This window comes from Paraburkholderia rhizosphaerae (assembly GCF_004366595.1).
GTDB lineage: Bacteria > Pseudomonadota > Gammaproteobacteria > Burkholderiales > Burkholderiaceae > Paraburkholderia > Paraburkholderia rhizosphaerae.
Genome location: NZ_SORE01000001.1, coordinates 57,672 through 173,014, shown reverse-complemented (window position 1 = coordinate 173,014; position 115,343 = coordinate 57,672). Strand labels below are relative to the sequence as shown.

103 protein-coding genes and 1 pseudogene (2 of these 104 cut by a window edge) are annotated in these 115,343 nt (G+C 62.2%); 57 read left to right on the top strand and 47 right to left on the bottom strand.

All coding sequences use genetic code 11. The features are described from left to right. The 5 genes from BX592_RS00710 to BX592_RS00690 form a co-directional block, all read left to right on the top strand. On the top strand, nt 1–79 hold the 3' portion of the coding sequence (locus BX592_RS00710; RefSeq protein ID WP_134189721.1) for a succinate dehydrogenase/fumarate reductase transmembrane subunit. It extends 263 nt beyond the left edge of the window; 79 of the gene's 342 nt are visible here — the last part of the coding sequence; its start codon lies off the left edge, out of view; the stop codon is at nt 77–79. After that, entirely contained in the window at nt 76–486 is a 411-nt protein-coding gene (gene sdhC, locus BX592_RS00705; protein WP_134189720.1) for a succinate dehydrogenase, cytochrome b556 subunit, read from the top strand. The genes BX592_RS00710 and sdhC overlap by 4 nt, the downstream gene beginning before the upstream one ends. 62 nt (nt 487–548) lie before the next feature. Continuing rightward, the gene (locus BX592_RS00700) at nt 549–1,418 is read left to right on the top strand and encodes a fumarate hydratase (RefSeq protein ID WP_134189719.1); all 870 of its coding nucleotides are present in this window, start codon (nt 549–551) and stop codon (nt 1,416–1,418) included. A gap of 28 nt (nt 1,419–1,446) precedes the next feature. After that, entirely contained in the window at nt 1,447–2,058 is a 612-nt protein-coding gene (locus tag BX592_RS00695) for a fumarate hydratase C-terminal domain-containing protein (protein WP_134189718.1), read from the top strand. Between the two features lie 72 nt (nt 2,059–2,130). After that, nucleotides 2,131–3,954, top strand: coding sequence for an L-aspartate oxidase (locus BX592_RS00690; RefSeq protein ID WP_134189717.1), 1,824 nt, complete (start codon nt 2,131–2,133; stop codon nt 3,952–3,954). Nucleotides 3,955–3,965: 11 nt separating this feature from the next. Here the strand turns inward: BX592_RS00690 and BX592_RS34275 are convergent. The 6 genes and pseudogenes from BX592_RS34275 to BX592_RS00660 all read right to left on the bottom strand — a co-directional run. Beyond that, nucleotides 3,966–4,802, bottom strand: a pseudogene (locus BX592_RS34275) (LysR substrate-binding domain-containing protein); the annotation flags it as partial. A 38-nt stretch (nt 4,803–4,840) separates the two neighbouring features. After that, nucleotides 4,841–5,590, bottom strand: coding sequence for a sulfite exporter TauE/SafE family protein (locus BX592_RS00680; RefSeq protein ID WP_134189715.1), 750 nt, complete (start codon nt 5,588–5,590; stop codon nt 4,841–4,843). 61 nt (nt 5,591–5,651) lie between these two features. After that, on the bottom strand, nt 5,652–6,524 hold the full coding sequence (locus tag BX592_RS00675) for an ABC transporter permease (protein ID WP_134189991.1): 873 nt from the start codon (nt 6,522–6,524) through the stop codon (nt 5,652–5,654). Between the two features lie 58 nt (nt 6,525–6,582). Further along, complete coding sequence (locus tag BX592_RS00670) at nt 6,583–7,389, bottom strand: ABC transporter ATP-binding protein (RefSeq protein ID WP_134189990.1); 807 nt, start codon at nt 7,387–7,389, stop codon at nt 6,583–6,585. 11 nt (nt 7,390–7,400) lie between these two features. Next, entirely contained in the window at nt 7,401–8,411 is a 1,011-nt protein-coding gene (locus BX592_RS00665; RefSeq protein WP_134189714.1) for an ABC transporter substrate-binding protein, read from the bottom strand. A 437-nt stretch (nt 8,412–8,848) separates the two neighbouring features. Next, entirely contained in the window at nt 8,849–9,607 is a 759-nt protein-coding gene (locus BX592_RS00660; protein ID WP_134189713.1) for a GntR family transcriptional regulator, read from the bottom strand. 200 nt (nt 9,608–9,807) lie between these two features. Between BX592_RS00660 and BX592_RS00655 the strand changes: the two genes are divergently transcribed. The 4 genes from BX592_RS00655 to BX592_RS00640 all read left to right on the top strand — a co-directional run bounded on the left by BX592_RS00655 (nt 9,808) and on the right by BX592_RS00640 (nt 14,019). Beyond that, complete coding sequence (locus tag BX592_RS00655; RefSeq protein WP_134189712.1) at nt 9,808–10,143, top strand: UxaA family hydrolase; 336 nt, start codon at nt 9,808–9,810, stop codon at nt 10,141–10,143. A gap of 65 nt (nt 10,144–10,208) precedes the next feature. Then, the gene (locus tag BX592_RS00650) at nt 10,209–11,384 is read left to right on the top strand and encodes a UxaA family hydrolase (protein WP_134189711.1); all 1,176 of its coding nucleotides are present in this window, start codon (nt 10,209–10,211) and stop codon (nt 11,382–11,384) included. 228 nt (nt 11,385–11,612) lie between these two features. Continuing rightward, nucleotides 11,613–12,953 carry a C4-dicarboxylate transporter DctA gene (gene dctA, locus BX592_RS00645; protein ID WP_134189710.1) on the top strand — a complete coding sequence of 447 codons (1,341 nt, stop codon included), beginning with the start codon at nt 11,613–11,615 and terminating at the stop codon, nt 12,951–12,953. Nucleotides 12,954–13,017: 64 nt separating this feature from the next. Then, entirely contained in the window at nt 13,018–14,019 is a 1,002-nt protein-coding gene (locus BX592_RS00640; protein WP_134189709.1) for an Ldh family oxidoreductase, read from the top strand. 56 nt (nt 14,020–14,075) lie between these two features. Here BX592_RS00640 and BX592_RS00635 read toward each other — a convergent pair whose 3' ends face one another. After that, nucleotides 14,076–15,068, bottom strand: coding sequence for a cytotoxic necrotizing factor Rho-activating domain-containing protein (locus tag BX592_RS00635; RefSeq protein ID WP_166676281.1), 993 nt, complete (start codon nt 15,066–15,068; stop codon nt 14,076–14,078). 578 nt (nt 15,069–15,646) lie between these two features. After that, nucleotides 15,647–16,465, bottom strand: a complete 819-nt coding sequence (locus tag BX592_RS00630) for an SDR family NAD(P)-dependent oxidoreductase (RefSeq protein ID WP_134189707.1) — start codon at nt 16,463–16,465, stop codon at nt 15,647–15,649. A 130-nt stretch (nt 16,466–16,595) separates the two neighbouring features. Here BX592_RS00630 and BX592_RS00625 point away from each other — a divergent pair, with 130 nt between their 5' ends. Further along, on the top strand, nt 16,596–17,534 hold the full coding sequence (locus BX592_RS00625; protein ID WP_134189706.1) for a GlxA family transcriptional regulator: 939 nt from the start codon (nt 16,596–16,598) through the stop codon (nt 17,532–17,534). 117 nt (nt 17,535–17,651) lie between these two features. On the opposite strand, the gene BX592_RS00620 is transcribed toward BX592_RS00625, so the two are convergent. Continuing rightward, nucleotides 17,652–19,073: an aldehyde dehydrogenase family protein gene (locus tag BX592_RS00620; RefSeq protein ID WP_134189705.1), complete on the bottom strand. Its 1,422-nt coding sequence runs from the start codon at nt 19,071–19,073 to the stop codon at nt 17,652–17,654. A gap of 103 nt (nt 19,074–19,176) precedes the next feature. Here BX592_RS00620 and BX592_RS00615 point away from each other — a divergent pair, with 103 nt between their 5' ends. Beyond that, nucleotides 19,177–20,079, top strand: a complete 903-nt coding sequence (locus BX592_RS00615) for a LysR family transcriptional regulator (protein WP_134189704.1) — start codon at nt 19,177–19,179, stop codon at nt 20,077–20,079. A 123-nt stretch (nt 20,080–20,202) separates the two neighbouring features. Here the strand turns inward: BX592_RS00615 and BX592_RS00610 are convergent, their stop codons facing one another. The 7 genes from BX592_RS00610 to BX592_RS00580 all read right to left on the bottom strand — a co-directional run bounded on the left by BX592_RS00610 (nt 20,203) and on the right by BX592_RS00580 (nt 28,542). Further along, nucleotides 20,203–21,252 carry a DUF2242 domain-containing protein gene (locus BX592_RS00610; RefSeq protein WP_341802919.1) on the bottom strand — a complete coding sequence of 350 codons (1,050 nt, stop codon included), beginning with the start codon at nt 21,250–21,252 and terminating at the stop codon, nt 20,203–20,205. Nucleotides 21,253–21,321: 69 nt separating this feature from the next. Further along, entirely contained in the window at nt 21,322–22,449 is a 1,128-nt protein-coding gene (locus BX592_RS00605; protein ID WP_134189703.1) for a hybrid sensor histidine kinase/response regulator, read from the bottom strand. A gap of 9 nt (nt 22,450–22,458) precedes the next feature. After that, nucleotides 22,459–23,082, bottom strand: coding sequence for a chemotaxis protein CheB (locus BX592_RS00600; RefSeq protein ID WP_134189702.1), 624 nt, complete (start codon nt 23,080–23,082; stop codon nt 22,459–22,461). Between the two features lie 46 nt (nt 23,083–23,128). Beyond that, entirely contained in the window at nt 23,129–23,977 is an 849-nt protein-coding gene (locus BX592_RS00595) for a CheR family methyltransferase (RefSeq protein ID WP_134189701.1), read from the bottom strand. Nucleotides 23,978–24,031: 54 nt separating this feature from the next. Next, complete coding sequence (locus BX592_RS00590; protein ID WP_134189700.1) at nt 24,032–27,688, bottom strand: response regulator; 3,657 nt, start codon at nt 27,686–27,688, stop codon at nt 24,032–24,034. Between the two features lie 191 nt (nt 27,689–27,879). Continuing rightward, nucleotides 27,880–28,224 carry a DUF4148 domain-containing protein gene (locus tag BX592_RS00585; protein ID WP_134189699.1) on the bottom strand — a complete coding sequence of 115 codons (345 nt, stop codon included), beginning with the start codon at nt 28,222–28,224 and terminating at the stop codon, nt 27,880–27,882. An 81-nt stretch (nt 28,225–28,305) separates the two neighbouring features. Further along, nucleotides 28,306–28,542: a hypothetical protein gene (locus BX592_RS00580; protein ID WP_134189698.1), complete on the bottom strand. Its 237-nt coding sequence runs from the start codon at nt 28,540–28,542 to the stop codon at nt 28,306–28,308. A 297-nt stretch (nt 28,543–28,839) separates the two neighbouring features. Here BX592_RS00580 and BX592_RS00575 point away from each other — a divergent pair, with 297 nt between their 5' ends. Further along, entirely contained in the window at nt 28,840–29,568 is a 729-nt protein-coding gene (locus BX592_RS00575) for a FadR/GntR family transcriptional regulator (RefSeq protein WP_134189697.1), read from the top strand. 106 nt (nt 29,569–29,674) lie between these two features. On the opposite strand, the gene BX592_RS00570 is transcribed toward BX592_RS00575, so the two are convergent. Beyond that, a complete protein-coding gene (locus BX592_RS00570) occupies nt 29,675–31,417 on the bottom strand; it encodes an IlvD/Edd family dehydratase (protein ID WP_134189696.1) in 1,743 nt (580 codons plus the stop codon). 311 nt (nt 31,418–31,728) lie between these two features. Here BX592_RS00570 and BX592_RS00565 point away from each other — a divergent pair, with 311 nt between their 5' ends. The 5 genes from BX592_RS00565 (at nt 31,729) to araH (ending at nt 37,412) form a co-directional block, all read left to right on the top strand. Then, entirely contained in the window at nt 31,729–32,652 is a 924-nt protein-coding gene (locus tag BX592_RS00565) for a dihydrodipicolinate synthase family protein (protein ID WP_208327826.1), read from the top strand. A gap of 13 nt (nt 32,653–32,665) precedes the next feature. Then, nucleotides 32,666–33,595 (top strand): Gfo/Idh/MocA family protein, encoded by a 930-nt coding sequence (locus BX592_RS00560; RefSeq protein WP_134189694.1) that lies wholly within the window; start codon nt 32,666–32,668, stop codon nt 33,593–33,595. Nucleotides 33,596–33,729: 134 nt separating this feature from the next. Beyond that, a complete protein-coding gene (locus tag BX592_RS00555; RefSeq protein ID WP_134189693.1) occupies nt 33,730–34,734 on the top strand; it encodes an arabinose ABC transporter substrate-binding protein in 1,005 nt (334 codons plus the stop codon). An 86-nt stretch (nt 34,735–34,820) separates the two neighbouring features. Further along, the gene (araG, locus tag BX592_RS00550; RefSeq protein ID WP_134189988.1) at nt 34,821–36,359 is read left to right on the top strand and encodes an L-arabinose ABC transporter ATP-binding protein AraG; all 1,539 of its coding nucleotides are present in this window, start codon (nt 34,821–34,823) and stop codon (nt 36,357–36,359) included. Nucleotides 36,360–36,413: 54 nt separating this feature from the next. Continuing rightward, the gene (araH, locus tag BX592_RS00545) at nt 36,414–37,412 is read left to right on the top strand and encodes an L-arabinose ABC transporter permease AraH (RefSeq protein ID WP_134189692.1); all 999 of its coding nucleotides are present in this window, start codon (nt 36,414–36,416) and stop codon (nt 37,410–37,412) included. A gap of 210 nt (nt 37,413–37,622) precedes the next feature. Here araH and BX592_RS00540 read toward each other — a convergent pair whose 3' ends face one another. The 3 genes from BX592_RS00540 to BX592_RS00530 all read right to left on the bottom strand — a co-directional run bounded on the left by BX592_RS00540 (nt 37,623) and on the right by BX592_RS00530 (nt 40,925). Continuing rightward, nucleotides 37,623–38,798: an acyltransferase family protein gene (locus tag BX592_RS00540; RefSeq protein ID WP_134189691.1), complete on the bottom strand. Its 1,176-nt coding sequence runs from the start codon at nt 38,796–38,798 to the stop codon at nt 37,623–37,625. A 294-nt stretch (nt 38,799–39,092) separates the two neighbouring features. Further along, nucleotides 39,093–39,851: an SDR family oxidoreductase gene (locus BX592_RS00535; protein WP_134189690.1), complete on the bottom strand. Its 759-nt coding sequence runs from the start codon at nt 39,849–39,851 to the stop codon at nt 39,093–39,095. A 114-nt stretch (nt 39,852–39,965) separates the two neighbouring features. Next, entirely contained in the window at nt 39,966–40,925 is a 960-nt protein-coding gene (locus BX592_RS00530; RefSeq protein ID WP_134189689.1) for a GlxA family transcriptional regulator, read from the bottom strand. Nucleotides 40,926–41,090: 165 nt separating this feature from the next. On the opposite strand from BX592_RS00530, the gene BX592_RS33690 reads away from it, so the two are divergent. The 5 genes from BX592_RS33690 (at nt 41,091) to BX592_RS00510 (ending at nt 46,087) form a co-directional block, all read left to right on the top strand. Next, entirely contained in the window at nt 41,091–41,243 is a 153-nt protein-coding gene (locus BX592_RS33690; protein WP_166676280.1) for a hypothetical protein, read from the top strand. 226 nt (nt 41,244–41,469) lie between these two features. After that, nucleotides 41,470–42,387, top strand: coding sequence for a LysR family transcriptional regulator (locus BX592_RS00525; protein ID WP_134189688.1), 918 nt, complete (start codon nt 41,470–41,472; stop codon nt 42,385–42,387). 120 nt (nt 42,388–42,507) lie between these two features. Continuing rightward, nucleotides 42,508–43,701: a CaiB/BaiF CoA transferase family protein gene (locus BX592_RS00520; RefSeq protein WP_134189687.1), complete on the top strand. Its 1,194-nt coding sequence runs from the start codon at nt 42,508–42,510 to the stop codon at nt 43,699–43,701. Then, nucleotides 43,698–44,639 carry a hydroxymethylglutaryl-CoA lyase gene (locus BX592_RS00515; protein ID WP_134189686.1) on the top strand — a complete coding sequence of 314 codons (942 nt, stop codon included), beginning with the start codon at nt 43,698–43,700 and terminating at the stop codon, nt 44,637–44,639. Before BX592_RS00520 ends, BX592_RS00515 begins: the two co-directional genes overlap by 4 nt. Before the next feature lie 113 nt (nt 44,640–44,752). After that, a complete protein-coding gene (locus BX592_RS00510) occupies nt 44,753–46,087 on the top strand; it encodes an MFS transporter (RefSeq protein ID WP_134189685.1) in 1,335 nt (444 codons plus the stop codon). An 85-nt stretch (nt 46,088–46,172) separates the two neighbouring features. On the opposite strand, the gene BX592_RS00505 is transcribed toward BX592_RS00510, so the two are convergent. Beyond that, nucleotides 46,173–47,300: an aminotransferase gene (locus BX592_RS00505; RefSeq protein ID WP_134189684.1), complete on the bottom strand. Its 1,128-nt coding sequence runs from the start codon at nt 47,298–47,300 to the stop codon at nt 46,173–46,175. Between the two features lie 80 nt (nt 47,301–47,380). Next, complete coding sequence (locus BX592_RS00500; RefSeq protein ID WP_475483651.1) at nt 47,381–48,352, bottom strand: helix-turn-helix domain-containing protein; 972 nt, start codon at nt 48,350–48,352, stop codon at nt 47,381–47,383. 245 nt (nt 48,353–48,597) lie between these two features. Here BX592_RS00500 and BX592_RS00495 point away from each other — a divergent pair, with 245 nt between their 5' ends. From BX592_RS00495 to BX592_RS00485, 3 genes are all read left to right on the top strand, one after another. Continuing rightward, nucleotides 48,598–49,497 (top strand): DMT family transporter, encoded by a 900-nt coding sequence (locus tag BX592_RS00495; protein ID WP_134189682.1) that lies wholly within the window; start codon nt 48,598–48,600, stop codon nt 49,495–49,497. Between the two features lie 284 nt (nt 49,498–49,781). Further along, nucleotides 49,782–51,974 (top strand): NHL repeat-containing protein, encoded by a 2,193-nt coding sequence (locus BX592_RS00490; protein ID WP_377681569.1) that lies wholly within the window; start codon nt 49,782–49,784, stop codon nt 51,972–51,974. A gap of 86 nt (nt 51,975–52,060) precedes the next feature. Beyond that, nucleotides 52,061–52,318: a hypothetical protein gene (locus BX592_RS00485; RefSeq protein ID WP_134189680.1), complete on the top strand. Its 258-nt coding sequence runs from the start codon at nt 52,061–52,063 to the stop codon at nt 52,316–52,318. A gap of 81 nt (nt 52,319–52,399) precedes the next feature. On the opposite strand, the gene BX592_RS00480 is transcribed toward BX592_RS00485, so the two are convergent. From BX592_RS00480 to BX592_RS00470, 3 genes are all read right to left on the bottom strand, one after another. Continuing rightward, on the bottom strand, nt 52,400–54,124 hold the full coding sequence (locus BX592_RS00480) for an FAD-dependent oxidoreductase (protein WP_243849229.1): 1,725 nt from the start codon (nt 54,122–54,124) through the stop codon (nt 52,400–52,402). Nucleotides 54,125–54,228: 104 nt separating this feature from the next. Further along, complete coding sequence (locus BX592_RS00475) at nt 54,229–55,221, bottom strand: DedA family protein/thiosulfate sulfurtransferase GlpE (protein ID WP_134189679.1); 993 nt, start codon at nt 55,219–55,221, stop codon at nt 54,229–54,231. 395 nt (nt 55,222–55,616) lie between these two features. Next, nucleotides 55,617–55,877 (bottom strand): hypothetical protein, encoded by a 261-nt coding sequence (locus BX592_RS00470; RefSeq protein ID WP_134189678.1) that lies wholly within the window; start codon nt 55,875–55,877, stop codon nt 55,617–55,619. An 802-nt stretch (nt 55,878–56,679) separates the two neighbouring features. Here BX592_RS00470 and BX592_RS00465 point away from each other — a divergent pair. After that, nucleotides 56,680–60,249, top strand: a complete 3,570-nt coding sequence (locus BX592_RS00465) for an ATP-binding protein (protein ID WP_166676279.1) — start codon at nt 56,680–56,682, stop codon at nt 60,247–60,249. Between the two features lie 75 nt (nt 60,250–60,324). Beyond that, a complete protein-coding gene (locus BX592_RS00460) occupies nt 60,325–61,449 on the top strand; it encodes a porin (protein ID WP_377681568.1) in 1,125 nt (374 codons plus the stop codon). On the opposite strand, the gene maiA is transcribed toward BX592_RS00460, so the two are convergent. Continuing rightward, nucleotides 61,446–62,123: a maleylacetoacetate isomerase gene (maiA, locus tag BX592_RS00455; RefSeq protein ID WP_134189676.1), complete on the bottom strand. Its 678-nt coding sequence runs from the start codon at nt 62,121–62,123 to the stop codon at nt 61,446–61,448. The genes BX592_RS00460 and maiA overlap by 4 nt on opposite strands. Before the next feature lie 185 nt (nt 62,124–62,308). Here maiA and BX592_RS00450 point away from each other — a divergent pair, with 185 nt between their 5' ends. Together BX592_RS00450 and BX592_RS00445 are read left to right on the top strand one after the other, a co-directional pair. Further along, nucleotides 62,309–63,373 carry a catalase family peroxidase gene (locus BX592_RS00450; protein ID WP_134189675.1) on the top strand — a complete coding sequence of 355 codons (1,065 nt, stop codon included), beginning with the start codon at nt 62,309–62,311 and terminating at the stop codon, nt 63,371–63,373. Next, nucleotides 63,370–63,951, top strand: a complete 582-nt coding sequence (locus BX592_RS00445; RefSeq protein WP_134189674.1) for a cytochrome b — start codon at nt 63,370–63,372, stop codon at nt 63,949–63,951. The genes BX592_RS00450 and BX592_RS00445 overlap by 4 nt, the downstream gene beginning before the upstream one ends. Before the next feature lie 45 nt (nt 63,952–63,996). Here the strand turns inward: BX592_RS00445 and BX592_RS00440 are convergent, their stop codons facing one another. The 12 genes from BX592_RS00440 to BX592_RS00385 all read right to left on the bottom strand — a co-directional run bounded on the left by BX592_RS00440 (nt 63,997) and on the right by BX592_RS00385 (nt 76,495). Next, nucleotides 63,997–64,968, bottom strand: coding sequence for a LysR family transcriptional regulator (locus tag BX592_RS00440; RefSeq protein WP_134189673.1), 972 nt, complete (start codon nt 64,966–64,968; stop codon nt 63,997–63,999). A 112-nt stretch (nt 64,969–65,080) separates the two neighbouring features. Beyond that, nucleotides 65,081–66,658, bottom strand: coding sequence for a UbiD family decarboxylase (locus tag BX592_RS00435; protein WP_134189672.1), 1,578 nt, complete (start codon nt 66,656–66,658; stop codon nt 65,081–65,083). Between the two features lie 68 nt (nt 66,659–66,726). Then, nucleotides 66,727–67,452 (bottom strand): enoyl-CoA hydratase/isomerase family protein, encoded by a 726-nt coding sequence (locus BX592_RS00430; protein WP_134189671.1) that lies wholly within the window; start codon nt 67,450–67,452, stop codon nt 66,727–66,729. Between the two features lie 61 nt (nt 67,453–67,513). Continuing rightward, entirely contained in the window at nt 67,514–69,850 is a 2,337-nt protein-coding gene (locus BX592_RS00425; protein WP_134189670.1) for a xanthine dehydrogenase family protein molybdopterin-binding subunit, read from the bottom strand. Next, nucleotides 69,847–70,359, bottom strand: coding sequence for a (2Fe-2S)-binding protein (locus BX592_RS00420; protein WP_134189669.1), 513 nt, complete (start codon nt 70,357–70,359; stop codon nt 69,847–69,849). The genes BX592_RS00425 and BX592_RS00420 overlap by 4 nt, the downstream gene beginning before the upstream one ends. Nucleotides 70,360–70,397: 38 nt before the next feature. Beyond that, the gene (locus tag BX592_RS00415) at nt 70,398–70,871 is read right to left on the bottom strand and encodes an SRPBCC family protein (protein WP_134189668.1); all 474 of its coding nucleotides are present in this window, start codon (nt 70,869–70,871) and stop codon (nt 70,398–70,400) included. Between the two features lie 11 nt (nt 70,872–70,882). Then, nucleotides 70,883–71,704 carry an FAD binding domain-containing protein gene (locus BX592_RS00410; RefSeq protein ID WP_134189667.1) on the bottom strand — a complete coding sequence of 274 codons (822 nt, stop codon included), beginning with the start codon at nt 71,702–71,704 and terminating at the stop codon, nt 70,883–70,885. A 48-nt stretch (nt 71,705–71,752) separates the two neighbouring features. After that, nucleotides 71,753–72,529: an alpha/beta fold hydrolase gene (locus BX592_RS00405; RefSeq protein WP_134189666.1), complete on the bottom strand. Its 777-nt coding sequence runs from the start codon at nt 72,527–72,529 to the stop codon at nt 71,753–71,755. Next, nucleotides 72,526–73,893: a fumarylacetoacetase gene (fahA, locus tag BX592_RS00400; RefSeq protein WP_134189665.1), complete on the bottom strand. Its 1,368-nt coding sequence runs from the start codon at nt 73,891–73,893 to the stop codon at nt 72,526–72,528. Before fahA ends, BX592_RS00405 begins: the two co-directional genes overlap by 4 nt. Next, nucleotides 73,890–74,420, bottom strand: a complete 531-nt coding sequence (locus BX592_RS00395; RefSeq protein WP_134189664.1) for a VOC family protein — start codon at nt 74,418–74,420, stop codon at nt 73,890–73,892. Before BX592_RS00395 ends, fahA begins: the two co-directional genes overlap by 4 nt. 99 nt (nt 74,421–74,519) lie before the next feature. Further along, complete coding sequence (locus tag BX592_RS00390; protein WP_134189663.1) at nt 74,520–75,707, bottom strand: FAD-dependent monooxygenase; 1,188 nt, start codon at nt 75,705–75,707, stop codon at nt 74,520–74,522. 209 nt (nt 75,708–75,916) lie between these two features. Further along, nucleotides 75,917–76,495 (bottom strand): UbiX family flavin prenyltransferase, encoded by a 579-nt coding sequence (locus BX592_RS00385; protein ID WP_134189662.1) that lies wholly within the window; start codon nt 76,493–76,495, stop codon nt 75,917–75,919. 355 nt (nt 76,496–76,850) lie between these two features. Between BX592_RS00385 and BX592_RS00380 the strand changes: the two genes are divergently transcribed. From BX592_RS00380 to BX592_RS00355, 6 genes are all read left to right on the top strand, one after another. Continuing rightward, complete coding sequence (locus BX592_RS00380) at nt 76,851–77,942, top strand: porin (RefSeq protein WP_134189661.1); 1,092 nt, start codon at nt 76,851–76,853, stop codon at nt 77,940–77,942. 221 nt (nt 77,943–78,163) lie between these two features. After that, a complete protein-coding gene (locus BX592_RS00375) occupies nt 78,164–79,567 on the top strand; it encodes an MFS transporter (protein ID WP_134189660.1) in 1,404 nt (467 codons plus the stop codon). 26 nt (nt 79,568–79,593) lie between these two features. After that, nucleotides 79,594–81,246: a methyl-accepting chemotaxis protein gene (locus BX592_RS00370; protein ID WP_134189659.1), complete on the top strand. Its 1,653-nt coding sequence runs from the start codon at nt 79,594–79,596 to the stop codon at nt 81,244–81,246. A 153-nt stretch (nt 81,247–81,399) separates the two neighbouring features. Further along, on the top strand, nt 81,400–81,744 hold the full coding sequence (locus BX592_RS00365; RefSeq protein ID WP_134189658.1) for a BON domain-containing protein: 345 nt from the start codon (nt 81,400–81,402) through the stop codon (nt 81,742–81,744). 346 nt (nt 81,745–82,090) lie between these two features. Continuing rightward, complete coding sequence (locus BX592_RS00360; RefSeq protein ID WP_134189657.1) at nt 82,091–83,038, top strand: cupin domain-containing protein; 948 nt, start codon at nt 82,091–82,093, stop codon at nt 83,036–83,038. A 156-nt stretch (nt 83,039–83,194) separates the two neighbouring features. Then, nucleotides 83,195–84,937 carry a phospholipase D-like domain-containing protein gene (locus tag BX592_RS00355; RefSeq protein ID WP_134189656.1) on the top strand — a complete coding sequence of 581 codons (1,743 nt, stop codon included), beginning with the start codon at nt 83,195–83,197 and terminating at the stop codon, nt 84,935–84,937. 61 nt (nt 84,938–84,998) lie between these two features. On the opposite strand, the gene BX592_RS00350 is transcribed toward BX592_RS00355, so the two are convergent. After that, nucleotides 84,999–86,399: a GntP family permease gene (locus BX592_RS00350; RefSeq protein WP_134189655.1), complete on the bottom strand. Its 1,401-nt coding sequence runs from the start codon at nt 86,397–86,399 to the stop codon at nt 84,999–85,001. A gap of 321 nt (nt 86,400–86,720) precedes the next feature. Here BX592_RS00350 and BX592_RS00345 point away from each other — a divergent pair, with 321 nt between their 5' ends. From BX592_RS00345 to BX592_RS00290, 12 genes are all read left to right on the top strand, one after another. After that, nucleotides 86,721–88,232, top strand: a complete 1,512-nt coding sequence (locus BX592_RS00345) for a sigma-54 interaction domain-containing protein (protein WP_134189654.1) — start codon at nt 86,721–86,723, stop codon at nt 88,230–88,232. A 29-nt stretch (nt 88,233–88,261) separates the two neighbouring features. Next, on the top strand, nt 88,262–88,849 hold the full coding sequence (locus tag BX592_RS00340; RefSeq protein WP_243849228.1) for a BON domain-containing protein: 588 nt from the start codon (nt 88,262–88,264) through the stop codon (nt 88,847–88,849). A gap of 65 nt (nt 88,850–88,914) precedes the next feature. Beyond that, nucleotides 88,915–89,208, top strand: a complete 294-nt coding sequence (locus BX592_RS00335; protein WP_243849227.1) for a hypothetical protein — start codon at nt 88,915–88,917, stop codon at nt 89,206–89,208. 466 nt (nt 89,209–89,674) lie between these two features. Then, nucleotides 89,675–89,881, top strand: a complete 207-nt coding sequence (locus tag BX592_RS00330) for a hypothetical protein (RefSeq protein WP_134189653.1) — start codon at nt 89,675–89,677, stop codon at nt 89,879–89,881. A 97-nt stretch (nt 89,882–89,978) separates the two neighbouring features. After that, nucleotides 89,979–90,272 carry an H-NS histone family protein gene (locus BX592_RS00325; RefSeq protein ID WP_134189652.1) on the top strand — a complete coding sequence of 98 codons (294 nt, stop codon included), beginning with the start codon at nt 89,979–89,981 and terminating at the stop codon, nt 90,270–90,272. A 474-nt stretch (nt 90,273–90,746) separates the two neighbouring features. Further along, on the top strand, nt 90,747–91,313 hold the full coding sequence (locus BX592_RS00320; RefSeq protein ID WP_134189651.1) for a fimbrial protein: 567 nt from the start codon (nt 90,747–90,749) through the stop codon (nt 91,311–91,313). 229 nt (nt 91,314–91,542) lie between these two features. After that, complete coding sequence (locus BX592_RS00315; protein WP_134189650.1) at nt 91,543–92,295, top strand: fimbrial biogenesis chaperone; 753 nt, start codon at nt 91,543–91,545, stop codon at nt 92,293–92,295. A 221-nt stretch (nt 92,296–92,516) separates the two neighbouring features. Then, nucleotides 92,517–95,153 carry a fimbria/pilus outer membrane usher protein gene (locus BX592_RS00310; protein WP_134189649.1) on the top strand — a complete coding sequence of 879 codons (2,637 nt, stop codon included), beginning with the start codon at nt 92,517–92,519 and terminating at the stop codon, nt 95,151–95,153. A 203-nt stretch (nt 95,154–95,356) separates the two neighbouring features. After that, nucleotides 95,357–96,958, top strand: coding sequence for a peptide chain release factor 3 (locus BX592_RS00305; protein WP_134189648.1), 1,602 nt, complete (start codon nt 95,357–95,359; stop codon nt 96,956–96,958). Between the two features lie 147 nt (nt 96,959–97,105). After that, nucleotides 97,106–99,469, top strand: a complete 2,364-nt coding sequence (locus tag BX592_RS00300; RefSeq protein WP_134189647.1) for a bifunctional acetate--CoA ligase family protein/GNAT family N-acetyltransferase — start codon at nt 97,106–97,108, stop codon at nt 99,467–99,469. Between the two features lie 200 nt (nt 99,470–99,669). Further along, the gene (locus tag BX592_RS00295; RefSeq protein ID WP_134189646.1) at nt 99,670–100,248 is read left to right on the top strand and encodes a sigma-70 family RNA polymerase sigma factor; all 579 of its coding nucleotides are present in this window, start codon (nt 99,670–99,672) and stop codon (nt 100,246–100,248) included. Further along, nucleotides 100,245–100,886, top strand: coding sequence for a DUF1109 domain-containing protein (locus tag BX592_RS00290; RefSeq protein WP_134189645.1), 642 nt, complete (start codon nt 100,245–100,247; stop codon nt 100,884–100,886). Before BX592_RS00295 ends, BX592_RS00290 begins: the two co-directional genes overlap by 4 nt. A gap of 68 nt (nt 100,887–100,954) precedes the next feature. Here the strand turns inward: BX592_RS00290 and BX592_RS00285 are convergent, their stop codons facing one another. From BX592_RS00285 to BX592_RS00260, 6 genes are all read right to left on the bottom strand, one after another. After that, entirely contained in the window at nt 100,955–101,458 is a 504-nt protein-coding gene (locus BX592_RS00285; protein ID WP_134189644.1) for an RNA polymerase sigma factor, read from the bottom strand. A gap of 20 nt (nt 101,459–101,478) precedes the next feature. Next, entirely contained in the window at nt 101,479–101,985 is a 507-nt protein-coding gene (locus tag BX592_RS00280; RefSeq protein ID WP_134189643.1) for a DoxX family protein, read from the bottom strand. Between the two features lie 181 nt (nt 101,986–102,166). Continuing rightward, nucleotides 102,167–102,400, bottom strand: coding sequence for a hypothetical protein (locus tag BX592_RS00275; RefSeq protein WP_134189642.1), 234 nt, complete (start codon nt 102,398–102,400; stop codon nt 102,167–102,169). 9 nt (nt 102,401–102,409) lie between these two features. Continuing rightward, nucleotides 102,410–102,985: a DUF4148 domain-containing protein gene (locus BX592_RS35090; RefSeq protein WP_377681566.1), complete on the bottom strand. Its 576-nt coding sequence runs from the start codon at nt 102,983–102,985 to the stop codon at nt 102,410–102,412. Continuing rightward, a complete protein-coding gene (locus BX592_RS00265; protein ID WP_134189641.1) occupies nt 102,933–103,475 on the bottom strand; it encodes a hypothetical protein in 543 nt (180 codons plus the stop codon). Before BX592_RS00265 ends, BX592_RS35090 begins: the two co-directional genes overlap by 53 nt. Before the next feature lie 112 nt (nt 103,476–103,587). After that, complete coding sequence (locus tag BX592_RS00260; protein WP_377681565.1) at nt 103,588–104,412, bottom strand: IclR family transcriptional regulator; 825 nt, start codon at nt 104,410–104,412, stop codon at nt 103,588–103,590. Nucleotides 104,413–104,768: 356 nt separating this feature from the next. On the opposite strand from BX592_RS00260, the gene BX592_RS00255 reads away from it, so the two are divergent. From BX592_RS00255 to BX592_RS00215, 9 genes are all read left to right on the top strand, one after another. Then, the gene (locus BX592_RS00255; RefSeq protein ID WP_134189640.1) at nt 104,769–105,818 is read left to right on the top strand and encodes a sugar ABC transporter substrate-binding protein; all 1,050 of its coding nucleotides are present in this window, start codon (nt 104,769–104,771) and stop codon (nt 105,816–105,818) included. A gap of 5 nt (nt 105,819–105,823) precedes the next feature. Then, nucleotides 105,824–107,371 carry a sugar ABC transporter ATP-binding protein gene (locus BX592_RS00250; protein WP_134189639.1) on the top strand — a complete coding sequence of 516 codons (1,548 nt, stop codon included), beginning with the start codon at nt 105,824–105,826 and terminating at the stop codon, nt 107,369–107,371. Beyond that, nucleotides 107,361–108,416, top strand: a complete 1,056-nt coding sequence (locus BX592_RS00245) for an ABC transporter permease (protein ID WP_134189638.1) — start codon at nt 107,361–107,363, stop codon at nt 108,414–108,416. The genes BX592_RS00250 and BX592_RS00245 overlap by 11 nt, the downstream gene beginning before the upstream one ends. Nucleotides 108,417–108,457: 41 nt before the next feature. Beyond that, nucleotides 108,458–108,775 (top strand): UxaA family hydrolase, encoded by a 318-nt coding sequence (locus BX592_RS00240; protein ID WP_134189637.1) that lies wholly within the window; start codon nt 108,458–108,460, stop codon nt 108,773–108,775. Between the two features lie 56 nt (nt 108,776–108,831). Beyond that, a complete protein-coding gene (locus BX592_RS00235; protein WP_134189636.1) occupies nt 108,832–110,145 on the top strand; it encodes a UxaA family hydrolase in 1,314 nt (437 codons plus the stop codon). 136 nt (nt 110,146–110,281) lie between these two features. Further along, nucleotides 110,282–111,322 carry an aldo/keto reductase gene (locus tag BX592_RS00230; protein WP_134189635.1) on the top strand — a complete coding sequence of 347 codons (1,041 nt, stop codon included), beginning with the start codon at nt 110,282–110,284 and terminating at the stop codon, nt 111,320–111,322. Nucleotide 111,323: 1 nt separating this feature from the next. Further along, nucleotides 111,324–112,163, top strand: coding sequence for an amidohydrolase family protein (locus tag BX592_RS00225; protein ID WP_134189634.1), 840 nt, complete (start codon nt 111,324–111,326; stop codon nt 112,161–112,163). 95 nt (nt 112,164–112,258) lie between these two features. Beyond that, on the top strand, nt 112,259–113,002 hold the full coding sequence (locus BX592_RS00220) for an SDR family oxidoreductase (protein WP_134189633.1): 744 nt from the start codon (nt 112,259–112,261) through the stop codon (nt 113,000–113,002). 61 nt (nt 113,003–113,063) lie between these two features. After that, complete coding sequence (locus tag BX592_RS00215) at nt 113,064–113,912, top strand: ureidoglycolate lyase (protein WP_134189632.1); 849 nt, start codon at nt 113,064–113,066, stop codon at nt 113,910–113,912. Nucleotides 113,913–113,971: 59 nt separating this feature from the next. Here BX592_RS00215 and BX592_RS00210 read toward each other — a convergent pair whose 3' ends face one another. Together BX592_RS00210 and BX592_RS33685 are read right to left on the bottom strand one after the other, a co-directional pair. Then, nucleotides 113,972–114,418 carry a PaaI family thioesterase gene (locus tag BX592_RS00210; RefSeq protein ID WP_134189631.1) on the bottom strand — a complete coding sequence of 149 codons (447 nt, stop codon included), beginning with the start codon at nt 114,416–114,418 and terminating at the stop codon, nt 113,972–113,974. A gap of 162 nt (nt 114,419–114,580) precedes the next feature. After that, nucleotides 114,581–114,751 (bottom strand): hypothetical protein, encoded by a 171-nt coding sequence (locus tag BX592_RS33685; protein ID WP_166676278.1) that lies wholly within the window; start codon nt 114,749–114,751, stop codon nt 114,581–114,583. A gap of 52 nt (nt 114,752–114,803) precedes the next feature. Between BX592_RS33685 and BX592_RS00205 the strand changes: the two genes are divergently transcribed. After that, nucleotides 114,804–115,343, top strand: the 5' portion of a protein-coding gene (locus tag BX592_RS00205; protein ID WP_134189630.1) for an MBL fold metallo-hydrolase. It continues 321 nt past the right edge of the window; 540 of the gene's 861 nt are visible here — the first part of the coding sequence; the start codon lies at nt 114,804–114,806; its stop codon lies off the right edge, out of view.

The window sequence follows — 115,343 nt, the reverse complement described above, 5'->3', positions numbered from 1 at the left end:
GGCCAGCGTGCTGATCGGCCTGATGCTCGCATTTGCCGGCTTGCGCGCGGTCTTCGCGCTGACCGGAGGTCCGATATGAGCGACATCGACGCATGGCGCGGCGGCGCGGCCGCAGGTCAACGCAAGACACCGGGACGGCGCGCCGATGCGCGTGCGCGCAATCACCCCGCATGGTGGGCATTCCTCGTGCACCGGTTGTCCGGACTCGCGCTGGCGATTTTCCTGCCGATGCATTTCTGGGCGCTCGGCACCGCATTGCACGGCGCCGCGGCGTTCGATTCGTTTCTCGCAGTGACGCGACAGCCGGCGTTTGTATTTGCCGAATGGGGACTTGTCACGCTGCTGGCCGCGCATCTGATCGGCGGCGTGCGAATTTTGCTGATCGAATACCGGCCATGGAGCGGCCTGCGCAAGGACCTGATTGCGGCCACCGCCGGGGGCGCGCTCGTGATTGGCCTGGCATTCGCACTGTCATTGACGTTGTGAGCCGCTACCCACCAAACGCGCCAGCGCGGATGCAGGTTAATCGGCGCGATGGAGACCACCCGATGGACATGCAGCAAGTCGAAGAAGTCGCGAAGCAGCTTTACATTCGCGCATTGAAGCAATTGCCGCCGGATATCAAGGATGGCATCGCGCGCCTCGAACGCGAGGAAACCGACGATACCGCGCGCCGCGTGCTTGGCATCATGCGCACCAATATCGGCGTTGCGGAAAGCGCGGACAACCTGTTGTGCCAGGACACCGGCCTGCCGATCTACAACGTGACGATCGGCGCGGGGCTCGCGCTCGATGGCGTCGCGCTGAAAGACGCGATCCGGCGCGGCTGCGAGCGCGCGACGCGCGAGCATCCGCTGCGCTCGTCAGTCGTGCATCCGCTCACGAGACAAAACGAGCAGACGTCGTGCGGTCCGCTGATGCCGGCGATCCATATCGACTTCGATTCGACCGCCGATACGCTCGTGATCGAGATGATTCCAAAGGGCAGCGGTTCCGAAAACAACTCGTTTCTGAAGATGGCGACGCCGGCCGACGGGATCGATGCCATCAAGCGTTTCGTGATCGACTGTGTGGTCGACGCGGGCGGCAAGACCTGCCCGCCGACCATCGTTGGAGTCGGCGTCGGCGGCACGTCCGACTTATGCGTATGGCTCGCGAAGCGCGCCGCGACGCGTGCGCTCGGTACGCGCAATAGCGACGCGCACGCGGCAGCGCTCGAAGCGGAACTGTCGGCCGCGGTGAATCAACTCGGCGTCGGACCGCAAGGGCTGGGCGGCGACGCGACCGCATTCGCCGTGCACGTCGAACTGGCCGCGACGCATATCACGATGAATCCGGTCGCGGTGAACATGCAATGCCATTCGGCGCGGCGCGCACGCGCGACGTTGACGCGCGGTGAAGTCGAGTACGGCTTCTGACGATGCCGGCTGCGAGGAGACCTGATCGATGACGCACCACACACTGCAGATGCCGGTTACCGAAGCGCAGATTCGCGCATTGAAGATCGGCGACATGGTGACGCTAACCAGCACGCTGTTCGGCATTCGCGACGCCACGCAGATTCATATGTTCGATCGTGGCCGCAAGACGCGCTTCGATCTGAACGGTCATGCGGTGATCCATACCGCGCCGAACGTGCGCCGCGTGCCGGTATCGGACGCCAATCCGGCGGGTTACGAGCCGATCTGCATCGGCACGACGACGTCGATGCGCATGGAGCGCTTTACCGAACCGTTGATGGCGCAGTACGGCGTTCGCATCGTGATCGGCAAGGGTGGGCTCGCGAAAGGCTCGAGCGATGCGTTCGTGAAGCATGGCGGCGTGTATCTCGCGATTGTCGGCGGGACTGCGGCACTGGAGACGACGTGGATCGAGCAGATCGAAGACGTCGATCTCGACGATCTGAATCCTGAATCGTTGTGGCGCTTCAGGATCGGCGAATTCGGGCCGTTGCTGGTCGCGATGGATAGCCATGGTGGCAGTGTCTATACGACGGTGCAGCAGAACACCTTGGCGAGGCGGGACAAGGTGCTCGCGTCGCTCGGCGTGCGCCCGTAGCCGCCGCGTCCATAGCACGCACCGCATCGAGCCATAGAGCCATAGAGTGGACAGGACCCTGGAGCCACGCAGATGAAGCAGTACGAAACCGACATCCTGATTCTCGGCAGCGGCGGCGCGGGCCTGTTCGCCGCGCTGCATGCGCATACAGCGGCGCCGCAGTTGCGCATCACAATCGCGGTAAAGGGGCTGCTCGGCAAATGCGGCTGCACGCGCATGGTTCAGGGCGGCTATAACGTCGCGCTCGCGCAAGGCGATTCGATCGAACGCCACTTCATGGATACGATCGAAGGCGGCAAGTGGTTATCGAATCAGGACCTCGCGTGGACGCTCGTGACGCGCGCGGTCGAACGCATTCACGAACTGGAAAACGAGCTCGGCTGCTTCTTCGACCGTAACCCGGACGGCACGCTCAAGCAGAAGGCGTTCGCCGGGCAGACGTTCGATCGCACCGTGCACAAGGGCGATCAGACCGGTATCGAGATCATCAACCGGCTGGCTGAACAGGTGTGGGCGCGCGGCATTGCGCGGCTCGAAGAACATCGGGCGGTCGAATTTATCGAAACCGAGTCGGGTGGCGCGCTCGCCGGCGTGCTGATGATCGATATGCGCAGCGGCGAGTTTGTGTTCGTCCGCGCGAAGGCCGTGCTGCTCGCAACCGGCGGCGGCCCGACCATGTACAAGTACCACACGCCAAGCGGCGACAAGAGCTGCGACGGGATGGCGATGGCGTTGCGCGCCGGCCTTACGCTGCGCGATATGGAAATGGTGCAGTTCCATCCAACCGGGCTGCTGGCCGGTACCCACACGCGGATGACGGGCACGGTGCTCGAAGAAGGGCTGCGCGGCGCCGGCGGTTACCTGCTCACCGGCGATGGCGAACGCTTTATGCATCGCTACGACGCGCGCGGCGAACGCGCGACGCGCGATATTGTGTCGCGCAGCATTTTCCGCGAACTGCGCGCGGGAAATGCGACGCCGAACGGCGGCGTCTATCTGCGCATGGATCATCTTGGGCCCGACTCGGTGCGGCAGCGCTTCAAGGGCATGGTCGAGCGCTGCGCGGATTGCGGTTTCGATCTAGCGGGCGGCCAGGTCGAAGTCGTGCCGACCGCACACTACATGATGGGCGGCGTGACGTTCGAGGCGGATTGCTCGACGACGCTGCCGGGCCTGTTCGTCGCGGGTGAAGATGCGGGTGGCGTGCATGGCGCTAACCGGTTGGGCGGCAACGGCGTCGCGAATTCGACGGTGTTCGGCGGCATTGCGGGCGAGACGCTCGCGCAATGGGTGCCGCGCTACGGACGCAGCGAAGAAGCGGATCGCGAGCAAATCGGGCGTGCGATCGAGCGCTGTCGCGCGCCGCTGACGCGCAAGCCAGATGGCGACCTCGAAGCGATCCGCGAAACGCTTTACGACCTGATGTGGAACGATGTCGGGATTCTGCGCGATGCACGGGGGCTGACGCGCGCACGCGATGCCTTGCTGGATATCGAAGCGCGTCTCGCACGCACGGGGGTGGATGGCCGCGACTTGCGTTTCAATCTCTCGTGGCACGACTGGCTGAATCTGCAGAACCTCACGCTCGTGAGCCGCGCGATCACCGAATCAGCGCTGCTGCGCGAGAACTCGCGCGGCGCGCATTTCCGTGAAGACTTCCCTGACGCGGGCGATCTGGAAACATCCGAGTATATGTGCTTGCGCATGCGCGATGGCGAACTGGAAACGAGCCGACGTCGCGTGCAATTCACACGTGTGCAGCCGGGTCAGTCGCTGCTCGACGATGCGCCGGGTTTATCACCCACACCCGCACCGGCCCCCGCCCCCGCGCCCGCATCGACATCGGTCCCGCGCGAACCGCTCGCAGCGGGTTCATCGGCGCCGCCGGTGAAATGACGCTTCACCGCATCGGTAAACGCTTCCCGCGCGTGCTCGCGGCGTTCGAGCAAGCCGACGCGGCGCGGTGCGATGCGTTCGGGCAGTGCCGTCACGCGCAGGCCCGATTCGACGTTCCAGTTTGCATTCGCAAGGCGCGGCACGATCGATACGCCAAAGCCGCGCTTCACCATCTCGCAGATCGCTTCGAGCGAGTTCAACTCCATGATGTCGTGCACCGACTCGCCAAGACCCTGTAGCGCTTCTTCGATCAGGATGCCCGTCCACGTTTGCCGGTCGAAACGGATATACGGTTCCTGCAATAGCGCGGCGACGTCGGTGCGCGGGTCTTCGGTCGACGAAATCAGCACCATCGGCTCACTGTAGAGCGCGGTCCATTTGAGCGTCGCCGGGAAACCGGTCGGCGATAGCGTGACAATTGCCGCATCGAGTTCGCCGCTGTCGACGCGTGTTGCGAAGTCGCTCGATAGCCCGGTGAAAAGCTTGATTTCGAGCCGTGGATAGCGGCGCTTCAGGTTCAGCATCGCGTCCGCGAATGCGCCCATCAACGACGATACAAGCGCGCCGACGCGCACCACGCCGGCCACTTCATCGCGCTCGCCGACAGCGAGTATCTTCCGATAGTTCGCGACCAGCGTCTCGGCGAGCGGCAGGATCGTGCGCCCTTGCTCGCTCAAATACACGGCGCGCGCCGTGCGTTCGAACAGCACGATGTCGAGATCGCGCTCGAGCGAGCGCATCTGCTGGCTGACCGCGGCTTGCGTGAGGCACACTTCGTCGGCGGCCGCGGCGAACGAGCCGTGCCGTGCGACCGACAGAAACGTGACGAAATAGCGAATTGCACTCATAGTCACGGCTCCTCCGCGAATGGACGGCGACGCACCCGCTAGCGCAGGGCGTGGGCGATCGACGTACCGAGCAGTGCCGCGCCTGACGCGAACAGCAGCGCGAGCAGCACGCGCTTGAACGCGGTGTCGGAGATGCGGACGTACAAACGCGAGCCGAGCCACGCGAAGATCAGCGTCGACGGCACCATCCACGCGAATAATGTCAGTGTCTGCCGGTCGATCAGGCCGGTGAGCGCGTAGGTGACAAGCGTCAGCGACTGCATCGCGATAAAGAAGCTCTGGCAGATCGCGCGCTGCAAATCCTTGTGGTGACCGCGCAGCATGCACCAGACGGTCGGCGCCGGCCCGACGAGGCCTGCGATTCCACCCAGCACGCCGCCGATCACGCCTACGCCGCCATCGGCCCATGCGCCGCCGGCGGTAATTGTCGGCAGGTTCTTCGCCGCCAGCATCAAACCGCAATAGACAATCAGCAATATGCCGACGCCGATCCGGAACGCGGTCGGGTCGATGATCGGCAGCAGGGCTGCGCCGATTGGCACGCCGATAAAGCCACCGGCAATAAACGGCCCGATCAGTTTCGGGCGGATCTGACCGCGCACCGTACCCACCGTCAGCACCTGGCCGGTCAGCGAACCGACCACGAGCATCGGGCCGATTGCCTGCGGCGGCAGCGTCCACGCCCAGAACACCATCGCCACGAGGCCGAACGCGAATCCGGCAAGACCCGATACGAAGCCCGCGATCGCGCTGCCGCCGATCACCAGCAGCGCGAGTTGCGTGCTCAACGTTTGCGCTCCGCAGCCCTGACCCGCGTGGCGATCGCAATCGCGAGCAATGAAGCGCCGCTCACGACTGCATCCCCCAGCGCTGCACCGTATGCCGCTCGAGCGTGCGGAAGATCAGGTTCTCGACAGCGAGGCCGATCAGAATGACCGTGAACAGCCCGGCGAATACATTCGCGATATCCAGCAGATTCTTGTTCTCATAGATGAACCAGCCGAGACCGCCCGAGCCCGAGCTCACGCCGAACACGAGCTCCGCCGCGATCAACGTACGCCACGCGAAAGCCCAGCCGATCTTCAGGCCGGTGAGAATGCTCGGAAATGCGGCGGGCACGAGAATCTTCGTCACGTAGCGGCCGCCGCGCAGGCCATAGTTGCGCCCGACCATCTTCAGCGTGTTGCTGACTGACAGAAAGCCCGAATGCGTATTCAACGCGACCGACCATGTGACCGAATGCACGAGCACGAAAATCAGGCTGCCATTGCCGAGGCCGAACCAGATCAGCGCAAGCGGCAGCAGCGCGATCGCAGGCAACGGGTTCAGCATCGACGTCATCGTTTCGAGAAAATCGGTGCCGATGCGCGACGTGATCGCCGCGGCCGTCAGCACGGCGGCAAGCGCGATGCCACATGCGTAGCCCATCAGCAACACGTGAATCGATGCCCACGCCTTGCCGGGCAACTCGCCACTGGCAATGCTTGTGACGAACGCTTCGACCGTCGCGCTAAAGGTGGGAAACAGCAGCGCGTTGTTCAGGATGCGGCCGTAAACTTCCCAGACGATCGCGAGAAACGCGAGGATGACGAGCTTGCGAATCCACCCCTGGTTATAGAGCCGTTCGAACGTCGACAGCGGTTTTTCGACGACGCTGAACTGATGCGTATCGCTCGTCTCGCGGACGATTTCTTCGCGCGGCGCGGTGGCGACACCGGCCATCGATTCGCGATTCGGGTAGGCGGTTGCGGTGCCCTGTGCCGTATCCTGCGCCGTACCGTTAGACATTCTCGGCCTCCTCGATCTCGTCTTCGAATAGCATGTGCTGGATGCGCTTTTCGAGCGCTACCGCGGCTTCACCGGATACGGCCGTGTTCAGTTCGGCCTTCACCTGGCCCGGATGCGGTGACAGCAGCAGAATGCGGCTGCCCACCTTGATCGCTTCGGGAATCGAGTGCGTGACGAACAGCACGGTGAAGCGCGTTTCCTGCCACAGCGCGAGCAGTTCGTCCTGCATCTTGCGGCGCGTGAGCGCATCGAGTGCCGCGAACGGTTCGTCCATCAGCAGGATGTCCGGCTCCATCGCCATGCCGCGTGCAATCGCGACGCGCTGCTTCATGCCGCCCGACAGCGTATGCGGGTAGCTATCGGCAAATTTCGTCAGGTTGACCTTGTCGATGTAGTGCATCGCGCGCTGCTCGGCTTCACGCGCGCCAAGACGGCGCGACGACAGCAGCGGGAACATCACGTTCTGCCGAACGGTTTTCCACGGCAGCAACTGGTCGAACTCCTGGAACACCATCATCCGGTCCGGGCCCGGTTTCGTAATGGTTTTTCCCTTCAGCGAGATCGAGCCCTCGGTCGGCGGCAGATAACCGCCAACGCTTTTAAGCAACGTCGACTTGCCGCAGCCCGACGGCCCGAGCAGCACGAAACGCTCGCCCTGGAACACCTGGAAGTCGACCCGATAGGTCGCCATCACCAGATGCTTGCGCGTTTTGTATTGCAGCGTGACGCCCTTCACGTCGAGCAACGGTGCATTGTCCGGCGTGTGTCCGGACGATGCGGCGCCGCTTGCATTACGCATCGAATACATGGTCAGCTCCCTTGCTGCGATTGCCCGGTCGGAAAGAACATGTCTTTCCACGACGCCGGCTTCGTCTTGATGAGGCCGGTGCGTGCCATGAAGTCCGCGTATTTCACCGTGTTTTGTGGGGTGGTCGTGAACTGCACGTCAGGTGACGAGATCATTTTCTCGATGTCCTCGACGCTGCTCTTGTCCTTGCTGATGCGCAAATAAGCGAGCGCGGCCGCGTGCTTGTCCTTGTTGATCGACGCTTCGGCTTCGTCGAGCGCCGCGATGAACGCTTGGACGAGCTTCGGGTTCTGCTGATAGAACTGCGAGGTGCACCAGACAAGATTGAATGTCGATTTGCCGCCCAGCACATCATAGGAATTCACGACCGTATGCACATTTGAATGCGAGAGTTCCTGCTCCTGGAACGGCGGCGAACCGAAATGCGCGGTCACTTCGCTGCTGCCGGACAGCAGCGCCTGCTGTGCGTCCGGATGCGCGAGCGAGACGGTGTACTTGTCGAGCTGCCCCTGGTTGCCGGAGCCGAATGCCTTTTCCGCGGCCATTTGCAGCGTGATCGCCTGAATCGACACCTTCGCGGCCGGCAGGGCGATCTTGTCCTTGCCGGAGAAGTCCTTCACGGTTTTAACCGCGGGGTTCGTCGTGTTCAGCAACAGCGGCATCGAATTGATCGCGGCGAGCGCCTTCACTTCGAGCGGTGTGCCATGCGTGCGCGACCATAGCAGCACAAGCGGCGCGACGCCGCCGGACGCGATCTGCAGCGAATTGGACAGCAGCGCGTCGTTCATCACGTTGCCGCCGGCAAACTCGACCCACGATACCTTCAGGTTCGGCACACCCAGCTGCGCCGCGTGTTTTTCGAGCAGTTTCTGGTCCTGCATGATCATCAGCGGCAGATAGCTGACGCCGTACTGACGCGCGATCTTGATCTCCGACATGTCGGCGCGCGCGACAGTGCAGACTACCAGCGCGGCCAGCGCGGACAATACGACGGCGATTTTGCGAAAGCTCATTGCTCGACACTCCTTGCGAGAGGAACGGCACGGCGGATCGTTAGAAATGTTTCCGGGAACGGAGCGGCGCAGTATGAGTCGCCAATATTAAGGATTCGTTGCGGCGCCGCGAGAAAGTGGGCGACACGAACGGATGCGTTGCCCGGAAGAACTGGCCGCAAGGCAGTGCGGAGGGCGGAAAGACAGAGTGTGCATCGTGAGGGTCTCCTAATGCCGGCCTTCTCGCGCAAGGCATCGTGCGGCCGGTTTTGATTGCAGCGAACTCTATGCGTGCGTGGCCGACAGTCCCCGACTGTCAATCCCACTGTTCCAGCGACTGCGTGTACGGCTCATAACGACGACTGCTTTATGATTTAAATCATCTGTATGAGTAGCGAGTGTAGGTGATCGCTTCAACGATTGCAAATTACCAGATCGGGATTGCTCTTGCCGTCGCGTCATAAAGGTTCGTCATGCGACGCTGACGCGCCCACATATTCGTAGTGCTCGGTATTGACGTGGGAAATACGCAGCTCGACCGGCACCTGATGATACGAATACGCAATACGCCGGATCTCGAGGATCGGCGCACCGGGTGTCACGCCGAGCAGCGCGCTTTCCACTTCATCCGCGCGTGCGACGCGCACACGTTCATCGGTGCCGACCACATTGATATGAAAAACGTCCTGATAAAGGTTGTACAGCGTGCTCGGCCGGTCGCGCAGTGTCGCTTCGGTCAGCCCCGGAAAATGTGATTCGGGCACCGTGATGTTCTCGGTCATCACCTTTTCCCCGTGTAGCGCGAGCTGGTTCAAGAACGTGAAAACGCGCGCGCCGGTTTCGATATTGAGCAGTTGCGCCACGTCGCGCGTGGCCTTCGCCTTCCTGAACGACACGAGGCTCACCGTCGGATAAGTCTTGTCGCCATCCGCTCGCACGACCCGGAAAAAGCGGAAGAAGTGCCGGTCGCGCTGATGCTGTGCAACGAATGTGCCGAGGCCCTGATGACGTACGAGGATGTTGTCCGCGACCAGTTCGTCGATGGCCTTGCGCAACGTACCGATCGACACGCCGAAGCGCTCGGCGAGGCGTTTTTCCGAAGGAATGGTCTCGCCGCCTTTCCATTCATGCGCGGCAAGCGCCGCAAGCATCGCGTTCTTCACTTCCTTGTAGCGAATGCCGCCAATGGCGGGGGTACCGATCGTCAGCGTGTTCATGGCTCTTGCCCCTTGTCACTTTTCTCGCAGCAGCCCGGCATGCAACCTCGTTGTCAGAAAACCTGCCGGGAATTCTACTTCATGCGGCTCATTGAACACATATAGATGATATGGTTGACACATGCAATCCCGCCGCCTAAGATGGGTTGCACGGACGACACAACGCGCCGAACCGGTTCAACCACCCTGGAGACACTTCGATGAGCAACGCCGCATCAGCCGCGCCGCAACAAACCGGCAGCGGGGCAAAGAGAACGATTCACATCGTGCTGCATGAAGCGAAAGACACCGTCGGCGTCGCGGTGGTGGAAGGGATCAAGGCGGGCACGCAACTGAACGCGTGGATCATGGACGATGACGAGGTCATTACGGTGGCCGCGAAGCAGGATATTCCGATCGGTCACAAGGTCGCGCTGAAAGATATGGCTGTGGGCGACACGGTGTTCAAGTATGGCGTCGATATCGGCAAGGTGGTGGCGCCGATCAAGGCGGGTGAGCACGCACACGTGCACAACATCAAGACGAAGCGCTGGTAACCGCGGTTGATAACCGCCGCCGGTAACCCACTGCGTTCCCACCATCCAGGACATCGAGACCTACCATGAGCGTAATTGACAAGAACACCACTTTCCGCGGCTATCGCCGTGACAACGGCCGCGTCGGCGTGCGTAACCATGTGATCATCCTGCCGGTCGACGACCTGTCGAATGCAGCTGCACAAGCGGTCGAAAACAACATCAAAGGTACGATGGCGCTGCCGCACCCGTACGGCCGTCTGCAATTCGGCGCCGACCTCGACTTGCATTTCCGCACGCTGATCGGTGCGGGCAGCAACCCGAATGTCGCGGCGGTCGTGGTAATCGGCATCGAGGAAGGCTGGACCAAGCGCGTGGTCGACGGCATTGCGAAGTCGGGCAAGCCGGTCATGGGCTTCGGCATCGAACTGCACGGCGACCACGACACCATCATGCGTGCGTCGAAAGCCGCGAAGGAAATGGTGCAGTACGCCACCTCGCTCGATCGTGTCGAGTGCCCGATCTCGGACCTGTGGGTGTCGACCAAATGCGGCGAATCCGATACGACGTCCGGCTGCGGCGCGAACCCGACGGTCGGCAGCGCATTCGACAAGCTGTATGGCCTCGGCACCACACTCGTGTTCGGCGAAACGTCGGAACTGACGGGCGGTGAGCAGATCGTTGCCGCGCGCTGCGCGAACGACAAGGTGCGCGAGCGCTTCCAGTTCATGTTCGACCGCTATCAGGACATGATCAACCGCTGGAAAACCGATGACCTGTCCGAATCGCAGCCGACCAAAGGCAATATTGCCGGCGGCCTCACGACGATCGAAGAAAAGGCGCTCGGCAACATCCAGAAGATCGGCAAGAAGTGCATGATCGACGGCGTGCTCGATAAAGCCGAAGCGCCGACGCATTCGGGTCTGTGGTTTATGGATTCATCGTCGGCGGCCGCGGAAATGGTCACGCTGTGCGCGGCATCCGGCTTTGCGGTGCACTTCTTCCCGACCGGCCAGGGCAATGTGATCGGCAATCCGATCGTGCCGGTTATCAAAATCTGCGCGAACCCGCGCACGGTACGCACGATGAGCGAGCATATCGACGTCGACGTGTCGGGCCTGCTGCAGCGCGAGCAGAACCTCGATCAGGCCGGCGACAAGCTGCTCGAATCGATGATGGCGACGATCAACGGTCGCTGGACGGCCGCTGAAACACTCGGCCACCGCGAATTCGTGCTGACGCGTCTGTTCGAAAGCGCGTGATCTGCAAGCGGTGCGGCGCGCTCCAATGCGCCGCACCGCTTCGCCAAGGCGCCTCTCGCACCGCCTCTTTGCATTCGTCGTCGCTCAATCCATACATATATAAACGCAGTTTCGCAGCAGTGCGCGCGCAACGCGTAGTCCTTCACAACGTACAAGGGTCCACAGGCCCGGCACGCGGCGCGGCATTGTCCTTTCCAGCAAGCAGCAGCGAGTGGAGGAGACACCATCTTGCGCGTGCTACGACATCTCTATGTTCAAGTCCTGATCGGCCTTGCGGCCGGCATTATCGTCGGTTACTTCGTGCCGGATATCGGCGTGCAAATGAAGCCGCTGGGCGATACGTTCATCCGCCTTATCAAGATGCTGATCACGCTGGTGATCTTCTGTACGGTATCGATCGGCATCGCGCGGATGGAATCGCTGAAGCAGGTGGGCCGTGTCGGCCTGAAGACGATCGTCTACTTCGAAATCGTGACGACCATCGCGCTCGTGATCGGACTCGTCGTTGCCAATGTGCTGCATCCGGGCGCGGGTTTGAATATCGATCCGAAATCACTGGACCCGCATGCAGTCGGACATTACGTGACCGAAGTGCACAATGAGGCCTCCAGGAATTTCCTCGAGCAGATTGTGCCGAACTCGGTGATCGGCGCATTCGCACGCGGCGATCTGCTGCAGGTGCTGCTGTTCTCGGTCCTGTTCGGTGTTGCGCTTTCGCTGAGTGCGCGTCGCAGCCGCTTTCTCGCGCGCGTGATCGAGCAAACCAGCGATGCGTTGATGACCATCGTCGAAATGATCATGCGGCTCGCGCCGCTTGGCGCATTCGGCGCGATGGCATTCACGGTCGGCAAGTACGGCATTACGACGTTGCAGCAGCTCGGTTTGCTGATCCTATGCTTCTACGTGACGAGCATTCTCTTCATTGTGCTGGTGCTGGGCACGATCTGCCGCTGGGCTGGCGTCGGGCTGTGGCCGCTGCTCAAGTATCTGCGCGAGGAATTGCTAATTGTGCTCGGCACGTCGACCACCGAATCGGTGCTGCCCCGCCTGATGGAAAAGCTCGAGCGGCTCGGCTGCCCGAAGACAGTCGTCGGTCTTGTGTTGCCGACCGGCTACTCGTTCAACCTTGACGGCGCGGCCATCTACCTGACGATGACCTCGCTTTTCATCGCGCAGGCGACCAACACGCATCTGACGCTGTGGCAGCAACTCGGCCTGCTCGCGGTGCTGATGCTGACGTCGAAGGGCGGCGCGGGCGTGGCGGGCGCCGCGCTGGTTGCGCTTACCGCTACACTGTCGACGCACAATATCATCCCGGTTGCGGGCATTACGCTGATTCTCGGCATCGATCGCGTGCTGAACGAAATCCGCGCAATTGTTAACATGATCGGCAATGCGGTGGCAACGATCGTGGTCGCTCGCTGGGAGGGCGCATTCGATGCGCGCGCTGCTCGCGAGTTTCTCGCGGCGCCGCGAAAAGATGTCTTACGCGACGAACCCGAAGCGCAAAAAACGGGTGACGTGGAAGACGGTGCGCCGCCGGCCTTTGCGCGCGAACATTCGAATTGACAGGGCGGGGCGTTGCGGCCGGTTTCGGCGCGCCCCGGCCGCAACGTGAAAAAGGAATCCTGCCATGACACGTGTTTCACCCGATGCATTGCTTGCGCTCGCAACGAGTGCCGTCGAACGGACCGGCGCACCGCACGAGACCGCGGTCGCGACCGCGCGGGCCCTCGTTTATGCGGATGAGCGCGGTTTGTCGTCGCACGGCGTCGCGCGTTTGCCGATGTATATCGCGCAACTGCGCAACGGCCGGGTCGATCCGCACGCGCGGCCCGCGGTGATCGCATCGCGCAACGCTGCGGTGCTCGTCGATGCAGCGGACGGCATGGCGTTTCCCGCGTGCGCGCTCGCGATCGATACATTGATTACCCGTGCGCGCGAACACGGCAGTGCGGTTGCGAGCGTCACGCGCAGCCATCACTTCGGCGTCGGTGCGTACCACCTCGAAGCGCTCGGCGCGGCGGGGCTGGTCGGTCTCGCGTTCAGCAATGCGCCGGGTGCGATGCCGGCATGGGGCGGACGTCATCCGCTGTTCGGCACGAATCCGATTGCAGCTGTGTTTCCGCGTCGCCGGGGCGAACCGCTGATCATCGACCTGTCGTTGTCGCAGGCCGCGCGCGGCAAGATCATGATTGCCGCGCGCGACGGCAAGCCGATTCCCGAAGGCTGGGCCACGACGCGCGACGGCGTGCCGACCACCGACGCAAAAGCCGCGCTCGACGGCATGGTGCTGCCGTTCGGTGGCGCGAAGGGCGCGATGCTGGCATTGATGGTGGAACTGCTGGCTGCCGCGCTGGCCGGCGCGAATTTCGGGTACGAAGCAGGATCGTTCCTGACCGAGGAAGGCGAGCGTTCACGCATCGGTCATCTGTTCTGGGCGGTCGATCCCGGCGCGCTGGCGGGCAACGACCTGTACCTGTCGCGCGTCGAGGCGCTGATTGAAAGCCTGTTGCAGGACCCGGAGGTGCGCTTGCCCGGCCAGCGTCGCCATGGTCTCGCCGACGCCGCAAATCGCGATGGCATCGATATTCCGGATTCGTTGCTTGCGCAACTTCAAACGCTCGCGAGCTAGTTCGCGGACCACCCCGCGTGCTCGAAGCAGGCGTTCCGTGGCCGGGCCGCATGTCGTTACGATTGCTTCGATCGCTCAACGGTGTACGACGTCGTCGCGCCGTAGGTTGACCGGTAGCGGAAACCGACCGAGCCGCCGTGTAAATCCAAAGTTTGCATGCTGTCCAGCTTGCCTCTTTCCCCAAGCACCTGGACGGTGACCTGACCGCTCGGGTCTTTCGATATCACGGCTTCCGCTGTGCCCACACTGCGCACGTCGCCGGGCTCGAAATAGCTGAATGTCATCATATGTGACGGGTTTTCCGGGTCGCCCGCCGTCGTATGCAACGGCGCGTCGATGCGCTCGTCAAGCGGCTTGCGGCCCGGTTCGGCCGAGTACTCGCCGTTATAGATCAGCGCCGAAAACGGGTGTTGCCGGGCGATGGAAACCAGTTCTCCGGCACCGGAATGCGCGGTGGTCCACCCGTCGTGTCCTGAGTGCATCGCACGGTACGCATTCGCGATACTTCGCGCACCGTCCTCAGATACGCTCCAGCGCGGATTGTTCGACGATGCGCCCGCATGGTACGCATAGAAGCCGTGGCGATCGGCGGCAAACAGCATCGTGCTGCCGCGCATCGGTCCCCCGGTGACGATAATCGTCGAGCCGGGCCGTATCTGACCGAACGGCAGCATCATCGCGGTCGTGCCGTCCTTTCCGGCGCCGAGCTTGAGGATGTCTGTTCCGGAAAGTTGAGCAGGCGTGCTGGCCCAGCCTCTTCCCATGTACGCCTTGGCCTCGGGTACGTACGAAGTCGCGTCGGTGCCTTTGCCGAATGCGACGACGTCCCGCCGCGCGCGATAGTCCGTCTTGTCGATCAACGACGGCGTACGCACAGCCGTTTCGCTGCTGTCGTTCCGGTAAAACCTCAGCGGTGCCCCGAACTGTTTGATGCGGGCGGTATCCGCAGCGGCATCGCCGGTGGGCGTCAGGTTGATCGGTCCTTCGCCTTGCAGGCGTTTGAGCGTGGTTATTCCCTGTTTGACCTGCAGATGCGGATCGACGGGCACCGTTGTGTCGACGACGGATACGGGGCTGACAGGTCGCTTGACGACCTGTCGCACCGGTGGTGCCGGCGGGCGCTGCGTTGGGGCCCGCGAATTGTCCCAATGACGATCGGTTTTCTTTTTTCTTTGGAATTGCGTTTGCAGCAGCCAGACTTTTTCCGGAGCCTGTGGGTTCTTCCTCGGTGCGCCTTGCGACACGGGGCCAAGGTATGTGCGTGTGACGCCGGTGTCGGTCGATGGCGTCTTATCCTGCGCGCGTGGAGGAGCGGAAGACGTTTGCGGATACACGGGCGGGGGCTTGGGGTTGGCTTTCCGTCGATGACGGCTTTCTGTCTTCGCCGCAGAGCCCGATATCGTTTCGTCCGGTTGTGTGATTGGCCACGGCTGCGAAGCGGTCGACGATATCGGGTTCATGTCGTTCTCCGTATCAAACAGGGAATTGGGGCAATGCATGCATGCGAACCGATTCTACGGAGTGGGGCTTCGAGCTTGTGATACTTGCCTATGTTTGCGAACCAGGCCAATCGAAGCCAGCGCCGCGACGGTCAATGACAGTCGCGGCGCTGTAACTCACCGCTGCACTATTCGGCTTGCGCGGCTTCAGTCACGTGAAAACGCGCGGCCGGCGTGCTGCGCGACAGATTCGGCATCAACGCCTGGCGAGCGGATTCGAACCGGTTCCAGTCGGCGACATCGGGCAGCGACGGGATCGTGATCGTCTCGCCCTGGTCGAAACCCGCGAGCGCAGCGTCGACCATATCGCCGGCGTCCATCACGATTTGCTCGGGCAGATTTTCAACGGGCTGGCCGGCGATGTCCCAGAACGCGGTGCGCGTTGCGCCCGGCAGCACCGCTTGCGCGCGCACGCCTTTGTCGGCCAGTTCATGGCGCAACGACTGCGTGAGTGCGACGACAAAAGACTTCGTACCGCCATAGACGCCATTCAGAATTTCCGGCGCGACACCGGCGATCGACGCGATATTGATGATGCTGCCGCCGCCGCGCGCAACGAACGCGGGCGCAATCGCATACGTGAGACGGGTCAATGCGATGACGTTCAGCCGGATCATTGCTTCCATCGTATCGACGTCGGAATTCAGCAGCGGCAAGGCGGCGCCAAGGCCGGCGTTATTGACCAGCAACGTGATGCTCGCGTCGGTCCGCAGTACGTTCTCGACGCGACGAAGATCTTCATTGTTCGACAGATCCGCGGTGACGATTTCCACCGAACGGCCTGTTTCGTTCGTGATGCGCGTGGCCAGTTGCTCGAGGCGTGCGCGGTTGCGGGCGACGACGATCAGATCGTAGCCGCGCCGTGCGAGGCGTTCGGCGTAGGTCGCGCCGATCCCCGTCGATGCACCGGTGATAACGGCAGTTCCTTTGAAAGGCGTGTTCGACATGTCAGGCTCCAGAGAGTGAATGGTTTCGTTTCAAGGCGATGCGTTGCTGCATGTCCCGAAGATTAAGTGCATACTCACATGTCGGCAATGTCGTAGTTGCAACTTTTTAGGACATCGGTGGGGGATCGTTATGCTGCGTTTGGGAATCGTGCTGTTCCCGGGGTTTCAGATGATGAATCTGTCGGTGCTGTCCGTGTTCGAGTTCGCAAACCGGGTCGTGGAGGAACCGTTGTATGACCTCGTGCTGCTTTCTGAAAACGGTGGGGCGGTGCAGGGGTCGTCGGGCTTCGCCGTCACGACGCAGCCGTTCGACGATAGCCAGTTCGACACGCTGATCGTCGTCGGAGACAACGACGCATTGCTGTCGCCGCCCGCGGTCGTTGCGTTTCTGAAGCGTTCGGCGCCGAATGTGCGGCGCATTGGCTCGACGTGTACCGGCGCGTTCAATCTGGCGGAAGCCGGACTGCTTGCCGGGCGGCGCGCGACGACCCACTGGTTTTTCGCGGAGAAGATGCGGCGCGACTATCCGGACGTGAAAATGGAAGAGGACCGGATTTTCATCATCGACGGACCGGTGTGGACGTCGGCCGGTATGAGTGCGTGTGTCGATCTGGCGCTCGCGCTGGTCGAAAAGGATGCGGGCGTGGAGGCCGCGCGGACCGTCGCGCGACAACTCGTGCTCTACCACCGGCGCGCCGGCGGGCAGTCGCAGTTTTCAGCGCTGCTGGATCTGGAGCCGAAGTCGGATCGCATCCAGAACGCGCTGAATTATGCGAAGCAGAACTTGCAGGCGGAACTGTCGGTCGAGGAACTGGCGGGCGCCGCGCATCTGAGTCCGCGGCAGTTTACGCGCGCGTTTCGCGCGGAAACGGGGCAGACGCCGGCCAAGGCAGTGGAGCGGCTGCGCGTGGAAGCGGCGCGGCTGATGCTCGAAAGCGGCCGGCACGGTGTCGACGTCGTGGCGCACGAGACCGGCTTCGGCGATCGGGAACGGATGCGGCGTGCGTTCCTGCGCGCGTTTGGACAGCCGCCGCAGGCGATCGCGAGGACGATGAGGAACTTGATATGACGCGTGAGCGCGGCGCAGCACCTGATCGCGCGTGGCATCCGCCGGGCGCTGCAGATTACATAGCGCTTGCGGTGCAATCTACAGCGGCAGGGTGTTTGATGGCGATGGCGCCGCGCCCTAAACCACCCCCATCACTGCCTTCGGCTCGAGATAAGCCTCCAACCCCAGCGTCCCGCACTCGCGGCCGATGCCGGACTGCTTGAATCCGCCGAACGGCACGGCCGGGTCGTGCGTGATCGCGTTGATCATCACGCGGCCCGCGTCGATGCGCGCGCCGACCTCACGTGCCCGTGCCGGATCGGACGACACCACGTAAGCCTGCAATCCATAGGTCGTATCGTTTGCAATGGCGATTGCGTCTTCCAGATCGCGATACGCAATGATCGACAGCACCGGTCCAAAAATCTCTTCTCGCGCGATGGTCATATCGTTGCTCACACCGGTGAAAACAGTCGGCCGCACGAACCACCCCGATTCCATTCCATCTGGCCGTCCCTCGCCACCGGTCAGCAAACGCGCGCCTTCCTCGGTGCCGAGCCGGATATAGCGTTGCACGCGGTTCCACTGCTTCTCGCTGACCATCGGCCCGATCACGGTCGCCGGATCGCGCGGGTCGCCCGATTGCGTCTTTTCCGCCGCCGCTCGGATTAGCACCTCGAATTCCTCGACACGCTGTTGCGGCACCAGAATGCGCGTGCCCGCGATACAAGCCTGGCCGTTGTTCATGAATCCCGCCTGTAAAGCGAGCGGAGCCGCCTCGGCGAAATTCGCGTCATCGAGCACGATGAACGGCGATTTGCCGCCCAGTTCCAGCGTGATCCGCTTCAGCGTCTCAGCGCCGGCGCGCAGGATCGCCTTGCCGACCGCCGTCGAGCCGGTGAACGAAATCTTCGCGACGTCCGGATGCGCGCTGATCGTCGCGCCCACCACGTCGCCGCGGCCGGTGACGATATTGAACACGCCGGTCGGCAAGCCCGCCGCGTGCAGCGCCTCGGTGACGATTTGCGTTTGAATGGCGCTCATTTCACTCGGCTTGATCACGGCCGTGCAGCCTGCCGCAATCGCGGTCGCGAGCTTGTTGGCGATGAAGCCCGCATTCGCGTTCCACGGCGTGATCATGCCGGCGACGCCGACCGGCTGCATCACGACTTCACTCGCGTTGATGCGCCGCTTGAAGTCATATTGACGCAACGTGTTCGCGGCTTCGAGGACCACGCTAGATGCGTAGTTCGCCATCCAGCGCGCGCGCGAAACCGGCGAGCCGTATTCGTCGATGATCGCCTCCGCGAGATCGTCCTCACGTGCTGCGAGCGCATTGGCCATGCTCTGCAGCAGATCGAGCCGCTCGCTTTTGCCGGTCCGCGAAAACGACGCGAACGCACGCCTGGCGGCGGCGATCGCGCGATTCGCATCGTGTTCGTCCGCGAGACGCACGCGCCCGATTACCTGCTCGGTCGCGGGGTTGAACAGGTCGAACAGTTCTTCGCCGTGCGGCGTGACGAACGCTCCGTCGATATAAATCCGGTCGATGTGCTGCATGAGGTCAAAGCTCCTGAAGTTTCTTACGGCTACCAAGATAGTTCCGGTCCGTTGGCCTGACTAGCCATATAATCAAGGATGTGCTGTTGAACTAATCGGGACAATGGAAACCTCCGGCCTGGGCGAACTCGAAGCGGTCTTAGCTGTCGCGCGGCACCGGAGTTTCCGGGCGGCGGCGACCGAACTCGGCGTATCGAAGTCGGCGCTGAGCCATGCGGTGGCGGCGCTCGAGGCGCGCATCGGCGTGCGGCTTTTCAATCGGACCACGCGCAGCGTGTCGGTGTCCGAAGCCGGCGCGCAGTTTGTCGATAGCATTGCGCCCGCGCTATCGGCGATCCGCACAGCGCTCGAACAGGCGGGCAGCCACCGTGATACGCCGTCCGGCACTTTGCGTATCAACACATCCGCGGGCGCGGCTCGCCAGGCGATGCCGATCTTTATCGAATTCCTGCGCCGCTACCCGGAAATGAAGCTCGATGTGGTCACCGAGGGCCGGATGATCGACATCGTCGTCGAAGGTTTCGATGCCGGTATCCGGCTCGCGGAAGCGGTGCCGCAGGACATGATCGCGGTGCCGCTCGGCCCGATGTTGCGGTTCGCGGTGGCGGCGAGCCCTGCGTATTTCGAGCAGCATCCCGCGCCGCGCACGCCGGCCGATCTCGCCGCGCATCGCTGCATTCGCACGCGGATGCCGAGCGGCGCGATTTATCACTGGGAGTTCGAGCGGCACGGCGAGGCGTTCGCTGTCGAAGTAAAAGGCGTGATCACGCTGGACGATCCCGAGCTGATGCTTTCAGCCGCCCGTGCGGGCTTAGGCCTCACCTACCTGACCGAATGGACTGTCGGTCCGGATCTGAAGGCGGGCACACTGCAACGCGTGCTGGAAGATTGGACACCGCCGTTTGACGGTCTGTGCTTGTACTATCCGGGGCGGCGTCATGTGCCGGCGGCGCTGCGGGTGCTGATCGAGCTGATTCGCGAGCATTCGGCGGCGGCCGGCGCGTAGTTGCGCGAGGCCGCGCCTAAGCGGAGCGTGGCTGGCTGAACGGTGACTGAGCAATGACTGAGCGACGTCCGCGCGATGCCCGGGCGATCTCCGGGGCCGCGAGCGCTAAGCGCTGCTTTGCGCTCACTGCGCGTGCGGCACGTTCGCTGGACTGGACGCGGGCGAAGCCGCGACCGCGCGCTCAAAAGCCGGTTCGAGCAGCGGGGTTGCCGCACCGGGGGAGCTCACCACAGTGTCGGACGCCGCAACGGCGGGCGTTGCGCTTGCGATTGCGCCGACTGACTCGCTGGCTTGCGCCGCGGCAGCCTGCGCGGTAGCCGCAGCCGTCGCCGTGTGCGTGACCGCCGCAGCCGTCGTCGTCGCGGTGGCGGACGCCGCAATGGGCGCGGCCGTCACAGGCAGCGCCGCAGCCGGCGAAGCGCTCACAGGAAGCGTCGCGACAGGAGCCGGAACTACGGTGGCAGGCGCAGCGACGAGCGCGGGCGCCGGCAGCGGCAACGGATCGCCCGGCAGTGCCTTTGTGTCGATCGATTCGCCCGGTATTGGCGCACTGCGCACTGTCGTCTGCAGATATCGTCCGACGAGATCGAAGAAGCGGTCGTAGAACGTTCCCGCCGGAATCGTCTCGCTCGAGATCTTGACCATCGCATCGCTATTCGAGCGAATCGGCAGCGACAGCGAGCCGAGTATGCTCAGGCCGACACTGGCCGACGTGTCGCTTTTCTTCAGCGCATAGCCGTTTTGCACGGCGTTCACATAAACGACGCTCGAGTTCGCGGCATTGTCGCCGGCTGTGCAGACGACGTGAAATTCGACCGTGTAATGCGTATCGCTGGCCGGCTGGAAATTCTTCGTTGCGTCGACGGTATCGGGCCGCGCGAGCGTCGTCATGTAACCCTGGCTGAGCAGCGCGCGCCGCGCCGACTCGCACGCCTCCGCGCTCGACACGTCGAACGTGCGCATGAACGGACTCGCATCGGTGCTCAGGAACTCATCCTGCAACTTCGGTTTGGGCGCCGATGAGCACGCGGCAAGCGCGACGGCGAGCCCGGGCAGTAGCGCGAGCGCGAATCGTGATGAACGGGTGAGCATGTTGAAAGAAGGCAGACTGCAAAACACGCGACGCAAGCGCGCGGCAATATCGCGCAGCACATCGAACGGACCGGCAAGCATTGTAGTGCGGTTCGCGCGCGCAAGGTTAAACCGCGCGTTTTTGCAACGCTGGCTTGCGCGGACTTCCGGTTAGCGGGATACGCCGTGCATTGCGGTGCGCGGCAGCTCGATGCTGAACACGGTGCTGTGTTCCCCATCCGATGTGCCGTGGACCTTCCCGCCATGCATGTGCACGATCGTACGCACGATATGCAGGCCGAGTCCGAGTCCCTCGCGGGGGCGATCGCCCGGGCGGCGCCGATCCGTCGTCGTGCCGAATGCTTCGAACAGATGCGGCATTACGGCCGGCGGGATCGCACCGCCATTCGTAATCTTCAGCGTAATGCGCGCCGCGTCGCTGCCGTCGATGTCGACGGCGATGCCGCCGTCCGGCGTGCCATGATGCAACGCATTGCTGATCAGATTCGAAATGGCCTGCCACAGCAGATCGGTGTCCCAATCGCCGCTGCAATCGCCGCGCGCATCGAGCGCGATCCGCTCAACACCTTCCTGCGTCGCGAATTCTTCGACTACCGATCGGCACAGCGCCGCCAGATCGGTCGGGCGCGGCGCGAGCGGCAGGCGGCCGCCTTGCAGCCGCGCGAGATTCAACAGCTGATGCACCATCCGCGACATGCGCAGCGCGCTGTTCCTGATGCGGTTCGCGACCGTGCCGGCCTGTTCGTCGGCGGCGTTGCGCGCGAGGTATTCGGCCGACGCGAGCACGGTGCCCAGGGGCGTGCGCAGATCGTGACCGAGCACGGCCATTAGCATTTCATTCGATTCGAGCAGTTGCCGTGTCGCGAGCAACTGGTCGGCGAGCTGACGCTTGTGCTGCTCGAGTTGCACGAACACATCGACTTTCGATTGCAGAATGCGCGGATCGACCGGCTTGTGCAGAAAATCGACCGCACCTGCTTCGTAGCCGCGAAACGTGCGAGACGCGTCTTCCGTGGTCGCGGTCAGAAAGATGATCGGCACGTGCGATGTGCGCGGGCTGCCCCGCATCAGCGATGCGAGTTCGAAGCCATTCATGCCGGGCATGTTGACGTCGAGAATCGCGAGCGCGGCATCGTGTTTGAGCAGCAGATCCAGCGCCGCGGTCCCTGAATTCGCGACCAGCACCTGAATGCCCGGCCGCGACAACAGCGCTTCGAGCGCGGTGATGTTATGTGCGATGTCGTCGACGATCAGGATGTTGACTGATGGATGCGCCATGGCCTTGTATTACGTGGAGGCCTGCAACGCGGCGAGCCGCTGGGCCATGAGAGTGGGAGAAAGCACGTCGTCGACCGCTCCCCGAGCGATCGCGGCGCGCGGCATCGTGGCCGAGCTTGCCGTTTGCGGGTCCTGCACCCATGCAACGCCACCCATCGCACGGATCACTGCGAGGCCGTGCGCGCCGTCGTCGTTGGCGCCCGATAGCAGGATGCCGAGCAGCCGCGACGCGTACGCGTGCGCAGCCGATTCGAATAGAACGTCGATCGACGGCCGCGAAAAGCGCACCGACGAATCCACCGACAACGCGATCGTCCGGTCGTCATCGACCAGCATGTGATAGCCGGGCGGCGCGACATGCACGCGCCCCGAGACCACTGGTTCGCCGGAATCCGGTTCGATGACCGGCAGCGCACAGCGGTAGCTGAGCGTTTCGAGCAGATAGCTGGGCGAGTCGGCGGGCAGGTGCGATACCACCAGCACGGCCAGCGCGAAATCGGCGGGCAGTGCGGCCAGCAACAGGCTCATCACTTCGGTGCCGCCTGCTGATCCGCCGAGCACGAGCGCGTCGAACGCACACACTGAACCGGACGCTGACGGCGGGTCGGCGGCGCTGGCTCGATCGTCTCGCATAAATGTTCTCTCCGGTCGATAGTAGAGGGTGTCATAGGCGCCGCGTTTAGCGCTTCTGATAGATCCGTTCGTGTTCGCGAAACTCTTCGAATCCGCTGTAATGGTTCGAATAACGCAAGCTTTCCTTACTGCCGAGCCCTAAAAACCCGCGCCGCACGAGCGACCGCTCAAACAGTCCGAGCGCGCGGTCCTGCAAGTCGCGGTCAAAATAGATCAGCACATTGCGGCACGACACCAGATGCGCTTCGAGAAACACTTCATCGGTCGACAGGCTGTGGTCGGCGAATACGACCCGTTCTTTCAGCGAGCCGGCGAAGCGCGCACCGCCATACGCCGCGTGATAGTAGTCCGACAACGAACGCTTGCCGCCTGCCGCAAGATAGTTGCGGGTGAAGCCGGCGACCCGGTCGAGCGCGTAAATGCCCGCTTCGGCGCGCGCAAGCGCATCCGGATTGATATCCGTCGCGTAGAACAGCGTACGTTCGGTTAGCCCTGCCTCGTCGAACAGAATCTTCAGCGACCACAACTCCTCGCCGCTGCTGCAGCCGGCCACCCAAACCTTGATCGACGGATAGGTTTGCAGCAACGGCAGCACGTGCTCACGCAGCGCACGAAAGTATTGGGGGTCGCGAAACATATCGCTGACCTGCACCGTCAGGTAATGAAAAAGCCGGCTGAAATCCGTTTCGCTGCGGATGATCCGGTCCTGCAACTGCGAAAGCGTGAGCACGCCGAATTCTTCGAGCGCCTGACTGAGCCGGCGCCGCAGCGACGACATCGCATAGTTCCGGAAGTCGTGCTGATACTTCAGGTAGATCGCTTCGAGCAGCAGCGTCAACTCAATGTCGAAATCGCGCATCTGCTGCGGTGATTGCTCGTAGGACGAACGGGTCATCGGGTTCGGCTCCATGCCGCGTTTCATATGCGCCGGTTACACGGTTTCACGCGCCTATCGCTGGCGCAGCCAGACGCGGCACAGCGAGATCAGCTTGTCGACGTCGATCGGCTTCGAGATATAGTCGTCGGCACCCGCTTCAAGGCAGCTCAACCGGTCGTGCGCCATCGCTTTCGCGGTCAGCGCGATCACGGGCAAATGCGCGAAGTTCGGATTCGCGCGAATCTGCGCGGTCGCCGTCAAGCCGTCCATCTCCGGCATCATGATGTCCATCAGCACGAGGTCGACGTCGACGCCTTTTTCGAGCAGATCGAGCGCCTCGCGGCCATTGCGGGCAATTTCCAGCTTCGCGCCGAGCGGTTCGATCACATGCGACAGCGCGAAGATATTGCGCACGTCGTCTTCGGCGAGCAGGATCGTGCGGCCTTCAAATGCATTGTCGCGTTGACGCACGGTGCGCAGCATGCGCTGCTGTTCCGGCGCCAGCGACGATTCGACGCTGTGCAAAAACAGCGTCACTTCATCGAGCAGTCGTTCCGGCGACTTCGCCCCCTTGATGATGATCGACTTCGAATAGCGCCGCAGCCGGTGCTCTTCGTCGCCGGAAAGCATGCGTCCGGTGTAGACGATCACGGGCAACGTCTGCAGCGTCGCGTCGGCAGCCATCCTTTCCAGCACGTCGTAGCCAGTGCCGTCCGGCAGCGCCAGATCGGTGACCACACAATCGAATCGCGTACTGTCGAGCTGCTCGAGCGCTTCCGCAAGCGTGGCGACGGCGACGATTCCGGTGCTTTCGCTTTGCAGGAGCGCGCGAATGCTTTCGCGCATCGCGTGGTCGTCTTCGATCACGAGCACGCGCTTCATACGCTGCTGCAGGCGCGTTTCGAGGCGGCGGATCGCAGCCTCGAGTGTGGTGCGCGCGGTGGGCTTCGATGTGTAGCCGACTGCGCCCAGATGCAGCGCTTTTTCCGCGTGATCGGTCGCCGACACGATATGGATCGGAATATGCCGCGTCGCCGGATCGTTCTTCAGCCATTCGAGGACGGTTAAGCCCGAACGGTCCGGCAGGCCGACGTCGAGTAGCACCGCGGTCGGCTGCATGTCGCGCACCATCGCGACCCCGCTCGCCGCGTCGGTCGCGTGCACGAAATCGAAGTCGAGCTCGTGCGCGAGGTCGCGCAGGATTTCGGCGAACGCCGGCTCGTCCTCGATCGCGAGAATCAGTCGGTTGCTGTGGCTGCGGCGATTGCGGTCGTCGTCGACTGGTTGCGGCGGTGGCTCCGCCCTGAGGCCGCCCGCCGCGCGAGCCGGGCGAGCGGCCCGCGGTTCGTTGATACGCAGGCTGGCAGACGAGGGCGACGGAGCCGATGCGCTGGCCGCGCTTTCCCGCGACGTGGGCGCGTCTCGCGACGCGGCCCGTGCGAGTGCCGCGGGAACGTGGGTCGCGCCCTCCGCGGCGGGCACCGCATGCAAACTGCCAGAACTTGTCGGCGCGGCTTGCGCCACTTCATGCGAGGCCTGCGCCGAAAACTCGGTGGGCAGCCAAACGGTGAACACGCTGCCGCGGCCCGGCTCGCTGACCACGCTGATGCGCCCGCCGAGCAGCCGCGCGAATTCGCGCGAAATCGACAGGCCAAGGCCACTGCCGCCATAGTGACGGCTGGTCGAACCGTCCGCTTGCTGGAACGCGTCGAAGATCATGTCCAGCTTGTCCGCGGCGATGCCGATGCCGGTGTCGCGCACATCGATGCGCAGCGTGCCTGGTTCTTCCGCGGCGATGTCGAGTGCGACTTCGCCTTGCTCGGTGAACTTCAGCGCATTCGACAGCAGATTGCGCAGAATCTGCGTGAGGCGCTGGCCGTCGGTCACGATAATTTCCGGCGCGCCGGGCGCGCGTTGCGCGGAGAACTGCAGATGCTTTGCCGCCGCCATCGGCTCGAACATTTCGCGCAGCGACTGCAGCAGCGCGTCGATCGGTAGCGCAGCCGGCTCGATCGCGATCTGTCCGGCTTCGACCTTCGACAGATCGAGGATGTCGTTGATCAGTACGAGCAGGTCGCTATTCGATGCGTGGATGGTCTCCGCGTAACGCACCTGTTCGTCGGTCAGGTTGCCATTGCGGTTTTCCTGCAGCAGCCTCGCGAGAATCAGCGAGCTGTTGAGCGGCGTGCGCAGCTCGTGCGACATGTTCGCGAGGAATTCCGACTTGTAGCGGCTCGATTGTTCGAGTCGCGCGGCGTTTCTCGCTAGTTCGTCCTGCGCGTTGAGCAGGTCGGCCTTTTGCCGTTCGAGCCGCTGCGCGTATTCCTCGAGCTGGACGTTGGTCTGTTCAAGCTCGGCTTGCTGCGCTTCGAGCCGCGTCTGCGATTCGGCTAGCGCGTGGCCGCGTTCTTCGAGCCCTTCATTCGACACGCGCAGCTCTTCCTGCTGCACCTGCAATTCTTCATTGAGCTGTTGCGTCTCGGCGAGTGCGTCCTGCAAGCGCTCGCGATACAGCGCTGCTTCGACGAAGTCGCCCATGCTGTTCGACACCAGCTGCAGGAATTCCTGGTCGCGCGCGGTCGCCGCGCGCATAAAGCCCATTTCGACGATGCCATTTACCAGACCATCGTTTTCGATCGGCTGCACGATGACACTAGCGGGCGCGCTCGCGCCGGTGCCCGACACGACCTTGACGTAATTGTCGGGCACCTGTTGCAGCACGATGGTCCGACGCGAAGCGGCGGCCTGGCCAACGAGGCTTTCGCCCTCGTGAAAGTTGCGCGTGGCCTGTTCGCTTTCCGCGCTGAAGCCGTAGGTGGCGATGCGTCGCAATTCGCCGTTGACGCGGTCGCGCACATAAAGCGCCGCGACTACGACGTCCAGGTACTGCGCAAGGAATTCGAGTATCGCGCGTCCGACCAGCGGCGACGTCGCCTGGCCGACGACCTTATCGGCGAGCAGCCGCTGGCCCGAACGTAGCCAGATCTGCTGTTGCAGCTGTTGTGTATGCGCGACCTGCTGCTCCAGCACCGCATCGTAGTTGGCGGACAGGTTGAGCAGATCGCGGCGTCCGCGAAACGCCAGCAATGCGCTGATGCACACGCTGAATACGAGGAACACGGCGACGGTCGTTCCGGTCAGGCTGCGTGCCGCATCCGCGCGCTGCTGCCGCAGCGTTAGCTCGATCTGCAGAAATTCGCCGAATATCCGGCGCGTCTCGTCGAATTCGGCCTTGCCGCGCCCGGCGGCGACTTCGTCGGTGACGTCCTGATCTTTACGCTTGAGGTCGATCATCTGCTGCGCGTACGCGTTCCAGCGCGCCTGAACGATCTGAATACGCTTCAGGCGGTCGATCTGCTCAGGGTTGTCGGACACAAGGCCGGTCAGCTCCGCGATCTGCGCCTGGAATCGCGGCTGGCCAGCCTGAAACGGCGCGAGAAATGCGTCGTCGCCGGTCAGCAGAAAGCCGCGCAGCGAGGATTCGCGGTCGACTGCGAGACGCATCAGTTCATTCGCGTCGCCGATCACGCGCTCCGAGTGCTCGACCCAGTTCACCGTCGACACAAGGTACGCGATCAGTGCGACGAATACGGCGATCATCGCGAACCCGACGGTCAGCGGCAGCGCGATATTGCGCCGGATGATGCGCCGGAAGTGAGTGCGGTCGACGGTGGCGACGGCTGCTGCCCGGTCGGGTTTCCCGTCTGCTTGCTTTAATGGAGTCGGCATTTTTGACTGGAATCGCTGCGCCTTTCGGATTGTCGTCTACCGGGGCCGGATGCGGCAATGCAACGAACGAAACCCCGCCATCAAGCGTCGGAAGTATCACATAGACGCTCCGCTCGCGTGTATTTGGAGCGCAGCGCTGTCACCGGTTCGACAGCCAACTGACCGTATGAAATGGGCGCGCTGCGCGTTGGCTACTGGCTTGCACCCAGGCCAATTCCAGCCTTTTTCTGAGCATTCTGCAGGTCTTGCGGGTAGTGCGGATCGTCGCGACCGGGCGAATAGCCGGAATCTTCAAGCTGTTTGAGCTCGGCGTTGCGCTTGGCGCGCGCTTCCTTGCGCGCCTCTTTTTGCGCGGCCTTGCGTTGCGCTTTGGTCTGGCTCGCGGCGGCCGCCGGCGGCGTGGCCGGCTGCATCGCGGCGCCACCTGGCGAAGCGTTGGTCTGCGCGTCCTGAGCAACGGCGTCTGCTGCTATACCGGCCGCGAGCGCGGCGCCGGCAATCAATACCGCCAGCTTGTGGAGAGACGAGATTTTCATTGAACATCGTCTGTTGAACGCCCGGTGTGCGGGGAGCGTGGCCGCACCTTCATTCCGTCCAATGCGCGGTTCGTGCCGCGCCTACTTGCTGCTGTCCGATGACGAAGTGTCGAATGCCTTCTTGCACAGCGGCGATAGTTGGTCATAGTGCTGCTTCATGCACGCTTCGATCTTCTCCCTGTTCGGAATTTCCGATGAGCACAGCCGGAACGCATCGCTCCTGCATGCCTTGTCTTCCTCTTTCTGCGATGCCGCAAGCGTCACGCTGCTTCCCGTGGCAATAAATGCCAGCAGTACAGCGAAGAATTTTCGTTTCATCGTCGTGTCCTCGCTAAAAAGCCGGGTTATCTTCGGCTTCATCTTCCGCTATGCTGACAAAAAAGCAAGAAGCGAACCTGACGATTGCAACGGCGCTGCGGCAATACGCTGAACGAGCGGGGTGCGTAGGCCAGGTAACGCACGCTTGTACCGACATTGAACTGCGGGCGATACGCGTAGCACATGCTATGCTTGCTGAGCCCCGGCGGGCTGTCTGTTATGTGGCCCACGGCGCTTCCGCCGCAACCCGCTCCGCGCACAAAAGTCCGCCCTCCGCGGCTTCGAATACAAACGGCAATGGACTATCGGCATCTCCAGCAACGAAAAAGCATGCACGCCCGGATCGTGCAGGAACTCGGCATCGAGATCGTCAGCGGACGGTTGAAGCCGGGTGAGCGGCTGCCGGCTGAGGCTACGCTATGTGAACAGTATGGTGTGAGCCGCCCGGTATTGCGCGAAGCGACACGCGTGCTGGTCGCGAAGGGGCTGGTCATTTCGAAGCCGCGCGTCGGAAGCATCGTGCGCGTGCGTGAAGAGTGGCACATGCTCGACCCGGACGTGCTGTACTGGACGCTCAACAACATCCCCGAAGGCGAGTTCTTTCACGCGCTGATGACAGTGCGCCGCATCATTGAACCGGCGGCGGCCGCGCTCGCGGCGACTGCGGCGACCGATGAAGACCTTGAACGAATCGGTTCGGCATACGACCGGATGGAACACGCGCAGAACGCCGGCGCACTGCTCGAGCCGGACCTGGAATTTCACCGCGCGATCATGGCTGCAACGCACAACGACATGCTCGCGTATATCGGCAACATGATGTCGCTCGCACTATCGGAGTCGATCAAGCTGACGAGCCGTCACCCGGATACGCATGCGTTGTCGCTGCCGCGCCATAAGGCCATTCTGACCGCGATCCTGAATCGCGACGCACTCGGCGCGCGGCAGGCGAGCCTCGTGCAGCTCGAGAATGCGCGAGCCGATGCCAATTCCATTCTTGGGGTGGCAGCGCGCGGCCTCGGCTAAGTCGCGAGCGCGCGCTGGTGGGCAGGTGCTTGCCGGCGCAACCATCGCGCCGGCTTCATGCAGAAAGTGATGAAGCCACAAAGGGCCTGACGGCCCTGTTACGTGCCTAGTGCGAATGCGACGGAACTTCCGCGCCGCGGCAGCCAACCAGGAAATCGAAGTCGCAGCCCTCATCGGCTTGCATCACGTGCTCGACATACAGGTTGCGATAGCCGCTCGCATCCTTCGGATTGCGCGTCTGTGTTTCCTTCCATTCAGCGAGGCGCGCCACCATTTCCTTGTCATCGATATCGACGTGCAGCCGGCCTGCTTCGCAATCGAGCTCGATCCAGTCGCCGTTACGGACCACAGCCAGCGGACCGCCCGCGCGCGCTTCCGGCGCGACGTGCAGCACCACGGTGCCGTATGCGGTGCCGCTCATCCGCGCGTCGGATACCCGCACCATGTCGGTCACGCCCTGCGCGAGCAGCTTCGGCGGCAGGCCCATATTGCCGACTTCAGCCATGCCCGGGTAGCCCTTCGGGCCACAGTTCTTCATCACGAGCACCGAGTCCGCGGTGACATCGAGATCTGGATCGGCGATGCGCTTTTTGTAGTCGTCGAAGTTCTCGAACACCACCGCGCGGCCGCGATGCTTGAGCAGCGCGGGGGTGGCCGCCGACGGCTTGAGCACCGCGCCATTCGGCGCGAGGTTGCCGCGCAGCACGCACAGGCCGCCATCGGAAACCAGCGGCTTGTCGAGCGGACGGATCACTTCGTCGTTGTAGTTCGGCGCTTCCTTGACGTTCTCCCACAGCGTGCGGCCGTTGGCCGTCAGCGCGTCCGGATGCGGCAGCAGACCGGCTTCGCCGAGACGGCGCAGCACCGCGGGCAGACCGCCCGCGTAATAGAACTCTTCCATCAGGAAGCGGCCCGACGGCTGCAGGTCGACGATTGTCGGCGTGCCACGGCCGATGCGCGTCCAGTCGTCGAGCGCGAGATCGACGCCGATGCGCCCGGCAATCGCCTTCAGGTGAATGGCCGCGTTGGTCGAGCCGCCGATCGCCGCATTCGCGCGGATCGCGTTCTCGAAGGCTTCGCGCGTGAGCAGCTTCGACAGCCGCAAGTCTTGCAGCGCCATCTCGACGATACGCATGCCGGACAGATGCGCGAGCACATAACGCCGTGCGTCGACCGCGGGGATCGCCGCGTTATGCGGCAGCGTCACGCCGAGCGCTTCGGCCATGCACGCCATCGTCGACGCGGTGCCCATCGTGTTGCAGGTGCCGGCCGAACGCGACATGCCCGCTTCGGCGGACATGAACTCATGAATCGAAATCTTGCCGGCCTTCACCTGCTCGGACAGTTGCCACACGACGGTGCCCGAACCGATGTCGCGGCCATGATGCTTGCCATTGAGCATCGGGCCGCCGGTCACCAGAATGGCCGGCACGTCGCAGCTCGCCGCGCCCATCAGCAGCGCGGGCGTGGTCTTGTCGCAGCCGGCGAGCAGCACGACCGCGTCGATCGGATTGCCGCGGATCGACTCTTCGACGTCCATGCTCGCGAGGTTGCGCGTGAACATCGCGGTGGGCCGCAAGTTCGACTCGCCATTCGAGAACACCGGGAATTCGACCGGGAAGCCGCCCGCTTCGTACACGCCGCGCTTCACGTGCTCGGCGAGCTTGCGGAAGTGTGCGTTACACGGCGTGAGTTCGGAGAACGTATTGCAGATGCCGATGATCGGCTTGCCTTCGAATTCGTGGTCCGGGATGCCCTGGTTTTTCATCCAGCTGCGATACATGAAGCCGTTCTTGTCGGCCGTGCCGAACCACTGGGCCGAGCGGAGCTTGCGGGGTTGATCAGTCATGGTGTTCCATTCGAATTTGGGCGATATAGTAATACTATATTCGATGCGAGCCGACGAAGCCAAGCGTGACTGTAGCCAGACTTTTCACTATGGCGGCGGCGGGCGAATTCTGGCACGTGCATAGAGATGTCACCACTATTACGTGCCACATATCGAGAATTTACTCGCACTCGCTATCAAATAGAATGACTTTTTACGTATCGAGAATGGGGGAAAACACTAATCACTAGACGGATCACTCGCGCATATAGTTTGGCTAATTCAGAATAGCGCCCACCTCGCGCACGGCAGAACAACAGGAGTCTCAAATAGTGGTCACCTCGCCTCGCTTCTCTGGTCTTTTCCCCGTCGCGCCGACGCCGTTTACCGCGTCGGGCGAGCTCGATCTCGACGGCCAGCGTCGTGTGATCGATTGCATGGTCGATCAGAAGGTCGACGGCATCTGCATTCTGGCGAACTACTCTGAGCAGTTCGTGCTGACCGATGCGGAGCGCGACACGCTGGTTGATCTGTGTCTCACGCATACCGCGGGCCGCGTGCCGGTAATGGCGACCTGCAGCCACTTCAGCACGCAGATCGCTAGCGAGCGCGCGAAGCGCGCCGTCGCAGCGGGCGCGAGCATCATCATGGTGATGCCGCCGTACCATGGCGCATCGCTGCGGGTCGACGAAAACGCGATGTTCGAGCATTTCGCGCGGATCGCGGATGCAGCCGGCGTGCCGGTGATGATCCAGGACGCGCCGTTGAGCGGTGTTGCGCTGTCGGTGCCGTTCCTCGTGCGCGTGGCGCGCGAGTTGCCGCTGGTGCGCTACTTCAAGATTGAAGTGCCGGCCGCGGCCGCTAAACTGCGCGCGCTGATCGCAGTGGGCGGCGATGTGATCGAAGGGCCGTTCGACGGCGAAGAAGCGATTACGCTGATGCCGGATCTCGACGCCGGTGCGACCGGCACGATGTCGAGCGCGCTGCTGCCGGACCTGATCCGTCCGGTGTTCGACGCATTCCGCGCTGGGCGCCGCGACGAAGCGCGCGCCGGCTACGCACGTATCCTGCCGCTGATCAATTATGAAAACCGCCAATGCGGGTTGCGTGCGGCGAAAACCGTCATGATGGAAGGCGGCGTGATCAAGAGCGACGCGGTGCGCCATCCGCTCGAGGCGCTGTCCGGCGCGACCCGCGCCGAGCTGCTCGAACTGGCGCGCGAAGCGAATCCGCTCGCGCTGCGCTGGGGCCATTGACCGCATAACTCAAATGAACAGAAAACTCTCGATCGCTATCGTCGGCGTCGGCAAGATCGCGCGCGACCAGCATCTGCCCGCGATCGCCGGACTCGACCGCTTTGACCTGGTCGCATGCGCGAGTCGCAACGCGACTGTCGAAGGCGTGCGCAATTATCCGAACCTGGACGCGCTGTTGACGGGCGAGCCCGATCTCGACGCGGTATCGCTGTGCGCGACGCCGCACGTGCGCTTCGATCAGGCGCGCGCGGCGCTCAAGGCAGGCAAGCATGTGATGCTCGAAAAGCCGCCGGGCGCGAGCGTCCATGAAGTCGAAGTGCTGCGTGAAATGGCGCGTGCCGCCGGCCGCACGCTGTTCGCGACGTGGCATTCGCGCTACTCGCCGGCCGTCGAAGTCGCGCGTGAATGGCTTGCGAAGCGCGCGATCCATTCGGTCGCGGTGCGCTGGAAAGAAGATGTGCGGCGCTGGCATCCGGGTCAGGAATGGATCTGGACCCCGGGCGGTCTGGGTGTGTTCGATCCGGGCATTAACGCGCTGTCGATCGTTACGCGTATACTGCCGCGCGAAATCGTATTGAAGTCGGCTGAGCTGTTGGTGCCGTCCAACCGTCAAACGCCGATTGCCGCTGAACTCGATTTCAGCGACGAACAGGATGTACCGGTGCATGCGTCGTTCGACTGGCGGTATGGGCCGGTCGAGCAATGGGAAATCGAAGTCGCGACCGCCGACGGCAATCTGTTCCTGTCGGAAGGCGGGAAGCGCCTTGCGATCGCAGGGCAGGCAGTCGATCTGCCGGCTGAACGCGAATACCCGGCGCTGTACGAACGTTTTCAGTGGCTGATCGATCACGGCGAGCAGGACGTCGATGTGCGTCCGTTGCGGCTCGTTGCTGATGCATTCCTGCTCGGCAGCCACCACGCAGTCGAGCCGTTCGAGGACTGAGCAGGAAAAAACCACGTAACGAGAGAGAACGCGGCGCTGCGCGCACCGAGGGGCATCAACGTGCGTGCGTAGACCGCAATCAGAGTAATCAACCCGCACCTACAGGTCGTAACGACTTAACGAAGGAGACAAGCATGACCAACCCGATTCGCCGCCTGACGCTGTCCGCGCTGGTCGCCGCTGTTTGCGCGGCACCGTTCGCACTGCCGTTGTCCGCGCATGCCGACGCACCGCTGAAAGTTGGCGTGCTCGTGAAGATGCCGGAGCAGGCATGGTTCATCAACGAACAGAAAGCGGCGACCGCGCTGGGCCAGAAGGAAGGCTTCTCGGTAGTCAACATCGGCACGCCGGACGGCGAGAAGGTGCTCGCCGCGATCGACAACCTCGGCGCGCAAGGCGCGCAGGGCTTCGTGATCTGCCCGCCGGACGTGCGTCTCGGACCGGCTATTCAGGCACGTGCAAAGCGCTACAACATGAAGTTCGTGACGGTTGACGACCAGCTCGTCGACTCGACCGGCAAGCCGCTCGCCGGCGTGCCGCACCTGGGCATGTCCGCGTTCAAGATCGGCAACCAGGTGGGCCAGGCAATCACCGACGAAATGAAGAAGCGCGGCTGGAAGCCGGAAGAAGTCGGCGCGATCCGCATCACCGACTATGAGCTGCCGACCGCGAAGCTGCGCACCGACGGCGCAACCGAAACGCTGCTCGCCAACGGCTTCAAGAAGGACAACATCTTCGACGCGCCGCAAAAGAGCACGGATGACGAAGGCGGCTTCAACGCAGCATCGCCGGTTCTGTCGAAGCACCCGAACATCAAGAAGTGGGTGATCTTCGCGCTGAACGAAGAGTCGGTGCTGGGCGGCGTGCGCGCCACCGAGCAGCTGCATATTCCGGGTTCCGACGTGATCGGTGTTGGCATCAACGGCGCGGGCGAAGCATTCGCCGAGTTCCAGAAGAAGGAACCGACGGGCTTCTACGGCACGATCGCAGTGAGCTCGACGAACCACGGCAAGCAAAGCACGCAGAACCTGGTCGACTGGATCAAGACCGGCAAGCAACCGCCGGCTGACACGCAGACCACCGGCAAGCTGATGACGCGTGACAACTGGAAGGACGTGCGTACGGAACTCGGTATTTAACTGAAACCGGGCGAGGCCGGCCCGTTGGGCCCGGCCTCACGTAATGCGCAGGACTGCGGGATGCAACAACGGAAACATGCACGATGATGGCCAATGCTGAAACGGGCGCCGCGCCGCATACGCGGCAGCGCGCCGAGGGCGGCAAGTACCTGGAGCTCGACGGAATTTCCGTCAGCTTTCCGGGTGTGCTCGCGCTCGACAACGTGTCGTTCGAAGTGCGCGGCGGTGAAGTGCACGGCCTGATGGGCGAGAACGGCGCGGGCAAATCGACCCTTCTGAAGGTGCTGTCGGGCGTGAATCAGCCCGCGTCGGGCGCCCTGCGCCTCGCGGGCGTCGAGCACAAATTCACGACGACCAAGGCGGCGATCGAGGCCGGCATCGCGATCATTTACCAGGAGTTGCATCTCGTACCGGAACTGACGGTTGCGGAAAACCTGATGCTCGGGCAGTTGCCGAATCGCTTCGGCGTGCTCGACGAAAAGACGCTCGTGAAGCGCGCGATCGATGAGCTCGAGCGGCTCGGCGAATCGATCGACCCGAACACGCAGGTGAAGCGCCTGTCGATCGGGCAGCGGCAGATGATCGAAATCGGCAAGGCGCTGATGCGCGACGCACGCGTGATCGCGTTCGACGAGCCGACCAGTTCGCTGTCGGCGCGCGAAACGGAAAACCTGTTTCGAATCATCAATGCGTTGCGCGCGCAGGGCCGCGCGGTGATCTATGTGACGCATCGGATGGATGAAGTCTACGAACTGTGCGACCGCGTGACGGTGTTCCGTGACGGGCGTCGCATCGAAACCTTCGAATCGGTTGCGGACCTCGATCGCGACCGGCTGATCAGTTGCATGGTCGGCCGGTCGATTCGGGATGTGTATGGCTATCGGCCGCGCGAGGCCGGCAATGTGCAGCTCGAAGTGAAAGGGCTGCTGGGTCCGGGGCTGTCGGAGCCGGTGTCGTTTGCCGCGAAGAAGGGCGAGATTGTCGGTTTCTTCGGCTTGGTCGGCGCAGGGCGCTCCGAGTTGATGAAGCTGATCTACGGCGCGGTGCAGCCGACCGAAGGCCATCTCGAACTGAACGGCAAGCGTGTCGCGTTCTCGACGCCACGCGACGCGGTACGTGCAGGCATCGCGCTGTGCCCGGAAGATCGCAAGCAGGAAGGGATCGTTGCGATCGCATCGGTTGCCGACAATCTGAATATCAGCGCGCGGCGTCATTTCAGCGCGGCGCGCTTCCTGTTGAACGCGCGGCGCGAGCGCGATCTCGCGCGCGAATACATCGACAAGCTGTCGATCAAGACGCGTAACACCGAAACGGCGATCGGCACGTTGTCGGGCGGCAATCAGCAGAAGGTGATTCTGTCGCGCTGGCTGGCCGAGCGCATCGACATATTCCTGCTTGACGAGCCGACGCGCGGTATCGACGTCGGCGCGCGCTCGGAAATCTACGACCTGCTGTACGAACTCGCGGAAGCGGGGCGCACGGTGATCGTCGTATCGAGCGATCTCGCCGAAGTGATCGGCATTGCCGATCGCATACTGGTAATGAAAGAAGGGCGCATTGTCGGCGATTTGCCGAAGGCGCAGGCCACTCCTGACCAATTGATCAAACTGGCTCTGCCGCATTGAGCCGCTGACAGCAAATGCGCGCGGGTCAGCGCGCGCCACTGGATGAAGATGACCATGCAAACTCCGACCACCCAAGCCACCCGTGCGGCGCAGCCTGCCGCGGCGTCGCATGCCGCACGCACATGGGATCTGATCAACAAGTCCGGCATCGTGATGGTGTTCATCATCCTGTTCGCGGTGCTGTCGCTGACCGTGCCGGACTTCCTGACGAGCCGCAACATGCAGGGCCTGTTGCTGTCCGTCACATTGATCGGCTCGATCTCGGTCACGATGATGTTCGTGCTGGCGCTCGGCGAAGTCGACCTGTCGGTCGCGTCAATCGTCGCGTTTTCGGGCGTGGCCGCGTCAACGATCATTACCGCCACGCATAGCGTGATGCTCGGCGTTGCCGGCGGGGTGCTGGCGGGTGGTGCGGTCGGTCTCGTGAACGGCGTGCTGGTGGCACGCTACAAGATCAACTCGCTGATCGTTACGCTCGCGATGATGGAAGTCGTGCGCGGTCTTGCGTACATCACGTCGAACGGCGACGCAGTGATGATTTCCGAGGAGCGCTTCTTCGATCTCGGTGGCGGCTCGTTCCTCGGCATTTCGTTTCCGATCTGGAGCAACATCGTCGGCTTCATCCTGTTCGGCTTCCTGCTGCGCAAGACGGTGTTCGGCAAGAACGTGCTGGCGGTCGGCGGTAATGGCGAAGCGGCGCTGCTGGCGGGATTGCCGGTTACGCGGATCAAGATCACCGTGTTCGTGCTGCAAGGTCTCGTGACCGGTTTCGCCGGCGTGATGCTGGCATCGCGGATGAGCCTCGGCGACCCGAAGACGTCGGTGGGCCTCGAACTCGGCGTGATTTCGGCGTGCGTGTTGGGCGGCGTATCGCTGACCGGCGGTGTCGCGACGATCTCCGGTGTGCTGGTCGGCGTGCTGATCATGGGCTCGGTGCAGGACGCGATGAGCCTGTTGAACGTGCCGACGTTTTATCAGTATCTGATTCGTGGTGGCATTCTGTTGCTGGCGGTGCTGTTCGACCAGTTCCGTCGTAGCCGCCGCAAGGTGTGATGCATTAAGCGATTGAATCTGCGTGCTGCCGCGCGGAGCGGGGGACTGCGGTGAGTGTTTTCGGGAGCGAGTGCCACGGCACTCGCTTTTTGTTTCGAACTCGCGAAACTAGCGCTTTTTGCGCGGTGTTCAGTGAAATCACGCGACCGCAGCGGGGCGACGCATGCTACAAAGGTGAGGGTTTTCGGGACTGGCGCGGTTTCACGTCGGTCAAACAACCGGCTCCGCTTTCAGGCCCGCGCGCTTTCTCGACGAAAACTTCCTCGTCAGATACGCGCGCACCGGTTCCTCGAGCAGCCGGGTGGCAATGACCGAGATCGCGATCGTCAGCGCGACCGACAACGCGATCGCCTGGCCCGGCCGATGCTCGCTGCCGGGGAAATACATAAAGACCAGCCGGCCGATCGGAGAGTGCAGACAGTAGATCGGATACGACAGCCAGCCCAGAAAATGCGCGAGCCGTGCGCCGACACGTCCGGTCGGCTGGAGATTCGCACCGCAGTAGACCATCAGCGGCGCAACGAAAAAAATCACCGCCATCGGATACAGGCCTTTGATGCCGAATGGAAAGGCAATTGCAATCGCAAACAGCAGGTAAAGCGCAATATCGCTGCGAACGATCACCGACAGCACTTTGCCGAATTTGAGCGGTGTTTGGGTTTCATGCAGCGAATAGATCAGCACGCCCATCGAAAATCCGTAAGCAACGCGAATAAAGCCGGCGAAAAAATTACGCGTTCCCCAGCCGGCGCCAAAAAATACCGGTATCGCGTTCTTATTCTCGACGCCCAACAGCACCCCGGTGCCGAACAGCAAGATCGCGCTGACGATGATCAGCTTGATCAGATCGCGCCGTTGCAGGCGGATCAGCACCAGTAGCGCGATGCTCGCAACCATTTCGAAGAACAGCGACCATGCCGATGGGTTTGCGGGGAAAATTTCGCCAACCGTATATTTTTCGACCGGCAAGTGCGCAGCGGTGCTGACCATGTTGGCGACGCCGTGGTCGCCGAGATAAGGCAGGAAGAGCAGATTGTCCAGCGATGCGACGATGATCGAGCGCAGCGGATAGTTAGCGAGCCCGATCAACGCAGCAGCGATGAGCGCGGGAATGCCGATCGCCATCGAAATGGCGAACATCGGATACAGCCTGATGATGCGTTTTTTGACGTACTCGCGAGCGCTAAGGCCCAGCAGCAGCTTGCTCCGGTACGAATGCATCAGCACGAAGCCGCTGAGAATGAAAAACAGATCGACTGCGATGTCCGCGTGCGTGAAAAGCCTGTGCCCAGTGTTCTCCGAGTAGTGCATCAGCATCACGCCGATCGCGGCGACACCTCGCAGCCCATCCAGTACTTCATACCGCTTTTCCCGCACGAGTTCCATTGCCCGGTCCTTCCGTTGTGAGAACGCATTGCTGCCGCCCTGCGAACACCGGTGTGGTGGAGCGCAGTCTGGCGGCGACCAAGCCTCGACAAATCTTTCGTCTGATCAGGCCTTGACACGCTACAACGGTGGACTTCAAAAAAAAAGGAATTGGTTCGTCGAAAAAAAATGCCGCGGGTACGAAAATTCCTTGGCGCTGCGGGAAAAGAGCGTCGAATACGAATAAGTGCGCGATTATCAGGCGGGCGCGTCCGCCGTTTGAAGCGCCGAACGCGCACAGGAGGGAACAGGACCTTACGGCAACTCTCTAAGGTCCGCAATCGGCGCAGCGCCGAACGCGTCGCTCAGTACGTGATCGATCATTTTTACCGCTGCATCGCGCGGGTTCGTCAGCTTGCCGGTGCGCTTGTAATCTGCAAACCGTTCGCGCATCGGGAAGCGATCGACGCTGGTTTCGCGAAGTTCGGCCTGCATGTCGGTGTCCAGCGTACCGGGTGCAATGCTGCAGATGCGCAGTGCGCGATTCGCATCGAGCGCGACCGAACGTGCATGGTGGTCGAGTGCGGCCTTGGTGGCGCAATACACGGCCCATCCAGCATACGGATTGCGACCCGCACCGCTCGAGATATGGACGATGCGACGATCCGCTGCGCCCACGCTTGCTGTGGCAAAAGCGCTCGATAGCATCAATGGCGCAGCGACATTCAGGATCACCGATTGAGCGACGGCCGTTGGCTCCTGCGCATCAAACGGACCGATCGGCTGCACGGTGCCCGCGTTGTTGAACAGCAGCACGCATTGCGCATCGCCGATGAACCGTTGCAGAGGATGACCCGCAAGCCACTGACCGATGCGCTCGACGTTCGAAAGGTCGAGTTCGACCTGCTCGAACGTACCGCGATCGCGTGCTGCGAGCGTCGGATGTTTTGTGCGCGATAAGCCGAGCACCGCGATGCCGCGCGCGAGCAGCGCTTCGGCCAGTGCTTCGCCGAGACCGCGGGTATGTCCGGTGACGATCGCGCGAATGGAAGGGAAAGCATTGGAATCAGGCATGGTGTGCATTCCTGTGAGAGGTGACGTCGTTTCATATGATTTTCTCACGCCGGTTTGAGCATTGCACCGCGGAATACCCGTCGATTCCTCCACGCGCGCAGTGCACTCGACACGCTACATATTCTGAAAGCGTTCGCGATACTGCTTGGGCGTCGCGCCGATGCGCTTCGTAAAGACGATCCGCATCCGGTCGGCGGTGCCGAACCCGCAGTCATAGGCGATCGTCTTCAACGCCTGGCTGGTGCTTTCGAGCAGCTTGCGCGCGGCGTCCATCCGCGCGCGCTCGATGAACTCATGCGGCGTGACATCCGCCTCCTGAACGAACACACGTGCAAAGTTGCGCGCGCTCATCCCCGCGACATCCGCAAGCTGCTTCACGGTGAAGCTCTCGCGGATGTGCGCCATCACATGCGCTTGCACCTTCGCGACCGGCGAAGTCTCGTCGGCCGGCGCGGTCAGATACGGACTGAATTGCGACTGCCCGCCCTGGCGCTGCGAAAACACGACGAGCCGTTTCGCTACTGCTAGCGCGACTTGCGGGCCGTGATCTTCCGCAACCAGCGCGAGCGACAGATCGATCCCCGCCGTGACGCCCGCCGACGTCACCAGACGTTCGTCGCGCAGGTAGATGCGATCGAAGTCGACATGCGCGCGCGGGAACTGCGCCGCGAGTTGCGCGGCATGCTGCCAGTGCGTGGTCACGTTGCGTTCGTCGAGCAGGCCCGCGTGGCCAAGCGCGAACGCGCCGGTGCAGATCGAGCCGAAACGGTCGCAGCGTTCCGACACGCAGCGCAGCCAGTCAAGCAGCCGTTCATCGGGCACATGCTCGGGCAATGCAGGACCGCCCGCGACCAAAGCGAGATCGAAGTGTCGCTGCGCTTCGTCGAACGTGGTGTCGGCGCTCAGCGACATGCCGTTCGATGCGCGCATCGCGCTGGCATCCGCGGCGACCAGCATCACCTGATAGTGCTGGGCCGTTTCGACGAACCGGTTCGCTTCCGCGAACACATCGACAGGCCCGGCGACGTCGAGTGCCTGTACGCCCGGAAAGATCGCAATCGCGACACTCGGCATCGATTCATCTCCTCGAAAGATCGATTACTGCGAACTGGCAGAGCACGCTGTATCTCTGGCAGCGTTGAGCGGTGCTCCGGCATTGTCTGGCCGACCTTAAGCGGCCGATACTGTAAACGACAATACCGAATGTGACATCACCCTTTCTTTTTTAAGGTGCGCACCATGAAACAGGATATCAAACCCGTTTTCGAATCTGACGAAGTGCCGTTCGCCATGAAGCAACTGACGGCGAGCGAGCGTGACGACTGGCTTGATCAGGCATTGATGGACACGTTTCCCGCGAGCGATCCGATTTCGCTGTGCGCGATCGACTGACGCGACAGGTTCACGTGTGCGCAGTTGCGGACACCGTTAAAGCGCTTGCAAGACGCAAAGGCGAGCCGAACCTCAAGACGGTTCTCCGAAGCTCAGTCGCGGCGGCCGCAGTGCGCGGCGCGCAAAAGGTCGTCGAAGACCCGTTTTGCACGCTTGCCAGCACCGTGCGCCGCATCGCGGCAAAATACGGACCGGCTCCTACTATCCGCATCTTGCGCACCGACCTATGGTTTTGAAGAACCTGCTGAGACGCCTCGATCTCACAACGCTTCAGTTATTCATTGCTGTCTACGAGGAAGGCACGCTCACGCGTGCTGCCGAACGCGAGGCGATCGCGATCTCGGCTGCCAGCAAACGTCTGCTTGAACTTGAACAGGCGGTTGGCGCCACGCTGTTTCAGCGCACCGCGCGTGGCATGACGCTTACGCCGGCCGGCGAAACGCTGCTGCATCATGCGCGGCGTGTGATGCGCGATGTCGAGAATATCGGCATCGAGCTCGCGGGCCACGCGAGTGGCGTGCGCGGTTACGTGCGCATGATGGCGAATCTGTCGGCCATCGTCGAATTTCTGCCGGAAGACTTACGCGCGTTTCTGTCGGTCAACGAGCAGATCAAGATCGACCTCGAAGAGCGGCCGAGCGGCGGTGTTGTCGAAGCGGTCGCCGACAGCCTCGCGGACCTTGGCATCTGTTCGGGCGAGGCCGATACGCGCGGCCTCCAGGCGACGCACTATCGGCACGATTCGCTCGTGGTCGTGATGCGCGAAGACCATCCGCTCGCGGGCCGCGAACGTGTCACGTTTGCGGAAACGCTGGATAGCGACCACGTCGGACTGCATTCCGCGAGTTCGATCAACGCGCGCACGCACATGGCCGCGCGCCAGGCGGGCAAGCCGCTGCGCTTGCGCATTCACGTGCCGGGCTTCGATGCGGTGTGCCGGATGGTGCAGGCCGATATGGGCGTCGGCGTCGTACCGACGAATGTTTTTCAGGTGATGGGCAAGCCGCTCGGTCTTGTCGCCGTCAAACTGGAAGACGAATGGGCCGAACGCAATCTGGTCATCGTCGTGCGTGACGCAGGTGCGCTGTCACCGGTCGGACGCTTGCTGTTCGACCATCTGCGCTCGGTCGAGAACGTCGGTTGATGGTCTGACCAATGACCTTTCGCGTATCGCGAAAGGTCATTGGTGAATAGCGGTTGGACGCTGTATCCGCGGGGCTTTTAAGCTGTCCATAACGGCTTTCAAGCATTAGGAGACAGCATCATGAGTGGCCCTCTCACGGGTATCCGCGTAGTCGAAATCGGAACCCTGATCGCCGCGCCGTTCGCTGCGCGGCTTCTGGCGGAATTCGGCGCCGAAGTGATCAAAATCGAAGCTCCCGACGGCGGTGACCCCCTTCGCAAGTGGCGCAAGCTCCATGAGGGTACGTCGCTCTGGTGGTATCTCCAGTCGCGCAACAAGAAGTCGATCTGCGTCAATCTGAAGTCGGCCGACGGCGCCGACATCGTCAAGCGGCTCGTCGCCGACGCTGACATCCTTGTCGAAAATCTCCGCCCGGGCGCGCTTGAAAAGCTGGGTCTCGGCTGGGATACGCTGCATCAGATCAACCCGAAACTGACGATGGTGCGTATTTCCGGTTACGGTCAGACCGGACCGTATCGCGACCGGCCGGGCTTTGGCGCGATCGGCGAATCGATGGGCGGGATCCGCTACACGACGGGCGAGCCGGACGGCGCGCCGGCGCGCGTCGGCATCAGCCTCGGCGATTCGCTTGCGTCGCTGCATGGCGTGATCGGCGCGCTGATGTCGGTACTGCGTGTGAAGACGGGCCAGGGCGAAGGCCAGGTGGTCGACGTATCGCTGGTCGAGAGCGTGTTCAATCTGATGGAAAGCCTGGTGCCGGAGTACGACCTGCTTGGGCATGTGCGCGAACGCAGCGGCGGCGCGCTGCCCGGCATCGCGCCATCGAATACGTATCGCACGGAAGACAATGCGTACGTGGTGATCGCCGGCAATAGCGATCCGATCTTCAAGCGGCTGATGCAGGTAATCGGCCGCCCCGACCTCGCCGGCGATCCGGCGCTTGCGCGCAACGACGGACGCGCCGCGCAAAGCGCGATGCTCGACGCGGCGATCACCGCGTGGACCTCGCACCATTCGACCGAAGACGTACTGGCCGCGCTCGAGCGCGCGGAAGTACCGTCGGGCCGCATCTACTCGGTGGCGGACATCGTCAATGATCCGCACTATCAGGCGCGTGAGATGTTGTTGCGGGCGCAACTTCCCGGCGGCGCGTCGGTGAAGATGCCCGGGATCGTACCGAAGCTCTCGGACACACCGGGTGAAGTGCGCTGGAGCGGCCCGAAGCTCGGCGAGCACACCGAAGGCGTGCTCGCGCAACTGGGGTTCGCACCTGACGACATCGAGCGGCTTCGCCGCGAAGGAGCAGTGCAATGAGCGATGTTCAATACGACAAACTGATCGTGCAGGAAGTATCGCCACGCGACGGTCTGCAAATCGAAAAGACGTGGGTCGATACGCCGGACAAGGTCGCGCTGATCGATGCGCTGTCGAGCGCGGGCTTCTCGCGTATTGAAGCGGGTTCGTTTGTCTCGCCGAAAGCGATTCCGGCGTTGCGCGACGGCGAAGCGGTGTTCCATCGGATCCGGCGCAATCCGGATGTGATCTACGTCGCGCTGGTGCCGAACCGGCGCGGCGCGGAACGCGCGCTCGAGTCGCGCGCCGACGAGCTAAACCTGGTGATGTCCGCGAGCCAGACGCACAACCTCGCGAATATGCGAATGACGCGCGATCAATCCCTCGCCGCATTCGCGGAGATCGTCGAGCTCACGCGCAACGCGCAGGTCACGCTGAACGGCACGGTTGCGACCACGTTCGGTTGTCCGTTCGAAGGCAAGATCGACGAAGACCTCGTGATGTCGATTGTCGACAAATATCTCGAGCTCGGTTTTCAGGGCATTACGCTCGCGGACACGACCGGCATGGCCAATCCTCGCCAGGTTGCGCGCATCGTGAAACGTGTGCTCGGCCGCATTCCCGCCAGCGCGTTGACGCTGCATTTCCATAACACGCGCGCCCTTGGCCTCGTGAACGTGATGGCCGCGTATGACGTAGGCGCGCGCCGTTTCGACGCATCGCTCGGTGGCCTCGGCGGTTGTCCGTTCGCGCCGGGTGCGTCCGGAAATATCTGCACCGAGGACCTCGTGAACATGTGCGAGGAAGTGGGCATTCCGCACGGCATCGATCTCGACAAGCTGATCACGCTATCGCGCACGTTGCCGGCGCTGCTGGGCCACGAGACATCCGGGCAGGTGGCGAAAGCCGGCCGCAACAAGGACTTGCATCCGGTGCCGGACGGCATCGTCTGCATGTGAGCGATATCGCAAAGCCGCAACACCGATTCGAACCCCTGACAATCCGAACGAGAAAGTTTCGAACAACATGCACGACCGGAAGGCATCACGCTTGATCCGGCACGGAGACGCAAATGAGTGATCTAGGCGCAGTAGCAGCAGACAAACAGACAACAAGTATTGAAGATGCGACGGCGCTGATTCGCAAGGTCGCATGGCGGCTGATGCCGCTGATCATGATCTGTTATCTCTTTGCGTTCTTCGACCGGATCAACATCAGTTTTGCGAAGTTCCAGCTGCAAAGCGATCTCGGCTTTTCGAATACCGCTTACGGTCTGGGCGCGAGCCTGTTCGTGGTCGGGTATGTGATCTTCGAAGTGCCGAGCAATATGCTGCTCTTCAAGGTCGGCGCGCGGCGCTGGATTGCTCGCATCATGATCTCATGGGGGCTGGCAACCTCCGCGATGGTGTTCGTGCATACCGAATGGCAGTTCTACGGTCTGCGTTTCGTGATCGGCGCGATGGAAGCGGGGTTCGCGCCTGGCGTGCTGTATTACCTGACGCTGTGGTTTCCGCAGAGTTTCCGCGGCCGCATTACATCGCTGCTGTTTCTCGCGTCCGCGTTCTCCGGATTGTTCGGCGCACCGCTATCGGGTCTCGTGCTCGGCAATATGGATGGCGTGTTAGGCATTCGTGGCTGGCACTGGCTGTTTTTGCTCGGCGGCCTGCCTTGCATCGTGCTGGGCTTGCTCGTGCTGAAAGTGCTGAAGGATCGCGTCGAGGATGCGAACTGGCTGACGCCGCAGGAAAAGCTCTATCTGTCGAGCCAAATCGAAGGGCAGGCGCAGCAGAAGCATCATGGCCAGTCGTTGAGCGAAGCGATCCGCACGCCGGGTTTCCTGACGCTTGGTCTGGTTTATTTCCTGATTCAGGTCGCGTCGTATGGCCTCAACTTCTGGGCGCCGCAGTTGATTCGCAGCGCCGGCACGCAAAGTCCGACGATCATTGGGCTGTTGACCGCGATTCCCTATATTTGCGGCGCGGTGTGCATGGTGGTGGTGGGACGCATCTCCGATGCGACCGGCGAGCGCCGCAAGTTCGTCGCGGGCTTGCTCTTGATGGCGACGATAGGCTTCTTTGCGGCAGGCATTTTCGACAAGCAGACGGTGTTTCTGGTGATCGCCCTTGCGGTGATGGGCGCCGGCGTGGTGGCGTCGATTCCGGCGTTCTGGGCATTGCCGCCGAAGCTCGTGACGGGTGCGGGCGCGGCGGGCGGTCTTGCGCTGATCAATACGCTCGGCCAGCTAGGCGGCATCGTGAGCCCGGTGATGGTCGGCCGCATTCGCGACGTGACTGGAAGCACGACGCCGGCACTGTATGTGATCGGGTGCATGAGCCTTGTCTGCGCGGCGATCCTGATGTTCGGTTTGCCGGAAGCGCTGCGCAGGAAAGATCACACGACACGATGACCAAGAAGCGCTTGCCCGCCGTGCACACTACCATGCGCATGTCGGGCAAGCCGATGACCGGTGAACTGGCGGCTTCTCAGACGGACTATCGGCGCGCCACGTCGTTCAGAAAGCCGGACACCCTCGCGAGCCCGGCTTCCAGCACCGCGCGGCTATTCGTATAGCCGATGCGCACATAGCCTTCCATATCGAGCGCACTACCCGGCGTAAACATCACGCCGGTCTTTTCTACCAGCGCGACGCAGAAATCACGCGAGCTCATGTCCACATCGACGCGCACCAGCGCGGTCGTGCCGGACTTCGGCTTTACATACGACAGCGCAGGCTCCGCCTGCACCCATTGGTCAAGCAGCGCGAGGTGGGTGCGCAGAATGCGGTGATTGCGTTCGAGCAGCGCATCGCGATGCTCAAGCGCGATCGATGCGAGCAGATCGTTCAGCATGCCGACGCTGATCGTGTTGTAGTCGCGATGCGTGCGCACGCGAGCGATCAGGTCGACGTCCGCCGCGATCCAGCCGACGCGCAGCCCGGCGAGCGACCACGTCTTCGACATGCTGCCGGTGCTGATCCCCTTCTGGTACAGGTCCGCGATCGACGCTGTAAAACCGTTGCCGTGCTGGTCGGTGCCGCGATAGACCTCGTCGTTGAGCACATATGCACCGCATGAACGCGCGATTTCCACGAGCTGCTCGAGAAACGGCTGATCCATCAGCGAGCCGGTCGGGTTGTTCGGATTGTTGATTGCGATCACGCGCGTTCTGTTCGTGACCATGCGCTTCAGTTCGTCGAGGTCCGGCAGGAAGCCGTTTTCTTCACGCAGCCGCAAAATGTCGACCTGCGCGCCGTAGCTCTCCGGAATCGAATAATGTTGCTGATAGGTCGGCAGCACCGAAATCACATGATCGCCCGGTTCGACGAGCGTTTCGTAGACCAGCGCATTCGCACTGATTGCGCCGTGCGTGATCAGCACGTTTGGCACGCTCTGCTGTTCGTAGAGCGATGCGATGTTCGCGCGCAACCGCTCGGTGCCGTCGATCGCGCCGTAGGTCAGCTTCATCGGCAGGATTTCGGCGAGCAGTGCGTCTTCTTTGCCCGCGATGCGCAGCAATTCGCCGACCGTTAGCGATTCGACGCAGGTTTCCGCGAGATTCAGCTCGCAGCGGTGCTCATACAGATCCATCCAGCGTTCGACACCGAATTCACGGATTTGCATCGACAGTCCCCTGTGTTGAAGTTCTCGAACGCTGCCGGGCCGTGTGCGCGCACGTTTGCGCGGCTGCACCGCGCGATGGACTAGGCGGCGCCCAGTACCGCGCGATAGATGATCGGCGCCGTGCCGACCGCTTCGCGAAAGCGATGGCTGAAGTGGCTCGCATTCGCGTACCCGCATTGCGCGGCGACGTCGGCAAGCGGCAGCGCGGTGGTGCGCAACAAGCCACGCGCGCGTTCAATGCGTTGTTGCGCGATCCACGCGTGCGGGGGTAGTCCGAACGACACTCTGAACATCCGCGAAAGATGATACTCGGACAGATTCGCAACACCTGCGAGTTCACCGAGCGTCAGCGCTTGCGTGAGGTGCGTGTCGATGTAGTCGCGCAAGCGCCGGCGCGTCGCCACCGCCAGGCCGCCTTTGAGCACCGCGCCCGAGCGGCTCACACCCTGCGAGCGCAGCAGCAACGACAGCACCTCGTGTGCGGTTTCGTTCGCACGCAACCGGTCGTCGGCGTCGTCCCACTGGCCGTTCAGCAGCGACTGGCACAGTCGCGCGATGCGTGGATCTTCGAAGTACGTACGGTCGGCGAGCGTCAGCTCGCGCGGCTCGCGGTCCAGTTCGCGGATCGCGCGCTGCGTGAAATGCTCGGGCAAGAAATACAGATGCACGAAATGCATCTGGCCGCGCACCCACCAGCGCGACTCATGTTCGCCGGGCAGTGCGCACAGACGGCTGGGCGCGCCGTAGCGCCCCGGCATCCGTTGCCGCTCGGTTCGATGGCCGCCGTCAAGATAGCACGACAACGTGTGATGGCCCGGCTTCTCATAGACCGTTTCCGCCACTTCGGTTTCGCGCGACCACTCCGCCACGGCGAGCTGATCGCCGAGCCATGCGAAACGGTCGAGGGTTGCGTCGGACGTGGCCAGCGTGTTGCAGATCGACTGGATGCCGAACGGCGGATCAAGTGGATCGGCGGCGACAGGGAACGAGACGAAGTTCGCGGATGACGGCACGAGACGGTAGCGAAACGCGGTTTCGACAGGAGTGAACAGCACTCAGTATAAAACGCGCGGCGGATTCGCATGGCGGAGGGCAGTGAAAGTGCGCAATTCCGGACAAGTCGCGCCCGATTTGCCCCGAAAACGTGCAATTTGCAGCGGCTCGCTGCCGGTACGCACGGGGAACGCGCAACGTCGGGCGAGATGTCGAAAATGCCAAAGTGCGCAATTTCGGACACGCGACATGACGAGCGCCGTCGCATAGTCGGGGCCGTTACTTTCTTACGTAGGCGGTTTCGATGAATCTTCTGCTCTATGCGGTCACGGTGGTGATCTGGGGCACCACGTGGATCGCGATCAAATGGCAACTGGGCGACGTGCCGCCGCCGGTGTCGATTGCTTACCGATTCTGGCTGGCCGCGGCCGTGCTGTTTGTGCTGCTGGCGGTGATGCGCCGTCCGCTGCGCCCGCCGCGCGAGGCGTGGAAGTATCTGATCGCGCAGGGGCTCGCGCTGTTCTGCGTGAATTTCCTGTGCTTTTACTACGCGGAGCGCACCGTCCCGAGCGGCCTCGTGGCTGTGGTGTTTTCGACCGCGCCGTTGTTGAACTCCATTAACAGCCGCATTTTTCTCGGTCGGCCGCTGCAACCCGCCGCGATCGCCGGTGCGGTGTTCGGCTTCCTCGGCATCATCTGCCTGTCGGTGCCGGAAATCGCCGGGCATCTCGGCGATCACGCAGTCTGGATCGGCCTTGCAGTCACGTTTGCGGGCACGATGTGCTTCTCGGTCGGTAACCTTCTGTCGAGCCGGATGCAGGCGATGGGCTTGCATCCACTCGTCACCAACAGCTGGGCGATGTTGATCGGCGCGGCGGTGCTGACGGTCGGCAGCGCGGTCGCCGGCCTGTCGTTCGTGCCGCAGACCGATGCGCGATATGTCGGCGCGCTCGTTTATCTGGCGGTGCTCGGGTCGGTAGTCGGATTCACTGCGTATCTGACGCTGGTCGGCCGGATCGGTCCGGAGCGCGCCGCATATTGCACGGTGCTGTTTCCGTTCGTTGCGCTGGCGGCATCGACTGTGTTCGAAGGCTACCGGTGGTCACCGCTGGCGGTGATCGGGCTCGCGCTGGTGGTGCTCGGCAACCTGGTTGCGTTTGGCGCGGTGCCGCGTCTTCTGATCCGGCGCAGGGGAATCTTATAGTGCCAAATGGGTGCAATTACTCGCCAGAATATAATCGGGTCCGCATTAAAATCGAGCGAAATGTCATATCAAAGGGTCAAATAACTTTTCCGACGGCATAAGCTAATACAGAAGAAGTAAAAGCAAAACATCTATTAGAACGGTATTTCAGTCATTTTGAATTGATTTGTGGTCCGTCGCTTGCGGCTATTCTACTGACGAATTCGGGTATTGCTGAAATCCAGTGTCATGCGCAATGGATTTAAAAGCTTTCACCTGAATTTCGTTCGATCACCCCCGCAAGGATGCAGACCGTGAAAGTTTTCTCTCGCGTGGCCGCAGGGCTGCTGGTATTAAGCAGCTTCGGCCCCATTAACTGTAGCGCGCAGTCCCAATTGAATCACACGACTTCCTGGCTTGGTAATTCATTTGGATTTGGAGACGGTAAATGGATGCAGCAGGACATTCAGGCCATTAATGTGTCGCCGGATGGCACTGTCTATGTCAATTGCGGCTGGGACGAAAGCGGCAGCGAAATCGCCGCCTATAAAAATGGGGACAAGCTTGCCGTAGGCGGTGCGACACACGGCTGGGGTGCCGGCGGCGGCGAAGCGATCACATCGAATCACACGTACCTGTATGCGGCGATGACGATCGGCAACCAGAACAACTCGCTGGCCGGCGCCGACTATCCGGCGAAGGGGCAGCAGTGGTACGGCGTCACGCGCCGTCTGGTCAGCAATATTGCGCAGGGGGCGCCGTTTGCTGGGGGCATCGCGAATAGCGCGAATGCGACCAGGAACAGCTTCCTCGCCGTCGATACCGTGGCGACCGGCGTCGATGCCGGTATTCGCGGACTCGCGGCCACCGACAAGGAACTCTACGTATCCGACCAGTACGCGGACCAGGTGATCGTGTACGACGCGAACACGATGCAGCGCCTGCGCTCGTTTAACGTGGCTTCGCCGGGCCGCATTGCGATCGATACGGATTCGACGCTATGGATCATCACCGGCGCGATGACAGGCCATCCGGCGGTGGCACACTATTCGCCGACCGGCGCGCCGATCGCCGGCGCACCGGTGCTGATCGCCGGCGTGGTCCCGACCGACGTCGCGATCGCGCCATCCGGCCAGCTGTTTATCTCCGACAATGGCCCGAATCAAACCATCCTGATCTACAACAAGACCGCGAGCGGACAGACCCAGCAGATAAACGGTCTCGGCACGTCACGCGGGGTGTTCCATACCGGCGGCTCGACGCAGGCCGGCAGCTTCAACGGCATAACCGGCATCGGCTTCGATCAGACCGGGAATATCTATGTCGGGCAGAACAGCGAAGGACCGCGTTCGCTGGGCTCCGCATCGGTCGGCTCAGGCGCGGTGCTGCAAGCGTTCATCGGTGTATCGCGTTCACTCGCGTGGGAACTCGACGCGCTCACGTTCGTTGATAGCGCAACCTTCGATCCGGCATCCGAGAACACGATCTATACCGGCTCGAAGATCTTCACAATGGACTGGAGCAAGCCGACCGGGCACCAGTGGACGTATTCCGCGTTCACCGTCGACCGTTTCACGTACCCGGACGATCCCGAGTTGCATATCGGTCGCGACGTGCGTGGCGAACCGATGCTGCGGCGGCTGAATGGAGGTAAGCCGTATCTGTTTGCGCTCGATCCGTATTCGAGTCAGCTGTTTATCTATCGGTTCGACTCTGCGCACGGCAATGTCGCGATTCCGTCGGGCATGTTTGCGGAGTTGCCGATCGCGGGCGGCTATCCGGCGAATCAGCCGGCTGTCGGCGAATGGATGTGGCGCGACACGAATGGCAACGGCAGTGTCGATGCGAATGAGTTCACCGGCAATCCGTCGACGGGAAGTCTGATCGGCAACAGCTTTATGTCGGTCGATTCACTGGGCAACGTGTGGTTCGCGACGCCGGTCAGCGGAATTCGCGAACTGCCGCTGCAAGGTTTCGACACGGTTGGCAATCCGATCTACCAGTACACGGCTGCGAAAACGTGGCCGATGCCCGCCGGATTCAATCGACTCGGCCGCGCGCTGTATGTGCCTGAAACCGACACGATGTACGTAACGGGCTTCACGCCGGCCATTCCGTGGAATTCGTCGCTGTGGAAAGAGGCGGGCCCGGTCATGGCGCGCTATGACAACTGGAGCACCGGCAATCCGGCGCCACGATATGTGACACCGTTGTCATGGAACACGGCGTCCAATCCACCGATTACGACAGTCGCAGTGGCGACAGCGGGCAACTACGTGTTCGTCGCGGAGCTCTATACGCAGAAAATCCACGTCTACGACGCGAACACCGGACAGGAAGTCGGATTCATGACGCCGGGCGCGACGGTCGGCAAGACAAGTGGGCAGGTCGACGTCAAACTGGGTATCAGCGCGACGCTGCGCTCGAACGGCGAGTACGACGTGCTGGTCGAAGACGATGCGCGCGCAAAGATTCTCGTGTATCAGTGGCATCCTTGAACACGCGTGGACGGCCGCGCGCGATCGGTATATAACGAAATGAACCCTTTTGATCAACGATGGATTAACGGAAACGGAACACCACCATGACCGGCGATGCTCCTGAAAAACGGCCCGAGGGCGACACGCCCGATATGAAACATCTCGACGCTGCGGTCACGCATGTGGGCGAGATGGTATCGTCCGGCAACATCGCGGCAAGCGCGGCGCGCGGCATTCTGTACAGTCTGATCGAGACGCTCGGCACACTGGTCGGCGACCCCGACCTGCCCGAGCACGCTCGCTCGGGCTACGAAGGTTTGCTGGAGACCGCGCGCGAATTGCGAGCCAAGGTCGAACATTGACCGGCACTGACCGGCGCAGCGGCTATAGCTTAAGCGTGACGCGGTCCGCACGGACCGCGTCACGCACGCGTTAGCAACGCATTACGCGCCGAGCGCGACCATTTCTCCTTTCTGCGTCGCGAGCATCTGATGGATCTGCGCGACCACGGCCGCACCTTCACCCACTGCCGCCGCGACGCGCTTCGTCGATCCGGCACGCGCGTCGCCGATCGCATACACGCCTTCGACCGTGGTCACCAGATCGCAGGCGGAGTCGGCGCCGGTCAACACAAAGCCCTTCGCATCGAGTTGTACGCCGCAGGTGCGCAGCCATGCGGTATTCGGATCGGCGCCGGTGAAGAGGAATAGATGCCGCGAGTCGAAACGGTCTTGCCCGGTCGGCAACGGCGCCTTCAGACCGATTGTCGACAGTCCACTCTCGTCTGCATCGAGCCAACCGATTTCCGTGTGCGGATGCACGGTCACGTTCGGCAGCGAGCGGATCCGGTCGATCAGATAGCGCGACATCGTCGATTCGAAGCCGCTGCGTCGGATCAGCACGTGAATGTGCGCGCAATGCGACGCCAGATAGACGATGCCCTGTCCCGCCGAGTTGCCGCCGCCGACCACCACCACGTCCTGGTGTTTGCACAGCTTCGCTTCGACCGGCGACGCCCAGTAATAGATGCCGCGACCGTCGAAACGGTCGAGCCCTTCGATTGCGGGGCGCCGGTAGACCGCGCCGCTCGCAATCACCACCGACTGCGCGCGCACGCTGCCGGTCCGAATGCCGGCGTTGCAAGTCAATTCGAGCCGGTGCGGCCGCTCGTCGCAATGCAGCGCCTTCACTTTGAGCGGAATCGCAACGTGCGCGCCGAACTTCTGCGCCTGCACGAACGCGCGCCCGGCGAGCGCCTGGCCGGAGATGCCGGTCGGAAAGCCGAGATAGTTCTCGATGCGCGAGCTCGCGCCGGCCTGGCCGCCCGGTGCGCGACTGTCCAGCACGATCACCGACAGGCCTTCGGATGCCGCATAGACCGCGGTAGCGAGTCCGGCCGGGCCCGCGCCGACGATCGCGACGTCGTACACATGCTTTTCGTCGAGGTCGGGCAGCAGGCCGAGGCACGATGCGAGTTCCGGATCGGTCGGGCGGCGCAGTACAGTGCCGTCCGGGCAGATCACGAGCGGCAGGTCTTCCGGCTTCGCGCCGAATTGTTCGATCAGGGCCAGCGCCTGTTCGTCGCGCTCGTTGATGACCGAGTGCGGATGGCCGTTGCGCGACAGGAAGCTTTGCAGCGCGACGAGCCGTGCGTCGTAGCTCTTGCCGAGCAGAATCGGGCCGCCGGCGCCTTTCTCGATCAGCGCCACGCGCCGTAGAATCAGCGCGCGCATAATGCGCTCGCCAAGTTCGGCTTCCGCGACGATCAGCGCACGCAGGCGTTCCGGCGTGATGAGCACCGCACTGACCGGCTCCATCGCGAGCCCGTCGACCAGCGACGGCTTGCCCGACAACTGGCCGACTTCCGCGAGGAACTGCCCCGACCCTTCATGTTCGACGACCAGATGCTCGCGACCCAGCCCGTCGTGCTGCGTAATACGTACCGAACCGGACAGCATCACAAACATGCCGGGGCCCAGATGGCCCGTGCGGAACAGATATTCGCCGGCGTGCCAGTGATACAGGTCGCCAAAGCGCCTCACGCGTTCGATTTCGGCGGCCGTCAGCTTGGGGAACATCTGGTGGCGCCGTGTCGACAGCGTCGAGTACGGCGCCTCCGCGACGACTTCGCTGCCTTGTGTTTCACCATCGCGGGTTGCTACCAGCATCGGACCGCTCCTTACGTCGATTGCGTGAATCAGGAATGGGTGGGGCCAATCAGACCTTCTTGCCGCGGCGGTCCGACGATCGATGCGCGGACGCCGCGGCGATATTACACGGCTTTCGGCGAGATGCCGATGTCATCGACGGGCGGCGGCGGCTCGTCTTCCAGCGACTCGAGCTGCCGGCCCGCGTCGCGCCACGCGTCGAGGCCGCCACGCAGCGGTAGCACGTCGGTGAAGCCCTTGTCGGTCAGCGCCTTCGCCATCCAGGCCGCGGACACCTCGTTCGGACATGAGCAATAGATGACGAGTTTCTGGGTGCGCGGATAGGTCGCGAGAATCTCGTCGAGCTGCCGTTCATCGGCAAACTTCGAGCCGGGGATCACAAAAGGATCGAGTTTGCGCTTCTCTTCCGAACGGATGTCGAACAGGACAGGCGACTCTTTTTTCAGCATAAGATCGTATAGCTCGTCGACACTCATGCGTGCCGAGGCGAGCTTTTTGATCAGCGCGCGTCGGCGCGTCCAGCGATATCCGGCATAAAGCAGCAGCAATCCGACGACGATCAGCGCGGTTACCTTGCCGAGCCGGCTGGCTTCGGAGAACAGCATATCGAGCTGTTGAGCGAACAGCGCGCCGAGCGTCAGGCCGAGACCGGACCACAGCGCGGCGCCAATGCTGTCGTAGGTCAGGAACGTGCGGTACGGTGTTCCCATCGCGCCAGCCATCGGAATCGACACGATTGACAGGCCCGGTACGAACTTCGCGACCGCCAGTACGCGCACGCCCCAGCGGCCGAAAAACCGCTCGGTCTTCTTCACGCACGAGTCGCGCGACAGCGACAGCTTGCACAGCGTCTTCAGCGTGTTGCCGCCGTAGATGCGCCCGGCGACAAACCACGCGCTATCGCCGATCAGCGTGGCGAAGATCGCCAGCACCAGCACTGAAACCAGTTGTGTTCCCACAGTCGCGGGATTCATTGCGGCCATCGCGCCGAACAGCACGAGGGAGGGCATCGCGGGCACGGGCAACCCGATCGACGCAGCGAGCACATTGACAAACACCAGCGCCGGCCCGTATTGCTCGACTAGATCATGTAGCATCGGTTTACTTTCCGCGGCATTTCAAGCCGCAGCAATTGCGTCAGGTGAGGTAAGAATTATGGACGCATTTCCGCTGCGTGCAAGCGAGCCACGCAAGCGCCCGCCCGCATTGGAAGCAGCTTTGGGAGCCAATCTTGCAGAGTGCGCCGGCCTGGCGACCCGCATTCGGTGCTTCAGCCACGCAAATTCAGCCCCGACAGCGCGAAGGCAGCGGAAAAGCAACGAAAAGACGACCGGGAAAGCGACGGGAAAATCATGCAACGCTCGGTTGCATCTGTCGTACGGCCGACGGGCCGTACGACAAAAGACGATCAGGGGACGACTGACCGAAACGCAACGGAAAAAGCACAACGGACTGCGCAGAAGCGGCTCGCGAATGCGGCGCCGCGAGTAGGTCAGGTTCCTTGCCGATGATGGTTGTGCTGCTCTCCCGGGAGTTCGGCGCCATGCGCGCGGATTGCCGCGATCAATTCGGCCGGGGTGATTTCATAACGCACCTCGCGGTGGATGCCCGGTTTGCGTTCGTCGACCTCGACCAGAAGAATGCCTTTACCGTCTTCTGTCGCTTCGAGCCGCAGCGTGCGCATTTCGCGCCCGGACGCGTCGTCGTACTCGGTGAGCAGGGCCATAGACCCGGAAGACCCGGTGGTGCGCATCGAAAATTTCCTCATCCGTTATAGAACAAGCATTGTACGGGGACCTTCACCGTTCTGTCGCGCGGCCCGGCAGACTCTGCGCGGCGCGGGTCGCGTGAAATGCCGAAGCCAGTTTAACGCGACTTCGCGCACCGGCCATTGCATTTTTTGTGCCCTGATGCAGTGCGCGTTGCGGCGTCTCATCGGGCGGACGCTGCCCGCGGATCCATCGCGCTGATGCACAACACGAGTTTGTCGCAGTCGTAACGGACGCTCAGTGGATTGCGCACGCACTGCATATGGTGCGGTTTCGCTGCGGCGCTTGCGTCGGTGAGATGAGCCTAGCATTGTTCGATGACCGTTCCTGGAAGGTCCATACAGTCGACGCATCGTGCGGCATCGCCATGTCAGATGACTCGCGCGAAAGAGGGCAGGAAAATTCTGCCGGATAGTCGACGTTTAGGTATTTATTGCTCGTTATGCCCGATTCACATAGCCGCTCGCCGGCGGCAATCCGTCGTCCTACGTACGTTCCGGCGCGCAAAAAATAGCCCGTCCACCAGGGACGGGCCGCTAAAACGCCGTTGTTACTCGGGTCAGCCGGCCCGCACACACTTCGGGGCGCTGACGGTTCTCATGCTGACGGGTCAATAACTATTTGTCGAGGTGGGGCTTACGCCGATCCATCAGACATTAGATGCCTGGTGCACCGAAACGATCTACACTGGTGGCACCCATTGCCCGCGAACGGTGGTGCTCACGCAATCGTTTGCATGCGAGCGAGACGCGCACCCTGCCGGGGCGTACTTCAACAGGCGATGCGATGCCAAACATTCTCGACCGCACGCACGAATCGCTCGCCGACGCATTCGCGTCGCTGGCGGCGAATGCGCGGCGCCAGCAGCGTTTGTACTTCGCGACGCTGATCATCCTGATATCGATCGTCGCGTTTTCGATGCTGCTGCTCGCGGTGCTGGCCATCGACAAACAGCTCGACCTGCAACGCCGGACCAGCGCACAGAATGCGGCCGACGTGTCGTTGCTGCTGCATCGTGCCGCATCGTTTCTTGTGCGAACCGAATTGACGGTGCAGTTCTATCGTCAGACGCGAGACGTGCATCACGCGCCTGACGAACTGGTTCGTCAGATCAGCGAATCTGGGGTTGCGCTCAGCCATTCTTCGACGCTGGGTATTCCGTTCAGCATCGTCGTGTCCGACGCAACCCGGGCGGCCTGGCACGCGGATCTCAGCACGCAGTTGTGGCGGCTCACGGAAGCCGCCGACGCGACGCTCGCGACGCGTGAAGCATTCGAATTGCCGTACCGCGCATTTCTGATCGGGCTCGATGACGACTACGCGGCAATCCTACCGGCCATCGATCCCGCCGCCGATCCGCACGCGCCGCCGCTCGACGCCGGTCTGGCGGCGACATTGCGGGATACGCTGCTTCGCGAGCTGGCGGCACAAACGGGAAAACGCACACTCGCGAAAGGCGATCATGTGCTGGTCGGCCCATACAGTGACCCGCTAAGCGGCGCGCCGGTCGTCAGCACGTTGAGCATCCAGTCCGCGGATGGCGCGCCTGCCGTGCTGATCGCGATGACGCTCCCCACCAGCGGATTGCTCGCCGGCGTTCGCCAACCCGCCGGTTCGACCACGGTGTTGCTGCGCTCGATCGGCTACCGGCCGATCGCATCGACCTCGCCGCATGCGACGTCGACGATCGGATGGTTGCGCGAACTCGCTGCACGAACGCCGCCCGGGGGTGTGCGCCAAACGTGGCGCGGCGTAGTGTTCGTCGATGCGGCGACGCATCGGAACGGGCTGCTTGTCAGCTATATCCCGTGGCGTGCCGTGTTCGCGGCGACGGCATTGCAGCTGGGCGCGATCCTGGGTTTCGGGCTGTTGCTGATCGCCGGGATGGTGTTCGCCGCGAAGTTCTGGGGCATGCGGCTGCTGCGCAAGTGGCATGACGAGTCGCTGCATGCGCTGCAGAGCGAGACGATCAACCATATCGTCGTGAGTGCGACGCCGGTCGGGCTGTGCATCGTCAGACAGCGTGACTTCTCGGTGATGGCGGCCAACCAGCTTGCGCGCGGCATGTTGCATCTCGGCAATGCGGCGGGTTTGCCGCCGCATATTGCAGCCGCTTATACGGAACGCAGCCTGAGCCCGTCTGCTGCCGTGTCGCCGCTTGCGGATAAGGATGCCGGTAAGGATACCGATACCGGTCGGCAGCCGGCGCACAAACAGGGTGAGTTCATCGTGCCCGCGCTTGCGGGGCGACCCGACGGGGCCGATGCGCAAATGCTGCAGGTCAACTACCAGGCTGCGCGGCACGAGCGCGAAGACGTGCTGTTCTGCTCGATTCTCGACATCTCCGCCCGTCACCGGCTCGGCGAGCAGTTGCGCGCGGCGCAACGCGAAACCGAAGCGATGATGCGCACCCAGAGCAATTTTTTCGCGGCGATGAGCCACGAGATCCGCACGCCGATGAACGCACTGCTCGGCAATCTCGAACTGTTGTCGCGCAGCCCGGGCCTCGAGCAGCACGAGCAGCGGGTGCGTGCGGTCGGCATCGCGGCCGACAGCTTGCGCCGCATCGTCAACGATATCCTGGACTTCTCGAAGATCGACGCCGGCATGATGAAGCTGGTCGACGAACCGTTCAACCCGCTCGATGCGCTCGAAAGTCTCGCACTGTCGTACGCGCCGCTTGCAGCAGGACGGCCGCTGAATTTTCATGCGTACCTGTCGCCGGCTTTGCATCGCTGCTGGCGAGGCGACCGTACGCGCGTCGTGCAGATCGTCAACAACCTGCTGAGCAATGCCTTCAAGTTCACATCGAGCGGCCGGGTGGTCTTGAGCGCGCACGTACGTTATGACGAAGAAGGCGACGCTTCGCTGGTCTGCCGTGTCAGCGACTCCGGGATCGGCATGGACGCGCAACAGGTCGCGCGGATCTTCAAGCCGTTTGTGCAGGCTGAGCCTGGCACGGCGAGCCGCTTCGGCGGAACGGGCCTCGGCCTGTCGATCTGCGTTCGGCTGTGTGAATTGATGGGTGGGAAGATTGCAGTCGAGAGCGTGCAGGGTGTTGGCAGCGCATTCACGGTGACCTTGCCGCTTCGTGCATACCCTGAAGACGAAGCCGGCGGAGCGGCAAATCGCGGCGCGTTATCTGAACCGCGCACCGCGCGCGGTGCCGCATCCGTACTCTGCCAGGAGCCGGCAGCGGCCGAATGGCTCGACGAAGTACTGACACAGCGAGGCTGGCAGCCAACCTGCGTGACCTCGCCCGATGCGGCGAGCACATGGCTGCGCGTGAATCGGCCGGCGTTCATGATCGTGACGGCAGAGTACCGCGACGACGTGATAGCGCAATTGCGCGCATCGATGCCGGACGCGACGGCAGCGATTATATGGATGACGCGCGACGGCCCGCTGAGTCCGGGCGTGCGCGGTGATCGGGTGTTCGAAGTCAGCGAGTTTAGCCAGCATGCGCTGGCCGCGGCGATTGAGCTTGCGGTGAACGGAGTCGAGCGCGGCGGGACGGCCACCGGCATCGGCACCGCGCACGACGCCGCATCGCTCGACCACACATCGCTCGACCACACATCGCACGTAGCCGCCGAGCGCGTCCGGCCAACTGCGTCATCCGCATTGAGCGGCCTACGCATACTGGTTGCCGAAGACAATCCGCTGAACCGTACGCTCGTCGCCGACCAACTGACGACGCTTGGCTGTGTACCGACCGTCGTCGGAGACGGCAAACAGGCGCTGGCAGTTCTTGCGCAGGCCGAAGCCGATCTCGTGCTGACCGACATCCATATGCCCGTGATGGACGGTTACGCGCTGATGGCCGCATTGCGCGATACCTGGCCGTCGCTGCCGGTCATCGCATTCAGCGCGGTCACCGGTGCCGAGCAGACACTGGAATGGCGGCAGCGCGGCTTTGCCGGCTGCATTCCGAAGCCCGCATCGCTGCAGCAATTGCAGGCAGCTCTGCTTGCGCTGCGCGAAGGGGCGCACGATTTGCCGCCACACGCCGCGTATGACAGTCGCCACTCATCGGACGCGGCGGCGCCCGACACACTCGACGCCGTAGACAAGTCTCTCTATCTTGCGATGCTGAAGGACCATCTGAGCACCGACTTGCCGAGGCTCGCGGGCATCGTCGATGCCTGCGACCGTACAGCATTGCGCGATTGGGCGCACAGCGCCGGCGGTGCGTTCCTGATCGTGCGCGAGCCGCAGTTCGCCGACCAATGTCGCGAACTGCAGCGCATGTGCGATGCAGCGGACACGTGGACACCTGCGATCGCACACTATGCGCTGGCGCTGCACGATGGACTGCGCAGTCATTTCGGACTTGATGAACCGTCGTTGCACTGATGTTTTTTCGCCGATTGCGCAACGACACGCACAGCGCTCGCGATTAACATAAGGCACAACCATAAGGAACTGCCTGTGCCCGCGGAAAAAATCAACAACAGCAATCAAGCCGTCGCGCATTCATTTGCGTTCGTCGCCTGTGTGACGTGCGCCGTATCGACCGCTCACGCGCAAAGCAGCGTGAATCTGTACGGCGAAATCGATGCAGGTCTCGCGTACTTCAGCAACATCGGCGGCCACGCGTCCTATCAGGCGACGAGCGGCCTGGTCGATGGGAGCTTCTGGGGTCTGCAGGGCACTGAAGATCTAGGCAATGGCAACAAGGCCATTTTCCGGCTCGAAAGCGGCTTTTCGACGACCACCGGCGAAAGCCTCGACGATCATCCGCACTATGTGGGGCTCGCGAACGACAGCTTCGGCACACTGACGCTGGGCCACCAGTACGACCTGATTCACGATTACTTCGCGCCGTTTACGCTGACGGGCGGCGCCGGCGGCACCGCATTCGCGCATCCATTCGATAACGACAACGCGAACAACACCTATCTCGCGAGCAATTCGGTCAAGTATGTGAGCCCGACCCTGTCCGGCTTCAGCGCAGCCGCACTCTACGCATTTTCAAACGACGCGGGGCAGTTCGCGAATAACCGGCTTTATAACTTTGCCGCGAACTATCAGAATGGGCCATTTACCGCGGGCGCGGCGTATCTGCATGCGAACGGCCGCGGCAATACTGCGGGCGGTGCATTCGAACCGGTGCTATTGCCGGGCGCGAATCGCGATGTGTTCAATGCGTCCGTCGCGAAACAGAACACCTACGCCACGGGTGCGAGCTACGTGATCGGCGACCTGACGCTAGCCGCTGCCTGGTCGCGATCGACATTCAGCGGCGTAACCGATGCCGATTCCGGCGCCGTCGAGCCTTCAGCGGGCTTCAGCAACTATGAGGTCAGCGGCGTCTATCAGCTTATGCCGAGCCTGGTGCTAGCCGCGATGTACACGTACACGAAGGGCTCCTCCGCACATTGGCATCAGGGCGGCGTGCAGGCCGACTACGTGTTCTCGAAGCGCGCCGATGTCTATCTCGAAGCGGTCTATCAAAGCGCATCGTCCGGCGCACCCGCGATCATCAACTCAGCGGATCCCTCATCGAGCCGCAATCAGTTGCTGATCGGCACCGGCTTGCGCGCGCACTTCTAGCCGCGCACCGGGACCGGCGGCGCGCCAAGCTGCCGGTACGGCGCGGCCTTCAGGAATGCTTCGTGCGCATCGCACTGCTCGACGATGCGATCCACGGTCGGCGTGTTAGGGATCGATACGTTGAACACGCGCATCACCGCGATGATGCTCGCGAGCGAAATATCGGCGAACGTCGGCGTATCGCCGTGGCACCAGATGCCCGTGCCCGGTTCGGTGACGAGGCGTCTTTCCAGCGCGCGAATGCCCGCGCCGAACCATTGGATTTGCCATTCGCGCCAGGCCGCGAGATCGAAACCACCGCGCTCCATCAGGTAGTTCTTGACCCGTGGCACGACGAGCGGGTGCGTATCGGCGGTCAGCATCGACGAGATCGAACGGACGCGTGCGCGGCCGCGCGGGTCAGACGGCAACAGCGGCGGCGTCGGCTGTATCTCCTCGAGATATTCGAGAATCGCAAGCGATTGCGTGAGCGGCTGCTGTCCAGGTTCGATCAACGTCGGCAATGCGCCGAGCGGATTCACCTTGAGAAATTCCGGACTTTGCTGCTGACCCGCATCGAGATCGATGGTCATTTCCTGCGCGTTCATTTTCTTCAGGTTCAAAGCGACGCGCACCCGATACGTGGCCGACGAGCGCCAGAAACCGAATAGTTCAAATTGGCTGCAAACAGACATGATGGATTTCCCGGAAACAAGGTGTGAGCGTCGATAGGATAAACGCGACAGTATTTGTTTGCAGTGGTTTGTTAGGCGTCTTGTTCAACCTTTAACCTTACATTTGTACGACCTCGAAAACTGGTGGAATAAATGCGAAAGCGCCGTGTTCGCCCCATTGCGAATCTCAAGCAAAGGTAGGGTTCATGAAAGAACGACCGTTTTCGGAAGTCGGCAAACTAGCCGCAATTGGCGTGGTGGTGCTCGCGGTGGGCGGCGCCTTTGTCTATGTCGCGGGTTTCGCTGCACCGGACCGTCTGACGCCCCAACACATCGTCAATAAATTCGAAACGTACACCGGCGTGCATCCGGGCTATCGCCGCAATCATGCGAAGGGCGTCTGTGTTGCCGGCTACTTCGAAGGCAATGGCAAGGCGTCGGGCATCTCGCGTGCGGAAGTGTTCGAACCGGTGCGCACGCCGGTGATCGGCCGCTTCGCCATTCCGGGGCCGAATCCGGTCGCGCCGGATGGCGGCACGCCGGTGCGCAGTTTCGCGCTTGAGTTCCAATTGCCGAATCATGCGCAATGGCGAACCGGGATGAACAACACACCGGTGTTCGTGGTCAACACACCTGAAGCGTTTTATCAGCAGCTTGTGGCGGGCAAACCCGACCCGACGACGGGCAAGCCTGATCCGGCGAAGCTGAAAGCGTTCTTTGCCGCGCACCCGGAGACGCAGCCGTTCATGAAATGGGTGAAGGCCCATCCGCCTTCGAGCAGCTTCGCCAACGCCGCGTATTACAGCATCAACGCGTTTCGCGCGATCGACGCCGATGGCAATACGTCGTTTATCCGCTGGGCGATGGTGCCCGAAGCGGCTTATGAGCCTGCGAAGCCGAGCGGCAATGCGCCGGACTATCTTTCGGAAGAACTTTCAAACCGGCTCGCGCAAGGGCCGTTGCGCTGGCACCTGATTCTGACGGTGGCCGCGCCCGGCGATGTAACGAACGACGCCACTCAGGCATGGCCCGACGATCGCAGGCAGATCGACGCGGGGACGTTGACCATCCAGCGCGAAACTGCGCAAGCCGATGGCGATTGCCGCGACATCAACTACGATCCGACGGTACTACCCGATGGGCTGAAGCCGTCCGACGATCCGCTGCTCGCCGCGCGTTCGGCGGCTTACGCCGTGTCCTACAATCGCAGGCTTCGTGAAGAGGCTCACATGCCCGCAGGGCAGATTCCGTCGATAGAAGGTCATCAATGAAAGCAGGTCAAGCACATTTCAGTCTGCCCGCTCGCTTCTTCCATTGGCTAATGGCGCCGCTCGTGGTGGCGATGCTGTTTATCGGCGTCGGGATGGTTGCAACGGTATCGCGGCTGCATTTGACACTCATTGCGATCCATCGGCCGCTCGGCATTGCGATTTTCGTGCTGGTGGCGTTGCGCCTGATCGTGCGTATCACGCACCGGCCGCCGCCGTTGCCGGCCGATATGCCGGGCTGGCAGCGCGGCATCGCGCACGGATCGCACTGGCTGCTATATCTGCTGCTGTTTGCGATGCCGCTGGTCGGCTGGTCGATGTTGTCGGCGGGCGGATTTCCGGTGCATATGTTCGCGGGCTTCGATCTGCCGCCGATCGTGCCGCAGAGTCCGCGTCTGTATGCGTTTCTGCGCGGCGCGCATACCTGGCTTGCGATGTTGCTATTCGTCACGTTCCTCGCGCATCTGGCCGCCGCGATGTTCCATGGACTGATTCGACGCGATGGCGTATTTTCGAGCATGGCGTGCGGCAATCGTGGGGCGAACGGCGACGGTAAGCCCGCGGTTGAGCGCCGGGCGTGATGGGCTGCGACCGATTCGTTCGACGAACGAATCGCAATCGCTGCGCTATTTGCCGCGCTGCGCGGCCGCAACGACCGGAGCCGGCGTCAGTTCCGGACTCGCCGCGACGGGGCGTTGCTGAGCTGCCTGCGCGAACATTTCCGTAAATGTATCGAGCACAGCAAGCGTATCGCGGCCGCTACGCGTGATCCGGTAAAACGAGAACTCGATCTCCGGCCGCATGACGTCGATTTGCACACGGTAGTGCCTGCAGATGTGTTCGCAGAACGACGGCATCACCGCTATGCCCAATCCTTCGTGAGCCATCGCGATCGCGGTTTGCAGGTGTCCGACTACCATGCGCCGGCTGACGGTTACTTCTTCTTTCGACAGCGTCGCTTCGATCAATCTTTGCAGCGGATTGTCCTTGGGTAGCGTAATGAGCGGCAGTCCTTCGAGCGCGCTCCAGCGCACGCCGTGCCGCTCGCGCGCGGCAGCGCCGCCCAGCGAAGTGTCGCCTTCCGCCGACACCGCGACCAGCCGTGTTGGAAAAATCGGCATGCGGTCGATGCCGGAAAGCTGCGAAAAAAAGATGCCGAACGCCGCATCAAGGTCACCCTCTTCGACCATGCGCAGCAATTCGCCGGGCGGCCGGTCGACGAGTTCGATGGTGGACGACGGATTGGCGCGCGCAAACCGCGCGAGTACCTGCGGCATCAGGCTCGCGGCGATCATCGGCGTGCAGCCGAGCAGCAGCGATTCCTGCTTCTGACGGCCAAGCTCGTTCAATTCGATTACCGATTTCTCGAGCGTTTCGACGATCTTCATGGCCGTCGGATAGAACGCGCGACCCGCGTCGGTCAGCGCGACGGTGCGGGTCGTACGTTCGAGCAGCCGGCATTGCAACTGGGTTTCGAGTTCGCGGATGATCGCGCTCAGCGCCGCCTGGCTCAGATGCATGCTTTGCGCGGTTTTCGTGAAGCTCGATGCGTTTGCGACCCCGAGAAAGACTTTTAGCTGCTTGAGGGAGAGATTCATTGACGGCGATCCTTCGTGTCCAACTTACGAATGCCGCAGATTCTATCCCGTCCGTTTCGTGTGAAGAAGCCCGGATGCGCGGCCACCCCCGCGGCGGCCGCGCGATGCTGCGTCAGGAAAATGCGTAGCGACCTTCATCGTCGCGTGTGATTGCACGGGTCGCGGCGATATCCTCGAGCCAGCGCACGACCTCGCGGCCGTCGCGCGTGCCGGTCGCGGCCATCAGCTCGGCAAAGCGCTTCGGGCCGTCTTCGAGCGCCGCTTCGAGCGACTTGAAACGCGTGCCTTCGTAGCGCGGCGGCGTCGGCACCCGGTGTTCGAGCGGCCGTTGTGCACCCGGTGCAAGCAACGGCAACGTCAGATCGAAGCCCGCTTTCGCGGTACTGGCCGCACCGTGTGCGATGCCATGCAGTGACGGATCGAGCGGCATCGCGCGCAGGCCATTCTGCACGACCAGATCGCGATCGGCCTGGAAACGCGTCGCGAGCGCCCAGTCCATCTGTTCCTCGGAGAAGATGTCGATGTCCGGGTCGACGACGAACACATGCTTGACGTTCGCAAGCGATGCGAACACCGCGGCGATCGCATTACGTGCCTCGCCGGGCACGCGCTGTTGCAGCGCGATGCGCACGTTGAACATGCCGCCGGTCGCCGGGCTGCAATAGACCGCTTTGACTTCGCGCACGGCGGTTTCGAGCGCGCGCCACACGGTGACCTCGGTGCGCAGTGCGGCGAGTTGCGCGGTGTCGGTGCGCGCCATCGAGCGGCCGCCGATCGTGCAGGTCTGGAACACCGCGTCGCGCCGATGCGTGATCGCGGTCAGATGAAACACCGGGTTCGTCTTCACACCGCCGTAGTAGCCGAGGAATTCGCCGTACGGCCCTTCGGGTTCCGCATGGCCGCGCTCGTCGAGATAGCCCTCGAGGATGAATTCCGCATCGGCGGGCACCAGCAGATCGTTCGTCACGCATTTGACGACGCCCATCGGCGTGCCGCGCAGCGCGGCAACGAGTTCGAGCTCATCGGCCGGAATACGCATTGTTGCGCCGACGTGGTCGACGGGGTGCGTGCCGACTGCAAATGCGATCGGCAGACGTTCACCTCGCTTCGAATGGGCAATGCTGATAGCGCGCAGATCGGACGGTGCGACGAGGTCGATTCCCGCTGTGCGTCGGCCGCGCAGCATCAGGCGGCGAATGCCGACATTGGTCCAGCCGGTTTCCGGATCGACGGCAAAATCGATGGATGCCGAAATATACGGCGCACCGTCGAGATCGTGCTGCAAATGCACGGGCAACGCGGTGAAGTCGCACGCATCGCCGGTCAACACGACCTGCTGCACCGGTGCTTCCTCGCGCGTGACCTCGACGAGCTTGCCCTTTATCGCGAGCCGTTCGCGTACGGTTGCGAGCAGTTTTTGAGGCGTTGTATCGAATGCGTGCGCAAGGCGAGTGCGGCTCGCGGCGACACTGCCGGCGAGCGAGATCGCGCCGCCTGCCGGACGCTTGAACCAAACCGCACGCGGATTGCCTTCCATGATCGCGGCGACGTCGGCAAGATCGACCGGTTCTTCGCGGCGTTCGAGTTCGCTTTCGTCGAGTGCGTCGAGAAAACGGCGCAGGCGGAACTGTTCGAGGTCCGGGGCCGCCGCGCCTTGCACGGTGGAGGAAATGACTGTCTTCGGTCTCACGTGGGGGTCCTCGCGCAATGCGGATGCGTATGGATAAGTCGGCTTTTTTCGTGCCGGCGCAATCGAAATCAGAAGCGCGCCGATAGTGCGGTGGCCGCCAGGTGCGCAGCGAAGCCGCTTGCACCCGAGGCCGGCATTTCCGGTGCGAGATGCAGGAACTGCTTGACCGCCCGCAATGTGACCGCGCTGCAGCCGAGCAGCGTTTGCGTCAATTTTTCCGTCGCCGTATCGAGCTCCGCTGCTGCGACGACGCGGCTCACGAGCCCCGCATGCAACGCCTCGGTCGCACTGAGACGTTCGCGGCTCAATACCATATGCGCGACGGTCTTGACCGGCACGCGGCCGATCAGCGCGGACATGACGAGGGTCGGCGGAATATCGCGTTCCATTTCGGGGATCTGGAACACGGCGGTATCGGCGGCGAGCGCAACGTCGCAAACGCCCGCCAACGCACAACCGACGCCAATCGCTTCGCCACGTACGACGGACACGACCGGCACGCGCACGGCCTTTAGCGCGTCGTACAGCGCCAGCGGCGGCGCCGCGACGACACGGCGCAGCGTCTCCGCCGATGGCTTCGCATCGGCGGGCGGCATCGGCGACTGACGGCCCTTGCAGAAATCGGCGCTGCTGCTGCCGATGCGCACAAGTTTGACGTCGTCGTCAATGTTCGTTACGGCGGCGATGATCGCGTCGCTCATTTCCGCGTTGATCAGATTGCCGTTCTCGGGCCGGTCGAGCAGGATGTCGAGCAGCGGACCGTTCCGCTTGATTGCAACGAATTCTGTGGACATGCAAGTTCCCTGGTTTCAGTTCGAGCCGCCGCTGCGCGTGGATTGCGCGGGTCGAGGGTATTTACGCCGCATCGCGATGGATGTATTCCCAGACCACTTTCGGCGTAGCCGGCATATCGAGCTCTTCATTGCCGATCTCCTTTAGCGCATCGGCAAGTGCGTTGAAGATCGTCGCAGTGGCCGGCGTGATGCCGCTCTCTCCGCCGCCTTTCACGCGCAGCGGGTTGCCGTGCGTCGGGTCTTCGGTCAGCTCGACGCGCAACGGCGGCACTACGCCCGCGCGCGGCATCCCGTAGTCCATGTACGAGCCGGTCAGCACCTGGCCTGTTTCGCGATCGACGTAGCAGGTCTCCGATAACGCCTGGCCGATCCCTTGTGCGAGGCCGCCGTGTACCTGGCCTTCGACGATCAGCGGGTTGATCGGCTGGCCGACGTCATCGACCGATGTGTAGTTGACCAGCGTGACGATGCCGGTGTCCGGATCGACCTCGAGCTCGCAGATCGCCGAGCCGGTTGGATGCGCGGGCACGCGCGTGTTGACTTCCGCTTCCGCGTAGAGCTTTTTCTTCGCGGGCTCGCCCGGCAGGCCGTCGCTCGCGACGTGGCGCGCGATTTCGAACAGGCTCGTGCGGCGGCCCGACGCGGGGTCGACAAAATGGCCATCGACAAATTCCACCTTTGCGTCGGCGATATCGAACAGCGTCGCGGCAACGCGCTTGCCGGTCGCGACGATCTGCGCAGCAGTATCGACCAGCAACATGCCGCCCAGGCGCATCGTGCGGTCCGAATGGCTGCCGCCGCCGATGCTGACGAACGCGGTATCGCCGGTGCGCAGCTTCACGGCGGACATCGGCACGCCCAGGTGTTGCGCGACGACTTGCGCAAAGGTGGTTTCGTGCCCTTGGCCAGTCGATTGCGTGCCCGAGACGATATCGACTCGTCCATCCGGTAGCACGGTGAGTTCGATGCGCTCGCGTGGTGCGCCGACTGGCGACTCGATATAGTTCGCGAGACCGATGCCGCGCAGCTTGCCTTGCGCGCGCGATGCGGCGCGGCGCGCTTCGAAGCTATCCCATTCGGCGAGTGTCAGCGCACGTTCCATGTTGCGTGAAAACTCGCCGCTGTCGTAAGTGAGGCCCATCGGGCTCCGGTACGGCAGCTTGTCGTGTGTGACCAGATTGCGCCGGCGAATCTCGACACGGTCGAGGCCCAGTTCCGCGGCGGCGAGGTCGAGCATCCGCTCGATCACATGGTGTGCTTCAGGACGTCCCGCGCCGCGATACGGCGCGGTCGGCACCGTGTTCGTCAACACCGCGCTGACATGCACGGCCGCGACCGGTACGTCGTAGACGGTGGTCATGATGCGCGTGCCGTTCGACATCGGCACGTATGACACTGTATGCGCGCCGACGTTGCCAATCCATTCGTTGTCGATTGCGAGAATGCGACCGTCTTTCGAAAAGCCGATCGTCGAGCGGATGATCTGATCGCGTCCCTGATAGTCGGACAGAAACGCTTCACTGCGATCGCTGGTCCATTTAACCGCGCGGCCGATGCGGCGCGCGGCCCACACGACGGCCAGCTGTTCGACGTACACGAATGAGCGCGGTCCAAAGCCGCCGCCGGTATCCGGGCAGACCACGCGAACTTGTGCTGGCGGCACTTTCAACGCGCCGGCGATCACCAGCTTCTGGCGCACCGCGCCCTGGCTGCCGGAAATCAGCGTATAGGTGCCGGCCTGCGCGTCGTAGTCGCCAATCGCGCTGCGCGGTTCCATCTGGCAGTTCACGAGCCGGCTGTGATGAAACTCGCGTTGCACGACATGATGCGCGCTCGCGAGAATACGGCGCGCTTCATCGCGGTCACCAATCTGTGTCTGGAAACACAGATTGCCGGGCGCGCCTTCCCACAACTGCGGCGCGTCTTCGTGCATCGCATCCGCACCGTTGACCACGGCGTCGAGCACGTCGTAATCGACTTCGATCATTTCGGCCGCATTGCGCGCTTGCAGCGGCGTTTCGGCGACCACCATCGCGATCGCTTCTCCAACGTATCGAACGCGGTCGACCGGCAGCGGAATATGCAACTGATTGAAAATCGACCCGGTTGACGACGTGAGGAACGCCTTTTTCGTTGCATCGACGGCATCGATCGGGTTCGGCACGTGGTCGCAGCCGAGGAAACCGTCGTCGACATAGTCCTGACCGACGAGCACCGCGACGACACCAGGCGCTTCACGTGCTGTCGTTGTGTCGATCGAATTGAGCACCGCATGCGCATGAGGCGAACGCAGAAATGCCGCATGGAGCTGGCCCTCGACGTGCAGGTCGTCGGTGTATTGTCCTTTGCCGGTGACGAAGCGCAAATCTTCGACACGCGGAACCGGTTTGCCGATCATGAGCGCTCGCCCTCCTGATGCGCGGCACCTGCATGTTCCGGATACATCTCGCGCGCCGCATGCCGCACGGCCTCGATGATGTTCACGTAACCGGTGCAGCGGCAGATATTGCCTTCGAGTCCGTGGCAGATACTCGCATCGTCGAGTGCCGGCGGCTGGCGCAAGTAGAAGTCGCACGACATGATCATGCCGGGGGTGCAGAAGCCGCATTGCAATCCGTGACATTGCACGAACGCGTTTTGCACCGGATGCAGGCCAGTCTTTTCGTTCGGCTTCAACCCTTCGACGGTCACCACCCGTGCGCCGCTCGCCTGTGCGGCGAGCACCGTGCAAGACTTGACGGAGACGCCATCGAGATTGACCGTGCACGCGCCGCACTGGCTCGTATCGCAGCCGACGTGCGTGCCCGTCAGGCGTAGCGTTTCACGCAGGAATTCGACGAGCAGCGTCTGGTCAGGCACGTCGTGCCGGACATCGACGCCGTTCACCTGCAACTGAACTTCAACCATGATTCACCCTTGTTGCGTTTTCGATCGCATCGTCGCGGTTATTTCGCCGCGCCAGCTTCTTCCGCAGTCGCGCTCATCGTCGCGTTGAACCGCTTGAAAAACTCCGCTGCCAGCTTGTTCGCAACCGACGTGACGAGCCGCGAACCGATCTGCGCGAGCTTGCCGCCGACCTGTGCTTCGGCAACGTAGGTCAGCAGCGTGCCGCCGTCTTCTTCTGCATCGGCAAGCGTGACCGTCGCGGTCATCTTGCCGAATCCGGCGATGCCGCCTTCGCCTTGGCCCGCGATCTTGTAGCCGTTCGGCGCGTCCCGCTCGGATAGCGACAGCGTGCCTTTGAAGCGCGCTTTTACGGGCCCCACTGCCGCAACCACAACGGCCTTGAACTCGTCGTCGCTTTCCGCGGTAAACGCTTCGCAGCCGGGCACGCAGGCCTGCAACACGGCCGCGTCGTTCAGGCCGCGCCAGACCTGTTCCCGCGCGGCGGCGATGGTTTGCGATCCGGTGAATTCCATTTATTCGTCTCCTATTGAGCGGCTGGGCGCAGCGGTTGAGCGAGCAGCGTCTGCAATGCGCGGCGCGCGTATGTTTCGATCAGATGGGCGCGATACACGGCCGATGCATTGTCGTCATCGGGTAACGTCGACGGGTCCGCTTTCACAGCGGCGAGTGATGCTTCGGAAAGCTCACGGGTCAGTGCGTCTTCGGCATCGCGCCAGCGGAACACCGATGCGCCCGCACCGGTTACGCCGACGCGCACCGCGTCCGGATAGTGCGCGATAAACACGCCAACCACCGCATAGCCCGAAGCCGGTTGCCGGAACTTCGCGTAGGCGGCGCGCAGCGGAATCGCGTATTCGATTGCGGTGACGAGTTCGTCCGGCGCGAGTGCGGTCTCGAACGTATCGACGAAGTAATCGTCGGCGGCAATGCGCCGTTCGGAAGTGATGACTTGCGCGTTCAGCGCGAGCACCGCGGACGGGTAATCCGCGGCTGGGTCGTTGTTGGCGACGGATCCGCCCATCGTGCCGCGATTGCGCACTTGCGGATCGGCGATCACGTTCGCGAGCTCGGCGAGCGCCGGGATCGTCGCGGCGACGATCGGCGAAGCGGCAACTTCCGCGTGCCGCGTCAGTGCGCCGATGCGCAGTGCGCCATCCACGACGGCGATGCCGTGCAGAGCGTCGATGCGGGTGAGGTCGATCAGGTGGGATGGCGCCGCGAGTCGCTGTTTGAGCGTCGGAATCAGCGTCATGCCGCCGGATAGCGGACGTGCCTCGTCGTGCTCGCGCAGCCACGCGACGGCTTCCTCGAGCGTCGATGCGCGCAGGTAAGTGGTCTCGTACATGGAGTCTCCTGCGTCCGCACGCCGGACCACGGCATGTGGACAGTATTGCTACGTCGTCTGTTTCAGCCAGTCTTCCAGCTTGGTTGCGAGCGCAACCGGTACCTCATACATCGCGTAGTGGCCCGCATTCGAGAGCGTTTCAAGCGTCGCGTGCGGATACCACGCGAGCCACGTGCGGTTCATCAGATCGGAGGTGAGCGTCGGGTCGTGTTCGCCGATAAAGAGCTTGAGCGGCACCTGTGCGGCCGCGCTACCGATCAATTCAGCGGAAAAGTCGCGCGACGCCCATTCGGGCAGATAGCCGGCGAACGCTTCGCGCTTCGACAGCCGCACCGATTCATTCGCGAGATGCGTGCTCCAGGTCGGCGTAAGACGGTTGCCGGTCGAAAACGCAATGATGCCCGCGCGCTTTGACACATCGTTGACCGTTGCACTGAAGCCGGCGAGGCGCGCTGCGTCCATCCGCGAGCCGCACGCGGGCACCGCCGAGATGCCGGCCATCCGTTCGATACGATGCGGCGCGGCGAGCAGCACGCGCTGCATTGCCATGCCGCCCATCGAATGGCCGATCAGGCTAAAGCGTTGCCAGTCGAGATGATCCGCGAGCGCAAGCACGTCACCCGCTGCTTCGGCGAACGTGAACGCGCCGTCACGTTCGAGCGATTGACCGTAGCCGCGATAGTCGAAGAATACGTAGGTGAAGCTGTCGACGTCGAGCGCCGGCACGAGCCCCCGCCAATCCGCGGAACTGCCGAACCAGCCGGACATCGCGAGCACTTTGCGCGGGCCGTGACCGACTTGCACGAATCCATTGAGTGCGGTCATGCGTGTGCCTCGCTGCGTGACGACATCGAAGATCCGGATGATGCAAGTGCTTCGAGTGCCGGTGCGATCGTTCCGCGGCATTCGCCGAAGCCGATGGACACGGCGCCAGGCTGCACCGCGCGCGCGCGGAACACAACTTCGTCGCCGTCTTCGAGCGCGGTGCGCGTTTCACCATTCGGCAACTGCAACGGGTCTTTGCCGGCATTCGTCAGTTCGGTCAGACACGCGCGCGAAAGATCGTCGGCGCCGGAAATCGTGCCGCTGCCGAGCAGATCGCCGGTGCGCAGATTGCAGCCATTGCTCGCGTGATGCGTGACCATCTGCGCGAAGGTCCAGTACAGGTTGTCCAGATGCGTGCGCGTGATACGCACCGCCGCAACGCCATTAGCGCGCATTTTCGTCGTGGACAGATACGCTTCGAGCTCGATGTTCAACCCGCCGTTTTGCTGATCGAACGTGCCATGCAGATGCGGCAGCAGCGCGGGGTCGCCAGCGGCACGCGATGGCGCCGGCTTGCGGAATGGCGCCAATGCCTCGGCGGTGACGATCCACGGCGACAGGCTCGAATGAAAACTCTTGCCGAGAAACGGGCCGAGCACCTGTTCGAACCACTGAATGCTTTTTGCGGACCAATCGTTGAGCAGGCAATAGCCGAAGATGTGATCGTGTGCGTCGTCGATTGCGATCGGTTGCGTGAATGCGTTGCCGCGACCGATAAAAGCAGCGAGTTCGAGTTCGAAATCGAGTGCGGGTGCCGGGCCGAAGCACACATTGCCGTGCGGGTCGCGATACTGTCCACGCGGACGGCGCACCTCCCCGCCGCTGACGCGCAGCGACGATGCGCGGCCGTGATACGCGATCGGCAGCGACTTGAATGCGGGCGGAAGCGGATCGGCCAGACCTTTATAGCGGCCGTGCCGTTCGGTGTGATACAGCGATGTCAAGAAATCGGTGTAGTCGCCGATTTCGCAGGGCAACCGCATCGTGACGTCGGCAATGCGCGGCAGCAGCGCGGCCTCGCGCGACTGAACCTGCGGCGCTTGCGGCGAGTCCCTGCGCAGCAGCGCGGACAGCGCGCGGCGCAATGCGCTGAGATAGCGCGGCTCGAGCGCCATCAACGGGTTTAGCGAGCCGCCGCTCGCCGCAGCGCAGGCAAGCGCCGCATCGCCGTCGATCAGCGCTGCTTCGTGCAGCGCGTGCAGATCGACGATGCGATCGCCGATCGCGACGCCGGTACGTGCATGACCATCGCGCTCGAACGCGCCGAACGGCAGATTCTGGATCGGAAAATCCGCGCCTGGCAGATTGGCCGTTTCGACCCAGCTGCGCAGTGCCGGGTCATGAGTGGAGTTCAGGGCGGTCATGCGGGACGTGTCTCCGGTGCAGCTTTTTTCTGATCCGCGGTCCATGCGTCGAGTGCGCCGCGAGCCCGCATTTTATAGCCGTCGAGCGTTTCCGCATTCGCGACGACGACCGTGAACTCGAGACGCAGCCCGTTCGGATCGAAGAAATAGATCGATCGCACGAACTCATGATCGGTGATACCGAGAACTTGAATGCCGTGATCGACGAGCCGTTGCTTCATCGTTGCGAGCTCCTCGAGCGACGCGAGGCGGAACGCGATGTGATTGACCCATGCAGGCGTATTCGGCGACGGTAGTGCGGCGGTGTTGTCGCCGAGGTCGAAGAATGCGATGTTCGAACCGTCTGCGAGCTCGAAAAACAGGTGCACATAAGGACAATGCTCGCCGGTGCTCGGCACGCGGTCGAGGCGGATCACGTGCGTCAGCGGCAGACCGAGAATGTCCTCGTAGAAATGACGGGTTTCCTCGGCGTTGCGGCAGCGCCATGCGAAATGGTGCAGACCGAGGACAGCGGGAATCGTGGCCATCTTTTGTCTCCAGACATCGCGCCCGGCTCGCGGGCGATACCCGGCGCAGGCGCTTGAACGACTTCTATTGCGTGAACGTCTTTAACGCTGGCTCGAAACTCAAACTTCGACCGCGTCGACGTCGTATTCGAACAGCCAGTTGTAGCGCTCCTTCACGCGCTCCTCGCTCCATTCGCGGTCGACATAATCCGCCGCGCCCTCTGCATGCGCGAGCTGCGGGTTGTGAAAGCGCGTCGCATTGGCCGCCGAGCCGCGTACGACGCGCGCGGTGCGCTCGAGTCGCAATGCTTCATAGCGTTCCAGTGCGCGCGGCAAGTCGTCCGTATAACGCGCGACGCAGCGTGCGATCAGGTAGCCATCCTCGATCGCCATGCCGGCGCCCTGCGCGAGAAATGGCAGCGTCGGGTGGCACGCGTCGCCGAGCAGCGTCGCATGGCCGGAACTCCAGCGCGTCATCGGTTCGCGCACCATCAGCGCCCACTTGTACGGAATGTCGATGGCCGAGATCAGCGCGCGAACGTCGTCGTGCCAACCTGCGAAATCGTTCAGACATTCTTCGAGCGTGCCGCGTTCCGACCAGGATTCGACTTGCCAGCCATCGCGTTCGACCGCGCCGACGAAGTTGATCAGTTTATGCCCTCGCAAAGGATAGTGAATGACGTGTGCGCCGGGCCCGACCCAGTTGGTGCCGTAACCGGTGCGCAAGTGTTCGGGCAGTCTTTCCGCGTCGATCACACCACGCCATGCCATCACGCCAGAGTACACGGGTTCATCAGGGCCGAATAACGCGCGCCGCACGCGCGAGTGCACACCGTCGGCGCCGATCAGCAGGTCGGCTTCGTACACGTTGCCTTGAACCGTTGTGACTTCAACCTTCCCGCCGCGTTGCTTCAAGCCTTCGACTTTCTCGCCGAGACGGATTGCATCGGCCGATAGCGCATACACAGCGTCGGCCAGACCCTGATGCAGGTCTGCGCGATGCAGCGTGAAGTACGGATAGCCGTAAATTTCCCGCGATGCCGCGCCAAGATCGAACAGGCGCCACGCCTGACCGGTATTCCACAGGCGCACGCGCTTGCCGGGCGGCTCGCATGCAAGCGCTTCAAGCTTCTGGCCGACGCCGATCTGGTACAACACCCGTGTTGCATTCGGCGCGAGTTGCACGCCTGCACCGATCTCCTTGAGCGCCTGCGCCTGTTCGAGAATGGTGACATCGAAGCCTTTCTTCAGTAACGCCACGCCTGCCGTCAGTCCGCCGATTCCGGCTCCCGCAATGACAATCTTCATTCGTCGAATCAACCTCTTTCCGTGTTGGGGCGCTTTTATCGAGTTGATTTATCAATCGATCGATAAATCCTTTTAATGCAGTTTTAAAATGCATCACCCGCTGAAAACTGGAATGAACTTTAAAACAACGCCGGGCACTTAAGAAGCAAAAGAATCCGAATGGATCATCAGGCAATTTTATTAATGACCGCGCATGACAACGGCTGGCGCTACATGCCCCAGCGATGCACGACCGACGTCTCGATGCCGAACAGATCGAGCACCCGGCCGAGCGTGTGATCGACCATGTCGTCGATCGATTCGGGGCTCGCGTAGAATGCCGGCACCGGCGGATAGACGATTGCGCCGGCTTCGGTGACGCTCGTCATGCTGCGCAGGTGCCCCAGATGCAGCGGCGTTTCGCGCACCATCAGCACCAGGCGGCGGCGTTCCTTGAGCGTCACGTCCGCGGCGCGCGACAGCAGGCCGCTCGTCACGCCGGTGGCAACCTCCGATAGTGTCTTGATCGAGCAGGGCGCGACGATCATGCCCATCACCGGGAAGGAGCCGCTCGAAATGGCGGCGCCGATGTCGGTGTTCGAGTAGCAGACGGTGGCGAGCGCGCGCACGTCCGCAACGCTGTAGTCGGACTCGTGCGCAAGCGTGACCTGCGCGGAGCGGCTCATCACCAGATGCGTTTCGATGTCCATCTGCCTTAGCAGCTGCAGCAGCCGCACGCCGTATACGACGCCCGACGCGCCGCTGATGCCGACGACCATGCGCCGCGGCGGTACTGCTCTGACTAGCATTCTGTTTTCCTCCGCATAGGCGGCGCTTTGTCGTTTCGGAAGTCGATTTGGAACGCGCGGATGGTAGCACGCGAAATACCGGTGATTAAAGAAGGGTAATCGCATTTTTCAATGGTTCCTGGGAAATACCCCAGGCCAGTATTCGCATTGTTCTATCGATTGATAAATATTTCACGATTCAAAAGCGTAAATGACCCCGCTACACTTTGCGCAGCGTGAAGGGGTTGTCGACGCGCGACGCCGACCAGGAGAATCGGCGTTGCGTGGCTCTTTACCGACGACAGACAACCGTGCCCGCCCGTGAGACCCCGGCCGGCCACGATAACAACATCGGATAACAATATTTGGAGGCAAGTTGAAGACTAGATTGTTCGTCGGCGGATGTGCCGCGCTAATCAGCTGTCCTGCGCTCGCGCAGTCGTCCGTCACGATATACGGGAGCATCGACTCAGGCGTCGACTTCGTGACGAACTCGCATGGAGGCCATCTGGTGCAGCAATCGGCAGGCAAACGGACGCCGGACCGCTGGGGTTTTCTGGTGAGGGAAGATCTGGGCGGCGGCAACGCGGTGTTTGCGCGGCTCGAATCCGGTTACCTGTCCAACACGGGCGCGCAGATCAATCCGACCAGCTTTTTCAATCGCGATGCGTACGTCGGTCTTGCGAACGACCAATGGGGCGCGTTGAGCTTCGGTAACATTCCAGACTATATCTATGAGTATGTCGGCGCACTGAACAACTCGGTGCCGGGTATTTCGTCCTTCTACACGGTCGGCAACCTCGACGGCCTGGCGAATGTGCATGCGTTGAATAACTCGGCGAAGTACGAAACGATCAACTACCGCGGCTTTCAGGCCGGCGTGATGAACAGCTTCGGTGGTCAGGCCGGCGATTTCAGCGCGGGACGGCAGTACAGCGTGGGTGCGCGTTATCAGCACGGTATCGTCAAGCTTGGGGCTGCGTACACGATGTCGCATGACCGCACAGCCGACATTTTCGGCGTGTTCAGTCTTACGTCGCTGCTCGGCCAGCAACTGCGCTCGGGCGTACAGTTCAACGCTAGCCGTTACAGCACGATCGCCGTCGGCGGCTCGGTGGCCATCAACGTGTTCACGCCGCACGTCACGTATACCGATGTGAAGCTCGAAAACGCGGAAGGTTCCGTGCACGAGCACAACTATCAGGTCGGCGTGAATATCGATCTGAGCGGCGGCGCGCGGCTGTATGTGCTCGGCCTGTCGTACAACCGCTCGACGTTCGAAGAGCTGACATTCAATCAGTACAACCTGTTCTTGACGCATTACCTGTCGAAGGTCACGCAGGTTTATGCGGGCGTTGGTCTGCAGCGCGCGTCCGGGCCGAACGCGCACGCCGCGCAGTTCGGCTATCTCGCGTCGAGTTCGAACGCACAGACGGTTGGGCGGATCGGCGTCAATCACATGTTCTGAAGCGGAGGCGGTATGGCGTGACAAGAAGTGATGCAGCAGCGGGTTTATTCACTTTTTTCTATCTCTTCATCGCTATTTTTTGATTCTGCCGCTGCACAGCGAGCTTTATATTGTGGCTCCCGGGCGGCGGCGCTGCAACGGGTAGCCACGAAGGCATGAGGAGAACACGGCAACGCACGCGCGCGACGGCGCGCTGCGCTGACGACGCAAATGGAACGCACATGCAAGCAGACCGCACATTCAATATCGCGACACTGGTAGAAGAACAAAAGACGGGGCGCTTCGCCGTCGGGCTGTTGTTCTGGTGTTTCATGATCATGCTGATGGATGGCTATGATCAGACGGCCGTGTCGTTCGCGGCGCCCGCCATCATCAAGGAATGGCATGTCGCGCGCGGCGGGTTCGGACCGGTGTTCGGCGCGGGTCTGTTCGGCACGTTGATCGGCTCGTTTGTGTTCGGCTACATCGGCGACCGGTTCGGCCGGAAAAAGGCGATCGTGTCCGGCAGCCTGTTTTTTGGCGCATTGACGCTCGCATCGGTGTGGGTCACGTCGTTGAACGAACTGATGCTGTTGCGCTTTATCGCCGGCATCGGCATGGGCGGTGTGATTCCGAACTCGGTTGCGCTGGTGGCTGAATACGCGCCGAAGCGCTTGCGTGCGACATGGGTCACGCTGATGTTCTCCGGCTTTTCAATCGGCGCGGGTTCGGGCGGGCTGGTTTCGTCGTCGCTGATCCAGCATTACGGCTGGCCGGTGATGTTTGTCGTCGGTGGCGGCGGGTCGCTGCTCGTTGCGGTCTTGCTGATCTTCACGCTGCCCGAGTCGGTGAAGCTGCTCGTCGTCCGGCAGCGCGGCATCGAAGCGGTGCGGCGGCTGGTTGCGCGTCTGCGGCCGGAATTGCAGATTCCCGCTAATGCGCAATTCGTCGCCGGTGAAGTGCTTGAAAAGAAGCGCTTCGTGCTGAAGCTGATTTTCTCCGATGGCCTCGCGGGCATCACGCCACTGTTGTGGATCGTGTTCATCGTGAACTCGATGACGCTTTACTTCCTGCAGAACTGGCTGCCGATTCTGATGGAAGGCATCGGCATCAATCCGCAGGGCGCGGGTCTGATCACAACGATGTTCTCGGTCGGCGGCGTGATTGGCGGACTGGTTCTGTGCCGTTTCGTCGACCGCCACGGCGTGCTCGCGATCATCTCGCTGCCGGCGCTAGGCGCACCGATTGCCGCGGCGCTTGGCTTCACGACATCGCAAGCGTGGCTGATGCTCGCGGTGTTCGCGACCGGCTTTTGTGTGGTCGGCGCGCAATACGGTCTGTATGCGGTGGCCGGCATGATCTATCCGACGTCGTTCCGCTCAGCGGGTGTGGGCAGCGCAATCTCGGTCGGTAAGATCGGTTCAGTGTCGGGACCTGTGATCGGTGGCCTGCTGCTGTCGATGCATCTGCCAATCGCAGAACTCTTCTATGCGGCTGCGTTGCTGTTCGTGGTGACGGCGGTATTTTCAGCGGTGCTTTCGCTGCTGTACCGCGTGCGGTTTGGCGCGCAACACGCGCAACAGAACACGGGTGCCGCGAAAGCCGTGGAACCGATGCAGAGAAATTCGGTGCTCGGCGATTCATAACAATATCAAAACGGGGATCTGATTCGATGACGCAAGCTCTGGCCGCTAGCGCGGTCGCTACACCGCGTTTCGACGGTGCGCATGGTGCGGATGGTGCGGATGGTGCGGATGGTGCGCGCGCGCGATATGCGACAAAACAGCGCCAATCGTTTTCGCTGCAAGCGCGCATTGCGTTGACTGTTGCGCTACTCGCCGCGCTGATGCTTGCGATTGGCGGATTCGGGCTGCAAGGCGGTTACAAGGCGAATCGCGCAAACCGCGATACGTACCAGAACAAACTCGCGGCCACGATGAATATCGGCGCGGCGGAACTGTTGATCGCGCGGATGCGCCTCGTGCTCGGCGCGGCTACCGCGAACGTCGACGACGCCATCACGCAGCGTCAGATTGCACGCGCGACCGAATACCTCGCGCAATCGGACGATGCATGGCGCCGTTTCGTCGGTCAGCCGCACGAGCCTGGCGAAGCGCCGCTAATCGAAGCGGCGAACCAGCATCGGGAGGCGCTGCGCAATGCGATGCTCGCGTTTATGGATGCGTTGAAGAAAGGCGAGCGTGCGGCGGCGGATCAAATCGGTACGGTGCAACTGAGTCCGCTCTTCAACGAACTGACTACGGCCGACGAAGCGCTCAAGCGCACGCTATACACCAATGCGCAACACCGTTACGAAGAGGCAGAGCATTACTTCAGCACGTTTCTGGTCGCATCGGCTGCGCTGATTGCGGTGGGTTTGCTGGCGGCTGTGATTAGCTGGATGACGTTGCGTCGCGCGATCATGCGTCCGCTCGATGAAGCGCTTGGCCATTTCACTGCAATTGCGGCTGGCGATCTGAGCCGCGACATCGACAACCTTCGTGCGGACGAGATGGGTCAACTGCTGGCCGGATTGCAAACGATGCAAACGCAACTATCAAAGACGGTCACTGCGGTGCGCGACAGCTGTGAAGCGATCGGTACGGCGACGCGCGAAATAGCGGCGGGCACGCTTGATCTGTCGACGCGCACTGAGGAACAGGCCGCATCGCTGGAAGAAACCGCGGCGAGCATGAGCGAGTTGACCGCGACCGTCAAGCAGAATGCGGAGCACGCGCAACAGGCACGCGGTCTTGCCGACGATGCGTCGATGGCTGCGCAAGGCAGCAGCGCGGTCATCGGGCGCATGACCGGCACAATGAGCCGTATCGACGTGAGCTCGCGCAAGATTGCGGATATCACCGGCATCATCGATGGCATCGCGTTTCAGACGAATATTCTTGCGTTGAATGCTGCCGTGGAAGCGGCGCGCGCCGGCGAGCACGGCCGCGGATTTGCGGTCGTCGCGGCGGAAGTGCGTGCGCTCGCACAGCATTCGTCGTCAGCCGCGAAGCAGATTGGCGAACTGGTCGCCGATTCGGTGAGTGCGGCGGCGGATGGCACAGTGCTCGCCACCGAGGCCGAGCAGGCGATGCATCACGTGCTCGACGGTGTGCAGCGCTTTGCACTTGTGATGAACGAAATCGTCGCGGCTGCGCTCGAGCAACGCACGGGCATCGAACAGGTCGACACGGCGATCAGTCTGATGGATTCGATCACGCAGCAAAACGCCGCGTTGGTCGAGCAGGCCAGTGCTGCGGCGCAGGCGCTCGATCAGCAGTCGCAGGAGCTCGCGCGACAGGTGGCGGTGTTTAGCGTTCGCTGAAACGCGCACGCGCGTGGCAAGCGAGCCGGGTTGCCGCGTTGATTCCTTATGCAGCAGGGCTGCCGACGGCTTCTTTGCGCATTTCTTCCAGATGGCCTACATTCTGAACGTCCCGGCCGTAACAGGGAAGCGACGTGCAGCGCGGAGGCAATCATGAAACAAATGATGATTAAAGCGTTGTTGCTGGCGGCCGGCATGGCTGTCGCAACTTCACCTGCATTGGCACAGAACGAGGCGGCGCCCGCTGCGCAGGCGGCGCCTCAGTCGTCGAAACAGGCCGACCGGGCGCTCGCGAAAGCGGTCCGGCGCGCGTTGAGCAAAACGCCTGGCTTTGATGTGTCTGGAGTGTTCGTCAAGGCTCGCGGCGGCGCGGTGACGCTGAGCGGTAGCGTCAAGGACGGATCGCAGATCACCCAGGCGGAAGAGGTCGCTCGTTCGGTACAGGGTGTGACGTCGGTATCGAACAAGTTGACGCTGTTCCACGGCGGTAACGGTTAATCCCGTTGTTTCAGCGAAAGCAAACCGCAAGTGGTTTAATCGCGGGCGCGGTTCGGCGCGCCCGCTGATTCCATTTTTTCTCTTCATCACCTTCTCTTCTTCGTTTAAATCAGCGCAAATTCTTTCGTGCGGGTCATTGCATCAATGCATTCGCGCGGCCCTGTGTCATCCGCCGTGCGCGCTCAATCCGATTCCGGTTGTCCCCGTTGTGCAAAGCTGATTCGCGTTGAGGGGCGTTCTGCCCAAGGCTGTGTCTTCTTATAGTGGTCGTCAGGCGCCGGTGCTGAGCGCGAATTCACCCGACACACCGGCTTCGCTATCGAGTCCACCATTCAAGGAGATTACGATGCTCGACAAGACCAAGCTTTCGAATTTGCAGTTAAGCGCGTCGGATGTGACCGAAGACGCACAATACTTCGAGTACACGTCGTCGGCGAATCCGATCGGCGCGAAGCTCATCTCGCGCGTGCCGTATCGTTCGTTTTCCGCGTCGCTCTATAACAGCGGGGAGACAAGGGTCGTTCCGCTCGATCTTTCCGCGGAACTGGGCTGCGAAGGGCCCGCTACTGGCCCTGGGTTGTCGGCGAACTTTATCCGTGTGATCAGGAATGAAAAGGTTGCGCTCGCACCGAATGCGACGTCGCTCGTCTTCTACGTGGTCGACGGCACGGGTATCGCGTCGCAAGGCGAGTCTGCATTCCGGTTTGGGAAGGGGGACTTCTTCACGTTTCCGGGCGGCGTGACGTTGGAGATCGCGGCTGAATCGACCGCGCGTCTCTACTATGTGAACGACGCGCCGCTGCTTGGCTATATGGGCGCGAGCGTGCACGGCCAGCGGTTCAAGCCGACACACTACCCCGCTTCGCGTGCTCAGGAGGAACTCGCGAAGGTATCGCACGCCAAAGGAGCGGGCCAGCGTAACCGTGTCAGCATTCTGCTCGGCAATGCGAATTTTCCACAGACGCGCACTGTGACGCACACGCTGTGGGCGATGTTCGGCGTCGTCGCGCCAAAGACGATGCAAAAGCCACACCGTCATCAGTCGATCGCGCTGGACTTCATCTCGGATTGCAAGCCTGGATGTTATACGCTGGTCGGTACGGAACTCGACGACAACGGCAACATCGTGAAGCCGGAACGCGTCGATTGGGAGCCGGGCATGGTGTTCGTCACGCCTCCGGGATATTGGCATGCGCACTTCAACGAGTCGGGCGAAAACGGTTACGTGATCCCGATTCAGGATGCTGGATTGCAGACGTACCTTCGTTCGCTTGATATCCGGTTTGCGAAGTGATGGGTTGAATGCAACGCGCATGCAGCGCAGCGTCTCCCATGTCGCTGCTGTGCGTTACCGAACAGACGCATCGATCTGCTGCGTTGAACTCTCACAGGTGGCGCTCGCCACCTGTTTCCGCAGCCTTTCGGCGTTACTTCGAATGGGAGAAGAACGATGTCAGCTCCGTTTGTGTCGGAGGGCAACAATGCCCGTGCATCGTTCACATTGAAACTGCATCGCGGCGAAAGCATGGTCCTTATCGCGATGAACTGGCGAAATGGGGAGCCCCCCGACAACTTCGTCGGGTGGTTCATTTCTTATCTTGAACCTGGCGGTAGCAAGCCTTTCGAGCTCAAGAATCGCTTGGGCTTTGACTATCGGAAAGGCCAGCCGAGCGAGGACCTCGCGTCGACCAAGGTTGCACCGATCCAGAAGTTCCGATGGGTTCACTTTCCGTTTCATGCCGAAAATGCAGGCACATTCCGCTATAAGGTCGAGCCCGTCTTTATGGACGCCGACGGCAAGCTCAGTTACGGTGAAGCGCAGGAAGCAGACATCGATCTTGGCATCGACACCTACGCGGATGAACTCAACGTTGCTTTTACGCGTGGATTCGTATCGTCTCAAGCGTTCGTGGACCGGTACCAGAAAGACGATCACACAATCGACGAGTTGATTCCGGACGAACCCGACGATGGCCTATCGTTCAAGCCCACTCATCCCGATGCAGCGAAAGCGCTAGCGTGGATGGGTTTCGAGGCTCAGGAGGCGATCATCGGTTTACTCGACGAGGCCATTAGCGATAAGACCGCCAAAGTCGATGCCATTGTGTACGATTTCAATGTTCCGGAAATTCTCGCCAAATTGGAGACCTTGGGGCCACGTTTGCGCATCGTCATCGACGACAGCAAGAGCACGACGGGCGGTCACGATCGCGCCAGGTCGCCTGAGTCGAAGGCCGCGGCCAGACTGAAGTCAGCTGGCGCGCAGGTTAAGCGGCAGCATATGGGAAATCTGCAACACAACAAGACGGTTGTTGTCAGAGGGAGGTCACCGGCGGCGCTATGCGGGTCGACGAATTTCAGCTGGCGGGGTCTTTACGTGCAGGCCAACAATGCGGTTGTCGTGCGGGGCGAACAGGCGGCCGAGGTTTTTACCCAGGCATTCGAATCATATTGGAGTGCGGCCTCCGCGAAGGACTTCCGCAAATCGCCTTCCGCCACTGAGCCATGGGAGTCTCTCGATCTGCCGAATATAAAAGCCGCCGCAACGTTTTCACCGCACAGCAAGGCTAACGCGGTTCTCGATACGCTGAGTGCGTATGTTTCCCAGTATACGAAGTCGAATGTGCTGTTCGCTCTCGCGTTCCTCTGGGAGTCCAAGGGTAGCCTGCGAGAAGCGATCACCGGTCTGCAGGCAAGGGACGATATCTTTGTCTACGGGATGTCCGACCGGGCACTGGGCGGTCTGGACTTGAAACTGGCTAACGGCCATATGGCGGTCGTCAAACCTGACTACCTCGTCGACAAGGACACACCGTTGCCGTTCAAAGCCGAGCCAAGCAGCCTTAGCTCGGATAATTCCGGCACTCGCCTGCATCACAAATTCATCGTCACTGATTTCGACAAACCGAACGCGCGCGTGTACATGGGGTCCTTCAATTTCTCACCGACCGCGGACGAGGACAACGGTGAGAACCTTCTTGTATTTGAGGACCAGCGGGTTGCCACGGCTTATATGGTCGAAGCGCTTCGGCTTTTCGACCACTATGAATGGCGCGTTGCTCGCCATAAGGCGAAGGCGGACGGCAAACCGCTCGTTCTGAAAAAGCCGCCACGCGCGCGAGGCGACGAGCCATGGTGGAAAGAAGATTGGACGGATAAGCGCAAAGCTGCCGATCGGTTGTTGTTTTCGTGAGAAGGCGCAAAGGCGTGGCATCGGGTCGCGTGACCAGCGCGCGCAATAGCGCGCGCCTGCATCAAACCAACCCCGTCGCGTAGTACAGCCCAATCACAAAGAACACCGCCAACGTCTTGATCACCGTCACCGCGAAGATGTCGCGATACGACTCGCGGTGCGTCAACCCGGTCACTGCCAGCAGCGTAATCACCGCGCCGTTGTGCGGCAGCGTATCCATGCCGCCGCTTGCCATCGCCACCACGCGATGCAGCACTTCCATCGGAATATGGGCAGCTTCCGCGCCCTTGATAAACAGATCCGACATCGCCGCGAGCGCGATACTCATCCCGCCCGACGCGGAGCCGGTAATGCCGGCAAGCGAACTGACCGAAACAGCGGCATTCACGAGCGGATTCGGAATGCTCTTCAATGCATCGCTGACGACGATAAACCCAGGCAATGCTGCAATCACCCCGCCAAAGCCATATTCCGAAGCGGTATTCAACGACGCGAGCAACGCGCCCCCGACCGCCGCTTTGGTTCCGCTCGCAAAGCGTTCGCTGACGCGGCGAAATGCGGTCAGCACGACGAGCAGAATGCCAAGCAGCAGCGCGCCCTGGACCGCCCATATCGCGACCAGCGCCTTGACCGTCACGCTAACCGGCGTATGCAAGCCAGGCAACACCTCCGGAGCAACCGTGTACGACGCGCCATACCATTCCGGCAGCCACCGCGTCAGCGCAAAGTTAGCGACACCGACCAGAACCAACGGTGCGATTGCGAGCAGAGGATGCGGCAACTGCGAGGTCTCGACACGCTCCGGTTCGTTGATCAACGATGTGCCGTAGCCCTCGCCCTTGGCCATTGCGGAGCGACGTCGCCATTCGAGGAACGTCAGGCCAACGACGACGATAAAGATCGACCCGGCTATCCCGAGTCCTGGCGCAGCCCAGGCTGTGGTCTTGAAGAACGTCGTCGGGATGATGTTCTGGATCTGCGGGGTGCCGGGCAGCGAATCCATCGTGAAGGAGAACGCGCCCAGCGCTATCGCGCCCGGCATCAGCCGCTTTGGGATATTGCTCTGGCGGTACAACTCCGCCGCGAATGGATACACCGCGAACACGACGACGAATAGCGAAACGCCGCCGTAGGTCAGCAGCGCGCACACCGCAACGATCACCGCATTCGCGCGCGACTTGCCGATATAGCGGATCGCCGCTGCGACGATCGACTCCGAGAATCCGGATAGTTCGATCACCTTGCCGAATACCGCACCCAGCAGAAACACCGGGAAATAAAGTTTGACGAAGCTGACCAGCTTCTCCATAAAGATGCCGGAAAAGACCGGCGCGACCGCGGAGGGTTCGGTCAGCAGCACTGCGCCGAGCGCGGCGACCGGTGCGACGAGAATCACGCTGTAGCCGCGATAGGCGGCGAACATCAAAAATGCCAGAGCGGCAAGGACAATGACAAAAGACAAGTGCGTCTCCAAATCGTGGTTGTTCTACGGCATCTGCTTGCGTGTCGGGGTGATGAGCCGCAGCGGGCGCCGGCTAATGCAGGGGTCTGTGCCATTTGCATCGAGCGCAGCGTGGCGAGGCCCGTGGCATGGCTCCGTGTTGTCACAGACGGAAGACTGCCGTGGTTTGTCTCGAAATCGAGACAAAGGTCTGCATTGATTCGTAAGGCTCAAGAGAATAACCGATTTACAGTCGTGTAGCGATTCTCAAAAATGAGACAATCGGTCTTGATTGTGGGACTTGAAGTCAATAGAACAAGGTAGATCGGAGACGGCGGCAACATGATGAACGACTGGAGCGCAATGCCCGCGACCTACAGCGACGTGCTGCGCAGGGCGATGGATTCGCTGTTTCGCACTTTCGAGAACTTCAGCGAAGGCACCTTTATCGTCGATGCGGATGCGCGCGTCGTATGGATCAACAAACGCTACGCAGCCCGCTTCGGGTTCTCCGACCCGCAGCAGGCGATCGGCCGCGATTGCGAGGCCGTGATTCCGAATAGCCTGATGCGCGAGGTTGTCACGACCGGCAAACCGATTCTGCTCGACATTCTCGAAACGGATCGCGAGCCGCTGGTCGTCACACGGCTGCCGCTGAAAGACGAAGCAGGCACGACCATCGGCGCGGTCGGCTTCGCGCTGTTCGATGAAATGAAGGCGCTGACACCGCTCTTTTCGCACTACTCGCGTGTGCGGCAGGAATTGATCGCGACGCGCCAGTCGCTTGCACAGGCGCGCCGTGCGAAGTACACGTTCGCGAGCTTTGTCGGCAGCAGCGCGGCGAGTCTTGCTGTGAAGCGTGACGCCCGCCGCGCGGCGCAGGTCGAATCGCCGGTGCTGTTGCGCGGCGAGACGGGCACCGGCAAGGAACTGCTCGCGCATGCGATTCACGGCGCGTCGCCACGTGCGGGCAAGCCGCTTGTCACCGTCAACGTGGCCGCAATCCCGGATACGCGGCTCGAAGTCGAATTGTTTGGCGCGGCGGCCGGTGCGCACACCGGCGCCGATCGCAACGGGTGTGTCGGCAAATTCGAACTGGCGGACGGCGGCACGCTGTTTCTCGATGAGATCGGCGATATGCCGATTCCGCTCCAAGGCAAACTGTTGCGGGTGCTGCAGGACGGCGAGTTTGAGCCGCCCGGCTCGAACCGGATCATGCGCGCGGACGTGCGGATCATCGCGGCGACGTCGGCGGATTTGGGCGCGCTTGTTGCCGCCGGGCGTTTTCGGGCCGATCTGTTCTATCGCCTTAACGTGCTGACGATCGATGCGCCGCCGCTGCGCGAACGATTGTCCGATGTCGAGGCGCTCGCGTACGTGATTCTCGAAGACCTGGCGATGCAATCCCACGGCGGCCGCCATTTCCAGCTTCAGGACGACGCGCTGCAATGTTTGCGTTCGTACGCGTGGCCGGGCAATGTGCGCGAGTTGCGCAACACGCTCGAGCGCGCGGTGATGCTGTCGGATAGCGAGCGGATCGACGCGCGGGTACTCGCACGGTTTATCGGCCCTGCACAGCGCGCCGCGGCGGAGCAGGGTACACGTGAAGTGCTTGCGTTTCGCGGGTCCGCGCGGGTAGTCGCAACGGATGAAGCAACCAGTGAGGCAACGGACAAGCCAACCCCGTCGCCGTCCGTGCAACCGTGGGCGGACGCGATGGCGGAATTCGAAAGGCGCTACCTCAACGAAGCATTGCGCGCATGTGGTGGACATGTCGCGCAGACCGCGGACAAAATCGGCATCGGACGCGCCACACTTTATAAAAAGATCGCGGCATACGGTATCGACGTGTGATCGGCCACGGCCGGAACGAGGAGCATCGCATGGCACCTTCAGCTATCCGAAAGGTTCACGAGGTAGGCATAGCAGCAGCGCTGCTGGTGGCCGCGACCTGGCTGTGCCACGCACAACCGTCATATGCGCAACAGCACGCGTCGTCCGCGGCCGGTGCAGTCGAACGTAAGAACTGGTTCAACGATCCGTTCTTCGAACTTTCGCATTCAATGACGGATTGTCCAGTTCCGCTGGGTCCGTTGATGACCCGCGCGCAGATGGAAGACGACGCGCATTATCGGGTCGAGCGCGGCACGACTTGCTGGCTTGCGCACAAATGCACGAAGCCCAATTCCTATATGTACGATCAACCAATCGCCGACGCGATTCGCGCGCGTCTGAACAATCCTCACACGTTTGACGGCGCCAGCCTGTGGATTACCGTGCAACGCCGTTTCGTTTACGCGGAGGGCTGCGCGCCGGCGTCGTTCGATCGGCAGGCGCTGCGCCGGCAACTCGAAGCGATTCCGGACGTCGAACAGGTCTTTATCCGGATCGGCTCGAGCGCCCGTATGCCCCTTCCGTACAAGACGCTTGCCGCGCCCGACCAGCCAGCTGGCGCGAGCGATGCGCAATGACGCAATGTAGCGGCCACATGGCACAATCGCGGAGTCAAAAACAAAAGGTCCAATCGGGGTTGCCTATGAAACATAGTCAGGTCTTTGCAGTGGTGCGCGCGGCCCGGGCGTTCCGTCCGCTTCACGCGGCGAGAGCGATCGCGGCGCTGGCGGCGGTTGCCGCCCTGGCCGGCTGTGGTAGCAGCGCACCGTTGTTTGCATCAGACGGTAGCCCGACGACGCTTGTCCAATGTCCGGTCGGCTCGGATTCCTGCGAGCAGCAGGCGGCTGCGAGTTGCGAAGGCGGCGGGTATGAAGTGGTCCGTCAGACGGTCGAAGGCGGTGTCCGCAATCTGCTGTATGCGTGCAAGCGCAAATAACTGGAAGCGGCTCTGAAGTGCCGGAAGCGGTAAATCGGTTGTGGTCCTTTGATTTATCGCGATTCTGATTGCCGCTCAAGTCAGAAAAAGGCGATTCCTGAATCAGTCGGCGGGCATAAGCTGACAGATAGCTTATTTATTTCCCGTTGCAGTTCTCTTTTAGTCGGGCGGGCGCACGCCGCCGCTCCGGTCTCTTTCGATGCGGCATTCTTACCGGTTACGAGTCGCGACCTACCTCACATTTCCGTGCGGCGGGCAACGGACACCGGTGCACTGGAAGCCTTATAGTGGTTTGCAGTCGTTTGCGGCGACGATGCAAATAACATCGCGCCGCCGTGCGGTTTCACGCAATACCGGAAAGAAGTCTTTAAAAGAATAAAGCTCGTGAAACGCCAAAGCCGAATTCCCGCGAAGCCGCTCGCGGAATTGACGGGCGACTCGACATACCGACAATACGGGGAAGGCGATGAATCACGATCAGATCGAAAAGGACATAGAGCACCTGGAACGGATAATTTCACGCATTTCGCCGAATGACGGTATTCCGTTGTCTTATTGGCGAAATCGCATCAATTCGGTGTCTGGCGCGGTGCTGGTCCCGGCGCAGGCAGACCGCGTCAAGAAGCTCAGCGAAGCATTGAAAGCGCTCGAGGCGCGAGCGCACAAGCGCTAATTTCATTTCCTTATCGGGGCAATACAGGCTACCCGGCACTTTTTGTGTCTGGTACGGTCACACTGCCGTACTCGACACTGAAAGGAGACGATGCTCGATGGCCACATATAAGCAGCTGACTGCGCAACTCGAAAAGCTTCACAAGGAAATGTCACTTGCCCGCGACAAGGAAGTCATGCAGGCCATTGCGAATATCAAGGAGAAGATAGCCGAATACGGCATTACCGCCGAAGAACTTGGCTTTTCGAGCAAGAAGCGTTCGGCAGTGCGTAAACCGGCTCTTCCACCCAAGTATCGCAACCCAAAGACCGGCGAGACGTGGAGCGGCCGAGGCCGCGCTCCTGGCTGGCTGGCAGGGAAGAATCGTGACCGCTTCCTGATCGAAGAGTAAACGGCGGCCGGCGAATGCTCGCATCGGCCGATACCCCGGCCGGGGCGCGGCGCTGCCCGCCGGTCGGCGCTTCGGTAGTCCAAATCCCGAATATCCTCACCTTTCCCTCGCCATGATGCCGCATCGGGCAACCGATGCGGCGTCTTCGTTTGCGTAGCTGGGCTTTCCAGCACGTGTCACAGACTCAAGCCGACTGCAGTATCCCGGCTCCCGAACGTCCTCACCTTGGTTTTTTGCGCCGGCGGCCGCCCAGTCCGTTGCCGAGACAATCATCTCAAATTTAAGAGTTGTCTTACGGATTCTTATGCCGCGCTTTTTTAAGATTCTTTTCAACCTGATGGCTGCTTCAGTGCTTCAACCAAGGCGTCCGACAACGACGCCGGCGCGATCGGCGCATCAGGGGACGCGCACCGATCAATCCACCGGGCGGCGCCGATTTCAATCTGCTGTCTTTAATTTATTGGAGTATCAAGTATGAAACTGCGTTTCTCTGCGTTCGTTCTGGCTGCCGCCGGTGTTATTGGCATTGCTTCGCTTAACGCTCATGCCGCGGACGGCACGATCACGATTCAAGGCATGGTGTCGGACACGACGTGTTCGATCAATGGCACCGCGACGGGGGCGCCGGCAGATATTTCGGTAACGTTGCCGACGGTCCAGGCAGGTTCGCTCGCCTCCGCGGGTGCGGTCGCGGGGACGTCGAACGCGGGCGATATCCAGATGGTGCTGAGCGGCTGTTCCGGTGCTGCTACTAAAGCGGTTGCCCGTTTCGAGAATGGCCCGACAGTCGACCAGTCGTCGGGTTATCTGACGAACATGGCGGGCGCCGCGGGTGCGAAGAATGTCGAAGTGCGCTTGCTCAATGCGAACATGCAGCCCATCAACATCCTCAGCGGGCAAAACAACGACGTCAACACGAACGGTACGGCGATCTCCGGCGGCTCAGCAGTGCTGAAGTATTTCGCACAGTACTACGCGACGGATAAAGCTCAAGCTGGCACGGTGTCGACTTCGGTGCAATACACGATGCAATATCAGTAAGTCACGGGAAGAGGGCGTCGGCCTGCGCGGCGCCCTCTCTGTTTTCGAAGGCGCCGGAAATCCGCTTGTGAACTAATTCATTTTGATCGATATCCGCAGCATTCCGGTTTTCGATGATTCGGCTATCCTGAATTATCGAGTGCAATGCAGTGCGACGGGCTATATGTCTGCAAACGAAGCCGCGTTTTAGTCAGCCTGTTTTCAATCTGGAATAAAAAAGGGGAAACAGATGAACACCCTTGTCCGAACCGTGATCATGACTATCGTGAGCATTGTTGCGGCGCTGCTGGCAAACAGCTCGCACGCAAGTGTGACGATCGGTGGAACGCGTGTAGTGTATCCGCTCGGTCAGCGCGAAGTGACGGTCAGACTTGAAAACGATAGCAAAAGTCCTTCGCTGGTCCAGGTTTGGATGGACGATGGCAACGCAGATTCGAAGCCAGGCGAAATCAAAGTGCCGTTTTTGATCACGCCGCCGATCTTTCGAATGGATGCCCACAAGACGCAGACGTTGCGCGTGATCTTTAGCGGCGACACAACGTTGCCGCAAGACCGTGAGTCAGTCTACTGGTTGAATGTGCTCGATATTCCGCCGAAAGCCGAGCAGAAGGCCGATACGAACACGTTGCAGTTTGCGTTCCGCACGCGCATCAAAGTCTTCGTGCGGCCGCCGAAGCTGCCTGGAAGTCCAGAAGAAGCGCCACGTCAATTGGAATGGAAACTTGTCCCCGCGCCCCAGGGGAAGGGACAAGCATTGGCAGTGTCGAACCCGACTCCGTATTTTGTGTCGTTTAGCGAAGTGGGCGTGGTGAACGGTTCGCAAACCTGGCGGAACGAAACGGGCGGTATGGTACCGCCGCGTGGTACCGCGGTTATTACCGTGCCGAATATGAATTCAGTGCCGGGCTCGTCGACGGTTCATTTCACCGCGATAAGCGACTATGGCGGCGCATTGACGGGTGACGCGCCGCTCCATCAGTAAGCAAAACTCCATCCTTCGGCGGCCGCTCGGCCGCTTTCCTGGTCATCCCAGCTTTTCTGCTTTGCGCGTCACGTGCGCGGCCATGGCAGCGCACGTTGAATAACGCTTGTCCTAAACGCTATCTCAAAAATAGGAGTCGTCTTAGGTACTTCGGGATCTCGAATTAATAACATCGTTTTTAACTTTTCGAGATAACGACCTGCCTGTTTCGAGTCCTGTAAATGACCAAGAATTTCAGCTCCGCGAAGATTAACGATTGCTTCAATGTCGAAGCTAATTCATCCGGTTTAAAGCCCATTGCCGCGCTTGTATGGTCTGCCTTCGTGGTGGTAGGCAGCGCCCATGCGGCGGACATTCAACAGTCCGATACGACCACAGCGAATAGCGCGGTCACTTTCGATTCAACGTTCCTGCGTACAGACCCGACGCAAACCGTCGATGTCGCTCGGTTTGCGCGAAGCAATCCGGTTTCGCCCGGCCTCTATTCGGTAGATATCTGGGTGAACGACACGCGTGTTGCACACGACGACGTCCGGTTCATCGCGGCCGAAAAAGATGAAAGCGCGCGTCCCTGTTTCAGTCGCAAAACGTTGCAAGGATTCGGCGTCGACTTCGCGAAGGCGGCTGCCGATAAGGGCGCCCGGCACGATGCCGATGGAGCACCGGCAGGGAGCTCGGATGAGTGTGTCGACCTCGCGGCAACGGTACCGGGCGCAACGGTTGAGTTCGACTTTGCCGAGCAGAAAATCCGAATTCTCGTGCCGCAGAAGTACATGCGCAATTCGGCGCGCGGCTATGTTCCTCCCGAGATGTGGGAGCAAGGCGTCAACGCGGGCTTCCTGAGCTACAACGCGAACGCGTATCGCACCGACGGCGCGGGCGTGCATTCGGCGCAGGAGTACCTCGGGCTGAACGCTGGCTTGAATATCGGCGCATGGCACTTTCGCCATCAGTCTTCGATCACCGCGGCGACAGGTCAGGCGACGCAGTTCGACAACATTGCCACGTATATTCAGCACGATGTCACCAAACTGCGCTCGCAGGTGACCATCGGCGACGCCTACACGACAGGTGACGTATTCGACAGCGTATCGTTTCGCGGCGCGCAGATCGCCACCGACGATCGCATGTTGCCCGAATCGCTGCGTGGCTACGCGCCGGTGGTGCGCGGTACCGCGGAGACGAACGCTCGCGTGACGGTGCGCCAGAACGGCCAGGTCATCTACGAAACCACGGTGTCGCCGGGCCCGTTCGAAATCAACGATCTTTACGCGACCGGCTACGGTGGCAACCTCGACGTGACGGTGACAGAGGCGGACGGCCGCGCGAGGAGTTTTACCGTGCCGTACGCGTCGGTCGCGCAATCGCTGCGTCCTGGCACGACGCGCTTTGCCGTCACTGCGGGTCAATTGCGCGACGACTCGCTGCAAACGAAGCCAAACTTCGCGCAGTTCACTTTGCAGCGCGGGTTGACAAACCTGTTGACCGCATACGGTGGCGGCATCGTTTCGAATGGATACGTTGCGGTGAATGCCGGCGCAGCCTTCAATACGAAGTACGGTGCATTCTCCGCGGACGTGACCGGCGCGCAGACCCAAGTACCTGGTCAACAAGCGATGCACGGCGCGAGCTTGCGAATCGGCTACAGCAAATTCATCGATCCGACCAACACGAGCATTACGGTCGCAGCCTATCGTTATTCGACGGCCGGCTATCTGAGCTTTCAGGATGCCGCGACACTTCGCGATGCGGCGCTGCATGGCGGCGATCCGGATTCGGTGGACCGCGAGCGCGGCCGCGTACAGGTGACGGTCAACCAGAGCCTGAAAGACCACGGCAGTGTGTTCCTAACCGCGTCGACGCAGCACTACTGGAATCGCGGCGGCAGCGATACGTTTTTTCAGGCGGGATACTCGAACAGCTACAAGTACGGCACGTACAGCATCACTGCAGGACGCACGCGCAATTCGGACGGCACGATGTCGAATCAGATCATGTTGAGCACGACGATTCCGCTCGGCCACTCGCAGCATGCGCCGTTGTTGACGACCAACCTGTCGAAGACCGGCGATTCGTCGAATCTGCAAGCAAACGTGAGCGGCTCGCTGGGCGACAACAATCAGTTCTCGTATAACGCGTATGGCACGTATGGACAGAACGGTGAGTCGGGTAACGGCAACGCGGGCGTGAGCGGCGTCTATCGTGCGCCGTATGCGCAGTTGACCGCGTCGGCGAGTGGCGGGGCGGGTTCGTCGCAAGTGTCGGCGGGCGTGAGCGGCTCGATCGTCGCGCATCCGGGGGGCGTGACGTTCTCGCAGACGGTTGGCGACACGTTTGGCATCGTGGAAGCGAAGGGTGCGGAAGGTGCGGCGGTGAGCAGCGCGCAAGGCGTGAAGGTGAACCGCAACGGTTACGCGGTCGTGCCGTATCTGACGCCGTATGGGATGAATACCGTCGACCTCGATACGAAGGGCACGTCAACCGACGTCGAATTCGAATCGACGTCCGAGCATGCGGTGCCGCGTGCGGGGTCGGTCGTGATGTTGAAGTACAAGACCGTAACGGGGCGCGCGGCGTTGATCCAGGCGCCGCGGCTGGGCGGGGATGCGCTGCCGTTTGGCGCGGAAGTGGTGGACCAGAACGGGCGGAATGTCGGTGTGGTCGCACAAGATAGCCGGATTTTCGCGCGCGGGCTGGACGATAAGGGATCGCTGACCGTGAAGTGGGGTGACCGTGCGGCGGAGCAATGCCGGGTCGACTATGTGCTGCCGAAGCCGAGCGGGAAGGCCGATGCGGCTTATTTGTCAGTGCAGGGGCATTGCGTGGGGATCACTTCGATGCAGGCGCAGGCCGAATAGCCGGGAACCCATCATTCGGCGCTGCGCGGCCGCATTCCCGACGGCGCGCAAGTCCGGATGGATGGGGCCCCCGCGCCGGTCGGACCGGGTACGTGTATCATCGCGCTTTCTGTCTTTTCCGCCGGCTGCTGCTGCCAGATTCCACTCGCGCGTTGTGGAAGCTGTTTTCGCGTCGCAGACATGCCCAAACGGGCGTTTTATCCATGTCACTCTCCGAACTCCAACGCCGCCGCACGTTCGCGGTCATTTCTCACCCTGATGCGGGCAAAACCACGCTGACCGAAAAGCTGCTGCTTTTCTCGGGCGCGATTCAGATCGCCGGCACGGTGAAAGGCCGCAAGAGCAACCGCTACGCGACCTCCGACTGGATGGAAATCGAAAAGCAGCGGGGTATTTCGGTCGCAAGCTCGGTGATGCAGTTCGAGTACGGCGATGCGGTGATCAATCTGCTCGATACGCCAGGCCACGAAGACTTCTCTGAAGACACATATCGCGTGCTGACGGCGGTCGATGCCGCAGTGATGGTGATCGATGGCGCAAACGGTGTCGAAGCGCAAACGCTGAAGCTGCTCGAGGTTTGCCGTAGCCGCAAGACGCCAATCGTCACGTTCATCAACAAACTCGACCGTGAAGTGCGCGAGCCGCTCGACCTGCTCGACGAAATCGAGCAGCATCTTGGCGTCGCGGCAGTGCCGTTCACGTGGCCGATCGGCATGGGTAAGGACTTCCAGGGCGTCTACGACATTCAGCGCGATCAGGTCCGTGTGTTCCGTGCCGGGCAGGATACGCTCGGCGGCGACGTCGAAACGCTACAGGCAATCGGCCACGATGAAGGCGAGCGCCGCTTCGGCTATGCATGGACCAAAGCCAAAGACGAAGTGGATCTGATCACCGGCGCGACGCCGACCTTCGATCGCGACGAATTCCTCGCGGGCCAGCAATCGCCGGTGTTGTTCGGCTCGGCGATCAACAACTTCGGTGTGAAAGAAATTCTCGATGCGCTGGTCGATCTCGCGCCGCCGCCGTCGGCACGCATGACGGTGCAGCGTCCGGTGCAACCTGACGAACCGAAGTTCACCGGTGTCGTGTTCAAGGTGCAGGCAAATATGGACCTCGCGCACCGCGACCGTGTCGCATTCATTCGTGTCTGCTCGGGGCGCTTCGAACGTGGTATGGCGTTGAAGGTCACGCGTTCGAACAAGATGTTCCGCGCGAACAACGTGGTGACGTTTCTGTCGCAACGGCGCGAAACGGTAAGTGAGGCTTACCCGGGCGACATCATCGGCATTCCGAACCACGGCACGTTGAGCCTCGGCGATACGCTGACCGAAGGCGAAGATCTGCAGTTCGTCGGCCTGCCGTTTTTTGCACCGGAAATCTTCCAGACGGTCGAAGTGGTCGACCCGATGCGTGCGAAACAACTCGGCGAAGCGCTGAAGCAACTCGGCGAAGAAGGCGCGATTCAGGTGTTCAAGCCTGTCGTCGGCGGGTTGATGGTGCTCGGCGCGGTTGGTCAGCTTCAGTTTGAGGTGGTATCGCACCGGCTTTCGACTGAATACAAGGTTGACGTGCGGATGATGTCCGCGCGCTACAAGATGTCGCGCTGGGTCACGTGTGACGATGCAGGCGAACTGCGCCGGTTTATGGACGCTTATTCAGCCCGCATCGCGATGGATGCGTCGAACGCGCCGACTTATCTCGCGTCGCACATATCCGAAATTGAAGTGGCGCAGAAGGCGTGGCCGAAAATCGTGTTTAACGAGCTGCGAGAGCGCTCGGGCGCGCCTTTCACGAAGGCGATCTGATCATTCGCCACTTTGCGGACCCATTCGCGTGCATTCGCGAAGGGTCCGCAATTCATCCCGCCACGTCACGACTTCGCCTATCCTGTTGAAACACGCGCGGCCCGCATTTTCCTGACTCGCCGCGCGCCTTTCATTCGAGGAGCGTCCGTGACCGTCCGCAATCTCGATGCACTGTTCCGCCCGAAATCCGTCGCTGTGATTGGCGCGTCGCACCGTCAGGGCAGTGTCGGCGCGATGGTCTGGAAGCGCCTGCTTGGCGGCGGCTTCTCCGGCCCGATCTGGGCCGTCAATCCGAAATACGACATTCTCGATGGCCACGCGACAGTCAGCGACGTCGGCGATCTACCCGAACCGCCCACGGTCGCAATCGTCTGCACGAAGCCCGCGACCTGGCCGTCGATCATCCATCATCTCGGTGGTCACGGTACACGCGCCGCGATTATCGTCGGCGAGACGCGCAGCGATGAAGACCGTCTTCATCTGAAGCACGCACTCTCCGCGGCGCGCCCGCATCTGTTGCGTATTCTTGGGCCCGCGAGCCTCGGCGCGATTACGCCCGCATTGCGCGCGCATCTCGGCGCACCAGCCTGCACGGTGAACGCAGGCGGTGTCGCATGGGTCTCGCAATCAAACGCGCTGACGAACGCCGTGCTCGGCTGGGCCGATGCGCGTGGACTCGGCTTTTCGCATGCGATCGCACTCGGCGATGAAGCCGACGTCGATGCCGGCGACGTGCTCGACTATCTCGCAAGCGATGTCAGCACACGTGCGATCCTGCTCGAAGTCGATACGATCCGCGCCGCGCGCAAGTTCATGTCGGCAGCACGCGCCGCGGCACGCAACAAGCCGGTGCTAGCGCTGCGCTCAGGGCGCAGCGATCCGGTCGACGAACTGTACACGGCGGCATTCCGCCGTGCCGGCATGGTGCGTGTCGATGCGCTCGACGACATGCTCGACGAAATCGAAACGCTGGGCGTGGGCCGCGTCGCAGCCGGCACCGCCGCCACGCTGATTACCAGCGACCGCGGCGTCGCAACGCTGGCGTGCGATGCGTTTCGCGCGGCCGGCGACGCGCTCGCGTCGTGTACCGAGTCGCACACAGCGGCAATTCAGCAAGCGCTGCCGCGCGCAACATCTGGCAACCCGCTGCTGCTCGGCGGCGACGCACTGCCCGAACACTTCGGCACCGCACTCAAACTGCTCGCCGATCAGCCCGAAACCGGCACCGCGTTCGTTGTGCACGCATCGACCCACAATGCGCCCGCGGAAGAGGTCGCGCAGGTGCTGATCGCGCATCAGCGCTATGCGTATCGTGGGCTGCTCGCCTGCTTCTTCGGCGGCATTTCGCTCGCGACCCGCGACGCGCTGCACGAGCACGGCATTCCGGTTCACTCGACGCCGCGCCGCCTTGCACGCGCATTCGCCCGTCTGGTCGACTATCGGCTAGCGCGCGAATTGCTGATGCAAACACCCGAGGGCTTGCCCGCGCGCATACCCGAAGCGGTCGATGCCGCGCAGGCGCAAGCGTGCGCAGCGCTTCAGGCAGGTGTGACCCAACTCGAAGGCGGCGACGCCGCGCGGCTGCTCGCTCATTTCGGATTGGTCGCGTTATCGCCGCAACGCGCGACGGAACCGGGCATCGTCGATGTGACGATCGAACTGCGCGACGACGAGAACTTCGGCCCGGTGTTCCATTTCACCGCACCGTCCGAAGACGGCATCTCACCGCCATTGCGCAGCTACGGACTACCGCCGCTGAACCCGATCCTGTCGCGCGATATCGTGTCGAAATCAGCCCACGCGAGACAGGTCGACCCCGAGCCCACGCTCGCTGCACTGACATCGATCTCTCAAGTGGTCTGCGACATTCGCGAAATCGTCGGCCTGTCGCTCATATTGCGCGTGATGAAGGATCGGGTCGCGGTAGTCGACCCGCACATCCGCCTGTCGCGCACGCGCAGCCGGCTGGCGATCATGCCATACCCGCGCCGTTACGAGCAGACCATCGACTGGCACGGCCGGCGGCTGACTGTGCGGCCGATCCGTCCTGAAGACGAAGCCTCGCATCGGGAACTGATCGAGGCGATGACGCCCGACGACTTACGCCTGCGATTTTTCGGCACGGTGCGCAGCTTCGACCATTCGCAGCTCGCACGCATGACGCAAATCGACTACGACCGCGAAATGGCGTTGATCGCCACCGTGCCGAACGACGACGGTACGACGCGCACGCTCGGCGTGGTGCGCGCGGTTTCCGACCCCGATAACGAAACCGCGGAGTTTGCGACCGCCGTTCGTTCAGACGAGAAAGGCCGCGGCCTCGGTCGCCTGCTGATGCAACGGATCATCGCGTATGCGAAAGCGCGGGGTACGCATTGGCTGGTCGGCGAAGCGCTGCGCGAAAACGCGGCGATGATCGGGCTCGCGAAGGCCTGCGGATTCACGGTCACGTCCACTGACGATCCGTCTGTCGTCGGATTCAGAATGGCGCTCGACGATCCCGAAGAATAGTCCGTAACCATTCAAATTAGTTACAAGCGGTTTTTATTTGCGGCATCGACGATTTTCAGGTTTACTTTCCAGGCTCACTTTTTTGCGCGCGGCTGTAACCGGATTGCTCCGCCAGACGAACTAAAAGAATGATCGCGGAATCTTTCTGAAGGCCGCGCGGTAGCAACGGGCACGGAAAGGAGTTGCGCGAGCAATTGTCGATGAGTCAACGGACTGAGGAACCTCACGCACATCCGGTGGAGGAGCGCTTGCGGGCGCTCTTTGTCTGTTCGCTCGACGGCGATGCCGCCGCGTACCACGTGTTTCTGCAGGAGCTTGCAAGACACGTGCGTGCGCTATTGCGTAGACGCCTGCCGAATCTGCGTGACGATGTGGAAGACATCCTGCAGGAAGTATTGATCGCGATTCACAAAGGGCGTCACACCTACCGGCGCGACGAACCGTTGACCGCGTGGGTGCACGCGATTCTGCGTTACAAACTCGCTGACTTTCTGCGTGCCCGCGCGCGGCATGAAGCGTTGCACGATCCGCTCGACGAGATTGCGGAGCTGTTTGCGCGATCCGAGCTCGGGCCCGCGGAGGTCAGGCGGGATCTCGGCAAGCTGCTCGATACGCTGCCGGACCGGCAGAAGCTGCCGATTCTTCACGTGAAGGTCGAAGGCCGCTCGGTCGAGGAGACCGCACGCGCGACCGGCCTTTCCGAACCCGCTGTGAAGATTGGTGTGCACCGTGGGCTCAAGGCACTGGCATTGAAAATACGTGGTGGTGGAAAAGCATGAATACCGAAAACCTGATCGAAGCGCTGGCCGCCGACGCCGTACCGGTTGGAACGCATGTCGTCGAGCGGCGTATCGTTACCGCGCTGTCGATTGCAGCTTGCGGCGCGATTGCGGTACTGCTGCCTGTCTACGGCGTGAGAGCGGATCTCGCGTGGCTGGTGGGCACGCCGATTTTCTGGACCAAGCTCGTGTTCGCACTGACGATGGCCGGTGCGGCATTGCTCGCAACCACTCGCCTGTCGCGGCCTGGCGTCGCCGTTGGGCGCGCATGGGCGGGGCTGATCGCGCCGGCCGCGATCGTTCTGATCGTCGCGCTGATCGTGTTGTGGCTGGCTCCGCGCGACGCGCGCGCATCTTTACTGATGGGGCATACATGGCGCACGTGCTCGCTGAATATCGCACTGCTATCGGTGCCTGGCCTGATTGCGATTCTGGCCGTCGTACGCAGCCTTGCGCCGACACGCTTGCGGTTGACTGGCGCGACGGCCGGGCTGCTGGCCGGCGCGATCGGTACAGCCGCCTATTGCCTGAAGTGTCCGGAGACGAGCGTGCCGTTCTGGGCAACGTGGTATCTGCTCGGGATTGCGATACCGACGCTTATCGGTGCGTTGGTCGGAGAAAGGGTATTGCGCTGGTGAGGGCGATGACTGCATCTGCAACCTGAAGCCACATCGCGCCGCAACGTGACGCCGCCACGCGATGCATATTACCGCGCCGGGACCTCATCCCGCGCAAGCAGCACACGCAGCTTCTGGCGAGCGCGCGAAAGCCGCGACATAACCGTACCGATTGGCACGTTCAACACCCGCGCGACCTGCGCATAGCTCATCTCATCGAGGCCGACGAGCAGCACCACTTCACGCTGCTCAGGCGGCAGCTGTTGCAGCGCGCAGTCGAGATCGCGCATTTCCAGCGACGCCGCGTGATGTCCATCGACCATCAGTGCTTCGTCGACGAGGCTCGCGTCATCCGCCGCGACATGTGTTCTTGCATTGGCCGCGCGGGTCACATCATTGACGAACACGTTGTGCATGATCGTCACCAGCCACGCTGCCAGATCGGTACCCGCGCGAAAATTCGACGCGTATCGCAACGCACGTTCGAGCGTGTCCTGAACGAGGTCGTCCGCGCGTTCGCGATTGCCGAGCAACGCGCGCGCATAGCGACGCAGACGCGGCACATGGCACAGCATCTGATCGCTGACGCTCATGCGCGGGGTATCCGGTGCGTTCATGCGTGCCTGGCGCGCAACCGCTTGCCGATATAGCCGTCTACCGCGAACGGACCCGCGCCGCCGAGGACAAGCGTCGCGAGGCACGCGAGATACAGCAGATCGGTTTCGTAACCCGGCGGACCGAATTGCGGGCCCGTGGCCGTCACCGCCATCAGCTTGATCGACGTGAAACCGAACTGCAGATGCACGGTGAAGGTAGCGACCAGCAGCACGACCGCCATCGGAATGCTGACCAGCGGCACGAATGCGCCGAGCAGAATGGCGAGGCCACCGAGCAGTTCGATCAGGATCGTCGCCCACGCCATGAAGTGCGGCGCAGGAACGCCGAGCGCATGAAGAATGTTCGCGAAGACCTCCGGGTGCTTGACGATTTTCGCGTACCCGTGCGCCATAAAGCCATATCCGACGATCAGCCGCAGCGGCAGCGGGGCCCAGTACGCATATTTCGCTCTGTCGGATAAAAACGAGCTGACTAGCCCGGTCAAAGGGCGGCCGTTATTCATCGCGCGATAACCTCTTCCATGATGGTGAATGAACTGATGTCAGCAGTGTGTTGAACAACACTGCCTATGAGTTAGTTCGTTCGGGAAGTGGCCCGGGTTACAGCACATGAGCGAGGCGGCGCGCGCATATCAGCAATGCGATTGCGCGAAGTCGCCCGGCGCAGAGGTCGATGAAAGGCTCTCAGGAGCCGAAGAAGATGTTGCAGTAGCTGACCGGTCCGACACACGCATTCGCGCTGGTTGCGTTGCTGCCCGAAGGAGGCAGCGATGCGCAGGCCGACAACGCGAAAATTGCAATCGCCGCGAGCCAGAGTCCTTTCGAGCGGCGCGCTGCGTCGAGTGTCGCGCGCAGCCCACGGCGACGCGATGCGCCGCAGACTGACTGCTCATCGAGCGGGGAGTGATTGCGTTGCATATCAGCACCTCAATGAGCCATCGACGTATCGGCATTCGCGGTCGAGTGACCGTTTTGCTGAGCGTTCTTCGCAAGCGCCTTCTGCTTCAGATAAGCGACCGTCGGCTGAAACATCGGGGCCACGTCGGGATACGAAGTGTCGGTGACGAAATCGAGGCCATTCTGCTTTGCCTGCACTAGTTCCTGGTAGACCTCGGCGCGCGTCTTACCTTGTGCAAATACGTTGGCTGAACTGAATGCTGCCAGCGCCATAGCGAACATCGCGAACTTCTTCATTGCCGTCTCCTTGACGAATTGTGCGGGTTGCAGTCGGGTAAACATGACCCTTCGCGCAGATATTCCTGACCCGTCGAAAAAGTTCGTGCGAAGACAGCCGAATTGCACGGCAGAAAAAATATTTGTGGTGCGGCGTGCGGACAGCGGAATAACTTCGATGTCCGGCTGGTTTACCGCTAGCTGGGGAGAGGAATTGAAGAGCGGACCGGCGACATACGCCGCCGGCGCAAGCTGAAGGAGTAGTGCAGATGAATGCTCAGGCTGCGAGCTTTGCCGCGGCTTCGTCGATTTGTGCGCGCGATACCGCAAGCTCGTCGAGCCATGCATCCGCGTAGACAGTGCCGGTCTCACGCTCGAGTCGCGCGATGGTCGCCGCGCAACGTGCGGCGTCCTTCGGTGTTGCGATAAACGACTTCACCGATTGCCCGCCGATGAACGCATCGAACAGCGGCACGCGAATCTCATCGGGCAAATTGCGCGTCCACTGATAAGGCTTGCCGTTGAACGTCAGCGTCGGCGGCAGCGCGCGCTCTTTCTTCGCGGCAGGAATCAGCCCATATGAACGCGCGGCTTCAGCGATCTGCTCGGGTGAGAAAAGCTCGTCTGGCGTGATCTCGAACTGGCTGATGTGCGTTTCAATCGATTGCATTGCCGCGGCGCGATCATCGCGCTTTTGCTGGGCGCGCGCGACGATGTCGCGCAGTTCGTCGGCTTCATCGCTCGTGATCGTGAAGCTTGCCTGCTTCTGTTGAAGTTCGGTAAAGCGCTGGAATTCGTGATCGGACAGAAGTTTGGCCATTGCGTATCGAAGCGGATGGAAAGCGCGCATGCGCGCACGCACATGCGGCGGGTTCGGAAAGGGCCGCCATTCTAACGCATGCGCGTGTGATTTCCAGCGCGTTTTTCCGCGCTCAGGTGCCCGTGTGCGCGGCAGACTCGTCGTAAGCGCTGGGCTCGCGGAACATCGACATCATCTGCACGGTATCGCGCAACAGCGCAATGGTTTCGTCGAGCGACGGCGCAACGTATTCGTCGATGCGCTTCAGAAATGGACAGGTGAGCGCGGCGATCGCCTGACCCGACGAGCCGAGCAACGGAAAGGTCAAATCCGTCACGCCGAAAATCTGCTGGCTGTCTTTCTGTGAGAAACCGGCGGTTCGAATGCGCTCGCAGGTTGCTTCGAGCGCATCGTGATCGATTGTCACTTCGCCCTTCACCGCGGTGTGTTCGACGAGCATCTGCGCGCGCTGCTCGGGTGTCTGGAATGCGAGCACCGTGCGGCCGGAGCCGGTATCGATCAGACCCACGCGCGAACCTAGACGCACCGCGATGCCCCATGTGCCCGGCCCATCCACCTGCGCAATCACTAGCAGATTGCCGCGGTCGTACACCGCGAGGTGGCACGACTGTTCGGCTTGCGCGGCGAAACGCTGCATCAGCGGCAGCGCTTCGGAAATCAGACGTTCCATCGGCGGGTGCCGATGCGCGAGCGCGTACAGCTTCAGGCTCAGCGAATAGCGGTCGCCGCTTGCCGAGCGCACCACATACTGGCGCGCGACCAGCCGCTCGAGCATCCGGTACATCTCGCTCGCATTGCGGCCCAGCAGCTTGGTAATTTCGGCGCGCGTCAGCCCGCCTTTCTGCTCCGCGAGCAGTTCGAGAATATCGAGCCCCTTGTCCAGCGCGGGCGCGCGATAACGGTCGCCGTCGTCCCTCTCGTCCACGTGCACGTCCATTGTGACCGTCTGATGTCGACTTGTTCTCATCCCATTATCTAAGGAATTGCCGCGCATACCGCCGTCGCCAGGGAAAACACGGACCGATGCTGCACTGCATATACCTTGACTATAAAAAGTTCGTCTATGAATAATACGTTCATTGGTGAATGGCTGCTTCGGTTTTCTTTGAATCGGTAGCCGACGCCAATCCACGAGAAAGCGCAGGACGAGAGTTCCCACAGGCACGCGGTTGCATCGCACTCCAACGCAACAGCGGGCTGCGCGGGGTCTGGCAGTTCAAACAACGCAAAGTACAAAGCATGGGACTGGAGCGACCGCTGAAGCGGCGAACTCCGATCAACAAGGAGACAGATATGAATTTCGTCAACGGGTCGGGCACGGCTCGCCGTTTAGCTCGTTCGGCGCTGTCGGCGGGTATCGCCGCCGCGTGTGTCGTCGGTCTTGCGGCGAGCGGCGCCGCGCAGGCCGCCGATAGCGGCAAGGTCGGCCTCGGTTTGCCGCTGCTGACCTCGCCGTTCTGGCAGTCGTACAACAACTACCTGCCGAAGTACGCGAAGGAGATGGGCATCGACATCCTCGCGCCGGTGAACTCGAACAACGATCCCGCGCAGCAGATCACCGACATGAACAACATGGTGAATCTCGGAGCGAAAGGCATCGTGGTCGGGCCGATCGATTCGGCGGCAATCAGCCGCGCGCTCGACGCCGCGGCATCGAAAAACGTGCAGGTGGTCGCGGTCGACGTCGCGCCGACACAGGGCAAGGTCGCGATGGTCGTGCGTGCGGACAATCACGCGTACGGCGAGAAGGCGTGCAAGTACATCGGCGAGCACGTGAAGTCCGGCAAGGTCGTGCAGATCGAGGGCGACCTCGCATCGGTAAATGGCCGCGATCGCTCCGAAGCGTTCCGCGCGTGCCTGAAGAACTACCCCGGTCTGTCGCTGCTCGAGATTCCGGCCGGCTGGAAGGGCGACGTCGCGGCGAGCGCGCTCGATAGCCTGCTGACCGCGAATCCGGACGTGAAGGCCATCTACATGCAGGCGGGCGGCGTCTATCTCGCGCCGACGCTGCAAACGCTACGCCGCAAGCAGATGCTGTTTCCCGCCGGCGACGCGAAGCACGTCGTGATTGTCAGCAACGACGGCATTCCGCAGGAGTTCGACGCGATCCGCAAGGGCGAGATCGACGCAACCGTGTCGCAGCCGGCCGACCTCTATGCGAAGTACGGCTTGTATTACATGAAGGCCGCGCTCGCCGGGCAGACCTTCAAGCCGGGCCCGACGGATCACAACAGCACGATCGTGCAACTGCAGCCGGGTGTGCTTGAAGACCAGCTGCCGGCGCCGCTCGTCACGAAGGCGAATGTCGACGACAAGGGCCTGTGGGGCAACACGCTGAAATGAGCGAGATGACGCACGGTACGATCCCCTCGACCTGGGCGGCGGCCGGCACGTCGGTGCCGGTCGTCGAAGCGCTCGGCGTCGGCAAGCGCTTTGGCTCGACGTCCGCGCTGCGCGACGTGACGATGCGCGTGCTGCCGGGCGAGTCGCATGCGCTGGTCGGGCGCAACGGCGCCGGCAAGTCCACGCTGGTGTCGATTCTCACCGGCCTGCGCAAACCGGATACCGGCGAAGTCCGCTTCGCCGGCCAGTTGGCGCCGCCGATCGCGGACCGCGATGCTTGGCGCGAGCGGGTCGCGTGCGTCTATCAGCATTCGACGATCATCCGCGACCTGACGGTCGCGGAAAACCTGTTTATCAACCGCCAGCCGGAGCGCCGCGGCGTGATCGACTGGCGTGCGATGCGTCGCGATGCGCGTGCGCTGCTCGACCATTGGAAAATCGACGTGCGCGAAGACGCGCGCGCCGGTGATCTGACGGTTGAAGCGCGGCAACTGGTGGAAATCGCGCGGGCGCTGTCGTATGGCGCGCGCTTCATCATCCTCGATGAACCGACCGCTCAGCTCGACGGCGAAGAGATCAAGCGGCTCTTCAAACGCATCACCGAACTGCAGCGCGAAGGCGTGACGTTCCTGTTTATCTCGCACCATCTGCAGGAGGTGTACGAGATTTGCCAGGCGGTGACGGTGTTGCGCGATGCGCGGCATATCGTCAGTGCACCGGTTGCGGCGTTGCCGCGCGACCAGTTGATCGAAGCGATGACCGGCGAGCGCGGCGGCCTGGCGGTGGCCGACGCGGCCGCGCGTGCGCCGCTGCCCGAGAGCACCGAGGTCGCGCTCGACGTGACCGGCCTCGCCGGCTCCGACTACGCGGACGTGTCGTTTCAGGTGAAGCGCGGCGAAGTGATCGGTTTGACCGGCGCGACGAGCAGCGGCCGCACGAGTGTCGCCGAAGCGATTGCCGGGTTGCGCAAACCGCAGCGCGGCCAGATTCGCGTGTCGGGCGAACCGCTGCCAGCAGGCGACGTGCCGGCGGCGCTCGCGCGCGGCATCGGCTGCGTGCCGAAGGATCGCCATCACGAAGGACTCGTGCTCACGCAGTCGGTTGCCGAGAATGCGTCGATGACGATCGCGCGGATGCTCGGCCGCTTCGGCATTGCGCCGCCCGCGAAGAAAAATGCGTTCGGCCGCCGGATGATCGACGCGCTCGGCATTGTCGCGCCCGGCCCGGAGCACCCGGTATCGGGGCTATCGGGCGGCAACCAGCAGAAAGTCGTGATGGCGCGCGCGCTCGCGACCGATCCGCAGGTCCTCGTGCTGATCGATCCGACCGCGGGCGTCGACGTGAAGTCGAAAGAAGCGCTGCTGTCGGTCATCGATCGCGTGCGCGACGAAGGCAAAGCGGTGCTGGTTGTCTCAGGCGAGCTCGATGATCTGCGCACTTGTGACCGCGTGCTGGTGATGTTCCGTGGCCGCGTCGCGGCCGAATTCGACGCAGGTTGGGAAGACCACGACCTGATTGCATCTGTGGAAGGAGTCAGTCTCCATGAAGAATAGTGTGCCAAGCCCGGCGTTCGCTTCCGCGCAGACCCAGCCGGACAATGGCTTCACCGCGGGCGCGCGGCGCGCCGGCAAGCCGCGCATCGAATTCGCGCGGCTGCGCGATCTGGCGCTGCTGCCCGCACTCGCATTGCTGATCGTGATCGGCGCGTTCGTCAGCCCGAGCTTTCTGACGAAGGCGAATCTGATCAGCGTGCTCGGCGCATCGGCGGCGCTAGCGCTGGTCGTGCTCGCCGAATCGCTGATCGTGCTGACCGGCAAGTTCGATCTGTCGCTCGAATCGACCGTCGGCATTGCGCCGGCGATCGGCGCAATGCTCGTGATGCCGGCCGCGTCCGCCGGCTTCGGCGTCGAATGGCCGGCCGCCTTCGGTCTGGTCGCGATCGTCGTGGTCGGCGCGCTGGTCGGCTTTATCAATGGCTTTCTGGTCGTGCGGCTCAAGCTGAATGCATTCATCGTCACGCTCGCGATGCTGATCGTTCTGCGCGGGATGCTGGTCGGCGCGACCAAGGGCGGCACGCTGTTCGATATGCCGCCGTCGTTCTTCGCGCTTGCGACCACCATCGTGCTCGGTCTGCCGCTGTCCGTGTGGCTTGCGGCGGCCGCGTTCGCGGTGGCGGCGTTCCTGCTGCGTTACCACCGGCTCGGCCGCGCGCTATATGCGATCGGCGGCAATCCGGAGGCGGCGCGCGCGGCGGGCATTCGCGTCGAGCGCATCACCTGGGGTGTGTTCGTGCTGGGCAGCGTGCTGGCCTCGATCGGCGGGTTGATCGTGACCGGTTACGTCGGCGCGATCAACGCTAACCAGGGCAATGGGATGATCTTCACCGTGTTCGCCGCAGCCGTGATCGGCGGCATTTCACTCGACGGCGGCAAGGGCACGATGCTTGGCGCGCTGTCCGGCGTTCTGCTGCTCGGCGTCGTGCAGAACCTGCTGACCCTTGCACAAGTGCCGTCGTTCTGGATTCAGGCGATTTACGGCGCGATCATTCTCGGCTCGCTGATGGTCGCGCGGCTCGCGAGCGGAGAAGGACAGAACTAAACTGAACTGAACTCAGCTGAACTGAACGCCACCCCCACGGTATGCAAACCATGACAGACCCACGCCTGATCCTGCTGAGCCCCGAGGACAACTGCCTCGTCGCGGCGGCGCGCCTTCCGGCCGGTACGCAACTCGACATCGAAGGCGAGACGGTCGCGCTCGCGCAGACGATCGATCTCGGCCACAAGGTCGCGCGCCGCGCGCTCGTCAAAGACGAAAAAGTGCTGCGCTACGGCGCGGTGATCGGCCACGTGACGGGCCCCGTCGCGCGCGGCGAGCACCTGCACACGCACAACCTCGAAAGCGACTACCTGCCGACCTACACGCACGACGCAGGACACGCATTCGTCCACCACTGACCGGCCAAGTGGCACCGCACAGTCAACTCCACACAACCGGCCGCACATCCATCATCATGAACGACTCTTCCGTCACACCCGCTGCCGCCGCCGAGCCGATGCTCGCGGGCTATCTGCGCAGCGATGGCCGCAAAGGCATTCGCAATGTGGTCGCGGTCGCGTATCTCGTCGAATGCGCGCATCACGTTGCGCGTGAAATCGTCACCCATTTCCGCGAGCCGCTCGATGCGTTCGACGATCCGTCCGCCGAGCGTGAGCCGCCTGTGCATCTGATCGGCTTTCCCGGCTGCTATCCGAACAGCTACGCGGAAAAGATGATGGAGCAGTTGACCACGCATCCGAATGTCGGCGCGGTGCTGTTCGTGTCGCTCGGCTGCGAGAGCATGAACAAGCACTATCTGGTCGACGCCGTGCGGGCGAGCGGCCGGCCCGTCGAAGTGCTGACGATTCAGGAGAAGGGCGGCACGCGCAGCACGATTCAGTACGGCGTCGATTGGGTCACGCAGGCGCGTGGCGAACTCGCGAAACAGCGCAAGGTGCCGATGGCACTGAGCGAACTGGTGATCGGCACCGTCTGCGGCGGCTCGGACGGCACGAGCGGTATCACCGCGAATCCGGCCGTCGGCCGCGCGTTCGATCGACTGATCGATGCGGGCGCAACCTGTATCTTCGAAGAAACCGGTGAACTGGTCGGCTGCGAGTTTCATATGAAAAGCCGCGCGGCACGCGCGGACCTCGGCGATGAGATCGTCGCGTGTGTTGCGAAGGCCGCGCGTTATTACTCGATTCTCGGCCACGGCAGCTTCGCCGTCGGCAATGCGGACGGCGGCCTGACTACGCAGGAAGAAAAGTCGCTCGGCGCGTATGCGAAAAGCGGTGCGTCGCCGATTGTCGGCATTGTGAAGCCAGGCGATGTGCCGCCGACTGGCGGTCTGTACCTGCTCGACGTGGTGCCCGACGGCGAACCGCGCTTCGGCTTTCCGAATATTAGCGACAACGCGGAGATCGCCGAACTGATCGCATGCGGCTCGCATCTGATCCTGTTTACGACGGGCCGCGGCTCGGTGGTCGGTTCGGCGATCTCGCCGGTCATCAAGGTGTGCGCGAATCCGAACACGTACCGCAATCTGTCCGGCGATATGGATGTCGACGCGGGACGCATACTCGAAGGCCGCGCAACGCTGGAGGAAGTGGGCCGCGAGGTATTCGACGTGACGGTGCGCGTCGCGCAAGGTGGACCATCGAAATCCGAAACACTCGGCCACCAGGAGTTTATTCTTACGTATAAGACATTCGAGCCGGTTGGGCCCGCGTGCCTGCCATCCAGCGCGTCGCTGCCGCGGCGGGTGGTCGAGATCGCGCCGCACTGAAAGCCGCATGCATCGCGGATCGCGGGTGCCGCGCGAATCAGCACGACGCGCGGCACGCGACCGCACGGCGTGGCGTGGCATGACGCAGGCACAACGTTGCGCAGCGACAGGCGAGACAAGAAAGGAGACAGTGAGGATGACATCCGCAATCGATTCGAAAATCCGGCGGCGCCGCGCGATCGGCGGCCGTGCGCTGCAGGTGAGCGGTCTTGGCCTGGGCACGGCGCCGCTCGGTGGGCTGTATCGCGATCTGACCGACGAGGAAGCATTCGAGACTGTCGATGCCGCATGGGAATGCGGCGTGCGCTTCTTCGATACCGCGCCGCACTACGGCCACACGAAAGCCGAACATCGCATCGGCGATGCATTGCGCCGCCATCCGCGCGACGAGTACGTATTGTCGACCAAGGCAGGCCGTCGCTTCGTGCCGCGCAAGAATCCGTATGACGGCAGCGAAGGCTGGCAGAATCCGCTGCCTTTCGAAGCGATTTACGACTACACGCACGGTGGCATTCTGCGTTCGTTCGAAGATAGCCAGCAGCGCCTCGGCATTATCGATATCGACATCCTGCTGATTCACGATATCGGCCATATGACGCACGGCGACCAGAATCCGCATTACTGGAAGCAACTGACCGATGGCGGCGGATTCCGCGCGCTCGACGAACTGCGTTCGGCGGGCGTCGTGAAGGCGGTCGGTCTGGGCGTCAACGAAGGGCAGGCGGTACTCGACATGATGGCCGAGTTCGACATCGATTGCGCGTTGCTGGCGGGCCGTTACACGTTGCTCGAACAGCAGACGTTGAACGACTTGCTGCCGGCCTGCGAAAAGCGCAATGTCAGCATCCTGCTGGGCGGCGCGTTCAATTCGGGCATTCTTGCGCAAGGCGTGTCGGGCGATCTGAAATTCAACTATGGCGCGGCGCCCCCCGAAGTGATCAAGCGCGTCGCGCGGCTCGAAGAGGTGTGTCGCGCGCATGGCGTGCCGCTTGCCGCAGCAGCACTGCAGTTTCCGTATGCGCATCCATGCGTCGCGACGGTGCTGACCGGCGCGCGCAGCCCGCAGGAGATGCGCCAGAACGCCGAATCGTTCGACCGGAAAATTCCTCCCGCGCTATGGCGCGCGCTGTCGGACCAAGGCCTGATCGATCGGCGCGCACCGGTGCCGGAGGCATGACGTGACGACGCAGCAGATCGACGCGCATCAGCACTACTGGGACCCGGCGCGCGGTGACTACGGGTGGCTTACGCCCGAGCTCGCGCCGCTGTATCGCGCATTCGGCCCGGCCGACCTCACGCCGTTGCGCGAACGTGCAGGTGTCGCGCGCACCGTGGTCGTGCAGGCTGCGCCCACCGTCGACGAAACCCGCTACCTGCTCGATCTCGCGCGCGGCGAAGCGTCGATTGCGGGCGTAGTCGGCTGGGTGCCGCTGCTCGAACGCGACGCGCCTTCACTGATTGCAGAACTCGCGCGCGAGCCTAAATTCAAGGGCGTGCGGCCGATGCTGCAAGATCTGCCCGACGACAACTGGATCGCGGATCCGGCGCTGCAGCCTGCCATCGACGCATTGATCGCCCACGACCTCGCCTTCGATGCGCTGATCTTCGCGCGTCACGTCGACGCATTGGAGACCTTCGCGAAGCGCTTCCCGACGCTGCGCATCGTTGTCGATCACGGTGCGAAGCCGCCGATCCGCGATGGCGCCGCCGGCTGGCACGCGTGGGCGGACGGCATCACGCGGCTTGCGCGTCTGCCGCATCTGCATTGCAAGCTATCCGGACTCGCGACTGAAGCCGCGGCGGGTTGGACCGAAGCGACGCTGCGGCCGTACGTCGATCATCTGCTAGCCGCCTTCGGACCGGCGCGGTTGATGTGGGGCAGCGACTGGCCGGTACTGAACCTGAATGGCGACTATCTGCTGTGGCATTCAATCGCGACGACGCTTGTCGCCACATTGCCCGATGCGCAGCGCGACGCGATTTTCGGCGCGAATGCCGCCGCTTTTTATCGTCTTTGACAACACAAGCCGCCATCCGCATCGTCAGATCCATGTGGGTCGCGGGCGATGCGCGAGATGCGGTTCGAAACCTCGCAAATTGACTGGAGCCGCAGATGACACAACGACTGGCCGGCAAGACGGCCGTGATTACCGCCGCTGGACAAGGCATCGGCCTTGCGACGGCCGAACTTTTCGCGCGTGAGGGCGCGCGTGTAATCGCCACCGATATCAAACCCGATTCGCTCGCCGGCAAGCCGGTCGAAGCGCGCAAGCTCGACGTGCGCGATATGGCGGCGATCAACGCGCTTGCAAAAGAACTCGGCCCAATCGACGTGCTGTTCAACTGCGCGGGCTTCGTGCACGCCGGTTCGATTCTCGAAGCCAGCGAAGAAGACTGGGATTTCGCGTTCGACCTGAACGCGAAGGCGATGTACCGGACTATCCGCGCGTTCCTGCCCGGCATGCTCGAAAAGGGTAGCGGCTCGATCATCAATATGTCGTCGGCGGCCTCGAGCGTGAAGGGCGTGCCGAACCGCTTCGTGTACGGCGCCTCGAAAGCGGCGGTCATCGGTCTCACGAAGGCGGTGGCGGCCGATTTCGTCACGCGTGGTGTACGCTGTAACGCGATTTGCCCGGGCACGGTCGCGTCGCCGTCGCTCGAACAGCGAATCGCCGAGCAGGCTCAGGCACAACGCAAAAGCGTCGGCGACGTGCAGGCGGCTTTCGTCGTGCGCCAGCCGATGGGCCGTATCGGCAAGCCGGAAGAGATCGCGGCGCTCGCGCTTTATCTGGCATCCGACGAATCGGCGTTTACGACCGGCCACGCGCATGTGATCGACGGCGGCTGGTCGAACTGACCGGCGTCTGTCATCACTATTTCGAACTTCCGTTGAACTTACAGTACAGGACACCGCAACAATGAAACTGCTTCGTTACGGACCGAAAGGTCAGGAAAAGCCCGGCATCGTCGATACGCAAGGCAAGATTCGCGATCTGTCGAAAGTGGTCGGCGACATCGACGGCAGCATGCTCGACGACGCGAGCCTCGCGAAGCTGCGCGCGCTCGATCTGTCGTCGCTGCCGCTGGTCGACGGCAACCCGCGTATTGGCCCGTGCGTCGGCAAGATCGGCAAGTTTGTCTGTATCGGCCTGAACTACGCGGACCACGCGGCTGAATCGAATCTGCCGGTGCCGCCGGAGCCGGTGGTGTTCAACAAATGGACCAGCGCGATCTGCGGCCCGAACGACGACGTCGAAATTCCGCGCGGCTCGAAGAAAACCGATTGGGAAGTCGAACTGGGCATCGTGATCGGCAAGGCTGCGAAGTATGTCGACGAGGCGAACGCGCTCGACTATGTGGCCGGCTATTGCGTGATCAACGATGTGTCCGAGCGTGAATGGCAGATCGAGCGTGCCGGTCAGTGGGACAAGGGCAAGGGCTTCGATACGTTCGGCCCGATCGGCCCGTGGATGGTCACGCGCGACGAAGTGCCCGATCCGCAGAACCTGAAGCTGTGGCTCGAAGTAGATGGTCATCGCTACCAGAACGGCAGCACGAAGACGATGATCTTCGGCGTGAAGAAGCTGGTGTCGTATCTGTCGCAATGCATGAGCCTGCAGCCGGGCGACGTGATTTCGACCGGCACGCCGCCGGGCGTCGGTATGGGCGTGAAGCCGTCGCCGGTTTACCTGAAGGCGGGGCAGACGATGCGCCTCTCCATCGAAGGGCTCGGCGAGCAGCAGCAAAAGACGTACGCGGCGGAATAACGATTGCCGCATCGCGCATTGCCGGGGCGGTGCGAGTCGCCGCTCCGAAGCGTTACACGTCAATCCCCTTGCGGTTCCCCTTTGTTATTCTCGGTGCCATCGCCGATCCGGTTGATGGTGCCCTGCGCGACTGCGATGAGCCTCTCACGGTCGCCGTCCGTCACGTACACGCTGCATTGGCAGGTTGCCTGATGGCGCCCCGCGTAGATCACTTGCGCACGGGCCATCAAAATCCCGTTCACCGCCGGCCGCAGGTAGTTGATCTTGTACTCCCCGATGACCACTCTCGGTCCGAGCGCCAGCGCACCGGCGAACGTCAATGCATTGTCCGCGAGATAGCTGATCACGCCGCCGTGCACAAACCCGTGTTGCTGCTTCAGATCGTCGCGGACCGGCAGGCATAGCGTCAGCTCGTTGGCGCCGACATACATCAGCTCGGTGCCAAGCAGCGTGCTGAACGGCTGCGCATGGAGTGCGCCGCGCGCGCGGTCCAGGAGATCAGTCATCGTCGGATTTCCTTCGGGTGGTCGCCCGCTGTGACGTTCCACCCACTCTAGGAAGCGCAAACACGCGAAGTCAAGATAATCCGGAAAAAATCGCGCTGTAATTGTTGTGAAAAAAGAGGGTAGTTTGTCGTAGGCCGGTTGGCTCATCTGAAGTGAGCGCGCTTACCGCTGCTTGTTGCTGTAAACCCGCATGCACCGGTTTCCGCCGTTTATCGGAGCGATCACGACGACGATGACGACGACCGTCGCGAAGCGGCGTGACATCGCGCGAAGCGCTCGGCGGGCCTCGTCAACCGCAGCGTTCGAGATTTCCAGTTCGATGCTGACGGACACCGATAGCTCGGTTATCTTCCAGTTGCTGACGGTATGAATTGAGGTGACTTTAATGAAACCCGCGATCGAAGCGTTTCACGACCCCGTTACGGCAACGATCAGCTATGTCGTGCATGCCGGTCCCGGTTCGCATTGCGCGGTCATCGACTCGGTGCTCGACTACGATCCGCGTTCGGGGCGCACGTCGACACATTGCGCCGACCGCGTAATCCAGTTCGTGCGCGATACGGGTTTAAGCGTGCAGTGGCTGCTCGAGACGCATGCGCACGCGGATCATCTGTCGGCCGCCCCCTATTTGCGCGAGCATCTGGGCGGTGCGATCGGCATCGGCGAGCACATCCGCTCGGTGCAGAAGATCTTCGGGCCGGTGTTCAACTTCGAACCCGAGTTCCATCCGGACGGCTCGCAGTTCGATCATCTGTTCGTTGCGGGCGAAACCTTACGGGTCGGCGCGCTGGAAGCGACGGTGATGCATGTGCCCGGTCACACGCCGGCCGATGTCGCCTATCTGTTTGACGGCGCGGTGTTTGTCGGCGATACGCTGTTCATGCCGGACGTCGGCACCGCGCGTTGCGATTTTCCGGGTGGCGAC

Bases quoted from the DNA above. Each gene is read 5' to 3' on its own strand.
- BX592_RS00250 (WP_134189639.1), top strand. From the start codon at position 105,824: ATGACGCACGGTACGATCCCCTCGACCTGGGCGGCGGCCGGCACGTCG.
- BX592_RS00265 (WP_134189641.1), bottom strand. From the start codon at position 103,475: ATGGCCAAACTTCTGTCCGATCACGAATTCCAGCGCTTTACCGAACTT.
- BX592_RS00665 (WP_134189714.1), bottom strand. From the start codon at position 8,411: ATGAGCTTTCGCAAAATCGCCGTCGTATTGTCCGCGCTGGCCGCGCTG.
- BX592_RS00440 (WP_134189673.1), bottom strand. From the start codon at position 64,968: ATGAATCTCTCCCTCAAGCAGCTAAAAGTCTTTCTCGGGGTCGCAAAC.
- BX592_RS00395 (WP_134189664.1), bottom strand. From the start codon at position 74,420: ATGGCCACGATTCCCGCTGTCCTCGGTCTGCACCATTTCGCATGGCGC.
- BX592_RS00230 (WP_134189635.1), top strand. From the start codon at position 110,282: ATGACATCCGCAATCGATTCGAAAATCCGGCGGCGCCGCGCGATCGGC.
- BX592_RS00235 (WP_134189636.1), top strand. From the start codon at position 108,832: ATGAACGACTCTTCCGTCACACCCGCTGCCGCCGCCGAGCCGATGCTC.
- sdhC (WP_134189720.1), top strand. From the start codon at position 76: ATGAGCGACATCGACGCATGGCGCGGCGGCGCGGCCGCAGGTCAACGC.
- BX592_RS00330 (WP_134189653.1), top strand. From the start codon at position 89,675: ATGAATCACGATCAGATCGAAAAGGACATAGAGCACCTGGAACGGATA.
- BX592_RS00575 (WP_134189697.1), top strand. From the start codon at position 28,840: ATGGACTATCGGCATCTCCAGCAACGAAAAAGCATGCACGCCCGGATC.
- BX592_RS00630 (WP_134189707.1), bottom strand. From the start codon at position 16,465: ATGTCGAACACGCCTTTCAAAGGAACTGCCGTTATCACCGGTGCATCG.
- BX592_RS00695 (WP_134189718.1), top strand. From the start codon at position 1,447: ATGACGCACCACACACTGCAGATGCCGGTTACCGAAGCGCAGATTCGC.
- BX592_RS00495 (WP_134189682.1), top strand. From the start codon at position 48,598: ATGAATCTTCTGCTCTATGCGGTCACGGTGGTGATCTGGGGCACCACG.
- BX592_RS00320 (WP_134189651.1), top strand. From the start codon at position 90,747: ATGAAACTGCGTTTCTCTGCGTTCGTTCTGGCTGCCGCCGGTGTTATT.
- BX592_RS00325 (WP_134189652.1), top strand. From the start codon at position 89,979: ATGGCCACATATAAGCAGCTGACTGCGCAACTCGAAAAGCTTCACAAG.
- BX592_RS00480 (WP_243849229.1), bottom strand. From the start codon at position 54,124: ATGCTGGTAGCAACCCGCGATGGTGAAACACAAGGCAGCGAAGTCGTC.
- BX592_RS00700 (WP_134189719.1), top strand. From the start codon at position 549: ATGGACATGCAGCAAGTCGAAGAAGTCGCGAAGCAGCTTTACATTCGC.
- BX592_RS00360 (WP_134189657.1), top strand. From the start codon at position 82,091: ATGCTCGACAAGACCAAGCTTTCGAATTTGCAGTTAAGCGCGTCGGAT.
- BX592_RS00430 (WP_134189671.1), bottom strand. From the start codon at position 67,452: ATGTCCACAGAATTCGTTGCAATCAAGCGGAACGGTCCGCTGCTCGAC.
- BX592_RS00600 (WP_134189702.1), bottom strand. From the start codon at position 23,082: ATGCGAGACGATCGAGCCAGCGCCGCCGACCCGCCGTCAGCGTCCGGT.
- BX592_RS00485 (WP_134189680.1), top strand. From the start codon at position 52,061: ATGACCGGCGATGCTCCTGAAAAACGGCCCGAGGGCGACACGCCCGAT.
- BX592_RS00285 (WP_134189644.1), bottom strand. From the start codon at position 101,458: ATGAGCGTCAGCGATCAGATGCTGTGCCATGTGCCGCGTCTGCGTCGC.
- BX592_RS00555 (WP_134189693.1), top strand. From the start codon at position 33,730: ATGACCAACCCGATTCGCCGCCTGACGCTGTCCGCGCTGGTCGCCGCT.
- BX592_RS00275 (WP_134189642.1), bottom strand. From the start codon at position 102,400: ATGCAACGCAATCACTCCCCGCTCGATGAGCAGTCAGTCTGCGGCGCA.
- BX592_RS00255 (WP_134189640.1), top strand. From the start codon at position 104,769: ATGAATTTCGTCAACGGGTCGGGCACGGCTCGCCGTTTAGCTCGTTCG.
- BX592_RS00385 (WP_134189662.1), bottom strand. From the start codon at position 76,495: ATGCTAGTCAGAGCAGTACCGCCGCGGCGCATGGTCGTCGGCATCAGC.
- BX592_RS00450 (WP_134189675.1), top strand. From the start codon at position 62,309: ATGAAAGAACGACCGTTTTCGGAAGTCGGCAAACTAGCCGCAATTGGC.
- BX592_RS00335 (WP_243849227.1), top strand. From the start codon at position 88,915: ATGAAACATAGTCAGGTCTTTGCAGTGGTGCGCGCGGCCCGGGCGTTC.
- BX592_RS00375 (WP_134189660.1), top strand. From the start codon at position 78,164: ATGCAAGCAGACCGCACATTCAATATCGCGACACTGGTAGAAGAACAA.
- BX592_RS00345 (WP_134189654.1), top strand. From the start codon at position 86,721: ATGATGAACGACTGGAGCGCAATGCCCGCGACCTACAGCGACGTGCTG.
- BX592_RS33690 (WP_166676280.1), top strand. From the start codon at position 41,091: ATGAAACAGGATATCAAACCCGTTTTCGAATCTGACGAAGTGCCGTTC.
- BX592_RS00510 (WP_134189685.1), top strand. From the start codon at position 44,753: ATGAGTGATCTAGGCGCAGTAGCAGCAGACAAACAGACAACAAGTATT.
- BX592_RS00365 (WP_134189658.1), top strand. From the start codon at position 81,400: ATGAAACAAATGATGATTAAAGCGTTGTTGCTGGCGGCCGGCATGGCT.
- BX592_RS00260 (WP_377681565.1), bottom strand. From the start codon at position 104,412: ATGGACGTGCACGTGGACGAGAGGGACGACGGCGACCGTTATCGCGCG.
- BX592_RS00615 (WP_134189704.1), top strand. From the start codon at position 19,177: ATGGAAACCTCCGGCCTGGGCGAACTCGAAGCGGTCTTAGCTGTCGCG.
- BX592_RS00660 (WP_134189713.1), bottom strand. From the start codon at position 9,607: ATGAACACGCTGACGATCGGTACCCCCGCCATTGGCGGCATTCGCTAC.
- BX592_RS00390 (WP_134189663.1), bottom strand. From the start codon at position 75,707: ATGAAGATTGTCATTGCGGGAGCCGGAATCGGCGGACTGACGGCAGGC.
- BX592_RS00640 (WP_134189709.1), top strand. From the start codon at position 13,018: ATGACACGTGTTTCACCCGATGCATTGCTTGCGCTCGCAACGAGTGCC.
- BX592_RS00490 (WP_377681569.1), top strand. From the start codon at position 49,782: ATGCAGACCGTGAAAGTTTTCTCTCGCGTGGCCGCAGGGCTGCTGGTA.
- BX592_RS00540 (WP_134189691.1), bottom strand. From the start codon at position 38,798: ATGGAACTCGTGCGGGAAAAGCGGTATGAAGTACTGGATGGGCTGCGA.
- BX592_RS00610 (WP_341802919.1), bottom strand. From the start codon at position 21,252: ATGCTTGCCGGTCCGTTCGATGTGCTGCGCGATATTGCCGCGCGCTTG.
- BX592_RS00210 (WP_134189631.1), bottom strand. From the start codon at position 114,418: ATGACTGATCTCCTGGACCGCGCGCGCGGCGCACTCCATGCGCAGCCG.
- BX592_RS00650 (WP_134189711.1), top strand. From the start codon at position 10,209: ATGAGCGTAATTGACAAGAACACCACTTTCCGCGGCTATCGCCGTGAC.
- BX592_RS00410 (WP_134189667.1), bottom strand. From the start codon at position 71,704: ATGTACGAGACCACTTACCTGCGCGCATCGACGCTCGAGGAAGCCGTC.
- BX592_RS00245 (WP_134189638.1), top strand. From the start codon at position 107,361: ATGAAGAATAGTGTGCCAAGCCCGGCGTTCGCTTCCGCGCAGACCCAG.
- BX592_RS00310 (WP_134189649.1), top strand. From the start codon at position 92,517: ATGACCAAGAATTTCAGCTCCGCGAAGATTAACGATTGCTTCAATGTC.
- BX592_RS00620 (WP_134189705.1), bottom strand. From the start codon at position 19,073: ATGCAGCACATCGACCGGATTTATATCGACGGAGCGTTCGTCACGCCG.
- BX592_RS00585 (WP_134189699.1), bottom strand. From the start codon at position 28,224: ATGAAAATCTCGTCTCTCCACAAGCTGGCGGTATTGATTGCCGGCGCC.
- BX592_RS00690 (WP_134189717.1), top strand. From the start codon at position 2,131: ATGAAGCAGTACGAAACCGACATCCTGATTCTCGGCAGCGGCGGCGCG.
- BX592_RS00420 (WP_134189669.1), bottom strand. From the start codon at position 70,359: ATGGTTGAAGTTCAGTTGCAGGTGAACGGCGTCGATGTCCGGCACGAC.
- araH (WP_134189692.1), top strand. From the start codon at position 36,414: ATGCAAACTCCGACCACCCAAGCCACCCGTGCGGCGCAGCCTGCCGCG.
- BX592_RS00445 (WP_134189674.1), top strand. From the start codon at position 63,370: ATGAAAGCAGGTCAAGCACATTTCAGTCTGCCCGCTCGCTTCTTCCAT.
- BX592_RS00605 (WP_134189703.1), bottom strand. From the start codon at position 22,449: ATGGCGCATCCATCAGTCAACATCCTGATCGTCGACGACATCGCACAT.
- BX592_RS00655 (WP_134189712.1), top strand. From the start codon at position 9,808: ATGAGCAACGCCGCATCAGCCGCGCCGCAACAAACCGGCAGCGGGGCA.
- BX592_RS00220 (WP_134189633.1), top strand. From the start codon at position 112,259: ATGACACAACGACTGGCCGGCAAGACGGCCGTGATTACCGCCGCTGGA.
- araG (WP_134189988.1), top strand. From the start codon at position 34,821: ATGGCCAATGCTGAAACGGGCGCCGCGCCGCATACGCGGCAGCGCGCC.
- BX592_RS00370 (WP_134189659.1), top strand. From the start codon at position 79,594: ATGACGCAAGCTCTGGCCGCTAGCGCGGTCGCTACACCGCGTTTCGAC.
- BX592_RS00530 (WP_134189689.1), bottom strand. From the start codon at position 40,925: ATGCCGAGTGTCGCGATTGCGATCTTTCCGGGCGTACAGGCACTCGAC.
- BX592_RS00580 (WP_134189698.1), bottom strand. From the start codon at position 28,542: ATGAAACGAAAATTCTTCGCTGTACTGCTGGCATTTATTGCCACGGGA.
- BX592_RS00625 (WP_134189706.1), top strand. From the start codon at position 16,596: ATGCTGCGTTTGGGAATCGTGCTGTTCCCGGGGTTTCAGATGATGAAT.
- BX592_RS00595 (WP_134189701.1), bottom strand. From the start codon at position 23,977: ATGACCCGTTCGTCCTACGAGCAATCACCGCAGCAGATGCGCGATTTC.
- BX592_RS00515 (WP_134189686.1), top strand. From the start codon at position 43,698: ATGAGCGATGTTCAATACGACAAACTGATCGTGCAGGAAGTATCGCCA.
- BX592_RS00675 (WP_134189991.1), bottom strand. From the start codon at position 6,524: ATGGCCGGTGTCGCCACCGCGCCGCGCGAAGAAATCGTCCGCGAGACG.
- BX592_RS00470 (WP_134189678.1), bottom strand. From the start codon at position 55,877: ATGCGCACCACCGGGTCTTCCGGGTCTATGGCCCTGCTCACCGAGTAC.
- BX592_RS00670 (WP_134189990.1), bottom strand. From the start codon at position 7,389: ATGCGTAATGCAAGCGGCGCCGCATCGTCCGGACACACGCCGGACAAT.
- BX592_RS00305 (WP_134189648.1), top strand. From the start codon at position 95,357: ATGTCACTCTCCGAACTCCAACGCCGCCGCACGTTCGCGGTCATTTCT.
- BX592_RS00340 (WP_243849228.1), top strand. From the start codon at position 88,262: ATGGCACCTTCAGCTATCCGAAAGGTTCACGAGGTAGGCATAGCAGCA.
- BX592_RS00475 (WP_134189679.1), bottom strand. From the start codon at position 55,221: ATGCTACATGATCTAGTCGAGCAATACGGGCCGGCGCTGGTGTTTGTC.
- BX592_RS00405 (WP_134189666.1), bottom strand. From the start codon at position 72,529: ATGACCGCACTCAATGGATTCGTGCAAGTCGGTCACGGCCCGCGCAAA.
- BX592_RS00295 (WP_134189646.1), top strand. From the start codon at position 99,670: ATGAGTCAACGGACTGAGGAACCTCACGCACATCCGGTGGAGGAGCGC.
- BX592_RS00535 (WP_134189690.1), bottom strand. From the start codon at position 39,851: ATGCCTGATTCCAATGCTTTCCCTTCCATTCGCGCGATCGTCACCGGA.
- BX592_RS00280 (WP_134189643.1), bottom strand. From the start codon at position 101,985: ATGAATAACGGCCGCCCTTTGACCGGGCTAGTCAGCTCGTTTTTATCC.
- BX592_RS00505 (WP_134189684.1), bottom strand. From the start codon at position 47,300: ATGCAAATCCGTGAATTCGGTGTCGAACGCTGGATGGATCTGTATGAG.
- BX592_RS00590 (WP_134189700.1), bottom strand. From the start codon at position 27,688: ATGCCGACTCCATTAAAGCAAGCAGACGGGAAACCCGACCGGGCAGCA.
- BX592_RS00570 (WP_134189696.1), bottom strand. From the start codon at position 31,417: ATGACTGATCAACCCCGCAAGCTCCGCTCGGCCCAGTGGTTCGGCACG.
- BX592_RS00315 (WP_134189650.1), top strand. From the start codon at position 91,543: ATGAACACCCTTGTCCGAACCGTGATCATGACTATCGTGAGCATTGTT.
- BX592_RS00525 (WP_134189688.1), top strand. From the start codon at position 41,470: ATGGTTTTGAAGAACCTGCTGAGACGCCTCGATCTCACAACGCTTCAG.
- maiA (WP_134189676.1), bottom strand. From the start codon at position 62,123: ATGTCTGTTTGCAGCCAATTTGAACTATTCGGTTTCTGGCGCTCGTCG.
- BX592_RS00415 (WP_134189668.1), bottom strand. From the start codon at position 70,871: ATGGAATTCACCGGATCGCAAACCATCGCCGCCGCGCGGGAACAGGTC.
- BX592_RS00355 (WP_134189656.1), top strand. From the start codon at position 83,195: ATGTCAGCTCCGTTTGTGTCGGAGGGCAACAATGCCCGTGCATCGTTC.
- BX592_RS00560 (WP_134189694.1), top strand. From the start codon at position 32,666: ATGAACAGAAAACTCTCGATCGCTATCGTCGGCGTCGGCAAGATCGCG.
- BX592_RS00465 (WP_166676279.1), top strand. From the start codon at position 56,680: ATGCCAAACATTCTCGACCGCACGCACGAATCGCTCGCCGACGCATTC.
- BX592_RS00520 (WP_134189687.1), top strand. From the start codon at position 42,508: ATGAGTGGCCCTCTCACGGGTATCCGCGTAGTCGAAATCGGAACCCTG.
- BX592_RS00290 (WP_134189645.1), top strand. From the start codon at position 100,245: ATGAATACCGAAAACCTGATCGAAGCGCTGGCCGCCGACGCCGTACCG.
- BX592_RS00215 (WP_134189632.1), top strand. From the start codon at position 113,064: ATGAAACTGCTTCGTTACGGACCGAAAGGTCAGGAAAAGCCCGGCATC.
- fahA (WP_134189665.1), bottom strand. From the start codon at position 73,893: ATGACCGCCCTGAACTCCACTCATGACCCGGCACTGCGCAGCTGGGTC.
- BX592_RS00425 (WP_134189670.1), bottom strand. From the start codon at position 69,850: ATGATCGGCAAACCGGTTCCGCGTGTCGAAGATTTGCGCTTCGTCACC.
- BX592_RS00240 (WP_134189637.1), top strand. From the start codon at position 108,458: ATGCAAACCATGACAGACCCACGCCTGATCCTGCTGAGCCCCGAGGAC.